The 115,343-nt window shown below is 42.0% G+C and carries 85 protein-coding genes and 1 tRNA gene (1 of these 86 running past the window's edge); 36 read left to right on the forward strand and 50 right to left on the reverse strand.

Annotated features, from left to right (window positions below; genetic code table 11):
* Nucleotides 1–56 precede the first annotated feature (56 nt).
* From QTN47_RS10630 to QTN47_RS10650, 5 genes are all read left to right on the forward strand, one after another.
* The gene (locus QTN47_RS10630) at nt 57–5,843 is read left to right on the forward strand and encodes a non-ribosomal peptide synthetase (RefSeq protein ID WP_369329346.1); all 5,787 of its coding nucleotides are present in this window, start codon (nt 57–59) and stop codon (nt 5,841–5,843) included.
* Between the two features lie 61 nt (nt 5,844–5,904).
* Nucleotides 5,905–6,633: a thioesterase II family protein gene (locus QTN47_RS10635; RefSeq protein ID WP_369329347.1), complete on the forward strand. Its 729-nt coding sequence runs from the start codon at nt 5,905–5,907 to the stop codon at nt 6,631–6,633.
* Complete coding sequence (locus QTN47_RS10640) at nt 6,623–8,254, forward strand: MBL fold metallo-hydrolase (protein WP_369329348.1); 1,632 nt, start codon at nt 6,623–6,625, stop codon at nt 8,252–8,254. Before QTN47_RS10635 ends, QTN47_RS10640 begins: the two co-directional genes overlap by 11 nt.
* Before the next feature lie 91 nt (nt 8,255–8,345).
* Complete coding sequence (locus QTN47_RS10645; protein WP_369329349.1) at nt 8,346–9,140, forward strand: glutaminyl-peptide cyclotransferase; 795 nt, start codon at nt 8,346–8,348, stop codon at nt 9,138–9,140.
* A 226-nt stretch (nt 9,141–9,366) separates the two neighbouring features.
* Nucleotides 9,367–10,014 (forward strand): 4'-phosphopantetheinyl transferase family protein, encoded by a 648-nt coding sequence (locus QTN47_RS10650; RefSeq protein ID WP_369329350.1) that lies wholly within the window; start codon nt 9,367–9,369, stop codon nt 10,012–10,014.
* Between the two features lie 256 nt (nt 10,015–10,270).
* On the opposite strand, the gene QTN47_RS10655 is transcribed toward QTN47_RS10650, so the two are convergent.
* On the reverse strand, nt 10,271–10,768 hold the full coding sequence (locus tag QTN47_RS10655) for a DUF6496 domain-containing protein (RefSeq protein WP_369329351.1): 498 nt from the start codon (nt 10,766–10,768) through the stop codon (nt 10,271–10,273).
* A gap of 167 nt (nt 10,769–10,935) precedes the next feature.
* Here QTN47_RS10655 and QTN47_RS10660 point away from each other — a divergent pair, with 167 nt between their 5' ends.
* From QTN47_RS10660 to QTN47_RS10670, 3 genes are all read left to right on the forward strand, one after another.
* The gene (locus tag QTN47_RS10660; protein ID WP_369329352.1) at nt 10,936–11,481 is read left to right on the forward strand and encodes a YSC84-related protein; all 546 of its coding nucleotides are present in this window, start codon (nt 10,936–10,938) and stop codon (nt 11,479–11,481) included.
* An 801-nt stretch (nt 11,482–12,282) separates the two neighbouring features.
* Complete coding sequence (locus QTN47_RS10665; RefSeq protein ID WP_369329353.1) at nt 12,283–12,729, forward strand: DoxX family protein; 447 nt, start codon at nt 12,283–12,285, stop codon at nt 12,727–12,729.
* Between the two features lie 27 nt (nt 12,730–12,756).
* Nucleotides 12,757–13,188 (forward strand): GNAT family N-acetyltransferase, encoded by a 432-nt coding sequence (locus tag QTN47_RS10670; protein ID WP_369329354.1) that lies wholly within the window; start codon nt 12,757–12,759, stop codon nt 13,186–13,188.
* On the opposite strand, the gene QTN47_RS10675 is transcribed toward QTN47_RS10670, so the two are convergent.
* The 3 genes from QTN47_RS10675 to QTN47_RS10685 are packed head-to-tail and all read right to left on the reverse strand — an operon-like array spanning nt 13,181 to nt 13,876.
* Nucleotides 13,181–13,402 carry a hypothetical protein gene (locus QTN47_RS10675; RefSeq protein WP_369329355.1) on the reverse strand — a complete coding sequence of 74 codons (222 nt, stop codon included), beginning with the start codon at nt 13,400–13,402 and terminating at the stop codon, nt 13,181–13,183. The two genes, QTN47_RS10670 and QTN47_RS10675, sit on opposite strands and share 8 nt — an antisense overlap.
* Nucleotides 13,403–13,412: 10 nt before the next feature.
* Complete coding sequence (locus tag QTN47_RS10680) at nt 13,413–13,661, reverse strand: NAD(P)H-dependent oxidoreductase (RefSeq protein ID WP_369329356.1); 249 nt, start codon at nt 13,659–13,661, stop codon at nt 13,413–13,415.
* Entirely contained in the window at nt 13,658–13,876 is a 219-nt protein-coding gene (locus tag QTN47_RS10685; RefSeq protein ID WP_369329357.1) for an NAD(P)H-dependent oxidoreductase, read from the reverse strand. The genes QTN47_RS10680 and QTN47_RS10685 overlap by 4 nt, the downstream gene beginning before the upstream one ends.
* A gap of 150 nt (nt 13,877–14,026) precedes the next feature.
* Between QTN47_RS10685 and QTN47_RS10690 the strand changes: the two genes are divergently transcribed.
* The 5 genes from QTN47_RS10690 to QTN47_RS10710 all read left to right on the forward strand — a co-directional run bounded on the left by QTN47_RS10690 (nt 14,027) and on the right by QTN47_RS10710 (nt 18,949).
* The gene (locus QTN47_RS10690) at nt 14,027–15,493 is read left to right on the forward strand and encodes an aminotransferase-like domain-containing protein (RefSeq protein ID WP_369329358.1); all 1,467 of its coding nucleotides are present in this window, start codon (nt 14,027–14,029) and stop codon (nt 15,491–15,493) included.
* A gap of 348 nt (nt 15,494–15,841) precedes the next feature.
* Nucleotides 15,842–16,459: a nitroreductase family protein gene (locus tag QTN47_RS10695; protein ID WP_369329359.1), complete on the forward strand. Its 618-nt coding sequence runs from the start codon at nt 15,842–15,844 to the stop codon at nt 16,457–16,459.
* Between the two features lie 30 nt (nt 16,460–16,489).
* Nucleotides 16,490–17,035 carry a carboxymuconolactone decarboxylase family protein gene (locus QTN47_RS10700; RefSeq protein WP_369329360.1) on the forward strand — a complete coding sequence of 182 codons (546 nt, stop codon included), beginning with the start codon at nt 16,490–16,492 and terminating at the stop codon, nt 17,033–17,035.
* Nucleotides 17,036–17,100: 65 nt separating this feature from the next.
* Nucleotides 17,101–17,643, forward strand: a complete 543-nt coding sequence (locus QTN47_RS10705; protein WP_369329361.1) for a carboxymuconolactone decarboxylase family protein — start codon at nt 17,101–17,103, stop codon at nt 17,641–17,643.
* A 388-nt stretch (nt 17,644–18,031) separates the two neighbouring features.
* Nucleotides 18,032–18,949 (forward strand): NADP-dependent oxidoreductase, encoded by a 918-nt coding sequence (locus QTN47_RS10710; RefSeq protein WP_369329362.1) that lies wholly within the window; start codon nt 18,032–18,034, stop codon nt 18,947–18,949.
* Between the two features lie 934 nt (nt 18,950–19,883).
* Here the strand turns inward: QTN47_RS10710 and QTN47_RS10715 are convergent.
* A complete protein-coding gene (locus QTN47_RS10715; RefSeq protein WP_369329363.1) occupies nt 19,884–20,225 on the reverse strand; it encodes a hypothetical protein in 342 nt (113 codons plus the stop codon).
* Here QTN47_RS10715 and QTN47_RS10720 point away from each other — a divergent pair.
* A complete protein-coding gene (locus tag QTN47_RS10720; RefSeq protein ID WP_369329364.1) occupies nt 20,218–21,198 on the forward strand; it encodes a T9SS type A sorting domain-containing protein in 981 nt (326 codons plus the stop codon). The two genes, QTN47_RS10715 and QTN47_RS10720, sit on opposite strands and share 8 nt — an antisense overlap.
* Nucleotides 21,199–21,540: 342 nt before the next feature.
* Here QTN47_RS10720 and QTN47_RS10725 read toward each other — a convergent pair.
* The 11 genes from QTN47_RS10725 to QTN47_RS10775 all read right to left on the reverse strand — a co-directional run bounded on the left by QTN47_RS10725 (nt 21,541) and on the right by QTN47_RS10775 (nt 43,802).
* A tRNA-Pro gene (locus QTN47_RS10725) sits at nt 21,541–21,614 on the reverse strand.
* A 1,569-nt stretch (nt 21,615–23,183) separates the two neighbouring features.
* Nucleotides 23,184–24,704, reverse strand: a complete 1,521-nt coding sequence (gene lepB / locus QTN47_RS10730) for a signal peptidase I (protein ID WP_369329365.1) — start codon at nt 24,702–24,704, stop codon at nt 23,184–23,186.
* Between the two features lie 369 nt (nt 24,705–25,073).
* Nucleotides 25,074–27,821, reverse strand: a complete 2,748-nt coding sequence (locus QTN47_RS10735; RefSeq protein WP_369329366.1) for a glycoside hydrolase family 2 TIM barrel-domain containing protein — start codon at nt 27,819–27,821, stop codon at nt 25,074–25,076.
* Nucleotides 27,822–28,485: 664 nt separating this feature from the next.
* Nucleotides 28,486–30,198, reverse strand: a complete 1,713-nt coding sequence (locus QTN47_RS10740) for a glycoside hydrolase family 9 protein (RefSeq protein WP_369329367.1) — start codon at nt 30,196–30,198, stop codon at nt 28,486–28,488.
* A 714-nt stretch (nt 30,199–30,912) separates the two neighbouring features.
* The gene (locus QTN47_RS10745) at nt 30,913–32,661 is read right to left on the reverse strand and encodes an alpha-L-arabinofuranosidase family protein (RefSeq protein ID WP_369329368.1); all 1,749 of its coding nucleotides are present in this window, start codon (nt 32,659–32,661) and stop codon (nt 30,913–30,915) included.
* 255 nt (nt 32,662–32,916) lie between these two features.
* The gene (locus tag QTN47_RS10750; RefSeq protein ID WP_369329369.1) at nt 32,917–34,182 is read right to left on the reverse strand and encodes a glycan-binding surface protein; all 1,266 of its coding nucleotides are present in this window, start codon (nt 34,180–34,182) and stop codon (nt 32,917–32,919) included.
* A gap of 77 nt (nt 34,183–34,259) precedes the next feature.
* Nucleotides 34,260–35,912, reverse strand: coding sequence for a RagB/SusD family nutrient uptake outer membrane protein (locus QTN47_RS10755; RefSeq protein WP_369329370.1), 1,653 nt, complete (start codon nt 35,910–35,912; stop codon nt 34,260–34,262).
* Between the two features lie 26 nt (nt 35,913–35,938).
* Complete coding sequence (locus tag QTN47_RS10760) at nt 35,939–39,175, reverse strand: SusC/RagA family TonB-linked outer membrane protein (RefSeq protein WP_369329371.1); 3,237 nt, start codon at nt 39,173–39,175, stop codon at nt 35,939–35,941.
* Nucleotides 39,176–40,113: 938 nt separating this feature from the next.
* Complete coding sequence (locus QTN47_RS10765) at nt 40,114–40,791, reverse strand: SGNH/GDSL hydrolase family protein (protein ID WP_369329372.1); 678 nt, start codon at nt 40,789–40,791, stop codon at nt 40,114–40,116.
* A gap of 194 nt (nt 40,792–40,985) precedes the next feature.
* On the reverse strand, nt 40,986–42,437 hold the full coding sequence (locus QTN47_RS10770; protein ID WP_369329373.1) for a glycoside hydrolase family 125 protein: 1,452 nt from the start codon (nt 42,435–42,437) through the stop codon (nt 40,986–40,988).
* A gap of 972 nt (nt 42,438–43,409) precedes the next feature.
* Complete coding sequence (locus tag QTN47_RS10775; RefSeq protein WP_369329374.1) at nt 43,410–43,802, reverse strand: hypothetical protein; 393 nt, start codon at nt 43,800–43,802, stop codon at nt 43,410–43,412.
* Between the two features lie 132 nt (nt 43,803–43,934).
* Between QTN47_RS10775 and QTN47_RS10780 the strand changes: the two genes are divergently transcribed.
* On the forward strand, nt 43,935–44,945 hold the full coding sequence (locus QTN47_RS10780) for a phosphotransferase enzyme family protein (protein ID WP_369329375.1): 1,011 nt from the start codon (nt 43,935–43,937) through the stop codon (nt 44,943–44,945).
* A 296-nt stretch (nt 44,946–45,241) separates the two neighbouring features.
* On the opposite strand, the gene QTN47_RS10785 is transcribed toward QTN47_RS10780, so the two are convergent.
* The 5 genes from QTN47_RS10785 to QTN47_RS10805 all read right to left on the reverse strand — a co-directional run bounded on the left by QTN47_RS10785 (nt 45,242) and on the right by QTN47_RS10805 (nt 53,270).
* Nucleotides 45,242–45,904 (reverse strand): NAD-dependent epimerase/dehydratase family protein, encoded by a 663-nt coding sequence (locus QTN47_RS10785; RefSeq protein WP_369329376.1) that lies wholly within the window; start codon nt 45,902–45,904, stop codon nt 45,242–45,244.
* Nucleotides 45,905–46,027: 123 nt separating this feature from the next.
* Nucleotides 46,028–46,840, reverse strand: coding sequence for a helix-turn-helix domain-containing protein (locus QTN47_RS10790; protein WP_369329377.1), 813 nt, complete (start codon nt 46,838–46,840; stop codon nt 46,028–46,030).
* Nucleotides 46,841–46,854: 14 nt separating this feature from the next.
* Nucleotides 46,855–47,742 carry an SDR family oxidoreductase gene (locus QTN47_RS10795; RefSeq protein WP_369329378.1) on the reverse strand — a complete coding sequence of 296 codons (888 nt, stop codon included), beginning with the start codon at nt 47,740–47,742 and terminating at the stop codon, nt 46,855–46,857.
* Between the two features lie 264 nt (nt 47,743–48,006).
* A complete protein-coding gene (locus tag QTN47_RS10800) occupies nt 48,007–50,310 on the reverse strand; it encodes a GH92 family glycosyl hydrolase (RefSeq protein WP_369329379.1) in 2,304 nt (767 codons plus the stop codon).
* A 191-nt stretch (nt 50,311–50,501) separates the two neighbouring features.
* Nucleotides 50,502–53,270: a substrate-binding domain-containing protein gene (locus QTN47_RS10805; protein WP_439100181.1), complete on the reverse strand. Its 2,769-nt coding sequence runs from the start codon at nt 53,268–53,270 to the stop codon at nt 50,502–50,504.
* Between the two features lie 307 nt (nt 53,271–53,577).
* Here QTN47_RS10805 and QTN47_RS10810 point away from each other — a divergent pair, with 307 nt between their 5' ends.
* From QTN47_RS10810 to QTN47_RS10830, 5 genes are all read left to right on the forward strand, one after another.
* Complete coding sequence (locus tag QTN47_RS10810; RefSeq protein ID WP_369329381.1) at nt 53,578–54,915, forward strand: sugar porter family MFS transporter; 1,338 nt, start codon at nt 53,578–53,580, stop codon at nt 54,913–54,915.
* A gap of 123 nt (nt 54,916–55,038) precedes the next feature.
* The gene (locus tag QTN47_RS10815; protein ID WP_369329382.1) at nt 55,039–55,941 is read left to right on the forward strand and encodes a carbohydrate kinase family protein; all 903 of its coding nucleotides are present in this window, start codon (nt 55,039–55,041) and stop codon (nt 55,939–55,941) included.
* Nucleotides 55,942–55,956: 15 nt separating this feature from the next.
* Nucleotides 55,957–59,037: a SusC/RagA family TonB-linked outer membrane protein gene (locus QTN47_RS10820; RefSeq protein ID WP_369329383.1), complete on the forward strand. Its 3,081-nt coding sequence runs from the start codon at nt 55,957–55,959 to the stop codon at nt 59,035–59,037.
* 19 nt (nt 59,038–59,056) lie between these two features.
* Nucleotides 59,057–60,775: a RagB/SusD family nutrient uptake outer membrane protein gene (locus QTN47_RS10825; RefSeq protein WP_369329384.1), complete on the forward strand. Its 1,719-nt coding sequence runs from the start codon at nt 59,057–59,059 to the stop codon at nt 60,773–60,775.
* A 200-nt stretch (nt 60,776–60,975) separates the two neighbouring features.
* Nucleotides 60,976–62,676 (forward strand): glycoside hydrolase family 32 protein, encoded by a 1,701-nt coding sequence (locus QTN47_RS10830; RefSeq protein ID WP_369329385.1) that lies wholly within the window; start codon nt 60,976–60,978, stop codon nt 62,674–62,676.
* A 129-nt stretch (nt 62,677–62,805) separates the two neighbouring features.
* On the opposite strand, the gene QTN47_RS10835 is transcribed toward QTN47_RS10830, so the two are convergent.
* Both QTN47_RS10835 and QTN47_RS10840 read right to left on the reverse strand, forming a co-directional pair.
* A complete protein-coding gene (locus QTN47_RS10835; RefSeq protein ID WP_369329386.1) occupies nt 62,806–63,234 on the reverse strand; it encodes a lysozyme inhibitor LprI family protein in 429 nt (142 codons plus the stop codon).
* Between the two features lie 512 nt (nt 63,235–63,746).
* Nucleotides 63,747–64,364: a class I SAM-dependent methyltransferase gene (locus QTN47_RS10840; RefSeq protein WP_369329387.1), complete on the reverse strand. Its 618-nt coding sequence runs from the start codon at nt 64,362–64,364 to the stop codon at nt 63,747–63,749.
* A gap of 140 nt (nt 64,365–64,504) precedes the next feature.
* Here QTN47_RS10840 and QTN47_RS10845 point away from each other — a divergent pair, with 140 nt between their 5' ends.
* Nucleotides 64,505–65,344 (forward strand): hypothetical protein, encoded by an 840-nt coding sequence (locus QTN47_RS10845; RefSeq protein ID WP_369329388.1) that lies wholly within the window; start codon nt 64,505–64,507, stop codon nt 65,342–65,344.
* Between the two features lie 9 nt (nt 65,345–65,353).
* Here the strand turns inward: QTN47_RS10845 and QTN47_RS10850 are convergent, their stop codons facing one another.
* On the reverse strand, nt 65,354–66,526 hold the full coding sequence (locus QTN47_RS10850) for an acyltransferase family protein (protein ID WP_369329389.1): 1,173 nt from the start codon (nt 66,524–66,526) through the stop codon (nt 65,354–65,356).
* A gap of 314 nt (nt 66,527–66,840) precedes the next feature.
* On the opposite strand from QTN47_RS10850, the gene QTN47_RS10855 reads away from it, so the two are divergent.
* A complete protein-coding gene (locus tag QTN47_RS10855; RefSeq protein ID WP_369329390.1) occupies nt 66,841–67,164 on the forward strand; it encodes a T9SS type B sorting domain-containing protein in 324 nt (107 codons plus the stop codon).
* 182 nt (nt 67,165–67,346) lie between these two features.
* On the opposite strand, the gene QTN47_RS10860 is transcribed toward QTN47_RS10855, so the two are convergent.
* From QTN47_RS10860 to hutI, 8 genes are all read right to left on the reverse strand, one after another.
* Nucleotides 67,347–69,767, reverse strand: coding sequence for an ABC transporter permease (locus QTN47_RS10860; protein WP_369329391.1), 2,421 nt, complete (start codon nt 69,765–69,767; stop codon nt 67,347–67,349).
* A gap of 198 nt (nt 69,768–69,965) precedes the next feature.
* Entirely contained in the window at nt 69,966–72,368 is a 2,403-nt protein-coding gene (locus QTN47_RS10865) for an ABC transporter permease (RefSeq protein ID WP_369329392.1), read from the reverse strand.
* Nucleotides 72,369–73,165: 797 nt separating this feature from the next.
* Nucleotides 73,166–74,266, reverse strand: coding sequence for a Gfo/Idh/MocA family protein (locus QTN47_RS10870; RefSeq protein WP_369329393.1), 1,101 nt, complete (start codon nt 74,264–74,266; stop codon nt 73,166–73,168).
* A gap of 180 nt (nt 74,267–74,446) precedes the next feature.
* On the reverse strand, nt 74,447–74,902 hold the full coding sequence (locus tag QTN47_RS10875; RefSeq protein WP_500683529.1) for a PIN domain-containing protein: 456 nt from the start codon (nt 74,900–74,902) through the stop codon (nt 74,447–74,449).
* Nucleotides 74,895–75,122 (reverse strand): UPF0175 family protein, encoded by a 228-nt coding sequence (locus QTN47_RS10880; RefSeq protein WP_369329395.1) that lies wholly within the window; start codon nt 75,120–75,122, stop codon nt 74,895–74,897. The genes QTN47_RS10875 and QTN47_RS10880 overlap by 8 nt, the downstream gene beginning before the upstream one ends.
* Before the next feature lie 248 nt (nt 75,123–75,370).
* Nucleotides 75,371–76,435: a formimidoylglutamase gene (locus QTN47_RS10885; protein ID WP_369329396.1), complete on the reverse strand. Its 1,065-nt coding sequence runs from the start codon at nt 76,433–76,435 to the stop codon at nt 75,371–75,373.
* Between the two features lie 48 nt (nt 76,436–76,483).
* On the reverse strand, nt 76,484–78,532 hold the full coding sequence (locus tag QTN47_RS10890; RefSeq protein WP_369329397.1) for a site-specific recombinase: 2,049 nt from the start codon (nt 78,530–78,532) through the stop codon (nt 76,484–76,486).
* Nucleotides 78,533–78,582: 50 nt separating this feature from the next.
* Nucleotides 78,583–79,836, reverse strand: a complete 1,254-nt coding sequence (hutI, locus tag QTN47_RS10895) for an imidazolonepropionase (RefSeq protein ID WP_369329398.1) — start codon at nt 79,834–79,836, stop codon at nt 78,583–78,585.
* Between the two features lie 191 nt (nt 79,837–80,027).
* Between hutI and QTN47_RS10900 the strand changes: the two genes are divergently transcribed.
* A complete protein-coding gene (locus tag QTN47_RS10900) occupies nt 80,028–82,271 on the forward strand; it encodes a patatin-like phospholipase family protein (protein ID WP_369329399.1) in 2,244 nt (747 codons plus the stop codon).
* A gap of 132 nt (nt 82,272–82,403) precedes the next feature.
* Here the strand turns inward: QTN47_RS10900 and QTN47_RS10905 are convergent, their stop codons facing one another.
* The 5 genes from QTN47_RS10905 to QTN47_RS10925 form a co-directional block, all read right to left on the reverse strand.
* Nucleotides 82,404–82,694, reverse strand: coding sequence for a YciI family protein (locus tag QTN47_RS10905; protein WP_369329400.1), 291 nt, complete (start codon nt 82,692–82,694; stop codon nt 82,404–82,406).
* A gap of 208 nt (nt 82,695–82,902) precedes the next feature.
* The gene (locus QTN47_RS10910; RefSeq protein WP_369329401.1) at nt 82,903–84,168 is read right to left on the reverse strand and encodes an MFS transporter; all 1,266 of its coding nucleotides are present in this window, start codon (nt 84,166–84,168) and stop codon (nt 82,903–82,905) included.
* Nucleotides 84,169–84,432: 264 nt separating this feature from the next.
* Nucleotides 84,433–86,016: a peptide chain release factor 3 gene (locus QTN47_RS10915; protein ID WP_369329402.1), complete on the reverse strand. Its 1,584-nt coding sequence runs from the start codon at nt 86,014–86,016 to the stop codon at nt 84,433–84,435.
* 171 nt (nt 86,017–86,187) lie between these two features.
* Nucleotides 86,188–86,580, reverse strand: a complete 393-nt coding sequence (locus tag QTN47_RS10920) for a hypothetical protein (RefSeq protein ID WP_369329403.1) — start codon at nt 86,578–86,580, stop codon at nt 86,188–86,190.
* A gap of 153 nt (nt 86,581–86,733) precedes the next feature.
* On the reverse strand, nt 86,734–87,699 hold the full coding sequence (locus QTN47_RS10925; RefSeq protein WP_369329404.1) for a GlxA family transcriptional regulator: 966 nt from the start codon (nt 87,697–87,699) through the stop codon (nt 86,734–86,736).
* 137 nt (nt 87,700–87,836) lie between these two features.
* On the opposite strand from QTN47_RS10925, the gene QTN47_RS10930 reads away from it, so the two are divergent.
* Nucleotides 87,837–88,163 carry a VOC family protein gene (locus QTN47_RS10930; RefSeq protein WP_369329405.1) on the forward strand — a complete coding sequence of 109 codons (327 nt, stop codon included), beginning with the start codon at nt 87,837–87,839 and terminating at the stop codon, nt 88,161–88,163.
* A gap of 157 nt (nt 88,164–88,320) precedes the next feature.
* Here QTN47_RS10930 and QTN47_RS10935 read toward each other — a convergent pair whose 3' ends face one another.
* The 5 genes from QTN47_RS10935 to QTN47_RS10955 all read right to left on the reverse strand — a co-directional run bounded on the left by QTN47_RS10935 (nt 88,321) and on the right by QTN47_RS10955 (nt 93,223).
* Complete coding sequence (locus tag QTN47_RS10935) at nt 88,321–88,989, reverse strand: ankyrin repeat domain-containing protein (RefSeq protein WP_369329406.1); 669 nt, start codon at nt 88,987–88,989, stop codon at nt 88,321–88,323.
* A gap of 11 nt (nt 88,990–89,000) precedes the next feature.
* The gene (locus QTN47_RS10940; protein WP_369329407.1) at nt 89,001–90,341 is read right to left on the reverse strand and encodes an amidohydrolase; all 1,341 of its coding nucleotides are present in this window, start codon (nt 90,339–90,341) and stop codon (nt 89,001–89,003) included.
* Nucleotides 90,342–90,413: 72 nt separating this feature from the next.
* Nucleotides 90,414–91,262, reverse strand: coding sequence for an AraC family transcriptional regulator (locus QTN47_RS10945; RefSeq protein WP_369329408.1), 849 nt, complete (start codon nt 91,260–91,262; stop codon nt 90,414–90,416).
* 153 nt (nt 91,263–91,415) lie between these two features.
* Nucleotides 91,416–91,667, reverse strand: coding sequence for a hypothetical protein (locus QTN47_RS10950; RefSeq protein WP_369329409.1), 252 nt, complete (start codon nt 91,665–91,667; stop codon nt 91,416–91,418).
* Nucleotides 91,668–91,939: 272 nt separating this feature from the next.
* The gene (locus QTN47_RS10955; protein ID WP_369329410.1) at nt 91,940–93,223 is read right to left on the reverse strand and encodes a ComEC/Rec2 family competence protein; all 1,284 of its coding nucleotides are present in this window, start codon (nt 93,221–93,223) and stop codon (nt 91,940–91,942) included.
* A gap of 160 nt (nt 93,224–93,383) precedes the next feature.
* Here QTN47_RS10955 and QTN47_RS10960 point away from each other — a divergent pair, with 160 nt between their 5' ends.
* The 3 genes from QTN47_RS10960 (at nt 93,384) to hmpA (ending at nt 95,824) form a co-directional block, all read left to right on the forward strand.
* Nucleotides 93,384–93,815: an RrF2 family transcriptional regulator gene (locus QTN47_RS10960; protein WP_369329411.1), complete on the forward strand. Its 432-nt coding sequence runs from the start codon at nt 93,384–93,386 to the stop codon at nt 93,813–93,815.
* Between the two features lie 46 nt (nt 93,816–93,861).
* Nucleotides 93,862–94,338 carry a hemerythrin domain-containing protein gene (locus QTN47_RS10965; protein WP_369329412.1) on the forward strand — a complete coding sequence of 159 codons (477 nt, stop codon included), beginning with the start codon at nt 93,862–93,864 and terminating at the stop codon, nt 94,336–94,338.
* 277 nt (nt 94,339–94,615) lie between these two features.
* Complete coding sequence (hmpA, locus tag QTN47_RS10970) at nt 94,616–95,824, forward strand: NO-inducible flavohemoprotein (RefSeq protein ID WP_369329413.1); 1,209 nt, start codon at nt 94,616–94,618, stop codon at nt 95,822–95,824.
* A gap of 150 nt (nt 95,825–95,974) precedes the next feature.
* Here the strand turns inward: hmpA and QTN47_RS10975 are convergent, their stop codons facing one another.
* Complete coding sequence (locus QTN47_RS10975) at nt 95,975–96,682, reverse strand: Crp/Fnr family transcriptional regulator (protein ID WP_369329414.1); 708 nt, start codon at nt 96,680–96,682, stop codon at nt 95,975–95,977.
* Nucleotides 96,683–97,003: 321 nt separating this feature from the next.
* Between QTN47_RS10975 and QTN47_RS10980 the strand changes: the two genes are divergently transcribed.
* The 3 genes from QTN47_RS10980 to QTN47_RS10990 all read left to right on the forward strand — a co-directional run bounded on the left by QTN47_RS10980 (nt 97,004) and on the right by QTN47_RS10990 (nt 99,938).
* On the forward strand, nt 97,004–98,689 hold the full coding sequence (locus QTN47_RS10980) for a SulP family inorganic anion transporter (protein WP_369329415.1): 1,686 nt from the start codon (nt 97,004–97,006) through the stop codon (nt 98,687–98,689).
* Between the two features lie 50 nt (nt 98,690–98,739).
* Nucleotides 98,740–99,009 (forward strand): hypothetical protein, encoded by a 270-nt coding sequence (locus QTN47_RS10985; protein ID WP_369329416.1) that lies wholly within the window; start codon nt 98,740–98,742, stop codon nt 99,007–99,009.
* Between the two features lie 545 nt (nt 99,010–99,554).
* Nucleotides 99,555–99,938 carry a winged helix-turn-helix transcriptional regulator gene (locus QTN47_RS10990; protein ID WP_369329417.1) on the forward strand — a complete coding sequence of 128 codons (384 nt, stop codon included), beginning with the start codon at nt 99,555–99,557 and terminating at the stop codon, nt 99,936–99,938.
* Nucleotides 99,939–99,994: 56 nt separating this feature from the next.
* On the opposite strand, the gene QTN47_RS10995 is transcribed toward QTN47_RS10990, so the two are convergent.
* Nucleotides 99,995–100,738 (reverse strand): glucose 1-dehydrogenase, encoded by a 744-nt coding sequence (locus QTN47_RS10995; protein WP_369329418.1) that lies wholly within the window; start codon nt 100,736–100,738, stop codon nt 99,995–99,997.
* A gap of 86 nt (nt 100,739–100,824) precedes the next feature.
* On the opposite strand from QTN47_RS10995, the gene QTN47_RS11000 reads away from it, so the two are divergent.
* Nucleotides 100,825–101,157, forward strand: a complete 333-nt coding sequence (locus tag QTN47_RS11000) for a winged helix-turn-helix transcriptional regulator (protein ID WP_369329419.1) — start codon at nt 100,825–100,827, stop codon at nt 101,155–101,157.
* 165 nt (nt 101,158–101,322) lie between these two features.
* Here QTN47_RS11000 and QTN47_RS11005 read toward each other — a convergent pair whose 3' ends face one another.
* The 4 genes from QTN47_RS11005 to QTN47_RS11020 form a co-directional block, all read right to left on the reverse strand.
* A complete protein-coding gene (locus tag QTN47_RS11005) occupies nt 101,323–101,523 on the reverse strand; it encodes a hypothetical protein (protein ID WP_369329420.1) in 201 nt (66 codons plus the stop codon).
* 368 nt (nt 101,524–101,891) lie between these two features.
* Complete coding sequence (locus QTN47_RS11010; protein WP_369329421.1) at nt 101,892–104,054, reverse strand: S9 family peptidase; 2,163 nt, start codon at nt 104,052–104,054, stop codon at nt 101,892–101,894.
* A 294-nt stretch (nt 104,055–104,348) separates the two neighbouring features.
* Complete coding sequence (locus QTN47_RS11015; RefSeq protein ID WP_369329422.1) at nt 104,349–105,056, reverse strand: basic secretory protein-like protein; 708 nt, start codon at nt 105,054–105,056, stop codon at nt 104,349–104,351.
* Nucleotides 105,057–105,186: 130 nt separating this feature from the next.
* A complete protein-coding gene (locus QTN47_RS11020) occupies nt 105,187–107,505 on the reverse strand; it encodes a GH92 family glycosyl hydrolase (RefSeq protein ID WP_369329423.1) in 2,319 nt (772 codons plus the stop codon).
* Nucleotides 107,506–107,682: 177 nt separating this feature from the next.
* On the opposite strand from QTN47_RS11020, the gene cysM reads away from it, so the two are divergent.
* The 4 genes from cysM (at nt 107,683) to QTN47_RS11040 (ending at nt 112,684) form a co-directional block, all read left to right on the forward strand.
* Complete coding sequence (cysM, locus tag QTN47_RS11025; RefSeq protein ID WP_369329424.1) at nt 107,683–108,564, forward strand: cysteine synthase CysM; 882 nt, start codon at nt 107,683–107,685, stop codon at nt 108,562–108,564.
* A 239-nt stretch (nt 108,565–108,803) separates the two neighbouring features.
* Nucleotides 108,804–109,520: a pyridoxine 5'-phosphate synthase gene (locus tag QTN47_RS11030; RefSeq protein WP_369329425.1), complete on the forward strand. Its 717-nt coding sequence runs from the start codon at nt 108,804–108,806 to the stop codon at nt 109,518–109,520.
* A gap of 539 nt (nt 109,521–110,059) precedes the next feature.
* A complete protein-coding gene (locus QTN47_RS11035; RefSeq protein ID WP_369329426.1) occupies nt 110,060–111,166 on the forward strand; it encodes a Gfo/Idh/MocA family protein in 1,107 nt (368 codons plus the stop codon).
* Nucleotides 111,167–111,325: 159 nt separating this feature from the next.
* Nucleotides 111,326–112,684 (forward strand): MATE family efflux transporter, encoded by a 1,359-nt coding sequence (locus tag QTN47_RS11040; protein ID WP_369329427.1) that lies wholly within the window; start codon nt 111,326–111,328, stop codon nt 112,682–112,684.
* Nucleotides 112,685–113,248: 564 nt separating this feature from the next.
* Here the strand turns inward: QTN47_RS11040 and QTN47_RS11045 are convergent.
* Nucleotides 113,249–113,854, reverse strand: coding sequence for a porin family protein (locus QTN47_RS11045; RefSeq protein WP_369329428.1), 606 nt, complete (start codon nt 113,852–113,854; stop codon nt 113,249–113,251).
* A 194-nt stretch (nt 113,855–114,048) separates the two neighbouring features.
* On the opposite strand from QTN47_RS11045, the gene QTN47_RS11050 reads away from it, so the two are divergent.
* Nucleotides 114,049–114,852, forward strand: a complete 804-nt coding sequence (locus tag QTN47_RS11050) for an ABC transporter substrate-binding protein (protein ID WP_369329429.1) — start codon at nt 114,049–114,051, stop codon at nt 114,850–114,852.
* Nucleotides 114,853–115,024: 172 nt separating this feature from the next.
* Here the strand turns inward: QTN47_RS11050 and fbaA are convergent, their stop codons facing one another.
* Nucleotides 115,025–115,343, reverse strand: the 3' portion of a protein-coding gene (fbaA, locus tag QTN47_RS11055) for a class II fructose-bisphosphate aldolase (RefSeq protein ID WP_369329430.1). The gene runs 752 nt beyond the window's last position; the window shows 319 of its 1,071 coding nt (coding positions 753–1,071); its start codon lies beyond the right edge, outside the window — the gene reads right to left on this strand; it ends in the stop codon at nt 115,025–115,027.

Here is a 115,343-nt window from a genome sequence, read left to right on the forward strand (position 1 = left end):
CGATTGTCATCGGCAGCACGGGCCGGATCCACATCCGCTTTTGCTATAATGCCACTTTGTTAGACCCGGAATATGCCAAACGGATCTCAGCTCATTTTCGGCAGGTGTTATTACAGATAGCAGGGAAGGAGGCAGATAAATTAAGTGATCTTGACTTGTTAAGTCCATCAGAGAAACACCAGTTGCTGTATGCGTTCAACAATACGGATGTAGCATATCCGGAAGACAAAACGATCATTGATCTGTTTGAAGCGCAGGTAGAAAAGACACCGGGTAATATAGCGCTAGTATATGAAGAAAAAGCATTAACATACCAGCAGCTCAATGAACGCTCCAATCAGTTAGCATGGTACCTGAGAAGCAGGGGTGTAAAAGAAGAGACACTGGTGCCGGTTTGTATAGAGCGTGGTTTAGCAATGATCACAGGCATACTGGGCATATTAAAAGCCGGAGGAGCCTATGTGCCCATTGATCCGGAATATCCGCAGGAGAGGATCAAGTATATGTTGCAGGATACTGCTGCCGAAATAATTGTCTGCAATGAAGAATGCCGGGAAAAGCTGCAATCTGCAACCACTGTTGATACCATAGCAATAGATCGGGAATGGTCATTGATCAGTCAATATCCGTTGCAAGATCCAATAACAGATCTTACCGCAAGTAATCTTGCCTACGTGATGTACACTTCCGGTTCAACCGGAAAACCTAAAGGCGTGATGATCGAACATGGAGCACTTTGTGCATTTATCCATTGGTGCCGCAGGGAATTTTCTTCAGACAATTTTAATATACTCTATGCTGTTACTTCCATCTGCTTTGATCTGTCTGTCTTTGAATTTTTTTATCCGCTAAGCATTGGTAAACCGCTCAGGATATTAGAAAGCGGATTACAGGTACCTGCATATCTGCCGGGCGACAGATCCGTTTTTATCAACACAGTGCCCTCTGTCATCAATGGGCTATTAGAAAGTACGTCAGATTTAAAGAATATCAGTATGCTCAATATGGCAGGAGAGCCTGTGGCTTTCCGGTTGCAACAACGCTTGCGAACAGTAAATGCAGAGATCAGGAATTTATACGGACCAACTGAAACCACAGTATATATTACAAGAGATTACTTAAGTAATGATCAACCTTTATGTTTGGGTAGACCGGTAGACAACAGTAAAATTTATATATTAAATAATGATCAAAGACCCGTACCCGTAGGAGTTGTGGGCGAAATATACATCGGAGGACCACAGGTTGCACGCGGTTATTTAAATAACATTGAGTTGACGGCAGAACGATTTACACCTGATGTATTTAGTAAGCAAGTTGGTGCCCGCATGTATAAGACCGGAGATTTAGGAAGATGGCTTCCCGATGGAAAAATAGCGTTTATAGGCAGGGGTGATGACCAGGTAAAAATAAGGGGTTACCGTATTGAATTAGGAGAGATAGAGCATGCAGTGCAACAAAGCGGTTTTGTTAAGCAATGCGTAGTAGTTGTAAAAAAAGACAATGATAACAACAACCAACTGGTCAGTTATATTGTACCGTCTGAATCATTTTGTAAAGACGGTCTGAATTCATATTTAGAACAGCGACTGCCTCGATATATGTTCCCATCTTTTTGGGTAGAGTTGGAACAATTTCCAATCAACAGAAATGGTAAAATTGACAGGAGTGCTTTACGTGAATTGAGTATTAATACAGTAAGTGGTAATGACTCCCATCAGCTGCCCCTTACAGATATGGAAAGAACGCTGGCGAATATATGGCGGGAAGTATTGCATGTTGACAAAGTAGGGAACAATGATAATTTTTTTGAGCTGGGAGGCCACTCATTACTCGCGATGCGTTTAGTTTCGATCCTGCAAAAAAAACTTCAGGTACGTGTTTTGCTCAAGGACCTGTTTGCCAACCCGCAGCTAAAGGAACTGGCCCTGTGCTTGCAATCAAAATGTAAGGCCATCATCCTGCCATGCATAAACTTATTTCCAAGACCTGATCACATACCACTATCATTCAATCAGAAACGTTTATGGATTATTGATAAGCTTCAGGGGAGTCATCAATATCATATACCTGTGGTATTGCGGCTTAAGGGCGATTTAAATATAAAAGTGTTGGAAATTGCGTTACAGCAACTGATCAACCGGCATGAAGTATTCAGAACTGTTATTAAGGAAGACACGGGAGAGGCCTGGCTGGAGATTCGCGATATGCTTGAATGGAAATTGCAGGTTGTTGATGATGCTTTATTAAAAGAGGATGCAGAGCGTCTGCAACAATACATTGCTAAATTAATATCCAGTCCCTTTGAGCTGGCAAGGGATTGCCTGTTAAGAGCGCAGCTGGTTGTTTTAAATGAGCCTGATGAATACATACTGGTGGTGGTAATGCATCATATTGCTTCAGACGGATGGTCCTTATCAGTGCTGTTTAAAGATTTAGCGGAAATCTATAACGCTTATTTGCAACAGCGGCAGCCGCGGCTTCCGTCGCTTCCTTTTCAATATGCCGACTATGCTTTATGGCAGCACCGATACCTGGAAGGAAAAGTGCTGGATGAGCAGCTGGAATATTGGAAAGCGAAACTTGAAGGTGTTTCATCGTTGGAACTGCCAGCCGATCATCCCCGGCCACCCATATATACAGCAAAAGGCAAATCAATTTATTTTAAATGGGATCAGTCATTCAGCAGGCAGCTGAAGGATTTTTGTCTCAATCAGGGTGTTACTTTATTAATGACCTTACTGGCTGCGTTCAAAGTGCTGTTGTACCGTTACACTGGCCAGGAAGATATATGTGTAGGCACCGTTATCGCAAGCAGAACGCAACCTGAACTTGAGAACCTCGTCGGCTTTTTTGTCAACACATTGCCATTGAGAAGTGAGGTGCGGGGAGATATGAGCTTTACTGAATTATTACAACAGGTAAAACAAACCACACTTGATGGCTACGAACATCAGGATATTCCTTTTGAAAAAGTAGTAGAAGCTGTAGTTAAAGACAGAGATCCAGGCCGGAATCCGCTCGTTCAGGTGTTGCTTGTTTTGCAGAACACCACCGCGGTACCGCACCTGCAATTAGGGGATATTGAATTGATGATGGATAACCACGAAAATACCACAGCGCAGTTTGATATTACGCTTGGTTTAACAGATACATCAGATCGGATATTGGGATCAGTGGATTATTATGCCGCGATCTATGAAGAGCAAACAATCAAATGGATGGTTATGCATTATGAACAGTTACTTAGGGCGATAGTGAAGGATCCCCACCGGATGATTACTGAGTTGCCGATGCATAGTGATGAGGAAAAGCATCAATTGCTGATGGATTTTAATAATACTTATACGGGCCACTCATATGATAAAAGCATTGTTGACTATTTTCAGGAACAGGTAGTTCAATCACCTGAAGACATTGCCATTAGCTATGGAGATAAGCAGCTTACCTACCGGCAACTCAATGAACGATCCAATCAGCTAGCTCATTATTTACTTGATAAAGGTGTGATTGCAGAAACGTTAATTCCGGTTTGCATGGATAGATCGATAGAGCTGATCATTGGTATCCTGGCAATTTTAAAAGCCGGAGCAGCTTATGTACCCATTGATCCCGGCTATCCCAAAGAATGGATCAGGCATATGCTTAATGATACATCAGCATCAATCGTTATAGTCAGCCGCGATACTCATATAAAACTGAGTGGTTTTGACGGCCTTGACTTTATTGAAGCTGATGATGCAAATGGTATAACAGGCCAGTATCCGGTAACCAATCCTCAAACAAATATTCAATCAGGCAGTTTAGCATACGTTATTTATACATCAGGAACAACCGGACATCCCAAGGGTGTTATGATTGAACACAGATCAGTTATTAGTTTGGTAAAAGGTATTGACTATGTCAGTTTTTCAGGCAAAGATGTGCTACTTTCTACAGCCTCACCGTCATTTGATGCTGCAACTTTTGAATATTGGGGAATGCTTCTTAATGGAGGAATGCTGGTGATGTGTAGCGAACATAACCTGCTTGATTCTGAATTTTTGAAAAAGGAAATAAAAACAAGACAGGTAAATATTATGTGGTTTACAGCAGGCTTGTTCAATAGACTTGTTCAACATGACACAGATCTTTTTGATGGCATTCAAACAATATTGGTGGGCGGCGAACAATTATCCAAACAACACATTGAAAAATTTATCGGACACCATCCTTCAGTAAAAATCATCAACGGATATGGACCTACAGAAAACACAACTTTTTCTTTGACTTATCACATTCAGGAGATTCCGGCAAACGGAACTATTCCGATCGGCCGGCCGGTTAGTAATCGAAAAGTCTACATATTAAATTCTTACCAAAGCCTGTGTGGCGTATTGATTCCCGGTGAAATATACGTGGCCGGATGCGGTCTGGCCAGAGGGTATTTAAATATGCCTGAAGCGACAAATGAAAAGTTCATTGTAAATCCTTTCGGGGAAGGAAAACTATATCGTACAGGGGATATTGGAAGGTGGTTACCTGATGGGAATGTGGAATTTATGGGTAGAACCGATGAACAGGTAAAGGTCAGGGGCTATCGGATAGAACCAGCAGAAATTGAGTATGTCGTAAATGAGAGTAAGCTCGTGAACCAGGTAGTTGTTGTATCGAAAGAGGGGACAAAGGGAGATAAGCGACTTGTCGGGTACGTGGTGCCCGGAGAAGCGTTTAATGAGGAAGCTTTGCTCTTATATTTAAGAAGCCGGTTACCGGAGTATATGGTTCCACTTATTTGGGTTAAGCAAAAACAATTGCCCCTTACAAAGAATGGCAAAATAGACAGGAACGCCTTGCCGGATACTGATGCGGGGCTCTTGCCAGCTAAATATAGTCCTGCAAAAACTGAAGTTGAAGAAAAATTGGTCGATGTTTGGAAAAGGCTCTTTCATATTGAAAATATTGGAATAGACGATAATTTTTTTGAACTGGGAGGGGATTCTTTAGAGACAATAACGCTGGTAAATGAAATGAGACAAATGGACTTCAATGTAGCCCCTAAAGATATTTTTGTATTTCAGACAATCAGGGGACTGTCAAAGTTCATTGAAGAACACACCTTAAAATCTGTCGACCGGGAAAAAGCGATTGTCCCGATTCAAAAAAATGGGAACAATCCGCCTTTTTTTGCTATTCCGGGTTTTTTGCTTTATCGCCAGCTCTCATGTCACTTAGGAGCGGATCAGCCGTTCTATAGTTTTGAACCTACTGATTTGTATGAAAAAAATATTTCAACAAAAGACATTGCCAAACAGTTTATTGATGAGATGAAAGATGTCCAGCAATCCGGACCATATTTTATGGGTGCATTTTGTGGACATGTAAACGTGTTATTTGAAATGGCGCACCAGCTTTTGGAACGAGGTGACAATGTGGGGTTAATTGTATTATTTGAGTCATACGGCCCCAACGCCATGCGAAACAAATATTCGACCGCGTATATTTATGAAAAGTTGAAATCCTATAATAAAACACTGTCCGGTAAATCTATTTCCGAAAAAATTAAATTCTTCCCGAAAGAATTTTACAAAGGATTGACAGCAATTCGTTCTGTTTTGTTCAAACAAAAAAAAGCGGAAAATGATCAATATAAGTTTTACCCGGGTAAAGTTGTATTGATTAAATCGAGCATTGTGAGTCCTTTATTTTCCGATGCACCGCAAATGGGTTGGTCAGGTTATTTCAACGAAGCACCCGTCATCACGATAAGTGGAAATCATATGGACATTATAAGAGGCTCAGGTGTTGAAGAGCTTGCTGAACGGCTCAATGATGTATTAGAAGATGCTAGAAAAAATATGTGAGTATTATTTTAAAAATATCCTTCGTATTAGTATGACTACTATTTATTAAACAAAGCATTCGATGAATAATTCCTTAAATATTTTTTTTCTACCTTATGCGGGAGCAAATAAATATTCCTACCGTGAATTTCAAAAGAGTGCACCTCCCTTCTTACGCATAATTCCATTGGAACATCCGGGGAGGGCAGCGAGAATCAACGAGCCGCTGCTATCTGAAATAAATATGCTGGTAGATGACCTGTACAACCAGGTTGTTGCACACCTTGATACCGATTATGCCATTTATGGTCATAGCATGGGCGGCCTGACAGGTTTTTTATTAACGCATAAGTTGATTCGGCATGGACATCGCAGGCCATTGCATTTATTCATAACGGGTACATGCGGACCATCGGCTGCAAGCAGACAAGAAAAAATCCGGTATGATCTTCCTCAGAACGAATTTGTACAAGCGATAAAAAATATTGGCAGACTGTCTTCTCAGGTTTTGGAGGATGCTTCTGCCCTGACTTATTTCGAGCCTATTTTAAGGGCTGATTTTAAAGCGTGCGAATGTTATGTGAATATGCAGCATGAACCATTGGATGTTCCCATAACTGTAATCACAGGAATGGAAGACGATATTACGAAAGAGGACATTCGCCTATGGCAATTGGAAACCAGGCATACAGTTGACTTCAGGACAATGCCTGGTGGCCATTTTTTTATCTTTGATCATGTTGCTGAGATAATTGTTCTGATTAGCAGAAAACTATTTGTTAACAACGCAAGCATTTATCATGAGCGATAAAATGATGTATTTAAAGCCAAACGTTGTTTTTGAACCGTTGGTTGACAATTGGTATGCATGGAGTCACTTAATATCTCCCGCGACTGCGGCGATGAATATTGTAGCCCGGCACCTTACAATAATTGATTCATATCTTTTAGCTCCGGCCATTCACGCCGAAGCCGTACGAACTCCCAAAATGCGTGGCGGCCCCTTTATGGACTTGAAGGGTGAAAGAGTTGATGATGTTAAAAAACTAAAAGCCCAAACGTTGGAAAAACAGCAGAAGCTCATTGCCTTTTATGAAGCAATTAAAGAACTGGAAAATCTTATACAGGCAGAAGCAAAGGGGTTTGGTTTGGAAGCACTTTATGAAAAAGTGCCGGCGTTGTTGAAGGGATATGTAGAGCTTTATTATGACCGCAACAACAACCCGGGATTCAGATTTTTTGAATCGTTGCTGTACAAAAGCGAATTCTACAACAAAAATTCACAAAGCATAGCCTTATGGCTTACAAACAATGATCACAGACCCTTTTGCCTAAGCACTCCGCGACTAAATGAATGCAATGTTCTTCCACTTAATATAAGTTTTGATCATGCCGGTATTGATGAGCTGGCAAAAATGAAAAGAACGCCGCAAAGCCTGCCATATATTAAATCACTGCTTGGACTAACTCAGTCGCAGGAACCTTTATTTGAGACTTTTTTCACAGAAGAGAAACCTCCGGTATATGATAAGTATAAAGGCAATAAAATACGCATGCGCTATTTTGGGCATGCCTGTATACTAGCGGAAACTAAGAATATAACCGTACTGGTCGACCCGCTAATCAGTTACTACGGATATTTTTCAGACGTTGAGCATTTTTCTGACGCTGACCTGCCTGACATAATTGATTATGTTTTAATAACCCATAATCACCAGGACCATATACTATTTGAGACTTTGTTGCCGCTCAGGCATAAAATAAAGAATATTATAGTACCCGCAACCTCAAGTGGAAAGCTGGAAGATCCCGATCTGAAACTGATGTTTAACAATATTGGTTTTCACCAGGTAAGATCGATACATGAGATGGAAGAAATACAATTTGGCGACGTAACCATTACAGGTTTGCCATTTACTGGTGAACACAGCGATTTGAATATTCTGACAAAATCATGTTATCTCGTACAGATTGGCGATTTTAAATTGATTTACATGGCCGATTCGCGGATCGTTGAACCAGCATTATATAAACATGTTCACGATCAGATCGGGGATGTTGATGTCGTGTTTATTGGAATGGAATGTGACGGAGCGCCCTTAAGTTGGTTGTATGGCCCATTGTTCATAAAAAAACTGCAAAGAGATATGGATGGTAGCAGGCGGCTCGCCGGTTCTGATTGTGCAAAAGCTGTTTCCCTGATAGAAATTTTTAATCCAAAAGAAGTTTATGTGTACGCGATGGGGCAGGAGCCATGGGTAGAATTTATAAGTAGCATAAAATATACGGATGAATCTAACCCCATCATACAGTCGGACAAGTTGATAAAAATCTGTACAGAAAAAAAGATTTTAGCGGAGAGATTATTTGGAGAGAAGGAACTTTTATATGACATGGATATTGTAAACAGACAACAAAGTTCGGTTGAGTAATTGCCAGGTTAGTGAGTGTTTCGGGTGCGAAAGTTGATCACAAATTTTTGCCGGTCAGGGAAGAAATACGCACCTTAAAAAAAACTTAGTCATGAAAGATAAATTGTTTTTAATCCTCGGAATTTTTCTTTTGTGTGGTTGCAGTAATTATTCGAAAAAAGAGAATTTGACAACGCCTCAAATGACATACAGCCTCACTAATATACATATGCATGATTCAACAGCGTTTACTGAAGGATTATTTTTTTTCAATAATAAAATTTATGAAAGTACGGGGTCTCCTGAAGATTTTTCTAACACCGGATCTGTTTTCGGCAGCATTGATCTTAAAAAAGGCGTGCTTAACAAAATAATTGAATTGGATAAAACAAAGTATTTTGGTGAAGGAAGTGTCGTTCTGAACGGCAAGGTATTTCTGTTAACATATACTTCGAAAATTGGTTTTGTATATGATTTTAGTACCCTGGAAAAAGTGGCCGAATTTAAACTTCCCGGTAAAGAAGGGTGGGGGTTGACAACAGATGGAATTCATCTGATAATGAGTGATGGTTCCAGCAGGTTATGGTTCATAGATCCGAATACTTTTGAGATAGTCAGGCAAATTGATGTTACTGATGGAAAAGGCCCCGTGCTAAATATTAATGAGCTTGAACTGGCTCATGGTGCAATTTATGCTAATGTTTTTTTGACTAATAAGGTCATTAAAATTGATAGTTCTAGCGGTAAAGTTATAGGTGAAATAGATTTGGATCCACTCGCGCAGGATGCAAAAATTGCCTATCCGGGATCGATGGAAATGAATGGTATTGCATACGACGAGCAGACGGACCGGTTTGTTGTTACCGGCAAGATGTGGCCATATTTGTATGAGATCAGGATAAAATGATCTGTACATATTATCATTATGATATGTTTGGATGCCTTATCCGGAGATGCGACAAACGTTTGTCATCAATTGCTTATCACCTCTACCAATTTCGCAGCGCAATTATTATTACGCTGAAATTGTTTATGATATGCCTTCTGCGAAAGGAATACAATTTTAAAATAGGTGCTAAAAGAAGGAAATTCAAAAAAAGAATGGGTATTCTAAAAGAATTTAATCACACTTCATGATCTCGATTTTGTATACAACTTTTGACTACCGGTTTAGTCACAACCATTTGTGCGGTCTGGTGGAAAAAATGCCGTTCAAAATCAAGGAAAAGATCACCAGATTTAAACGGTGGGAGGACGCGCATGCATGTTTGCTGGGAAATTACTTACTCCTTAACGCTCTTTATAAAGCCGGGTTAAGATATACTTTGGAAGATCTCAAATATGACGATAATTACAGGCCATTTTTATGTGAAAATTTTGATTTTAATATATCACATTCCGGTAATGCAGTTGTCTGTGCATCCACATGTTACGGTAGAATAGGAGTAGACATAGAGGTAAAGAAACATCTTGACATTTCTAATTTTAAAGACCAGTTTTCTTCGGCCGAATGGGAGGCTCTAATGAATGAAATACATCCCTGTACCCAATTTTATAACCACTGGACCAGGAAGGAGTCGGTTTTGAAAGCTGATGGCAGGGGGCTCTCATATTCACTCGCTGAGCTTGTTACAAAAGAAAATGATACTATCAATTTAGATGGTCGATCCTGGTATTGCCGCAACATCAAAATATTAGATGGTTACGCCTGCCATATTGCATATAATGTTCAACAAGACTATGTTGCAGAATTGGTTAATTTCAGTGAAAGTTATCTATAAGCAGATAGTTCACCTGTATGTTAATTCACAGCACAACATGATAACAATTTATTTACGCTTTGCGCAGTAACAACAAGTTAAATTGGAAAGCTCGTTATCGTTTTTGAAATGCCGATACCTCTTTCACCTCCTCAGGAGAACCCTCTTTCCTGAAATAAAAACACATGTGAGAACTGACTTGCAGGAATAATAGGCGGGGCCCTCCAGGCAGCCTGGAAGTTTCATGGTGTAATGGATTTGTTGCAGCAAATCATCATTAAGCGTAATGCTTTGCCCGTGTTTTTGCTGCTTTTTTTGCCGCAGCGGAGCGTTTGGCGGGACCTTTGGTCCTTGAAGCCTTACGGGCAGAAGCGGAACGCTCTGCAGCCGTACGTTCCATCGCCGCCGCATGTGCCTGTCTTGACAGCGCCGTATGCGAAGCTGATGAAGTCGGCTCTTTTTCTAATGCATGTTGCCTTGCTTGCGATCTTGTTTTGGAAACAGGTTCATGCCTTTGTCCCTTGGTATAAGCCTGCTCTGCGCTTTTGCGGGTTTTCTCCGATGTTTTTCCTTTTTCGGGCGGCTTAAGATCGACCCCGGCCCTGCGCGCCTCTGACAGACCAATGGCGATGGCCTGCTTTGCGGACCTTGCGCCATGCTTTCCGTGCTGTATTTTTTTTATCTCTTCATGTACGAACTCGCCTGCCTGCGTGCCCGGTGATTTGCCTTCACGCTTGTCACGCTGTGCTTTCTTTATTGTTTTGTTTTCCGGCATAACTCTTTTTTATAGAAGCCACAACAGACATGCCAGCAAAAGAAGTTGAACAGTTAATGGATTGCGACGGTCGCCGTTAATGGAGGCGAAAAAAACACGTACTCTGCTCTGTTAAGCCGGGTGGCATGCTAGTTGTCGTATTAAATCTGGAATCAAAAAATGCAGTTATGAAAAAGTATCTTTTGAACCTCTTCCTCGCTGCTGCAGGCGGCCTGTTGCTGCTGCCGGCGTATGTTAAAGGTCAGCATGATGACAAGATTATCCAGGACAGCAAAAATGCCCGTGAAGAATTTATTAAAACGGACCGGTTGATGCAAAGTCTTTTTGAAAACAGTTACGGATATGCCATTTTCCCCAATGTCGGAAAAGGGGCTGTTGGCGTTGGCGGGGCCGCAGGGAATGGTGTTGTTTATGAAAAAGGAAAACTCACTGGCATGGCCAAGATGATACAGGCTACCGCCGGCTTCCAGTTTGGCGGACAGGCCTACCGGGAAGTGATATTTTTTGAAAACAAGGCAGCGCTTGATCACTTCAAAGAAAATAAATTGGAATTTTCTGGCCAGGCATCGGCAATAGCAGCCAAAGAAGGGGCAGCGGCCAATGTTAAGTACAGAGAAGGGGTCCTTATATTCACGCAAGGGAAAGGAGGGCTTATGGTAGAGGCTGCCGTTGGCGGTCAGAAGTTTACCTACGAGCCACACAATGCGAAGTGATGTAAACGGCATGGAACCGTGCCAACTACCATGACTAAAATTTAGTTTCTTTATGGTGTTCATCAAATGGAACGAAAGGCTCTTACTAATTTTTAAGAGCCTTTATTGTTTATGACTTGCTTACAGATGCCCTATTACCCTTTTTTCGATTACTTTATTACATCAACCATGTCCTTCAATATCTTTTTTTCGTCAACATCTGCATAACCTTCTTTTGTAGTGCCAATCTTACTATACCCAAATAATTTATTTGTAGTTTCTATTGGAACGACATTTTTCAAATTGAATTCTTTTGTAAAAATCTTCTCGCATTACGTGTGTCCAGGTCCTGAGGACGACCTAAAATTCCTGCGATAATTTTCAAATTGCGATTAAGGTCCTGATTACTTATATAAAGAAAAATTGGGCATCTGGAAATGGCTGCAGAAGTCCAAGAATGTCTTCCCATGATTGGTTAAGCAACGTCAGGAACAGGAATGCCACATAATACAGTATTCTTGTGCCGGACATATCGGATTAAGAGGTGAAAATCATTGATATGAGTTTAACCTGAAAAACAGAATTTGGGCATAGCTACTACTTGGACAAAAATAGCACACTACCGCAACCGGAGAAGGAAGTAACACTGCGAGTAAACACAAGGTTGGAGTACTATCGATCTAAGACGACCAACCTTGGGGACGGCGGGGCATTTATTAGTATTACCAACTCTATAGTTCCTCTGGCCCCTTTAAAATGTAACAACTGGTCCCCGTAACTAAAATGCGAGGGAACTACCTTTGATTTTAATCCCGAAAAATCATGAAGAATGTTTCGAGAATAGGTCAGCTTTTATTACGATTAGCTATTGCGGTTAGCTTTTTAATGGCTGTAATGGACAGGTTCGGCTTATTGGGGCCACCTGGTTCCGGAACGGCATGGGGTGACTGGAAGCATTTTGTTGACTATACTCATACGCTTGTTCCTTTTATAAATAGGCCAATAGCCAATATAATGGGCATTGTTGCTACAATCGCGGAAATTGTATTCGGAATACTCCTCATCGTGGGCTACAGAGTTAAAGCAGTTGCATTGGGTGCCGCTGTCCTGACCCTTTGTTTCGGCCTTTGCATGGCAGTATTTGTGAGCATAAACGCTCCGATCAGTTACCCCGTTTTTGTTTTTACAGGAGCCGCATTAGTTCTTTCAGGTCTTGATCATCACGCGTGGAGTATAGATAGCTATATCAAAAGAAGTATCGATAACTAAACGACAATATAAAAATTAGAAATAATTATGGAATGTAAAAAAGCTACCACCAAAGCTGATGTTGAATTTTGTAAAGAAGCGATCCTGGAATTTCGACCAAACCTGAATCCGGAAACGGCAGTTGACCTGGTATTGGAATTAATTAATAGCAACGAGTTTGAATTGGTATTTATACCGAACGCGAGTAATACAAGAGCAGGTGCATTTATAACCTATCGGTTTTTAAATCTGCTTCGTACTGGACCTATGATTTACGTAGATGACTTGTTCTCGTTTCCTGAATGCAGAAATCAGGGTTACGCAGGTAAATTGTTAGACTATGTTACAGAACGTGCTACTAATAAGGGCATAAAAAGCATCCATCTTGATAGCGGGTACACGCTGCACACGGCACACAGATTATACTTGAATAAAGGTTATTATCTTGCCTGTAACCATTTTGCCAAAGCAATCAATTGATTTTGTTTGAAGCCATTTCTGTTATTTTATTATAAACCGTTTTGGTAGACTGCTTATATATTTCTTTGTCGAAGGCGCTGCCATTTAACGCAACCTCCTGAATATCGGTAAGGCCCATAATATTAAATACGGTTTTAAGGTAATCAGCTTGAAAATTCATATGGGTAAAATATTCACCTTTTTCATAACCTGCATTTCCTCTGCTAAAAAGCATGTAAATTTTTTTATCCTTTAATAAACCCCTGTAAGAGTTTTTGAGGATCATCCGGCCTCATTTTAACAGTTTCGTTAGCTCTTATTACCTGGTCTAAATAAGCATTCAACGCACTTGGGATTGACCAATTGAACATCGGCGTCCCTAAAACGATCACGTCGGCCGCTTTAATTTCAGCAATGAACTGATCGCTGATTTTCAGTTCATTAGCTTCGACTTCAGTCCTTAATTCGGCAGGTTTAGCCAACGCAGCAATCATAATTCGGATACGTGCGGTATAGCATCCCGACCTACTTCGCGGTGGCGGATTGTGTAGTCCGGATGAGCTTCAATCCACTTGGTAGCAAATAAACTAGTAAGCCGTCTAGTGACTGATCTTTCATCTCTCGGACTCGCATTGATGATTAGTAAATTTTTCATTCCGTATTTGTTAAATTCATATGAAACGATCTTAGCTTCCTTTAGGTCACGCATAAATCATCGTAGACTAAAATTTTGTTGAATATGATATCTTTGCACACAACAAACTTAAATATGGCTATTTAACACTTGGGGTACCAGTTTTTTGTATTCAGAGTGACCAGCACAATTATTCTCATAAGAAAAACCTTGTCTTGTTTATTTATGCTTCCCTTTAAAACGCTGTTAAAGATCGATAGAAGAAGCACCGAAGCCGTGTTCAAGCAAATCGCCTCACAGTTGGTACTTTTAATTCAAAAAGGTATACTATTACCAGGGGGCCAACTGCCCAGTGCACGCATACTCGCGGCAGAACTTGGCCTTCACCGAAAAACTATAATGGCTGCTTATAATGATCTAATTACAGAGGATTGGATTATCAGTAAAGAAAGAAAGGAATATAGGGTCTCAACCCTTTTGCCTATTATAAAACCCCGAACTTATGCAGACAAAGCTAGATCGAGTTATAAGGCTAAATCGATAATCTCTTTTGACAAGTTGGAGCATGTGCCATCATTAAAAACGATAAGCTCTGACTTTAAGGTTATTGTAAATGACGGTTTCCCGGACGTTAACATATTTCCTATAGAAAGGGTCTCAAGCGAATACCGAAGGCTCCTTACTCACCAGCATTTAAAAAATGCCTCATCAAATTTAAATATCGACGGCTGCTCGGTTTTTAAAGAAGCGCTATCATTATTTTTAAATGACACTCGTGGGCTTAATATTGAGCCCGAAAACGTAATGGTTACCAGGGGCGCTCAGATGGCTATTTATATAGCTGCGGCAATGATAATAAAACCCGGCGATAAGGTTTTAGTTACTACCCCCAGCTATTTTTTTGCAGATGCAATCTTCAGACAATTGGGTGCTGAGTTAATCACCATTCCAGTAGATGATGAGGGAGCAGATGTTGATGCTTTAGAGGATGTATTGATAAAAAATCAAATAAAACTGCTGTATATTATTCCGCACCACCACCATCCAACAACTGTTACACTTAGCTCACCACGCCGAGCAAAGTTGTTGGAGATCATAGCGACCCACCAGTTAGCCGTTATTGAAGATGATTACGATTACGATTTTCAATATCAATATAGCCCATATTTACCCCTTGCCAGCGGAGCACATAAAGGCAATGTAATATATATAGGTTCGTTGACTAAAGTATTAGGTCCTAATTTCAGGCTTGGATATATAATATCAACTCCCGATTTTTTGAGTAGTGCCATTAAATTAAAAACATTAATTGATTTAAGGGGTGATGTTTTAATGGAGGAAATAATTGCGTCGCTTATGGAAAGTGGTGAGTTCTCAAGGTTTATTATGAAAGCAAACAAACTCTATCGACATAGGTGCGATTATGCTGCAAACCTCATAGCCAATGAATTAGGCCATCTTGTTGATTTTAAGAAACCACAAGGAGGAATGGCTCTTTGGCTGAAGTTTAATGAAAAATATCAGCTCGCCAATATAATTAATAGATCCGCCGCTTGGGGATTGCAATTTTCCGGGCGAGCTTATTTTAAAGGGAAAGATTTACCCTATGATGCTGTTCGGTTTGGATTTGCGGCGGTCAATGAACAGGAAATAGATTTTGCTGTTGATGTACTTAGAAAAATCACATCCTGAACTGTGAGGTTACGTTCGTAAATATGTACAACACTTCTTATCTTTTGTTTCCAATCTCCGCAAGCATATCCATCGTAGGTTCCCCACTCTTTTTTATGACTAAGTTTGAGGCTTCGGTCCAAACGAAGCGGCTGACCTGATTCAAGATCGCATGACAGACCAACTGACAATTCCGAATCTAACTATTGGTAGAAAGGGTGATACTTCTGCTCATTTCTAAATGAAATGTCAATAACGTTATAAATCCTAACTGGTCCCCGATACATTTTAAATCTGGTCCGCTAAGCTCGTCAACTGGTGGCATAATTTTACTTGAAATAAATTATTATCCACTTTATTATTAAAATTATGACCAACGCTGTCATTGACACAATTCTTAGCCGTAGCGCCGCAAAGTACTATGACCCTACCGCTACACTGACCGACGAACAAATCCGCGAACTGGTGAAAATTGGTACCTCCGCGCCAACTTCTTTTCACCTACAAAACTGGCGTTTTATCGCTGTTCGCACGGCTGATGCTAAAGCCCGTCTTCGACCGATCGCCTGGAATCAGCCCGCGATTACAGACGCAGCTGTTACCTTCATTATCGTTGGCCAATTGGTTGACACCAGCGTGATACCAAGTCGCCTTGAGCCGTTGGTGAAAGCGGGCGTCATGCCGGAAAGCATGGTGCCAGAATGGGAAATTCCTGCGCGTGATTTATATATGGCTTACCCCCAACGCCGCCGCGATGAAGCGATACGCACCGCTACATTCGGTGCCGCTGCGATAATCTATGCGGCCCGCTCACTCGGCTATGGTTCTACACCAATGATAGGATTTGACTTTGATGCGGTAGCCAACGAGTTTGGACTGGTCGAGGACGAGGTACCAGCAATGTTATTGTCTGTAGGCCCAGAACGCCCAGGTAACTGGAAGCAAAAGCCGCGCCGTCCGATTGATGAAGTTCTTGATTTAGTATAATTTTTTAAAAGCAAACTTAACGACTCTACAATGCCTAGAATTGAAGCACTTAAACCGGAATATGTACCGGCTGATTCAAAACCGACTCTTGATGTGTTCACCAAGAACATCGGATTCACTCCAAATATGATGGCGACTTTCGCGACCAGCCCAATCGCGTTCAACGCATGGGCTGCCTTCTTCGGGATCATGACCAAGGCGCTGGATGTAAAGACACGAGATAGCATCGGCCTCGCTGTTTCTGAAGTTAATGGCTGTAACTACTGCCTGACGGTCCATAGTTATACTGCCAAGCATATGGCCAAACTTCCGGACGACGAAATTATTCTCGCCCGAAAGGGTAACGCAACCGACCCTAAGCGTGGTGCAGCAGTTCAATTTGCACGTAAAGTGATTGAAACCCGTGGTAAGATTAGCGATGCCGATTTCGCTGCGGTACGGGATGCAGGCTACTCAGATGCAAATATTATCGAGATAGTTGGCCTTGTTGCGATGTATTCGCTGACGAATTTTATCAACAACATGGCTGATCCTGAAACGGACTTTCCGCCAGTTACACCTGCGGGTTCTATCTAATCTTATGGTGGCGATTCATTTGCCACTAATCTAAATTATTGATTTAGTAACTTAACAACACTACAATGCCAAGAACAGATGCTTTAACGCCGGAGAATGTGCCGCCCGATTCGAAACCAACGCTCGACACCTTCACCAGGAACCTGGGATTTACACCAAATATGATGGCGACCTTCGCAAAGAGCCCCATCGCATTCAACGCATGGGCAACCCTCCGCGGCACTTTGAACAAGGCGCTCGATTTGAAGACGCGCGAAATTATAGGCCTGGCCGTTTACGAGGTTAACGGCTGCGACTACTGTTTGGCCGTTCATAGCTATGCGGCGAGTATGGCCAGGTTGCCGGCAGATGAAATTATGCTTGCTCGCAAGGGGCATGCAACTGACCCAAAGCGAGATGCCGCTGCGCAGTTTGCATATAAAATTATTAAGTCACGCGGTCAGGTTAGTGAGGCCGATCTGAAAGCTGTTCGCGATGCTGGCTACTCAGATGCGAATCTCATAGAAATCGTCGCACTTGTCGCTATGTTTTCGTTGGCGAATTTTTTTAACAACGTGTTTAACCCTGAGAATGATTATCCGGCAGTTACGGCGGCCGGCCCCATCTGATCTAAGTAGTTCATCTCTGTCAAATGATTGAATATCTTTCGTCTCATATTCTAGTTATCGCGTTTACGTTTTTTGTAGCCGGGTTCGTCAAGGGCGTGTCCGGGATGGGGCTGCCGACCGTCGCTATGGGTGTTCTCAGTGCGTTCATACCGCCAGCAGGCGCAGCTTCATTGCTGGTTATTCCATCTTTTGTCATCAATTTTTGGCAATTGTTCAGGGGCCCGAAGACCGAAAAACAAGACTACCAGCGTCTTACTATTGGGCGTGTTTTTTTAAACTTTCCAGTGACAACTATAATTCTAAAAAAAACAAAAATGAAAACAGTAATATTTAGCAACACCACTTCACCTAACAGGTGTTTGCTTATTAACAAAAAAGGAGGTGTATTATGAAAGCAATTGTTGTAACAGATCAGAATGCAGGATTAGCCGGAATGAAATTGGTTGAGCTGCCCGAGCCTGTGGCGGCTATAAATGATGTTGTTGTCCAGGTTTATGCGGCAAGCATTACTGGGGATGAGCTGTCGTGGCCGTCGACTTGGACCGATCGCGCTGGTCGTGACAGAACACCATCAATTCCCGGCCATGAGTTGGCAGGAGTAGTAACAGCCATTGGTTATGGCACTACAGGCCTGTCGGTGGGACAGCGTGTGTTCGGTCTTCAGGACTGGTATCGAAATGGTTCATTGGCAGAATTCGTGGCCATCGAAGCTCGAAATCTAGCGCCATTACCAGACGACATTGACTTCAATGCAGGTAATGCGCTTGTGATGCCAGGGTTAACGGCTTGGCAGGCCCTCTTTGATCAAGGCCAACTCCAGGTGGGGCAGAGAATTCTCGTTCATGGGGCTGCCGGGATTGTCGGCTCAATGGCCGTTCAGCTCGCACGTGAAGCCGGCGCATACGTTATTGGTACCGGGCGTGCCGCGCACCGCGAAACTGCATTTGCCTTTGGTGTAAACGAGTTTGTTGATCTAGATTGCGATGCATTAGAAAATATAGACAAAGTCGATTTAGCGCTTGACATACTTGGTGGCGATATCGCGAAGCGATCTCTGAATGTGATTCGCACGGGAGGAAGATTTGTGTCCGTTACCGGCTGGAATGAGGAACAAGTTGACGGAGTTCAAAACACAGACTTTGTTGTCGAAGCTGATCGGTCTCAATTAATTGAGATTGCGAAAAGGTTCCGTGAGGGACGATTGAAAACAAATATCGGTAGCATCGTTACTCTTGAAGATGCGATCGCTACGTATAACTCTGCCGATCGAGTTAAGGGCAAAACTATTGTTCGTGTTCGCCCATAAACTCATTCTCAATTAGTATTTACTGCGTTAACATAATTTCCATGACGAAGGAGACGGTTTTTTGTCTTGACGTGCTTCGTGTGAGTTTGATATAAAACAGAAATTGGGGTTGTAGCTTGATTTAAAATCAAACATTCTCGATAGACTTAGCTTTACCGCTTGTAAGGCTAATTCTTCATTTAGTTTGAAAGTATAATAAATCGATAAAAATGAAGCAAGTCAAGAAAAAACGTTGATGTAGTTCAACTTTTTCTCCGGGTTCTCTTATTTCTGATTCTTGAGAGGAGCACTTAAACAGCTTTCAACTAATATGCAGTGGAGGAATTGCAATTTGTCATGCACTACCATATGCTATAGTCGCGATTTTGCAAGGAGCTGGACATACAGTCGTTTAATTTACTTGTCCTTTATTTCTATGATGTACATGCGATATTTAGAACTCGAGGAATGTTCGTCAGTTAATAGCTAAGGAAATCATTGAAACACTTATAAACATCAAAGGATTATGTAGTAGGAAGTCGGCATGCTTTAAAAGTGTCATTTTTTTATCTTTAGATAATGAAAAGTCTGATAATATTCTCGATTCTATTTGCTTTACCATTTCTATTGATAGCACAGAAAGACACTGTACAAACTGGTGAGCGTTTCGGATATCCGGTTAACAAAAAAGGCCAATTTCTAATTCGGCATACCGATACTGCGAAGGATGTAAGGAACGCGGACATTATAGCACGAGCCAAGTATGTATCGGCAGATCATAAAGGCCCACAACCCTATGTTGCTGGTAGTGTGGTGTTCTCTTGTTCGTGTCTCATGCAGCAAGAAATAATTTATTTCAGCGATATATATCGTTGCGGCTTTGGAAAAAAGGACGAATAGCAAGAATCAAATAAGTTAGTTGCGACTTGTAAAACTGTGATCGCGTTAAACATGTTTACATAATATTTGATGGCGGGAAAAAAGACACAGCTTCCTGTATTGACTCAAAGAAATTGATTTTTTCTGATCTTAAATAGGCTTTTGCCGCTTCCATGGCTTCACCGCCAAGTAATACAGGCAAAAGTTTTGTTTTAAAAGGCCGGTCTTTTAAAATTGTACAGATCTTTTCAGGATGTGTCATAAACTGCGGTGTAATAACAACATAAATGGCATCCGCACCAAATTCATCCGCAACAGTTATCGTTGCTAGGTAACATTGGTAGGAGGCGTCGCCGATAATGTCTACAGGATTATTACCTGTGTGTGAAAATGCAGCTTTCCGCAGGCCAATGGGCACAGCTGTTGATGAGGCCGGGAACGTATATGTTGCAGATGTTGATAACAACTGCATTAGAAAAATAACACCTGACTGGGCGGTTACAACGCTTGCGGGAGGTTCCAAGGGCTTTCTGGATGAAGTAGGGGATGCCGCGAAATTCAACCAGCCTAACGGGGTTGCTGTTGACAGATATGGTAATGTTTATGTTGCAGACGCGGGTAATAATCGCATCCGCAAAATATCTCCAGCCGGAGTAGTTACTACTGTTGCCGGAAGCACCGCAGGCTTTGCAGACACCACGGGCGTGTTGGCAAAGTTTAATCAGCCGAAAGGAATTGCGGTAGATGCTGCTGGAGTTATTTACGTATCGGACGCTGTTAATAATCGCATTCGAAAAATAAGCATACCTGTGCTTAAACCGTTCACAACAACGCAAGGAAGGCCTTCATCTACACAGTCGGTTACAGTAAGCGGTTTGTTCTTGAGGGCTAATGCCACTTTGTCTTCACCTCCGGCCTTCGAAATTTCACTATCACCAAATACTGGCTATAAGTCTGTATTAACAATATCACCTATAGGACGGGAAATAACTTCATCATTGATTTATATCCGCGTTAAAGCATCCGCCCTTGCAGGAACATACAATGGCAATGTTACAATTAGCAGTTCTGGTTCAGCAACGCAAAAAATGCCGGTAAAAGGAACAGTGATGGCCTCGGATGCAGACAATCTAATAGGACATAACAAACTCAATATATTTCCAAATCCTTCAAAGGGTGCCTTTACGATTCAGCTAAAGGATGTTGAAGAAACTGAACTGAAGTTGAAAATTTACGATGAAAACGGTAAGATTGTTATGTATAAAAATGTGAAGCAGGTAGGTAAGATACAAGGCATACCTGTTCAACTTGCAAACCCGTCAAGTGGCGTGTATTTTATTCAGATCACAGGTACGAGAAATGTATTTGCGTCTAAGGTAATAGTTGAATAAAGCAATAGCAAGTGTGCTGCTGCTTTATAGGAATTTGATTGAAAAGTAAATGAATTTCGCTTTATCGGCTCTTCCGAATCATTAAATTGCTGTTTCTTGTTGTCCAGCATATCGAGAAAATCATGAAATCAAATCATTCTAAAATATATCAAAAATATTGTAACGATTTGATATCAAAATAGTTGCAAGGTTTTCATGAGACAATTTAGCGCTGAAAAAAGTCTCATGGATTTTCTCATGACTTTTTTGAACTTTTTTGACATTGTTTGGTACATAAACAGAATAAAAAAGCCCGTAAACCAATCATTTACGAGCTTTTGAATCATTTTGAATTGTTATTTGTCGGGATGACTGGATTCGAACCAGCGGCCTCTTCGTCCCGAACGAAGCGCGCTACCGGGCTGCGCTACATCCCGAAAAAGTGGAACAAAAATAAAATTTCATCCTTCACAACCAAAAGAATTTTATTACTGCAAAGCAGTTTCTTCCAACGATTTATCAACACGAATAACAGTGTGTTGTTAAGTACGCCAGATAAAGCTGCGCAACAAATATTGTTATGAAAATAACAAATTGCTGCGCAGCAAATTTATCACTCCACATGTGCTGGAGCAGCTATAATTTTCGCAGGGCTACTCATCATATCTCTGATATATTTCGTAGATCATGCGCCGACTAACGGGAGTGGGATCGGGTACAATTTTGCGACGGCGTAATCAAATAGTGTTGGAATGATGATCATGTTATTGGTAAGCCACTCGCTGTGCTGCATACCAACGGCGGTCAAATAGTGTTGGAATATACATTCTGTCCCGAAGTTAAGGGTATTCAGTCTGGCATTATAGGTACGATGCTGGCCTCAGGTTTTCGCCATTGTCGTCAGATTAGAGTTATTGATTTTCAATGCAAACCAACTGTAAATTGAAAAAAAATATTGAGATAGCTAAGGGGCAGGAAATTTAGCAAGCTGGGAAATGGGAAAGTGCAAGTTGATGATTATGTTGTTAGTACACGAGCCGTACATTGTATTGTAAAAAGCCGATCTGCAGTGCCTGACCCAAATCAACAAGCAAGTAAATGAATCGAAAAACAATAATTATAGTAGCTGTGATACTTCTTACAATAATTGTATCCTTCTTTTTGATAGATCGGTATGTTGGAAATTTATGTGATTTACATCCGCCAGAATAGTCAATCCTTTTGCCTCTGGCACAGAAACGTGACCGTCGTTGTTGGTGTGCAGGGCAGGTTGGTGAGTAAGCGCACCAACAAGTGAGGCTTTTCGAAAGCATAGAAAAAGCTCGAGTCGATCACTATGTTGTTGATACGCCACGTGCATTGGCATCGCTGCATACAAACCGGCGGTCATCGTGCAAGTTCAGCTGTGCAGGCTTAAGACGTTTGCAGGTATCTCGCACAAGCTGAAAGCTGGGGTTATTAATAAAAGAATATCAAACCAGGAATGAGGAGATGCGAAGTGGAATTAACAATCAGACTATGGCTAGCAGAATTTTGACTGAAGCGGCCTACGAGGGGTGTTTTCAAAATTATTACTTAACATAATATAAATTATAGGAAAATAATATAGTTTTTAAAAAGAACTGCATGTGGCTCAAATGCTTGTGATCATTGGTTTCCGCCTGTGTCTTCAGGTGATTGCCCTGGAACGTAATTGCGTGGCTCGATAAATTGGTCACAACGGAATCATTACAAATTTGCAAAGCCTTCGTTGAGGAATTTTAAATTCCAAGTGGCGCGAAATTGTTTATCACGGGCAAACAGATTCCTTGAAATACTCTCGCGAATGACTGTTTTGATCAAACTATTTTTTGCGTTTTCATTCTGTTTTTGGGAATATAAAAAGCGTTCAGCTTACAAGTCGAGATTTCTGTCCAACGCCTCAGATTGATTCAGTCTCAGAGAATTTGAATTAAAAAGGCCAATCTAATTGATTGGCTTTTAATTTATTGAATCTGATTACCTGATTATTTTATTGATTTAAAGATCCTTTTCCATCGAGGCCCGTTATTCCAGCTAAACCAGATCAACGACGCTTTGCCTACAACATGTGTTTCAGGAACAAATCCCCAGAAACGGCTGTCCTGGCTGCGGTGCCTATTGTCACCCATCATCCAATAGTAATTGTACTTAAGCGTGTATGTATTTGTAGGCTTTCCATTGATCACGAACTGGCCGTTATTTTCCTCCAATGTGTTTCCTTCATAAGTCGTTATAATTCTTCTGTACAAGGAAATATTGTTATTATTCAATGTTACAACTTCTCCTTTTTTAGGTATATGCAACGTACCGAAGTTGTCAGCGTTCCAAGGAAAATTCTTTGTATCGAACGGAAACATTTGCGGGTTAACAGTTCCGGTAGCTTCATTGTTTGGCTCAATGCTTACCACATTTGGCTGTGTTTTCAGGTTAGCAAGCATGCTTTCAGTACAGTTGATGTTGAAGGTATTTTGAGCGACAGGCATGAAATTATCAGCATCATCCGGACCGTCTTCAGTGATCTTTATGCCAAGTACATCGTGCAGATACTCGTTAGAGAATGGCGCCTTTACAGTTACAATATAATCTGACTGAGCGTCTGGTGCTACAAATGCCGGCTGATTGTTCACGTAAAGTCTTCCTTCTTTTATAAAGATATTGTCGCCAGGCATGCCCACGCAACGTTTAATGTAGTTATCCGTTTTATCCATTGGATGAACGATCACGTCGTGCTCAGCGAAAAGCTTGTTCCGGTCGCCACCATACTGTGCGCGCAAAACATCATAATACGGCCTCAAACTGAGATAGTCCGGTTCATTGATAATGGTATCACCAGCGGGGAAATTAAATACAACTACATCATTACGTTTAATTTCAGTAAAGCCTGGTAATCTCTTGTAATCCAATTGAATCCACTTAACATAAGATGGCGCGGTTCTGCTGAACGGCAGCGTATTATGAACAAATGGAAAGCTAATGGGTGTCTGCGGAATGCGCGGACCATAGCTCATTTTATTTACAAAAAGAAAGTCGTTGATCATGAGCGTTTTTTCCATACTTCCCGTCGGGATGACGTAGGCTTCAAAAACGAACGTTCGGATCAGTGTCGCTGCTACAACTGCAAAAACTGCAGCGTCAATCCATTCGCGGGCTGAAGATTTTTTGTAAAGCTTCACTACTTCAGGGCCTCCCCATTTTACATCATCCGAAAAACCGAGATATGGCAGATAGATGAATGGAACAAATACTGTTAGGATATGTTCCCACAAAGTGAACTTGCCGAAATGCATTACGAATATGATGGTGATCCAGATGGTTACAAACTGACCTGCGATTGGGATCAGCTGCATCCAGAACCAGAATTTCTTTATACCGCAAAGCTTAACGATGTACCAGGTATTATAGAAAGGAATGAGTGCTTTCCAGGGTTCTATGCCTGCTTTTTTAAACATGCCATAAAGTCCAACGTGCCAGCCTACTATAAATAAAATAAAAATGATCCAACCCATAATTTTATATTAATGCTGGCAAAAATACCATTATAAACAACCTTACAAAATGAACAATGGGAAAGTTTTATAAAAAGCCGTTAAATTGGGTGGAACCAGGGAGACAGCGCGACACTGAGAAACGCTGAGACTTTTTGCCGCTAAGACGCTAAGGCGCAAAGAAGTGCTAAGGGTTTTTGAAACACAGAGACACTGACGGCACGGATAACCATAAGGGAATTTTGAACCACGGAGCGCCAACGCGCCGAAATGTGCACAAAGCTAAACGCCGCGCCGCTGCCTCGTTGCGTGCGTGGCGTAAAACTCTCTTCTATAATACATGAAGCCAACAAGGGCTTAAACGTATAACGTAAAACTTATAACGTACAACTAGAAAGCGAACCACAGCTCTCCTTCCACTGGCTTATTATTTAACAACATATTCTTCTGACTTTCAGGGCCCATGGATGTGGCTTGTTGAAATTTAGTTCCAATTGCAGGAATTGCGCTCATGAATCCAAGCGATGCATTTGGGAATGCCGGAGTAACATTATCATTTGTCATTGTCTTTGGCTTTTGCGGAACCAGCATCTGAAGAAAAACGTTGTCGTTATTGGTGTAAATGGTAAAATCAGATTCTTTGGTCTGGATGGTTGTCCAGTACACATTGGCATGGTATCCTTTGAACTCTGGATAGTTCCAGTTCTCGCCGGTAACTGTGTTGTTGTATGCTTTTTGCCACACACCGAACTGCATTCCCTGCAGGCGGTTCTTCCAAACGCGGTATGGTCCGCGGCCGAGCCATTTCATCCCCGTGATTTTTTCTTCAGGATAATTAAAAGTAATTCCCATGAAATCCCGTTCGCCTTTTGGCGCGTATTTGTATGAAAGCTTCGGCAGTTTGCCCGGCGCGAAAGTCCACGACATCTTGCTCCAGCCATTGCCGGAATAAGATATTTCCAGTATAACAGTGTCCTGATTTTTCGTTAGATCAAATGATTGTTTCACCTGATCCGGGCCTGCTGATGGTCCGCCCGATAATGAAATCTCTTTGCCTGAAGCATTGGTTACTTTTTGTAAATACCCGGAAGTTGTGTCGAAGGTATAAGTAATGTTGTTGGATACGATCTGCAATAACTTATCGTGATTTTTTATTTCGGTAGCAGTGTTTAATGTATTGGTTACCAGTTTTTTATTTACCTGTATTGCAGTTTGTAGTGGCCAACTCCAGGTGCTAATTTCTTTGCCGTCTTTGGCGATGGCTGTAACGTATAGCGCCTGGGATTTTGGCAGACTTGAAAGCACGGGTAATGGTATGGAGCGCTTCTCTCCTGGCAAAATGGATGGCATGTTAATGAAACCAGAATCAACCCAATTGGTCATTGATTCATTCCCCTTTGACGAAGAAAAGTTCGCCAGCTTCCATTTCAATTTACAGTCACTTAAGTTGGTGAAATGGTATCTGTTTTCAACAAGCAGATTTCCGTCGAAGTCAACAGACAATGTTTTCGTAGAAATATAAACCGGACTCCAGATCTGTTTGATGGCATAATAACTTGCTTCTTTTTCCCTGTACGGACCAATAATACCGTCAGGTGCGTGATTTCCGTGGCAATCTATCATGCCATTCATATCTGTTCTGACAACACCCTCATCATGAAATGCCCATAAGAAGCCTCCTGCATTTGCATGATACGTGCGCATGCGTTCCCAAAAGTCTTCCAGACCTGCTGCATGGCCGCCATCATAAAGTCCATGCATATATTCTGTCGGAAAGAACACATCGTTGCCATAAAGGCTTTCATTAACGATGTACTTGTAGTCCGGGTAATGTTTGGTATCTGTGCCGTTGAACTTCTCCCACGGATGAATCACCAGTCGCTTTTGCGGATCATACAACGCATAGTCATTATCCAAAGCGCGGTTCCAGCCACCTTCATTACCATTATCCCAAATAACAATGCTTGGATGATTAACATCGCGGGTCACCAACTCCTTCACCAATCTTTTGCCTGAGACTGTATCGTATGCTGCCTGCCAGCCGGTTAATTCATCGAGTACCATCAGTCCCAATGAGTCGCATAGATCAAGAAATTGTCTGTCTGGTGGGTAATGACTCATTCGGACCGCGTTCATATTCATGTCCTTTATCAGGCCTATATCCATTAAGTGAATGTCGCGGCTTAAGGTTCTTCCGCTGGCTGGCCACTCGCTATGTCTGTCAACACCTTTGAAGACGACTTTTGTTCCATTGAGATAAAAGCCATCATGTGGCTTTAAAACTGCAGTTCTAAATCCAAAACGCTGGTTTACAGAGTGTATGATTGAGTTGTTTCTTATAAGATTAAAAGTGATCTGGTAGAGATTGGGTTGTTCGGGATTCCATAAAAGAATATGATCAAATGATTGCGTCAATATAGATTCATTGCCTGCCAACGATACAGTAAAAGATTTTCCAACAACTGTTCCGTTAAGCGTTTGTACCTTGGCTTGTATAACGTCGCCCGGTTTTGTATTGTTATGAAAGATTGTAGCTTCAAGATTTCCGTCAGCTGTTGCATTAATTGCGGTACGCTCTATATGTGTTTGAGGTAGAGCTTCGAGATAGACTGGTCTGTAAATTCCGCCAAAAGCCCAGAAGTCTCCTCCCCTTTCAGCTTTTTCTATACTGGCATTTGATGAAGCTTTACTAACTGTAACATCTAATTTATTTGTTGCGCCAAATTTTACAAGACTGGTTATGTCATAACTGAATTCATAAAATCCGCCCTGGTGAACTGGTCCGCATGACTTGCCATTGACTTTCACTTCCACATCTGTCATGGCTCCTTCAAAGATGATCTTTACTATTTTATTCTGCCATGATGCCGGAACCGTAAAGCTGGTTTTGTATAATCCTTGTTCATTGATCTTGTCTTTATCATGGCCATAAGTGTATTGACCAAAACCCTGCAGCTCCCAGTTGGATGGCACGGCAATCTTGGTCCATTTACCACTGTTGTTTCCTTTAGTGCAGAAAAAACCCCATTGAACGGTGTGGTCTTTATCTGTACCGGAGATGTATTGCCTGACGGTTTGTTGTGCGTGAAGTGATTGAAAAATGATGAATAGTAAAAAGAGGAATAAGACTTTTTTCATATGCAGTTGCGTTGAGAGCATGCAATATCGTGATTTTTTTGAACCACGGAGGCACCGCGAATGAACGAAACACGGAGATCTTTGCCACAAAGACGCAAAGACGAGAAGGGGGCACAAAGTTTATGAACCACGGAGGCACGGCGAATGAACGAAACACGGAGATCTTTGCCACAAAGACGCAAAGACGAGAAGGGGCACAAAGTCTATGAACCACGGCGGCACAGAAGGCACAGGCGAAACACAGCAATTTTTTGCCACTAAGACTGCAAGTGGCAAAGATACTTTAGACCAAAAAGTGATTTAAAAAACTTAGTGCCTCTTTGTGTTCCTCGTGTCTTCGTGTTTCAGAAAAGTCTGTCGTGGTTCTTCGTGTCTTCCGTGCCTCCGTGGTTTTATTTTCTTCGTGCCTCTTTGCGTCCTTCGTGTCTTCGTGTTTCAGAAAAGTCCGTCGTGGTTCTCCGTGCCTTCTGTGCCTCCGTGGTTTTATTTCTTCGTGCCGCTTTGCGTCCTTCATGTCTTGGTGTTTCAGACAAGTCCGTCGTGGTTCTTCGTGTCTTCCGTGCCTCCGTGGTATTGTTTCTTCGTGCCGCTTTGCGTCCTTCGTGTCTTCGTGTTTCAAAAAAAATCCGTCGTGTTTCTCCCTGTCGCCCGTGCCTCCGTGGTTTTACCAGCCGGCTTGAGGCGCGAGTGCTTCGAAGGCATTGGCGATGTATACAAGCGGTGCGTTCCAGTTGATGGCGATTTCGTTGCTGGCATATGCGGGATCAATATCAACATACGCTGTCTCCGGTTCTGTGAATTCATATTTGCTGCCGTCCTGGCGACCGGGATTGGGACCGCCTGCCAAAAGGCCGGGAATAGGAGCTGCAATATTATCCGCAACAGAAGGACGATGATGAGGATGCATGGTGCTTTTACAACCTACGCCTGTTACGAAGCTATAGCCAGTAGCATTCCGGCCAAGAATATAATCAAGATTGGAAAGTGCGTTGGTAAGATATTTTTTATCGCGTGTTTGAAGCCAGGCATTGATCAAAATAATAGACTGATTAGCTGCATTGGAATTACTACCCCAGTTAAAGTCCTTTGGCGATCTGCCCATTACCGTTTTAAAGGCGTTAGCCTGCACGGGCTCCAGATAGCCATCAGCAAATGCAATTAATTGTTTACTCACAAATGCAATATCATTTGAATAAGCAGCCAGATTATTTTTTCTGCGGAGCAAAGTATAGTACCCAAGCATCTGCACGTTGCTCCATGAAGGAAGTGTCATTGTAGTATTGATGTGTTGCTGCACTACAGCATAATATTGCTTGTCTTTTGTCGTAGCCAATAATTCGCTGGCTGCCCAAAACCATTCGTCGTCAAAATGCTTGTCGCCATAAGCACCTGTCGTTATTTTGGGAGAGAATGTTTTATTGATCTCTTCCTGGTTATATGCAACAGCCGGATTAGCCAATGCCCATTGCCAAGCGGATTGAGAAGCTTTCAGACAACTGTCACTTAATCCGGGCAGTTGCTTGTCGAACTTCTTAAAGATGCGGCAAGCCTGGGCCGTTACGGCTGCAAAATCCAGTGTGGCGGCTGTTCCTTTTTGCACCACATATCTTGACAGTTTCGTAATACCCGGCATCACCATGCCGTCAAATGCAGCATTGGTACATTTATGATACACGCCGCCATCATTAGGATCCTGCATGGTGAGCATCCATCTTAAATTATAACATACTTCGTTTAATATGTCGGGTACTTTATCATTGCTTTCCGGAATATTGGTTTCCAGTGTATCGAAGTATGTGGTAAAATCCTCGTACGCAGATAACAAGGTTCCCATTGTAATACCTGAATTCACAATGTATTTGTTATAGTCGCCGGCATCATACCAGCCATACGGACTGGAGATGACAAAACCTTCCGGTCTTTTTGGTGTTGCTGCTGAAGCGTGGATCAACACTGCGGTATCCGGATGTCCCGCAGGCCTTGCCCATTTGCCTGCATATTTCTCTTCCAGGGGCATCGAAACCCGCTGGTAGTAAAAGCCTTTTAATGATGAAACCGCTACAGCATGTTGTGCATGTTGTTTGATCTCAAAGCTGCATGAGTTGGGATAACCGGGAATAGCTACAACATATTTCCCATTTTTTTGAAAGGATGAAAAATCTGCATAACGCGTCTTCAATGACGAATTCTTTGATTGCATTTCATTTTCAAGCTTTCCTTTGAAAACAGTATCTTTTTTGGATTCGGAGAGAATAAAAAAATCATCACTGTTAACAGGTGCAATAATGATTGCGGCTTTGGGACCTTTGGTATAATATCCTACGTGGTTAATGCGAATCTTATTTATCTCAGATTGAGCTTTTGCGGTGACGTACATTGGCAACGAGAATAAAAGCAAAATCAATTTCGATAAATGTCTTTTTCTGTTTAATGGTTCGTGATTCGCAATCATCGTATGTAAATTGTAATTTATAGATTATCATTTTTTCGAACGTTCTTTTGGCTTGATCCAAAAAACTCCCACCTGAATGACGACAGTCGGGCAGGAAAAACTTAAGGCAAACATCCGCCCGGATGAATCCGTTCGGACGGGCGAATGCCTCCGTCCCCACAGTACTGTGGGGACCGCCAACGTCTCTCCAAACTGCAGCTTGCACTGCCTTGTACAGGCGGGCTCTACATTTTTATTTCAATCAGCAATAAACTATTAACTCCTTCTATCGCCGGTACCGCGATGTAATTTTTCGTCTTGAAAATCTTTAACAGCGTGGCTTTACTTGCCAGTCATAAAAACCTGCAACGTCTCATTTAAAACGTACAACGTATCACATAATACTTATAACTCCCTTTCAGAAACCGTCACCGGCATAAAGCCGGCAACGGTGCTGTTATTCCCAATATAAGACACTCGAGTTTTACGTTGTAAGTTATACGTTGTACGTTTATGAAAATACCTGTAAACATCGTGATCATAGTCTTGCATTTGAGTTCGAAAAGACAAGCTACAACATCCTTTCTGTCATAAAACTTACAACTAAGAACTCACCCTGGTTTTAGGCTTTAAGCTTTAGGCTTTGGGCTTTCTTACAACTTACTTCTCCACAACGACGAAGCTAACCGACCTCGCCGGAGCCAGCATCCTGATGCCATCTTTAACCATCGCGGCATTTGCCTGGATGGATGTATAATTATCCGGGCCGCCTGAAACGCCTGAAGGACCAATACCATTAATATACACTTTCCTTGAGAATTCACCATTGTCATTGCCGCCGGTAAGTGTATACCAATAGTATTTTTCGCCTGATTTAAAGTTCTTCAAATTAATCGTGACTGTTTTGTCGCCGGTACCCGTATTTACAATAGCGACTGCACTTTGCCCGGATGAAAAGGTAGTGGCATATGAGACAATATCGGTTGAAGACGATGTTGAATTGACCAACCGGTCTCCCATATACTTCTGGAAATAATACATATGGTAAAATGCCGGACGCGGGCTCCATTTGGCCACTCCACCCGGTTCATCGCCTGCATTGAACATACCATGATCATTTCCATTATCCCAACCATTTGACAAATCCCATCGCGAAGCCATGCCAAACTTGTTCTTCATCAACTCTCCCAACACCATTACCGCATGCATTCCGGAAACATGAGATACCATTTGCAGGGAACCTGTCGCAAAAATGTTCCATTCTGTCAGAGCAATGGGCTTAACGGTTCCGCCGTTTGAAGCAATATTTCCTGTGACATATGTCATGATGTTTTTTGGTACTGACGATGCAGCGTTAAGAATGTCTGCAGCTTTTGAGTTTGTGTTGTAGGGTGTGAAATAACTATGCACAATATAAAAATCAGTTGCACTCCCTGCTTGTTTAACCACGCCGTTGTTCCAGTTTTGATCAGTCGGCGTTTGCCATGATGCAGGTGCAGTTTCAAGCAGTTGAGATCCGATGTAAATTGTCTTGCCAATTTCCTGTGCGGCTCTACGCATGGAATCAATAAACACTTTTACATGTTTGCCATATAACTCACCGGTGATATATTCCGGCTGTCCGTCTTTATTCTGTGAGACATCAATACGATAGCCAGCCTGCCAGGTGCCATTACTTTCATTGCCAATTTCCCAGTATCTGGTTCTGCCATTATCATAACGAACCCAGTCAGCAGCAAGGTGTGCTGCATCTGCAACCGGATCAGCTCCGGTTCCATAACGGGCATAACCATAGTTAACAGTGATCATGCCTTCGTTGCCGGATTGTTGTAAAGTGTTATAATAATTATCGACCGATAATGTCCAACCCTCTTCATTTTTTCCGAACCAGTAACCAGCGTCAATGTTGGCTCCGTTAGCATCTTTTATTTTCAGCGGAGCGGTAGCCGGTACTACACCTTTGGCCGCGTTCCATAGATAAACGCTGCTGATATTTCCACCCGGGAATCTTATGATTTTAGGATGAAGCTGTTTAATATTATTTAGCAAAGCCGGCTCCGTTACAATCTGACTCATGTATGGGTTGGCATTGTTGCCAAAAAGATTGGTCGATATTTTGGTAACAACATTTGTCGCATCTATATCAATGGTAACAGCCGGATTACCGGGTTTTTCCATCATCGTACAGGTTGGCACGGTAAAATTTTTCGCAGCCCAGTCATCCATAAAAAATCCCTGCGTATTTGCTGGTGGAGGGTCAACAGCAGCGGGAATGGTTACAGTTGTATCTGCTCCGCCGCCATTGTTATTATTATTGGTTGTATTGCTCTTCTTACATGAATAACTCAATGTGGTTATACATATCATTGGCAGTAACAAACAATAGACTTTGTGTTTGTAGCTGTACATAGATTGAGTTTAAGCCTTCAGGTGTCAGGTATCAGGTACCAGTTTTAGCGTCAGCTTTCAGAAAAAAGGTAACAGGTATCGGGTATCAGTTGCAGGTTTAAGCGCGTTTGTTTTTAAGCCTCTGCCTGCATGATCAATTTCGATGAATTAGTTTGCCAGTTATCACCGGATAAGATACAGCTACCCTCCCAGATAGGCTGTACCCCGATCGCTGATACCTGATAACCTGTTACCTGATTCCTGATAGCATACAGCTTAGTTTGCCACTTTTACTATCCTGATATTATCTATTGCCATTGTTGCGCGGATATCGGCTGTTGTTCCATTCGAGATCACAATACGCATTGTCTGGCTGTTGTTCAGATCCTTGTATTTATTCAGGGCATTTCCACCACCGTTAACCAGTTTTCCGAGGTTTACTGAAACCGTGTACCACTTGCCGTCGGCGCTTTTTACAAAGTTTTTCAGCGGAAGGTTAATGCCATAGTCGCCTTGTGATAATTGTAGTATGAGCTCCCCTATCGGCTGCAATGTGGACATTTCAAACTTCAGATCATAACTCGCAAGTGGTGTTTCTCCGTCATACTTATCTGCAGGAGTCTGAGGAAACAACTTGCCGCCGTTAGTGCCGGACCAGTTGTCCATGTCAATTACTTTATCATTTGTCCAGCCCCAGTTAGCAGGAATGTTAATGTTGATCATGGCGAAATTGTTGTCGATCGCATTGATTCCAGGGTATGTATTCATTACAGCTTTACCTGCATCCAGGCCCCATCCGAAATTCAATATTCCGCCCCCGTCATTTTTGGTATCCCAGTCAAGCGTCATTCCAATTCCTGAATGATCATACAATTTGTTTTCGCGTGTATCTGCAGACCATCCGCTTTGCGATTTTACAAAAATGCCGCCGGTCGCGGGAGTCACCCCGGAAGGGACCGTTACGGTTAAAGATGTTCCATCTGCTGATGTGGTAAAACCTGTTGTTATAGCTGCACTTCCGGGAAAAGATATGCTATCTACAAAGAAGAAATATTTCCCATAAAGCGTGATAGATTCACCGGCTCTCGCATATTCATTACTGATCTGATCTATAGCTGGAGGAGGCGGCAATATCTTGAATTTGTAAACTGCTTCACCCTTGGGTGTGGTCACTTTTAGTTCATCAGGAACGTTTGGATTGGTTGCAACGGTCGGCACAGAGTCGGGCACCGTTATCACCAGGTATTGATCCGTTGCATAAACGGGGTTTACATCAACCACATAACCGTTAAATGCAACGGTCGTCGCACCAACAAGATTCTTACCAACAATAGCAAGTGTACTTCCCAATGTTGCCTGGCTCAGGCTGCTATCGGTTGTTTTCGGATCAGTCAATCTTACCCTTTCAATTGAAGGAGGTCCTGCCGCCACAGGTATGTCAAGGTTATCTTTTTTACAGGAAAAAAAGAACGCCATACTTCCGCACAAAAGAAGCAGTAAGTGGCTTATTTTTTTAGGGAAGATGATATTTTGATATTGCATAATTTATCTTTTAAATTGATCGCGCAGATCGTTTAAGATTCGTTTGATTATTTCTTTGCGCCATTTTTATCAGCCGCTTAAAATTGATATGGAACCGGAGGCTTCGCCAGGTTGGGCGCCATCGTCATCTCTGTTGATGGGATCGGCAAATAAAAATTTGCTTCTGATACAGGATAAGTAGCTTTTTGATCTGACTGAATTTTCCATGAAGTGGCATTTGTCAGCTCATTGGGATAAATCCTGTAAGAGCCCCTGTCCTGGCTATTCAGGATCTGTACAGCTTTTGTTGGATTGTAATAATGCAACTGCACAATCTGGTACCATGCCTGACCTTCCATCGCAAACTCGAGGAATCTTTCTTTAAAAATATCATCAGCCGTAATAGCAGTTTTGGGATCAAGGCCTGCACGCTGATGTACCGCGTTAAAGAATTGCAAGGCAGTAGCATCACTGGTGGAATTGTTGTTGCCCAATATTGCCTCAGCTAATACCAGGTACACGTCAGCAAGGCGAAGCATGTATGTGTTAATTTCAGTGCGTTGTTGAAGTACTTTTCCATCATTATCAGAAGGTCTGCCTACTACATATTTCTTTGTCCACGCGCGTGCCCCATATTGAATTTGATTTTCGTCTTTTGATCTTACCGGAACATCTAACAATACTTCAATTGTTTTCTTTGCATCATTGGGGTCAGGAACACCCTGGTGAATGTTAGTATAATGATCACCGGGGAACATAAATGTCGATTTGCGGCGCTTGTCAAAATTTTCATACATGCTCATGATGTACATAGAAGCACCAATATCACCGCCCCAGCCATCACCAAAACCTGTAATGCTTGGATCAAAGGCGAGATATGCCTGCACACTGTTTTGCGTACCCCAATCTCCATCGTACTTCCATTGCAGTGCAAAAAGGCTTTCCTGGTTATTGTTGTTCTTCATTAAGAAGAGATCATCATAGTTCTGCATGAGCGATGCCCCGCTGTTGGTAATTACATCCTGTGCAAGAATTTTAGCACTGTCAAGATCTTTCTGATTTCGCGTACCTGTTTGTCCGACACCTGAACGCACCAGGTACATTTTTGCCAGCATACCCTCTGCTGCCCATTTCGTTAAACGTCCTTTCTGTACGGGTGATGCAGGAAGATTTTCTGAAGCAAAACGCAAGTCGCGCAAGATAAACTGCCACACACTTTCCACCGTGTTTCTCGTAATGCTTGTATCAAGCAAGGAACCACTGTTGTCTGTAATGATGGGCACCGGCCCCCAGTTCTCAACCAAAAAGCTGTAGGCAAGACCTCTCATAAAGCGTGCTTCGGCTATCGCATGTTGTTTAACATTTTCAGGAACGCCTGCTCCCGAATATTTTTCAACGTTGATGATCAGGCTGTTTGATTGTGCGACCACGTTGAAGAATGACTGCCATGAAGCGCTTACTTCAGGCGTAACAGAAGTCGTCTTCATTTGGATATTGTCAATCTGGTAAGATCCGGAGAATAAAACACCGCCTCTTGCATCGCCAATACCATGCGATGCCTTGTCATTATAATCAAACCAAACCTTGTTATACAACGGAGCACTTCCTGCCAGTACCTGGTCAGAGGTTTGATAAAAGTTCGCATCCACAATACTGTCTTCCGGCTTTACTTCCAGGAATGCTTTGCTGCAACTACCCAAAGATCCGGCGAGGAAAAGCGCAGCGACTATATATAAATTTTTCTTTTTCATTTTGTTCACGTTTAATAATGGCTCAATTAGAAATCCACTCCGATGTTTAAAGTGTACACGCGTGTTAACGGATAACGACCTGCGTCAATTCCATACACCTGGTTGCTTGATGAAACGTCTCTTCCTGTAAATGCGCCGATCTCGGGATCGTAGCCTTTGTATTTAGTTATGGTTGCGAGGTTTTGAACGCCTGCTGCCAGACGTATGCCCTGTATTACTTTCAGCTTGTTCAAAATGCTCTTCGGTACGTTGTAACTGAGTGTTATGTTTTTTAAGCGGAGGTATGAGCCATCTTCAACAAAATTGCTGGCATATCTTTTATAGTTACCATTGGGATCGCCATTACTGATCCTTGGAATAACGGTGCCCGGGTTTGCTAAGGTTGGGTTAAGCGGATCACCTGCAAGTCGTGCATAATTAAATGTTTCAGCCAGCAGGTTACGGCCAAGATTTATATTATTAGGATTGGTGTTATCGTAACGAAGCTGGTTGTAGATATCGTTGCCTTGTGAGCCAATGATGAGAACACTCAAATCAAATCCTTTATAGCTGAAGGTGTTGGTAAACCCATACGTGAATTTGGGCCATGGATTACCAATGATGGTCTGATCCCGGTAATCAATAATGCCATCTTTATTCATGTCTTTGTATTTGATATCACCAACCCAAACACCACCCGGATCTGCGTCCAGTCTGGTAACACCATCGGACTTAACAGGAACAGCACTTGCTTCAATTTCTTTTTTGTCTTTGAATATGCCTTCCTGAACATAGCCATAAAATAACCAGGGAGCTTGTCCAACTGCGGAGCGTTCAATAAAACCAATACCATCACCATTAGAAATCGACCAAACCTGCCTGTCAATAACCGCCGTTGGCTGATAGAACTTGGTGATCTTAGTCTTGAAAGCGGAAATATTTAAATTACTTCTCCATGTAAAGCCTGATTTTGCTGTAATGTTTACTGTGTTCAATGTAAACGCCCATCCACGATTTTCAAGTGCTCCGATATTTACTGTGGGAGCTCCTATTGAGCCTTGCCCGGATGTGCCCATGTATGCAGGCTCAGGCAAGCCCATTAACAGGTTGGATGTTTTGCGGATATAATAATCTCCCTCTAACTGAATTCTGTTTTTCAACATGCTTAAATTAAAGCCAATGTTATTTGTCTGGGTGCTCTCCCATTTTACATTAGGATTGGCAAACTTGCTTACCATGAAGCCGGTTCCAAAAGGGGTAGTTACGGCTGATAATGGTGCGAGGTAACCCTGGCCGCTGCCCTGGTTGCCGGTTAAACCTGTCTCTACTCTTATTTTAAATTCATTCAACCAGGTAAGCTGACGCATAAATGATTCTTCTGAAACGCGCCATGCAGCTGACGCTGAGGGGAAATAACCCCACCTGTTATCCGGTGCAAAGTTGATGGAACCATCTGCCCTTATTGCGCCCTGAATAATATATTTATCATCATAAGTATAATTTACGCGAGCGAAATATGATTCCATGGCCCAGGTGCCTTTGTAACTGCTGTTGGTCTGTCCCTGGGCATTGCCAAGTGGAAGTGAAACAACATCGTTTGAAACGAAGCCCTGGCGCGAACCAGAAATGCCTGAATATTGACTTTTCTGCGCCTCGTGGCTGGCCATTGCACTAATATCGTGCTTGCCAATTTTCGTGTTGTATTGCAACATCTGGTTCAGGTTCCAGTATGTGCTTGTTGAGTTACTCAGATCCAGCTTTGCCACGTTTGTTGCCACTACGCCAATTTTGTAGGACGGCATGAAATAACTTCCGTTACTCCAGCTCGCGTTAGCGTTAAGGCTGGTGCGGAAGGTGAGTCCTTTCAATATGTTTATCTCTGCAGAAATGCCTCCCAAACCGTTATAGCGTTTCAGGTTATTCTGCACAAGGCTGGCAATTGCCACAGGATTAACCGGTGTGAACTGCAGCTGAGAAGAACCGGGACTGTTGGTATTATCAGCGCCGGCCCAACTTCCGTCAGCATTTTTAACCGCGATGTTGGGCGGCATCTGAATGGCATTTCTGATAACGGATTCACTGGTAGTACCGAGTTTTTCATTGGTTTGGTTAAATGCAAGATTAGCGCTTAGTTTCAGCCATTTGCGTGCCTGGTTGTCAAGGTTCAGACGAACCGAACCCCTGTCAAACTTGGAGCCAATGGCCACACCTTCCTGCGTAAAATATTCACCGGATAAATAAAATGTAGTGTTGTTAGAGCCTCCGCTTAAGTTAAGCTGATGCTTTTGCATAGGCGCACCTTTATATAAGGCGTTCTGCCAGTCAGTACCCGGGCCAAGAATCGATGAATCGGCAAATTCAGGTCTGCCGGTTCCGCCGGTTTGTAAGCGCCTGATCTCGTTTTCCATGGTAGCGTACTGGGGAAGATCCATGATGTCGAGTTTGTTAGGCTTATCCTGGTGTGAGTACATATAATTATAGCCCACTTTAAGCTGACCGGCCTTTCCTCTTTTTGTCGTGATAAGCACAACGCCGTTGGTGGCCCTGGAACCATAAATGGCAGTAGCTGAAGGACCTTGAAGAATGTCGATGGACTCAATATCAGAAGGATTCAATCCGGCGATCAGCGGATTTTGGTTGGCAGAACTGCTGCTTCCATAACCCACATCTTCCGACTGCTGAACCTGTACGCCATCTATTACATACAGTGGCTGTGTTCCGCCGTTTAGCGTACTGATACCGCGGATGTTTACAGATAAACCGCCACCTGGCTGACCTGAATTTTGCGTTACATACACACCGGCGGCCCTACCCTGTATGGCCTGTTCTAACGTTGTGTTGACTGTTTTATTGATATCTGCGGCAGAAACAGAAACCTGCGCACTACTGAGGTCAGTTTTCTTCATTTTGCCATAACCAACAACTACTACTTCGCTCAGTTTTCCGTAGTCTTCAGCCAGATCAATCATGATTGATGTGGAGCTGCCTACGGGCATGCGTCTTACTCCAAAGCCCAGGAAGGATACTTCCAGGACGTCTTCCTTTTTTGCATCGATGGAGAATTCTCCTTTGGCATCAGTAACGGCGGTATGAGTTGAACCTTTTACAGAAACGTTCGCTCCCACTATCGGTTCTCCCGTTGCTTTAGAAACAACCTTACCTGTTAATTTATGTGTATTTGATTGCTGCGCGCTGCCTGTAAAAGGCGACATAAGCACACAGCAGGAAAGCAGTATGCACCATATTATAAATGGCAGCCTTCTCCATTGTTGGTTTGGTTTCATACGTAAACAATTGTGGTTTGAAAAAGTCATAAGCAGAATTTGCGTTGATTTTGTAGCTGAATTAGTCCGAACGGGTGAAATGGTCATACGGTTAGATATTCTTTATACATCCGTCCGGAATGTTTTAATATTAAGCGTGGTAATACACCTGTCCGTGAAGTGGCAAGTCTGTGGAGCATAAGCAATCGATTTTAGTCTGTAAGTATGGTTTGTTAACACTTTTGGTGTAAAAGGTGTAACTAAATTACTGGGAGGGGGCTCAAAACAGGGTACTCAAATGTTTATATGTTGGGGTTGAAATGTTAACTAAACCATGGGGACAGGGCTGCACGGGAGAAACAAGGGGATTTTTTGGGAGACGAAACCACGGAGGCAGGGCGACACGGAGAAACACGGTGTTTTTTTTGCCGCGAAGATAGGAAGGCTCAAAGGGGTACAAAGGTTTAAACCACGGCGACAGGGCGGTACGGGGAAACACGGCGATTTGTTGCCACGAAGACAGGAAGGCGCAAAGGGGCACAAAGTTTTTTACCACGGCACCAAGAACGCCAAGGGGCACAAAGATTTTTAAGAAGGCGCTAAAGCGCTGAAAAGGGCGCAAATATTTAGGCTAACATGTTCACTGTTAGGGTATGCGTAAGTAGGGAAAATATTATTAGGTCTTAGCGTCGCTGCCTCTTTGCGAGCTTTGCGTGAAACAATTTGTGCGGTAAGATCGTTGCGTCTCTGCTTCTTTGCGAGCTCTGCGTGAAACAATTTGTGCGGGGAAAGTCGTTGCGTCTCTGCTCCTTTGCGAGCTCTGCGTGAAACAATTTGTGCGGGGAAGCCGCTGCGCCGCTGCTCCTTAGCGAGCGCCGCGAGAAACAAAAAGCCCAAAACTCAGCGAGCTTTTGGAACAGCTTCGCCGGGTTTTAGGCTTTGAGCTTTAGGCTTTAAGCTTATCTAATGTTTTTAATCTGTTCCCACATGGCTTTAGACACCATTTCGTTGCCAAGATCGTTGAGATGAACGCCATCAACAGTTAAAACGCCCTTGTCGGTATTTTGGCTATTGTTTGATTTTTCGTAATCGGTGAACAATTTTCTCAGGTCAACAAGTGGCAGATTCAGATCTTTTGCCATATTACGAATAATGTTACTGTATTTGTTCAGGTCACCGTCCTGTTCGTTGCTGTAATCATTTTTCTCGCCAATGGTAGCGGGTGTACAAACAATTACCTTGGCGTTAGCAGCCTGCAATTTTTTGATGATGGCGCGGTAGAATTTTTCGAATTTGTCGGGATCAGTTCCTGTTCCGAAAGATCTTTTGTGCCATACATCATTCACACCTACATAGATGATAACGATGTCCGGGGATTTGCTCAGCACATCATCTTCCATTCTTAAATAAAGGTCATATACTTTATTGCCGCCAATTCCGGCGCCGATCAGTTCGTAATCATTAATACCTTGCTGTTTCAATGTCTTATCTAAAACGGTAATATAACCATTCGGAGAAACGCCAGCCTGGGTGATGGAGTCACCAAAGAAAACAACCTTCTTTTTTTTCTGTGGAGCAAATGAGGCCGAGACAAGCAAAATCACAAACAGGGCAAGCCAAATCAGTTTACTATTCATGTTGGTTAGAATTTTAGCCTATAAATGTAATTAAAAGTCAAAAGTAAAAAGTCCCCGCCTGACCGTCGGGCGGGAAAATTCAAAACTTCCGGTTCGGTCTTGCGTACTTTCTTTTACAGTTGAATGCTGCTAAAGTATAGTGAAGCTCTCCGATTTGAATTTTTTGAATTTTGACTTTTTACTTTTGAATTATATTATTTCAACAAGTGCGGCCTTTCCCTGTACACTTTCCAGATAAACTCACCGAAAATGGTGTTTGCCCATGCAAACCATTTGCGCGTGAATTTGGTTGCGTCGTCTTTATCAAAGCTTTCGTGCATAAAGCCGGTTCCACCATGTGATTTTTGTAACATGTCTAGGCAGAACTTGATTTCTTTATCGTCATTGCTGGTCATACCACGTATAATGATACTTAGCGGCCAAATGGTGTTGATGCCTGTGTGCGGTCCACCGATGCCCTCTCCTGCTTTTCCTTTGAAGAAGAACGGGTTTTCAGGTGACAACACAAATTTTCTTGTATTGGCGATCAGTGTTTTGTTGGTGCTGAGATAATTGAAATCATCTTCCATAAATTCCAGGTTCAACAGATAAGGGAGCGACAGCAAGGATGGCACGTTAGCATCGTCCATCAGGTTGTAACTACCGAAGCCATTTATTTCAAACGGAATAACATCGCCGAACTGCGGATGTTTGGCAACCGCATATTTTTTCAATGCGTCCTGGACCTGGTTGCTCAGTTGTCGTGCTTCCTGGATGAATGGATCGCCGGGAGCTATTTTGGTAAAGATCCTTGCCATTTGTTCAAGGCTGATCACAGCAAACCAGTTGCTCGGCACCAGATAAGGGAAGATGGTAGCGTCATCACTCGGCCTGAACATGGAACAGATCAGTCCGTTAGGTTTTACCGGGTAGCCATATCCGCTCAAAGGAACGCCGTCTGTGGCCCATGATGTTTCACGCTGAAAGCTGTAAGGGCCTTGTCCGTGAAAACGTTGTTGTTCTTTAAATGTTTTTACGATCAGTTTCATGGCTTCTTTCCACTGATCATTAAAAACAGAAGTGTCGCCGGTCACTTTATAATAGCCATAGCTTAAACGCACAGGGTAACAAAGACTGTCAATTTCCCATTTACGTTCGTGAATGCCGGGCTTCATATCAGTGTGGTCGGTATGTTTCCATTCACTCACCTTGCTTGCATCTTTATAAAATGCGTTAGCGTAAGGATCGAGGTGAATGTTTTTTACCTGCCTGTTAATCACACCTCTTATTAACTGCTGTAATTCCTTATCGTCTTTACATAAGGGCAGATAGGGCCAAACCTGCGCGGTACTGTCACGCAACCACATCGCATCAATATCTCCGGTAATTACGTAAGTATCGGGAACGCCGTTGTTCATTTCAAAATCAACGGTCGTATCAAGGGTATTCGGGAAACAGTTCTCAAACATCCAGGCTATTTCCTTGTTGCCGATATTTTTCTGTACATCAGCTATGATTTTTTCTACGGCAACGCTTTTAAATTTGCGTTCGCCCGCAGCTATACGTACAGTTGGGAAACTACCATTCTCTCCCGCCATTCCATGTTTGCTGAATGCCATTGCTGCAGAGGCCAGTGCGGCCTGTTGAATAAAGGTTCTTCGTTTCATCCCTTATTTATTTAGAGTTAAAAGACAACAGATAAATCTCTGATGTCTGATTTAAAGATCTCTGATTTCTTATAGCTCATCTTACGTTTGCAATTCAAACAAGCAAAGTATTCATCTTACAATTTCCTGCCCGGCACCCTTCCTCACATTTGCATATTTACACATTTGCAAATTCGCACATTCTTATCTCTGATGTCTGATTTAAAGATCTCTGATTTCTTATAGCTCATCTTACGTTTGTAATTCAAACAAGCAAAGTATTCATCTTACAATTTCCTGCCCGGCGTCCTTCCTCACATTTGCATATTTACACATTTGCAAATTCGCACATTCTTATCTCTGATGTCTGATGTAAAGATCTCTGATTTCTTTTGGCTCAAGCTTGCTTTGCAATTCAAACAAGCAAAGTATTCATCTTACAATTTCCTGCCCGGCATTCTTCCTCACATTTGCATATTTACACATTTGCAAATTCGCACATTCTTATCTCTGATGTCTGATTTAAAGATCTCTGATTTCTTATAGCTCATCTTACGTTTGTAATTCAAACAAGCAAAGTATTCATCTTACAATTTCCTGCCCGGTATCCTTCCTCACATTTGCATATTTACACATTTGCAAATTCCCACATTCTTATCTCTGATGTCTGATGTAAAGATCTCTGATTTCTTTTGGCTCAAGCTTGCTTTGTAATTCAAACAAGCAAAGTATTCATCTTAGAATTTCCTGCCAGGCATCTTTCCTCACATTTGCATATTTACACATTTGCAAATTCGCACATTCATTATCAATTCTCCACTATCAATTCTCCATTAATATTTGAAGATCTCTGATTTCTTATAGCTCATCTTACGTTTGTAATTCAAACAGGCAAAGTATTCATCTTACAATTTCCTGCCCGGCATTCTTACTCACATTTGCATATTTACACATTTGCAAATTCGTACATTCATTGTCAATTCTCCATTAATTCTAGTCTCTCCCTTTCAGTTCAATCTTCGGGAACAAAGTCATTAGAAACATCACAAATGACAATATCAGTAAAAGATAGATACCGGCTCTTTTTTCGGGACAATCGCCAAGATAACACGAGGTCACGAGGATGTAGTTGCGTATTGACCAGGCAAAATTGAAAATAGCGATAAACATGTTCGTGCGTTTCGACCAGATGCGTGGTACCAGGAAGAATATGATTGCAACAATACTCATGACAATATTTACAAGACCCGGCTTTCCGAAGGATGTGCCCGTAGCCTTTAGCCCCGTAATTGTTATTTGCTGGCTGGCAACATAGCTCCAGGGCATAAAACAGTTCGCTATAATGGCCAATGCAACAACAACACCTATTATCTGGGAATATTTCATGAATACTTAATTTTTAGCCGGCGGCACCGGCATTCTCAATGGCGCAAATATAGTGTAAGAGTGCATCCAAAAGTTCAAAGGCTGAATTGGCGGAACATGTGTATATTCAGGCCGTTACCAATCAGATGCATTATGAGTCATTTCCCGGTCTCGAGCTCTAATCTTTCAGCGGCTCACCTTGGCAGTTATTTAAAAGATCAATACAATATAGAAGGAAATGTCCATTGCTCGCTTCTAAGAGCTGGCGTTAATCACACATATTTGCTGGGATGTGGTGATGAGCGTTTCGTTTTTCGCGTATACAGCCTCAACTGGAGAACCAGGCCTGAAATTGAGGAAGAGATAAAACTGGTCCGATACTTAAAAGAGAAAGCCATACCTGTTTCTTATGCTATTCCGGACAGGAACGGAAATCACATCCAGGTTTTGAATGCCCCGGAAGGTGAAAGATTGGGTGTATTATTTTCCATTGCGGAAGGTGATAAACTTCACAATTATCCTGAAGAGCTGCACAGCGCTGTGGGAGCAATTATGGCTAACATGCATCTTGTAACCGAAAACCTCGAAATTGAACGGACGGATTATACCTGGGATGTTTTTCTTGTGGATCCATTTAAACATATACGTAAGTTCATTTCAGCGGATAGTGAAGAAATGCAGTTTTTGGAGAGAACAGCAAAATGGTTGTCGAAACAGTTGTCCGATGCAGACGCCAGTAAGCTTCGCAAAGGCGTTGTGCACCTGGATATATGGTTCGACAACCTGAATATTACAGAGAGCGGCAAAATAACACTTTTTGATTTTGACTTTTGCGGTAACGGCTTTCTGTGCCTTGATGTTGCTTACTATGTATTGCAACTTTATCATGTGGAGCGGGATGAAGAAACACGTGACAAAAAATTAGCCGCATTCTTTAAAGGGTATGAATTCATTGTGCCACTAAGTCCGGAGGAAAAAAGAATCTTACCAATGCTCGGAGTGGCGTTGTATATTTTCTATTTGGGTGTTCAGAGCAACCGTTATGAGAACTGGTCCAATTCTTTTCTAAGCGAGAGTTATCTGAAGCGATTTATTTCGCAACTTGTGAAGCGTTATTACGACTTGCATGGATTAGGAAAGGAAAGAGAGATGGCTGATGGCTGATTTCCGGATTGCTGATTTTTTGAATTAAGGGATACCAATATCTAACATTCAGAAAAATAGTACGATCACATCAGGAACCGGGCGCTCTCTCCTGTCGTCATTTTCTGGTAAACACGGATCGTCATGTGAACTATGAAAATTGGTTTGCCTCAAGCAAAAGGAAAAGGCAATACACTTAAGCTGAATTCCCTAAGGGAAAAACTGTCTCTGTCGTGAAATCTGTCATTGGCACGACAGGGAACATTTCCCACAGTCGGGATGTAGGACACATTTTCGCCCACCTGATACCTCACCCCTCACCCCTTACCCGTCCCCAACTCAATAATATCCTTCCCATCTATAACTTGCTTCGGATATGGTTCAAGAGCAACATGGATCATGGCAAGACCAAGCTCCTGTAGTGTACAAAATCCTTTAGGATATAAGGCCCGGCCAATGGGAAACATCCAATTGATGTATTTGTAAAATGATTTCGCATTTTTCAGTCCGGGAGTCGGTTTAATAAAACCCGGTCTTACGGCATAGACTTTTTTAAAGGGAAGCTTCATGAGATCATTTTCAGTTTTCCCTTTTACTCTTGCCCATCTGCTCCTACCCCTTTCAGAACTATCGGTGCCAGCTCCGGAAATATATTCAAAAACCATTTGCGGACTTTGCCTGCTCAATGTTTCCGCTACATGCATGGTAAGCGTATATGTCATCTTATAATACTCATCCGCAGATATGCCGACGGAAGAAATACCCAGGCAGAACAAACATGCATCATAGCCTTTCAGTTGATCTTCAATAGCAGAAAGATCATAAAAGTTCCCATGAATAATTTCTCTAAGCTTCGGATGACTTATTCCCAAAGGCTTTCTGCTTATCGACAATACCTCATCAACAGCAGGATGCAGCAAACATTCATGCATCACGCCCTCTCCCACCATCCCCGTCGTTCCTGTAACTATAACTTTCATCTTTTTCTTTTCTTATTAGTTATCTTATTTCTCGTCCACTCTTCTCTTCTTTCCATCTTACCCGTCTTACATGTCTTACGATCTTACGGTCTTACGATCTTACAATCTTACTGTCTTACAATCCTACTGTCTTACCCCCGAAGGGTTCACCCCAAACATCTTTTTAAACGAGTAAGAAAAATGTGCAATGCTTTCGAAGCCCACTTCGAGATAGACATCAGAAGGTTTCTTTCCCTGCTCTTTGATTAGATAATAAGCTTCCTGCAATCTTTTTTGTAATAGCCATCGACTTGGCGATGTACTGAATATTTTTTCAAAGTCGCGTTTGAATGTGGCAAGACTCCTTCCTGTAAGATAAGCCAGTCTTTTTAGCTCAACGTTAAACTTAAAATTCTTATTCATGAATTCCTGGAGATCTATTTTGCCGGGATCATTGAAATCAAACAATGTATTCTTTAGGGCGGGGAATTTTTTCAATAATAGAAAAAGTGCCTCATTCACTTTCAGTGAAACTAATTCAGCCGGTAAAGGCTCATCCAGATACGGCAGTATGGATGTAACATAACTTTGCAAAAGCGCGTCGGGAGCTATATGCATAATTGCATCTTCAGTGGGTTCGTGTCTGTCAGTTGTGTAATTGTAATCCATGCTGAATTTTCGCAGTGTATCCTGATCGAATATGACGGATAACAACTTAAAAGTGCCGCCGTTTGATGGCGGTACCTTGGTAAACTTGGCAAGATGATTTCTTCTGAAAAAAGCAAAATCGCCTTCTTTAAATGTGAAAGTCCGGTTCTGAAGCTGAATGATCATGCTTCCGGATATAAGATGTCCGAAAACATGTTCCGGAATAAATTGCTCACCCTCGCGGCTAAACGCCGTGTAGCATGAATAAAGTATCCCGGAAACCTGTTTGTATTCAGTTAATGCGTCCATTTGTATTAAATTCTTCAATTGTTAGCGTTCGCCATGGTAAGAATTTGTGCTGCATCTGTTTCAAAGAAATTAACGGCGTCGTCATGGTCTGTTGAAAGTGTTACATCCAGCCATTTATTAAATTCTTCTTCGCGATCTGCATTTGCCCGTTTAAGAAGTCCGGCAGCATCACTTCCCAACAACAAATGTAACGGAGGTTGAGCATGATTTGCAACATCTATCATCACCTTTGCCGCTTTAACAGGATCGCCGGAGGGAACAAAATCACTTCTTAACACTTTTGCCATTACGCCGACGGTTTGATCATAGTCCGGGATATTTGTTGCATACGTCATTGAAGAACCAGCCCAATCGGTGCGGAAGCCTCCGGGTTCAATAATCGTGATCTTTATACCCAGTGGTGCAACTTCTTTAGATACAGCTTCAGAAAAACCGACAAGGGCAAATTTTGCCGCCTGGTAGATGGATACTCCAGGTGTGCCAACGCGCCCACCGATAGAGCTGACCTGTAAAATACGCCCGGACTGCTGTTTGCGAAGATGAGGAAGAACTGCGCGGGTAACATACACTGCACCCCAGAAGTTTGTATCTATCTGGCTGTGCATCTGTTCCCTTGTAAATGCTTCTGCTGCGCCAGTGATTCCAAAGCCCGCGTTATTTACAACAACATCTATTCTACCGAACAGGCTAACAGCTTCATTCACCACAGATGTAACCGCTTGTTCATCAGTCACATCCAGTTGTAATGTTTGCAATTGACCGGGATACTTTTCTTTAAGATCCTTCAGTGCTTCTGTGTTTCGTGCAGTAGCTACAACACTATCGCCGCTATGTAAAACGGCTTCCGTAAGGCTGCGTCCAAGACCTCTTGAACTTCCTGTGATAAACCAAACTTTTTTCATTTTTTATTGCTTTTGTGATACAAAGATCACTCAGCAATGAGCCTGGTTGTTTTCGTGAAAAGCTCAAATTTAGTTTCGTGAAAAGCTCAGTTTTTTAATGGAGAGTTGAAAATTGACAATTGAAAATGATGGCCACTGAAACACTGAAGCACAGATTTATTCGTCTCGCGTCCCGGGCAAAAAGTGACTCTTTCGGCGCTTTCCACCATTATCAATTTTCCCCGCCTGAATGACGTCAGTCGGGCAGGAATTTTCAATTTTCAATTAGTCTTTCCCCCAATGCTCATTCGGCTTACTGCCCATCTCTAACTCCAGCGTTCCTCCTTTCGCGATATCCTCATGCATTATATAGCATTTGTTATAAGGCTTTCCATTAAGCTTAGCGTTTTGTATGTATTTGTTTTCGGGAGAATTGTTATGAGCTGTGATAGTAAATTGTCTACCTGCATAATATTTACTTTCCAATTGAAATGTAACACGGCTAAATACCGGGCTCGTGATTTCATAACGTTTATCTCCCGGGCACACCGGATGTAATCCGCTTGCGGCCAAAACATACCATGCCGACATCTGCCCCACATCTTCGTTACCGACCAATCCTTCTACAGAATTGTGATAAGCTGAAGAACAAATCGTTCTTGTCCACTGCTGTGTTAACCATGGGTAACCGATTCTGTTGAAGATAAAAGGCACATGATGAACAGGCTCATTGGCATGATTGTAATAATCGTTCCACATCATGTTCTTCGGCGTTTGTTCGAAAAAGTAAACGAGATCATTTTTTACTTTTTCTTTTCCGCCCATCAGCTCCACCATACCATCAATATCCTGCGGTACAAACCAACCCTGCTGATAAGGATTGCTTTCTACTGTTCCGTAATCCTGTTTTAACCTTCCTTTTTCAGGCCATGCCTCCCAGCTTCCATCTTCTTTCTTTGGCCTGAACCAACCTTTGTCTTTGTCGAAAATATTCTTGTAGTCAGATGACTTTGCCAGATATTTTTCCGCATCGGACTGCTTGTTTGTCGCCTTAGCTAGCTGCGCCATGCACCAGTCGAAATAGGAATATTCAAGCGTTGTTGATATGCCGCCGGGCGAATATCCTCTATCGTTGTTGTCAAATTTAGCTACGGTATTTAAGGCATACTGATATGCTTTGCTCATATCATAATTGCGAATGCCTTTTGAATAAGCGTCGGCCAATACAGAAACTGCCGGATTACCGATCATACAACCGGAATACGCGTTGAGAAACTCCCATCTTTCCAAATAGTTTTTGCCTGATTCATCCGCAAGTGTAACGAGCGAATTAATCATGTCATTTACCAAAGATGGATTGATGATCGTCTGCAGCGGCATCTGGCTTCTGAATACATCCCACCCGCTGAATATAGTGCGTTTTGAAAAGCTGCTACTTTCATGAATCTTTCCATCACCGCCCGTATATTGCCCGTTGACATCAGAAAAATTGCGGGGATCAATCATGGTGTGGTATAGTGCAGTATAAAATACAGCTTTCTCCTCTGCCGAGCCGCCTTCTATTTTTATTTTTTGCAAAGCATTGTTCCATGCATTTTGAGCAGCCTTATGCACTTTATCAAAATTCCAGTCAGCAATTTCCGCTTCGAGGTTTTGTTTTGCTCCCTCAACACTCACAAAAGAAATTCCCGCTTTCATTTGCACCTGCTCATTTGCTTTTGTAGCAAATTCTGTATAAAAGCCCAGGTGTTTGCCTTCCATTTCTTTTGTATTTGGCAACACCTGTGCGGAAGCAACACGTTCATGGTATTTTTCACTTTCAACATCTTCACGTTTCCGTTTCCAGTCGTCGGGGATATCGGCGCTCCAAACACCGTAGTTGGTAATCGGCTTGTCGAATTGTGCATAGAAATAAACAGTATAGTCAGGATGACCATCCCCGTTGCCCCAGCCGCCACCATCCGGAGTACACTTCATCCATCCTTCAATGGTATTGCTGTTTACAACCTTTACATATTGCAGCACAGAAGTGCCTCCTACCCTTCTTGCAAGATCTATCTGGATACGAGATTGTTTGTTTTCCGGGAAAGTAAATCGTAACATGCCACTGTGTGGGGCTGCGGTCATTTCTGCTTTGACATTATATTTTGATAATATCACTTCGTAATAACCTGCTGCTGCCTTTTCTGTCTTTTTATCAAATGATGACCTGTAACCGTTTTCGGGCTTTTGTATTGTACCGGAAAAGGTTTTTAATGGCCCCGTGGTTGGCATCGCCAGAAAATTTCCCAAATCTCCATACCAACCTATTCCGCTCATTTGTGTGAATGCAAAGCCCTCAATGCTGGTGTGTTCGTAGCTGTAGCCGGATCCGTTGTCACCACCGGTTATTGTATTTGGGCTTACCTGCACCATTCCAAAGGGAGTTGCTGCCCCGGGAAATGTTTTGCCTAAACCGTGATAGATGCCGGCGGCTCCAACACTGGTGCTGGCGCCAACAAACGGGTTGACATACGCTGCAGGTAATTGTGCCTGTAAATAAAAAGAACCGGATAATAATAATGAAATGGCTAAGTTGATTTTTTTCATGGCGCACAATATTACGAAAGCATCTTTAGTTAATGGATAGTTGAAAATTGAAAATTGATAATGAAAACGCAAAACACGATGTTTCCTACTGTAGTCTCGGGTGGAATAAAAGACCTCATGTCTGCGCTAAAATTTAACAGTGACAAATTCCTGCAAGCCCTTTTGCCTTTTTACCTTTGAAATTTGACTTTTTATCGTTGTGATTTAAACGCAGTCGGCGATACGCCTGTTTTTGTTTTAAATACGGTTGCAAAATAAGCAGGTGAAGAGAATCCTGTTTTGTAAGATACTTCTGATACCGAAAGGTCTTCGTGCTGCAAATAATATTTTGCTTTTTGTAACCTGGCGTTGAGGATGTACTCATTAATGTTCGTGCCCATCAGTGTCTTTACCTTACGATATAATTGTACTTTCGAAATACACATTGCTTTACAAATATCATCAATAACAAAATGATCATTGCTGATGTTATTCTCTACCACTGAAATAAATTCAGACACAAACTTTCTGTCGGTTTTTTTCGCTGCACCCGGTCTTATTACAGCTGGCACTTCTGTGGTAAAATGTTCTTTTAGTTTATTCCTGTTGGAAAGCAGGCTTGTTAAAGTCTCATTCAGCACGGCGAACTGAAAAGGTTTGGTAATATATGCGTCTGCCATGCTTCTGAATCCTTCAATTTGTTGCTCCATGGCTGTTCTTGCTGTAAGTAATATTACCGGGATATGTGATGTGCGGATATCATTTTTCAGCAAACCGGTTAGCGTAATACCATCTTTTCCTGGCATTGTAATGTCGCAAATTACAACATCAGGTAAATTATCGAATGCCATTTGTAGTCCTTTTGTTCCATTATCCGCTTCGATTATGTGATATCTTGCCGACAGTTGTGTATGCAGAAATTGCCTCAGCTCAGGATTGTCCTCAATAATTAAAAGTGTTTCCTTTCTCTTTTCAGATACCGGCGCGTCTTGTTCATCTATTACAGGTATTGAAGAAAGCAGATCCGCGATAAACAATTCTTTTTCGCTGTCTGCTAACGGTCCTGCATCTGCTGTTGCAATTTCCTCCGGCGAAAAATGGCTGTTACCTAGCGGAAGTGTGATAGTAAAGGTGGTTCCTTTGCCTTTTTGACTATTTACACTGATAGAACCACGATGCAGTTCAATTAATTCTTTTGACAGCGAAAGCCCAAGACCGGAGCCCTTGTGGCTTTCATGATCGCCTTGATAGAAAGTGTCAAATGCGTGCGCCTGTTCATCCGGCGTCATGCCAATACCGTTATCCTGCACATGAATGATGGCTTGATCCGTTTCACTGTTTTTCTCAATGCTTAAAATAATAGATCCGTTGTCCGCTGTGAACTTGAATGAGTTTGAAAGCAGATTATACAATACTTTGTCAACCATTGTTACATCTATCCAGACGGGCAGTTGTCTTTCTTTTGTGAGCATTCTGCAATCAATACCGCGTTTACGCGCAATTTCCTGAAAGGCCTGTACTATTTCATTTGCAAAAAATACAAGGTCATTTTCTGAGGCCCGTATTTTCCATTTATTAAACTCGATCTTCCTGAAATCAATTAGCTGATTAACCAGTCTCAATAAACGCATGGCATTGTTGCGGATCAGCATAAGTTGTTGCCGTGTGTGCGCCTGCAGCTTTGGATTTTCAAGCATTCCATCTACAGGTCCCATGATCAGCGTTAAGGGCGTCCGGAACTCATGCGAAATATTGGTGAAGAAATTCAGCCTGGCTTCGTGTGCGGCCTGGGCCCTGGCTGACATTTCTATTAGCTGTGCGCTTTGCCTGGATATTTCGTCATTTTGATTTGCGAGCTGTTTGTTGATCTTTTTATTAAGATTGCGGGAATAAAAAAGAAGTCCCGCGAAGAAAATGGCGAGCCCTAATGAGCAGGTTAATACATAAAGGAGTGCCCGTTGGTTATTGTAAATTCTTTTTTGCTCGGCCAGCATGTCCTGTTGCTTCTCAATGTCCCGTTGCTGGCTAAGCATTTTGTCAGATTGCAACTTCATTAAGTGTACGTTGCTGGAATCCACCACTAAAGTCTGTAAAAGTGTTTCTTTGCCGAGTGATTGCCCGTTTAAAATTTTAACCGCATTGCGTATGGCCTCTGCGCCGCCTGTTGGATATAGCATAGATGCGGTAAGTATTTTATTAGACACAAGCTCCATCCCCATGCCCGGGAGGGCATCAACACCAATTATTTTTATATTATTTGCGCCATTTGTTTTGCAGGCTTCATAAGTTCCACGTGCCATTACATCATTGTGGGCAAAAATGAGGTTAGCAGATGGCAACATTTGTTTTAAGGACGATATTTCTTTTTCAGCTTTAGGTTTTATCCAGTCACCGGGTACTTTCGCAATAAGATGGATCTGCTTAAATGTATTCAGCGCATCGCGAAAGCCGTGGTCGCGATCGATGGCAGGTGAAGAAGCTGGCAGACCTGTTACTTCTATAATATTTCCCTTTCCCTGTAATAATGAAGCAACATAGTCGCCGGCCATTTTACCAAGTTGATAATTGTCCGCACCTATATAATTAGAATAAAGGGATGAAGCGATCTTTCTGTCCACAACAATCACCGGAATTCCGCTATTGAATGCTTCTTCTACTACCGGTGTAAGCGGTTGAGCTTCGTTCGGAGAAATAATGAGCAGATTAATTTTTTCTTTTAGTAGCGCCCTTACCTGTTGAACCTGTTTCTCGCTGTTGTCATCTGCCTGTTTATAGAGCAGCTCCATTTCGGGATAAAATGCCAGCTCGCGTTTCATTTCTCCAAGCATGGATTTTCTCCAGTCGTCAGCGTCCCCACACTGCGAAAAGCCAATCCGGAATTTTCGCGTTTCCTTATTTAGTTCACAAGACGACATGCATGTCAACAGGCAGACACATATAAATAAGGAGAAGTATTTCCTGGCAAAGTCCCGATAAAACATATTGGCTGCAATTGGTTAAGAACAATTGAATGAGCTACGAATAACTTCATTCAAATCGTGAATAAAAATATCTGATTTAAGAAATCAACTACTTTTCAAAGAAGGAAGATCGGTGAAAAATGGAACTATTTTAAAAATTTTTGTTCCAAAAACGAAAGTGTCTCGTTGACACGTATCAGAATAAGAGAATACAATTTATTTATTTTCAATTAGTTAGAATAATTTGAACAGATGAAATGATTTTGAAAGTAAAAGAAACTTGTTTTAATAGCATCCGGCCTGTGCCCGGCTAATTTGCGCTAAAACATTGCTTACCGTTATGAATAGAAAAGTTGTTTTGTGGAGCATTATTGTTGCGCTTGGCGGGTTCCTTTTTGGGTTTGATACCGCGGTTATATCTGGTGCTGAACAATCTATACAGAAGTATTGGAACCTTACTCCCTTTGAACATGGCCTTACTGTATCTATCGCTTTAATCGGTACGATCATAGGATCGCTTACAGGTAGTTATCCTTCTGAAAAACTCGGACGACATGCCACTTTATTGATTATTGCTGCTACCTACCTGGTCGCTTCGGTTGGAACGGCCGTTGCTACCAATTGGTACATATTTCTTGCTTTCCGTTTTATGGGCGGCGTTGGCGTTGGTGCTTCGTCTGTTACCGCACCGGTTTATATATCTGAAATTTCTCCGGCAAAAGCGCGCGGACGCCTGGTTGCCCTTTTCCAGTTTAATATAGTGCTGGGCATTCTCATATCCTATCTGTCAAATTATCTTATCGGTCAGGGAAGCGAAACGTCCTGGCGCATGATGCTCGGCGTTCAGTTTATTCCTTCTTTGTTGTTCCTGGTGTTACTTAAATATGTGCCGGAAAGTCCGCGCTGGTTAATTGTAAAAAGAGGAAAGATAAAAGAGGCCGAAGCTGTACTGAAGATCGTGAATCCCGAAGGATACCGGGACGACCTGAATGCGATTATTGCTGACGCTGCGCAGACGCCAGGCGATGAAGCGGAAGTGCTCTTCTCACGGAAAAACCGCCTTCCTGTATTTATGGCAATCGCGTTCGCTGTGTTTAACCAGGTATCCGGCATAAATGCGATTATCTATTACGCCCCGCGCATTTTTGAAATGACTGGATTGGGAAGACAATCATCGCTGTTATCCAGCGTGGGTATAGGCGCCGTGAATTTCACATTTACATTGCTGGCATTAAACTTCATAGACAAATTCGGCAGAAGAACACTCATGCTGATTGGTTCGATCGGGCTCATACTTACACTTACACTAGTTTCCCGTGCCTTCTACCTGAACGATTTTGGTGGATTTACAGTAACCATTTTGTTGCTGGTGTACATCGCATTTTTTGCTTTTTCCCAGGGTGCAGTGATCTGGGTATTTATCTCTGAAATATTCCCGAACCAGGTGCGTGCCAAAGGACAAACCCTTGGCAGCCTTACACATTGGGTGATGGCTGCCGTTATTGCATTCGCATTCCCCATGCTTACTGAAAGCCTGGGTGGCGGTCACACATTTCTTTTCTTCTCCATTATGATGGTGCTGCAGTTGCTGTTTGTCTGGAAGGTGATGCCGGAGACAAAGGGCAAATCATTGGAGCAGCTGGAACATGTACTGGTGATGCATTAAAGCTGAAAGCCTAAAGCCTAAAGCTCAAAGCTTAAAACTTGTGATATCATAAACAAACGCCGGGATACTGGTTATCAATGGAATTCCGGCATTCACTAATATATCCTCCTATTTCTTCTTAATATGAATACACACAATATTGTTTGCTATGGTGAAGTGCTTTGGGATTTATTGCCATCCGGCGCCAAAGCCGGTGGAGCTCCCATGAATGTTGCTTACCACCTTACGCAGCTGGCCCAGGCCCCTGCGTTTGTTTCACGCATCGGGCTTGATGACAGGGGCAAAGAACTGCTTGGCGTTCTTAAAGAAAAAGGTGTCAATACAGAATTCATTCAATTGGACTATGACATGCCAACAGGCATTGTTCATGCTGTCGCGGATAGCAACGGCGACATGCAATATGATATCGTGGCTCCTGTAGCCTGGGATTACATTGATGTAGATAGTGACCTCACGGAACTCATCGGGCAATCTTCCCATTTCATTTTTGGCAGCCTGGCGACAAGAAACAAACAATCACGCGCCACTTTGTTTTCCCTGCTGGAACAGGCCAACACAAAGGTGTTGGACATTAATCTTCGTGCACCTCACTTCAACAGAAATATTGTTGAGGACCTGCTTGAAGAAGCCGATATGCTAAAAATGAATATCAGCGAACTGGAATTGATCACCGGTTGGTTTGCAGATTTTAAAAGCGTAGAAGGCAGAATTGCATTGTTGCAGGAGCGCTTTAACATCCCCACCGTAATTGTTACCCTTGGTGCTGACGGAGCAGTAGTAAACATGCAAGGCAAAGTTTACAAACATCCAGGATTTAAAGTAGCGGTTGCAGACACCGTAGGTAGCGGCGATTCCTTCCTCGCCGCCTTTTTAACTGGCCTTCTTGAAAATAAGGAGGCTTCGGATGCATTGATCTTCGCCAGCGCACTGGGCGCACTCGTTGCTTCAAAAGCAGGCGGCTGCCCGGACTACACCATCAACGAAATATATACACTTATCAACAACTCGGACAAGGTCATCTTGTAAATAAAACTACGCTAAATGAAAAAAATCGTAACGATGCTTGCCGCTTTCCTGTTTACGGCAACACTACTTGCACAACAAAAGAAAATAACAGGGCGCGTACTTAGCGGAACAAGCAATAAGCCAATTGAGGGCGCCACCGTAAAGGGCAAAGGAAACTCCGTGGCAACAACCTCGGCTGATGGTAGCTTTACATTAGATGCTAATGAAGGCGACGTCTTAAAAGTGTCTTTTATTGGATTTGGAGACAAGGAAATTAAAGTAACATCAGCTTCCGGATACGATATTAACCTCGAAGCTACTGCCAACAACCTGGAAACAATAGTGGTGACAGGTTACCAGGTACAAAAGAAGGCGGATCTTACCGGAGCCGTTTCTGTAGTAGATGTTGATGCAATTAAGAACAGTCCGGTGGGTAGTCCAACCAAAGCTTTGCAGGGCCGCGTTCCCGGTGTATTTATTACTTCCGATGGCTCGCCTTCCGGTGGTTCAACCGTACGCATTCGTGGTGTGGGTACATTGGGCAATAACGATCCGTTATATGTCATTGATGGAGTTCCAACCAAACGAGGGCTTCAGGAATTGAATCCGGATGACGTTGAATCCATCCAGGTCCTGAAAGATGCATCGTCTGCAACCATCTATGGCTCCCGCGCAGCGAATGGCGTAATTATCGTAACAACCAAAAAAGCTAAAAAAGGTTTTTCAAGAGTGGATGTAGATGCTGCCGGATCATTACAATTCTACATAACCAAACAAAAGATGCTGGATTCAGATGGCAGAGGAAAGGCTTACTGGCAGGCTGCTGTAAATGACAAAACAGACCCCAATGCCAACCAGATCTATCAATACGACTGGAACGGTGATTACAACAATCCGGTATTAAATAAGATACGCTATCCTGAATATATTGATGCTGCCAAAACAATGAAACCTGCAAATACCAACTGGTTCAATGAAATTGCGCAGACATCTCTTATTCAACAATACAACGTCTCTTTAAGCAATGGCGGAGAAAGAGGCAATACAATGTTATCAGTTGGTTATTATGATAACAAGGGAATTGTTAAGGCTTCCAATAGCCAGAAGCTCACTGCGAGATTAAACTCAGACTTTAACTATTTCAACAACAGGCTGAAAATCGGTGAGAATATTAACCTTACCTACATCCGCAACTCACTGATCCCTGCAAGCGATATCCTGTTTGCATCGCTCGTTCAACAACCTGTAGTACCCGTGCATACAGTAGATGGTGGTTGGGGCGGACCTGCACCCGGAATGACCGACAGACAGAATCCTGTGAGATTGATTGAAGATAACAAACAAAACTTCAGCAATTTTTATCGCCTGATGGGTAATATCTATGCAGATCTTACCATTATTCCCAACCTTCATTTCAGAACAAGTTTAGGTGCGGATTATAACGGAACGTATCAACGAACGCTACGCAAATCATACACTTCTGGCTTCTTATCAGATCCGTCCAACCAGGTTGTAACAAGCCAGGCATATGATGGTAACTGGATCTGGCAGAATACACTTACTTACAATGTAACACTTGACAAACATCGTCTCGACTTCCTTGCAGGACAAGAGACCATCAAGTACATGAACCAGAATTTTTCCGGATCAAGACAGGGTTATGCATTGGAAAATATAGACTATGCTTACCTGGATGCAGGTTCTGCCAACAAAGACAATACGGGTAACGGTACCGGCTATGCGTTGCTCTCTTACTTTGGTAAAGCGAACTATACTTATGATAATAAATACCTGGCTTCAGTAACACTGCGTCGCGACGGTTCTTCACGTTTTGGTAAAGAATACCGTTATGGTATGTTCCCTGCATTTTCTCTTGGTTGGCGTGTAAGTAAGGAAGCTTTTATGCAAAACCAGGATATTGTTTCCGACCTGAAACTACGTTATGGCTGGGGTAAGTCTGGTAACCAGGAAATTGCCAACAATGCAACCTATGCCTTGTATTCTGCAATCTACGGTATAGATCCAACATGGGATTTTGACAACGGAAGCGCGTATGATATTAACGGTACCGGCTCAGGACAATTGCCTTCAGGCTTTACACGCATTCAGCAAGGTAACGATTCATTAAGATGGGAAACAACAAGAGAATCCAACTTTGGTGTTGACTTCGGCTTATTCAAAAACAAGATCACCGGTTCAGTAGATTATTTCATTAAGAATACTTCAGACATCTTGATCAGTCCGGGTTACCTGGCGGTTGTTGGCGAAGGCGGCAACTATTGGTTCAACGGCGCCTCCATGCAAAACAAGGGTATTGAAGCAATTGTTTCTTATAGCGACGCCATTAGCCCGGATTTTTCATTCACTATTACAGGAAACGTTTCTTCTTACAAGAACAAAGTGACTTCTCTCCCTCAACAGGTATTGACTTCATATCCCGGTAACGGCACCGACAAAACAATTTTGGGCCGTTCTATCAACTCAGTTTTTGGGTATGTGGCCGATGGGTTGTTTACTACGCAAAAGGATGTTGATAATTCTCCCGCACAGGTTGGTAAAGGCTTAGGCAGGATCAGGTATAAAGACCTGAACAACGACGGTACTATTGACGATAAGGACAGAGATTTTATTGCAGATGGAAATCCAAAACTGTTATATGGATTGAATGTTGAGCTGAACTACAAAAACTTTGATCTCAGCTTCTTCCTGCAAGGTGTTCAGGGTAATGATGTTTACAATGATTTTAAAACATACACAGACTTTTCTTCTTTATGGGTAGGCACCAACTGGGGACAAAGAACATTGGATGCATGGACACCTCAAAATCCCAATGCAACAATTCCTGCGCTTACTTTGGTGAACAGGAACAACGAGGGCCGCACTTCCACCTATTTCTATGAAAAAGGTTCTTACTTGAAACTTAGAACGGTACAGTTGGGATATAACCTGAAACATGCGCTAAGAAAATCGAAAGTTCAGAACGCCCGTGTGTATATACAGGGAACCAACCTGGTAACATTTAAAAACAAATCATTTACGGCAGCAGATCCGGAAATACCAACCAACGCGTTTCCTATTCCTGCTATTGGCACCATCGGTTTAACTGTATCATTCTAACAATCCAAACAACAATACAATGAAACGAACAATAATACTGATCACGATGGCTTGTGCCTTATCGTTATCCTGCAAAAAAGTACTTGATGAAACGCCGCAGGGTGTTATATCAGACGACGATTTAAATACACCTGAGAACGTTGACAAGCTTGTTATAGCGGCCTACTCCGCCCTTGGCAACGATCACTATACCGCACCTTTCTCCAGCATGTGGCCCTATGGCAGCATCCGCGGAGGCGATACTTATAAGGGCGGGGATGGTCCTGGTGACATCAGCGAATATCACCTCTTTGAAACGTTCTCTTTAAATCGCGTGGACAATGGTTTGATAGACCTTGTTTGGTATCGCCTGTACGTAAGTATCGGCCGCGCAAATGATGCGCTTAGAAGAATGAATAATTTAAGCGATGCTGATTATCCCCAAAAGGCAACAAGACAGGCTGAGCTAAGATTCTTAAGGGGGCATTTTTATTTCCTTGCAAAGATCCTCTTCAAATATGTTCCATATATTGATGAGAACACACCGCAAGCGAATTATGATACTGTCTCAAACAGAACCTATTCAAATGAAGCATTGTGGACCAAAGTTGCAGACGATTTTCGTGCAGCAGTAAATGGACTGCCTGATACCCAGACTGAGATTGGCCGTGCAAATAAAAATTCTGCTAAGGCATACCTGGCCAAAGTATTGCTGTATCAAGCTTACCAGCAGGATGAGAACAACAACGTAACTTCTATTAATGCCGCGATGCTGCAGGAAGTTAATCAGCTATGCGACGACGTAATAAACTCAGGCAAGTACGCGCTGAACACAGATTATGCAGATAACTTTCTTGCTCAGACTGATAACAGTAAAGAATCTGTTTTCGCCATACAGTATTCAAAAGGCGATGGTACACCCAAAGGCCGGTTGGATTATGGTCATGCGCTTAACTATCCGATGAACCAGGAATATGGCTGCTGCGGTTTTCATGTGCCAAGTCATGATCTGATCAATGCGTTCAAGACCGATAAGAATGGACTGCCGATGTTTGATACTTATAACGCAAGCGACGTTGCAGCTTCAGGCGATTATAAAACCGGCACTTTTGATCCGCGTTTAGATCATACTGTTGCCATTCCCGGACATCCTTTCAAATACATAGCGGATTTCCTGTTTGCAAAATCCTGGGCACGTGCTCCCGAGGTTTACGGTGCATTTGCCAGTCTGAAAGAAGCAGTCGGTCCGGAAGATGCGTCTTTCCAAAAGATCCCACCATTTATGTCAAGCTCAAAGAACTGGGATATCATCCGCTTTGATGATGTACTCCTGTTTAAAGCTGAAGCGTTGATCCAGTTGGGCAGACAAAATGAAGCGTTGCCGTTGATCAACCAGGTACGTACACGTGCTGCAGCCAGCACGGCTCTGCTAAAGCAAGCAGACGGCTCTTCTACTTCCAACTATGGAATGACCGTGTATACGCCGGGGGTAAACTGCACGTGGACAAAAGACTTTGCCTTTAAGGCATTGCAATGGGAAAGAAGGCTTGAGTTCGCAACTGAAGGTTATCACTTCTTTGACCTTGTACGCTGGGGTATCGCAGCAGAATACATCAACAAATATTTTGCAATAGAAAAAACAAGATCATCACATCTGTCTGATGCATCGTTTAAAAAGAACAGGGATGAATATTTTCCTATTCCTTTAAACCAGATCAATTATAGCAGAGGATTGTATCAACAGAATACGGGATGGTAGTTTTAAGCTTAAAGCTCAAAGCCTAAAGCTCAAAGCTTGTTGGTGCGCGAGACTTGTGTATACTATTATTGATAGAAAAGTCTTGGGAAGTCCATTAATAAAGTTTTTTCTTTGAACGTAGTTTTACGCTTTATGCTTTTGGCTTTAAGCTTTCCATTTAAGCTCATTAATCAACATAGTCAAAAAATATGCTTTCCAACATGAAAAGAATATTAACCAGTGTTTTATTTAGCGGTGTGGTCACGGCCGCATGCTTCGGACAGGATAATTCAGGATCGCAGCGTCTTGAAAATTTCAGCAGCTTTTTTACCGGTGAAAAAAAATGGCTGGTACTGCCAGTAAAGAATGGTGCTCCCAAAAAGAACCTGGAGTTATGGGTTAATGGAGAATTGACGAGATGGTTTGATATGGAAGTAGCTGACGAAAAGCCTGACTGGTTTGCTTATCTTGATATCAGCGACTGGAAGGGACAAAAGATGGAACTAAGAGTTGATGCGCTTAGCACTGCATCACAAGCCTTTACAACAATAAGGCAAAGCGATGTCGACACAAATGCGGCTCCGTTATATAAAGAAAAATTACGCGGACAGTTCCATTTTTCTCCAAAACGTGGCTGGACAAATGATCCTAACGGAATGGTATATTACAATGGCGAATACCACCTTTTCTTTCAGCACAATCCTTATGGACGTGGCTGGGGAAATATGCACTGGGGACATGCAGTAAGCACAGATCTATTGCATTGGAAAGAAGTGGGCGAAGCACTTTATCCTGATAAGCTTGGCCCAATGTTTAGCGGCAGTGCCGTAGTGGATGAAAAGAACACAAGCGGACTTGGAGAAAGCGGAAAACCAGCCATGGTTATGTTCTTTACCGGCGCCAAAGCCTGGGCGCAGGGTTTGGCATGGAGCAACGACGGACGTACCTTCCATAAGCTGGATCGCGCAGTGGTGACCAGGATCAATAAAGATAATCGCGATCCGAAAGTGATCTGGCACGAGCCTTCAAAAAAATGGGTAATGGTTGTTTGGGTTGAAAGGGATCATGGACAAAACAGCATGCAAATACTTACTTCTCCCAACTTAAAGGACTGGACCGAAGCAAGTGTAGTTTATGGAGGCAAAGGTGACGACCGTTATTTATTTGAATGCCCCGAATTTTTTGAATTGCCGGTCGATGGAAATCCTGCTGAAAAGAAATGGGTGCTGACTGCAGCCAACAGCCAATATGCGATAGGAACATTTGACGGCACCAAATTCACACCGGAAGTTGAAAGGCTCAATGGCCAGCTTGGACGCGATTTTTATGCATCACAAACATTTAACAACGAACCTAAAGGCAGGCGTATTGAAATAGGCTGGTGGCGTACACATACGGATAAAGACGATATGACCTTCAATCAATCCCAAAGCATTCCGATGGAATTAAAACTGGAAAGAAAGGCTGAAGGCTTGCGGTTGACGAGAACTCCCGTAAAGGAACTTGAGTCTTTGCGTGTAAAGACTTATCCATTCTCCAAACAAAAATTGAAAGAAGGTGGCGCCAATCCGCTTTCTAAAATTGATATTGAGCTGGCGGAGATACGTGTTGAGTTTGAACCCGGAACTGCGAAAGAAGTTAAGTTTGATGTAAGGGGCGTCCCGGTTGTTTACAACGTTTCCAAACAAGAGTTGACAATTGACGGCGTTACCTCTCCTGCCCCATTGCAAAATGGTAAACAACGGATAACCATTTATGCGGATAGAACTGGTCTGGAAGTTTTTGCAAGTGACGGAATCTTATTCATGCCAATCAATAAAAATATTCCTGCAGAAAACAGGTCGCTGTCGCTTACTGCAAGCGGAGGTGCTGCAAATGTGAGCAAGCTGGATGTATACGAGTTGAAGAGCATTTGGGATTAAGGCGATCCGCGGTCACTGCAAAAAAAAATTGTCCTACACTTTTAAAGTGTAGGACAATTTTTTTTGCATCTGGGATTGCGATTCGGGATGTTGTAAAGGCGCGATGCATCGCGCCTCTACAATTTCGTATCATTGCATCTGTTTTAACGTTTCCAACAGATCTTCCAATTCCATTGCCCGCTGCTTTGTAATATCCATCACCTTTTGCGCACGCACTATCCGCCACATGGTTCCATGCGCACTGCCATAAGTAGCATCTATAAGATCAATTTCTTTTTCTTTGAATTTGATCCATTGACGCTGGGCCTCAATCAATGAGTTTTTTGCAGTTGAATCTAGTTTAGCTAAAAGAGATTTATAGGTAGTATTTAGTTTTGCGTTCCATTTGTTCAGGGCTTTGTATGCGCAGTCAACCATGCCCGCAGTTGACTGATTTTCTTTTTTATCCAGGCATTGCTGTAATTCACTGTCTATTTTGTCTTCTTTACTTTTCGTTTGCGCAAAGCCGGCTCCCGTTAGTAATAATGCAAATAAAACAAGACAAGTTTTTAATTTCATGCGACATATTTTATCGTATCACAATATGTTGTTGACAATTCAATGTCGTTTAGTTAAGAATTGTCATTCTTGAATATCCATAAACGATCGCAATCAGGCCCTGTTCGGGAGACCTCTCCTATCGCCGGGGTGACGACGCGGGTGCAGCCTTTCCTATATCGTTCATCGGTGCTGAAATCAGTTTTTCTGATAAGCCAGGACCGTCATGTCGACTGGGAAATTTGGTGAGCCACAATCAAAGAGAGATGACAGTACACTTTTCGTCAATAGTCCGTAGGACTTAAAGCTTAATAGAAGCTCTAACCTACCAGGTCCTTCTTGTCCGTAGGACATTAACCCCATTTATTTGGTTAAAGTCCGGACGGACTATGATGGTCTCAATTCGCATATTTCTATTAAGCTTAATTCCCTACGGGAAAAATTGACACGCTATGAATCTGTCATTGGCACGAAAGGAGAGATCTTCCAAAGTTGACGATGTTCGCTTAACCAAACGACATTACGTTGCCAGATTAGTTTCGTTTTTTAAAACAGCAAAACAAAAAATTCTGCCTGGTGTTAAATGGTGTTACGTGATCTTCCGTTATGCACTTCATCTTTTCAAATGCGCTTTGAAATGTTGCATTCAACGTTTCTTCATTGTACTGCGAAATATCCAGCCCGCTGCATTTCTTCGGGCCCTCAGTTGAAAATGTACCAAGGATCAGGTAGCCGGCAATTGTTTTAGTTGCGATCTCAACATACTTCGAAATTTGCTCTTTCGATGTAAGAAAATGAAAGGCCGCTCTGTCGTGCCAGATATCAAAACCAGTCTCAGGTTGATACGCTGTTACATCACTCACTACCCAGTTAATTTTATTTGCTTTATCACCAAGACGAACTTTCGCTTTTTCAAGTGCCCTGGCGGAAATATCCAGTACGGTGATATTTTCGTATCCTTCTTCGAGTAAACAATCAGCGAGATTGCTGTCGCCTCCTCCTACATCTATAATTTTTGCTGTTTTCGGCAAATCAAGTGACTGGATAAACTCCATAGATGTTTTTGGATATTTCTGCGTCCAGCTTACCTCTTTGGGACTCTTTGATTCATAAACATTTTCCCAGTGCTTTTTATTTATAAGAGAACTCATTTTATAAACTTTATGAGGCAATTGAATTGTCCTTGTTGTAGTATTTTAATTAGTATTCGTCGATAAAACTACCTAAAAAAATGTATATTGGAATTAAGCCCGCAGAGGCACTCACCTACTTTATATCTAAAGCTTATCGAATGGAACCCTTTGCTAATCTAACCCCGGACGAGAAACGTCATATCGAAATGGAGGAACAATTTCGTCACGAAATAAGGAAAAGTCTTGAAACCGGCGAAAATAAACCTCCTTCATCTTCAAGGATATGGAATTTCTTCAACAGTAGTTTTGGTTTGTGGTTTTTGTCAACCTGCGTAGTTGGTTTTATTACTTTTTTATATACGCAAAACAAAGAACAACAGGATGCTAAAGCCAAGCAAGACTTGGCAGAAATAGAAACGCATCGTCAAAACGCATCTCTCATCACATTACTTCTACCTTATCTCGCATCGCCGGATGACAAGCAATGGAGGATGGCAATAGAAATCACCAAATATTTGAAGGGAAACGGCAAATTGCCCGGTGAACTTGAATCAGCATTAGAAGGCATTGTTCATAGTGCCGCAGATACCAGTAAAAACGCTGTAAGCCAGCAAAAGATCGATGCAGCTGCCGCGGTTATTGATATAAAAGACAACTCGGCTCCTGATAAAAAAGTAGTAGCCTCAACTTTACCACCGCGCGTATATATTCAAATTGCTAATGACAGCCAGATGGATCTGGCTAAAGTGCTGCAGGCAACGCTTCGTAAAGAAAATTTCATCGCACCTGGCGTTGAAAATGTTGGACGTAAGGGTGCTGACATTCCCAACGCAATTGAAGTCAGGTATTTCCGTGCGGAAGAAATGGCAGAGGCGCAAAGAATTATCTCTATCATCAAATCGATGAATATGGGGCTCAGGGTAAATGAGTCTCCTCAGCTTGCAACAGATAACGATGCCAGGCCCAGGCACTATGAAGTGTGGTTTTCAAACTCCTAGCATCGGCGATCAGTATTGGACAGCGCGTGTTTTTGGCACTTGTTGTTTTCTTTTGTTGAGTATTTTGTCTCTTAATAAAAGAAAAGGCTTTTCAACGATTTTGTTAAGTATAAAGGCTGCCAATAAAGAGGTTGATATACAGATAAACATCATCAGGTTACTATTCTTATCAATGTCAAGCTTAGCGAATTGTACCTGGGTTACATGGATAACAATTTTGTGCGATAGATAAAGTGCATACGATAGTTTTGCAATAGCAGCCGTTGCATTGGATTTAAATTTAAATAGAAGGCCCGACGGGCTTACTGCTCCTGCAACCATTAAACCATAACCGATGCTCACCAAAGGGAAGCCAACAACGGACGCTGCAAATGAAGATGATTCTTTGCATAAAAGATATGCGGCTATTAATACTGATAAGCTTAACAATAAGAGTAGATTTCCATTTTTCCGGAGCAATTGACTTAACTGCGGTTTGAATTGAAAAATAGCTGCGACAGATACGCCCGTTAATAATCCATCCAACCTGGACCACGTCGGATAGTAGATCCATTTATACCAACGAATGATAAAATCATCGTTTTGTGCATAAGGCGTAAGCTGATAGTTGTATAGTAGAGCTCGCACAAGCAATCCCGCAACAAAAAATGCCAATATAATTACAAGCCCTTTTTTCAGCATTTTAAATCGTGCCAGGCCAAGGAGAATCAACGGCATGAATAAATAAAACTGCTCTTCAATGCATAGTGACCAGGCATGAGAAAATGTACCCTGTGAATGAAGATCGAGTCCCAGGTTTTGGGTGAATGTTAAATATTTCCACAGAGGCGCAGGCGCTTCCCGCTCTCTCAATAAGGGAAACAAAAAATACAGCACCACTATTACCAGGTATGCTGGTATAATTCTGAAGAATCTTTTTATAAAAAATTCCTTCAGGGATATTTTTTTAGCTTTCGCGATCTTTTCAAAAAGCTGAGAAGATATTAGGTAACCGCTGAGTACGAAAAACAAATCAACTCCCGTCCATCCGAATTCGGCGAGGCTGAGTACCCAATCCGGATGAGCAAAAATTCCCCCGTAATGATAGAAAAAAACATAACAAATAGCGAATGCCCTTAAATGATCAAGGCCGAACAGTTTTTGCGTAAGCTGATGTTTTTCAATACCTTTTATATGTGTCATGGGAAGTCCTGGTTGTAATGCCGGGGAACACAAATATCCGCGGATAACAAGGTACAATTGCCAATGTTGATAAAAAAGATGGTGTATTCAACATTATCATCAAAATGTGAACTTCCGGACCCAATATCAACAACCGTAAGACATTGACCGCGTCGTGTTCGCGGTTGTTTTTATGTTCCGGAAGAGAAAGCAAGAAAATTATTCAAAACTAATTTTGCGTCGCAATAAAGCAAAGAATTGAAAATGCAAGACATGTTATGGTGACGCACAACAGCATAATCAAACCGGCACCTTGTTAACTTAAGACCTCAATTATGCATTCTAACCTAAAAACGATTTACTCTTCTGATATGTGTTCTTCCCGTATTATAGCAGGCGCATTTACGCCATTTTTGATTGCTCCGGCGTCTGCCGGCAGCATGGATAAACTCGTGCTGAAATACCACGAAAAAGTAAACAGCATACATCTGAAAATATTCACCAGGTGGGGTTCTGTTATTTACGAAACAGACAACTACGACAACTCCTGGGACGGTGACAATGTCAGTGCGGGCACTTATTACTACGAAGCAGCCGTCTCCTCTCCTGCTTTGGCAGATGAAAGGCCACACAGAGGATGGATTGTGGTGGTTAAATGAAGACGTGTAAGATAGTAAGACCGTAAGACAGTAAGATAGTAAGATAGTAAGATAGTAAGACAGTAAGATAGCACGAGAGTAATAAAGCAAAGCCAGAACATTATTAAGAAATGAAAAACGGCAAGACACCCTTACTCCTTCGCTTCGATAAACGTAAAAACGTAAAACGTATAACTTACAACTCACTCCGACCTCAAACTCTTAACCGGATTTGCCATCGCCGCTTTTATAGCCTGGAAACTTACCGTAGCAAGTGCGATAATCAACGCAATGATACCCGCCAGTGCAAACAGCCACAACTGTATGGTTATGCGATAAGCAAACTCCTGCAACCATTTATTCATAGCCAGCCAGGCGACAGGCGTTGCTATTACGACCGCGATGCAAACCAGCTTTACAAAGTCGCCCGATAACATGGCAATGATGCCGGTGACGTTTGCACCCAAAACCTTTCTGATGCCAATTTCCTTGATCCGTTGTTCGGCTGCATAGGTAACCAGTCCTAGTAATCCAAGGCAGGCTATAAGAATAGCAAGTATTGAAAATGTTATTGAAAGTGAACCGGTACGCTGATCGGCCTGGTATTGTTTATTAAATTCTTCATCCATAAATGTATAGCTGAACGCGTGTGAAGGCGCCATCACTTTCCATTTTGATTTGAGTTGTGATACCAAACCAGGGATGTCCGCTGTATTAATACGGAGTGCAAGGCTTCCCAGGTTTTTACGGTACAACAAAGCTAACGGCGTTACCTGTTCCCTGAGTGAATTAAAGTTGAAATTCTTGATAACCCCGACAATACTAAAGCTGGAGATTTTCTTTGTTGCTGCATTTTCAACGGCGTACATTTTCTTGTTAATCGGATCTTTTCCTTCAAAGTATTTTGCCGCAGCTTCATTTATGATGATAGCGTTAGAATCGGTTGCAAAATCTTTTGAAAAATTTCTTCCGGAAACCAGTTGCATCTGCATTGTCGGAATGTAATTTTCGTCAACTTCCCACTCCTGCGACAATATCGCATTCTCTACATCAAAATTCATATCAGGAAAAAGCCCGGTACTGTTGCGCCAGTTGTTGGTGGGCAAATAACCGGTAAATGTAGCTGCCTTTACAACCGGTAACTGCATTACTTCATTTTTAAAAGCCTCAGACTGAGAGCCGAGGGCAGATGTATTTTGTATGATCAACACCTGTTCTTTATTAAAGCCGACGTCTTTTTGATGTATGTAATTGAGTTGACTGTAAATAACCGTCGTGCCAACCATCAATGTAATTGAAATAGCAAATTGGAATACTACCAGTGCATTACGCAAAACAGAACCTTTAAAACCCTTTGCCAGCTTGCCCTTTAATACATCTACCGGTTGGAAAGATGAAAGAAAAAAGGCCGGGTAGCTACCCGCAAGCAGACTAACGACAATCATTAAAGCGACAATAACAGCCAGCCTAGATGGGGCAAGAAGAACCAGGCCGCTTATGTTTTTCTGAGCAAGATGATTAAATAATGGAAGCAACAGGAATGTTAGCACGGTCGCTGCCATAAATGCAATAAAGCTGATTACAAATGATTCTGTGAGAAACTGTGTAATTAAATTTCGCCTGTCAGATCCAAGCACTTTTCTTACACCTACTTCTTTTGCCCTGTTGGAAGAGCGAGCGGTGGACAGGTTCATAAAGTTTACGCAGGCTATCAACAGAATAAAAATAGCGATAGCTGAAAAAATGTAAACGTATTGCAAATTTCCATTCACACTCAGCTCATCAGGCTTATTACTGTGCAAATGGATCTTTAAGAGTGGCATCAGGCTGCAGCGGACGTATCCTCCATCTTTTTTAAAATCGTCAAAGGCAATATTAGCGACACTTTTAAGTTCGGGTGCAACTGCTGCTTCGAGCGACTTATTAAACTGTTTTTCCAAACCAGCAATATCTGTTCCTTCTTTCACTACTATATATGTGTGAAAGTTTTCACTAAGCCAGTCAATTTCGCGGCTTTCATCCAGGCCGGAAAGTGGAAGAAAAAAGTCATAGTTAAAATGTGATTGAGAAGGAATATTTTTTATTACAGCCGATACGCGGTAAGGTTTGCTGTTAATCTCCATTGTTTTACCTAACGGACGTGCATTGCCGAAATATCTTTTCGCAGCGCTTTCTGTTATTGCAACAGATTGTGGCTCTTTTAATGCTGTGCGCTGATCTCCATCTACAATGGGTAATGTGAAAACATTAAAAAGGCTGGAGTCTGCATAGATCACTTTATCCTCTACGATTTTCTCATCGCCCTTTGTAATCGTTATCGGACCACGGTTCCTGAACCGCGTATAGTGTTCTATCTGTGGGTATTCCGCGGCAAACGCTGGTCCCATTGCTGCCGGCGCTTCTCCTATATCGAACGCGTTGTTGCCAAATTTAATCTGATTGTCGATGCGGTAAATGCGTTGAGCGTTTATATTGAATTTATCATAACTCAGTTCATCTGTAACATAGAGCATAATGATTAAGCATGTGGCAATCCCCGCTGCGAGACCAAAAACATTGATGGCTGTAAAGCCCTTGTTCTTTTGCAGACTGCGAAATGCAGTTTTGAAGTAATTTTTGAACATACGAAGAAGTTATAAGTTTTAAGTTATACGTTGTACGTTTAACCCGGAGAAGGGATATGTTTTAAGTTGTACGTTGCACGTTTAATAGAGCGGGTTATATTTTTCCTTCGCCTCAATAAACCTAAAACGTACAACTATCCGGCTTTACCCTTTCCTTCGCTTCGATAAACGTATAACGTTTAACGTATCACTTACAACTTATTCCGTTCTCAAACTTTTTACCGGATTAGCCGTAGCCGCCCTGATCGCCTGGAAGCTCACTGTAAACAATGCGATAAGCAGAACAAAAATACCTGCTGAAGCAAACATCCACCAGCTTAAATTAACCCGGTATGGATAGTTCTCCAGCCACCTGTTCGCGGCGATCCAGGCCATCGGAATCGCTGCCAGCAAAGCAATTGCAACCAGGCTCAGGAAGTCTCTTGATAAAATACGCACAACACTGCTAACTGATGCGCCAAGCACTTTGCGGATGCCAATTTCTTTTGTTCTTTTTTCAGCGGAGAGTACAGACAATCCAAATAACCCTATACTTGAAATGAATATTGTAAGGATGGCACCAAAGAGCATGATCTGTTTCCATTTTGCTTCGGACTGATAACTGTTCCTGTTTTGCTGATCCTTGAAATCGTAACTGTAAGGATTAATCGGGAAAAGTTTTTTATAGGTTTTCTCGATATCTTTTAATGCGGCGGTTGAAGTGCCCGGACGAATTTTAATGTAGAAATCTCCGTACGGATTTTTGGGTTTCATCGTAAACAGCTGCTCTTTTATTTTCTGATTCAGTGACTCAAAATGATAGTTTTTTACAACACCAATTACCGTGTAAGTTTCATCAGTATTGTCCATATTTACAAACCGCACCTGTTGGCCCAAAGGTTGTTTCCATCCGGCTTTCTTTACAAACTCTTCATTTACGATAACCGATTGGGTAGAATCTGAAGGAAGGTCCAGGGAAAAATTTCGTCCCTGCAGTATGGGCACTTTCAGCATCGGGATATATGGCACACTTACTGTTTCATACGCAAATGAAATTTTTTCTTCGCCATTGATCTTTGCGCCCGAGCCCCAAAAGCCTCCGTTCTTTAGTGCAACATCAACGACGCCGGAACTTTTCATCAATTCATTTCTGAACAAGGCAGCCTCATTTCTATTTAAGTTTCCTTTGCCCACAATAATGAGGTTTGTATCATCATAACCGAGCTTTGTTGTGGTAAGATAGTTGAACTGTGAGTAGATGATCAACGTGGCAGTGATCAGGAATGACGCAAGCGTGAATTGTAAAACTACCAGGCTTTTTTGCAGGTAATTCTTTCCGCCAAGATTAAATCTGCTGTATAAAGTGTTAACAGGATTGTAGTTGGATAACACCAGTGCCGGGTAAAAACCCGCCAACAGGCCGGTAAGCAGGAACAACCCAATATAACCCGCGATCAATTTTAGATCGAAAAGGTAGGATATACTCAGCGCTTTATTAGAAAGATCATTAAATACTGGCAATATTACCTGTACAAGAATGATGGCAAGTAAAAATGCAAGAAAGCAAAGCGCAAATGATTCGCCTAAAAACTGAAAGATCAGTTGCTTTCTTTCCCCGCCAACAACCTTGCGAATGCCTATTTCCTTTGCGCGCTTGAGTGAACGGGCTACCGTCAGATTCACAAAATTGATGCAGGCAATCAGCAGGACAAAAATTGCGATCCCGCCAAGTATATACGAAAACATGGGGTTGCTTGAGTCGGACAAACCGTTATCCGCCGGCAGATCCTTGCTTAAATGCATATCTAAAAAAGGCTGAAGCGAGTATTCTGTTCTTCCATGAAAGTCGAATTTTTCCGCGATCATCCTGATCACATCCGCCGCGTCTTTTTCAAAGAACCTGGTCATTTTTTGTCCGGCAACTTTTGTGTCAGCGTTAGGATTGATAACCACGAATGTATTCATGAAAAAGCTGAACCAGTTTTGATTGTTCTGCGCATCTTCCTTTGACACTACCATTGGTAGCAATAAATCAAATTTAATCGAAGAGTTCTGCGGCGCTTTCTTTGCTACGCCCGTAACGATATAGGGTTCAAACTTATCGTCGCCTTTGAGCATAATTGTTTTTCCAAGTGCATCTGTGGTGCCAAATTGTTTTTTAGCTACTTCGTCCGATATTACAACAGAGTTTGGTTGCAGAAGCGCTGTTTTAGGATTGCCTTTCAATAATGGAAATGTAAATACGGAAAAGAAATTGGAATCTGCATATCGAAGGTCCTGTGGTTTGATTTCATCTCCGGTCTTCATATCCATCTGACCGCTTCTGAATCGCACGAATGATACTATTTCGGGAACTGCGGACTTAAACCGCGGACCTTGCAAATAACCTGTATAGCCGCTTTTTCCTGATTCCTTACCATCCGCTTCAACATTTCTGTTTACGATGCGATAAATGTTGCCCACATTTTTATGAAACCGGTCATAGCTGACTTCATCCTTTACGTAAAGAATGATCAGCATGGCGCAGGCAAGTCCAATACTCAAGCCGGAAATGTTGATAATCGTATAAATTTTGTTGCGTGTGAGGTTTCGAATGGCAGTCTTCAGATAATATCTAAACATTGGTGGCTGTTTTTTCGTTGATGATTATGACAAAAAAGCGGCTAAGTTGGTGATTACATTTCACTCCAATAAAATACCAGAATTGTTATCGATTGATAATCAAGTAGTTTTAAAAAAAATACTTAATTCCACTGTTCAGTTTTGATACAGTTGTTGTCCGCTTTTGGTTAACCACGGAGACAGAGCGACACGGAGGCGCACGGCGTTTTTGGCCACAAAGGTGCCGAACCACGGAGGCATAACGACACGTAGGTCAACAACGTTTGCCACAAAGGCGCGAAGGCGCAAAGAAGCACAAAGAAGTTACACAAGAGCAGGCCAAATCTAAAATCATCCTGCCCCATCTTTCACTATTGACCATTCACTTTTCACTATCTATTATAAAAATAGCAGGCCAATCTAAAATCACCTTGCCACACCTTTCACCATTGACCATTCACTTTTCACTATCTATCATAAAATAGCAGACCAATCCAAAATCAGCCTGCTACACCTTTCACCATTGACCATTCACTTTTCACTATCTATTATAAAAATAGCAGACCAATCCAAAATCAGCCTGCTACACCTTTCACCATTGACCATTCACTTTTCACTATCTATCATAAAAATAGCAGGCCAATCCAAAATCAGCCTGCTACACCTTTCACTATTGACCATTCAATGCCGTTTCCTTAAGAGGTTACAAAAAGTAAAGCAAGCCTGAATCAGGTACTTCGTACTTCGTAAATCGTACTTGATAAATGTTATTGTTTCTTAAGGAGACTGCATTGATTGACCATTCACCATTCACTCTCCTACACCACCACCCTCTGCCCGCTACCTGCACACTTATAAATCGCTTCAACAATCCTGATATCGCGTAATCCTTCTTCACCCGGAACAAGCATTGGCTTCTTATTCATGATTGAAAGGGAATTATCGTCCATTTGCTTAGCCTGTTGCCATGGAACGTCATAAGGAAAACGGATGGTTCCTAAGGGGCTGCTTCCCTGTAATCCGTTATAGCCGGAGTATGGTGCCATTTTAATATCACCTTTCTCGCAGGCAATGTTGAGGAAATTGATATTCTCACCGAAACTTGTTTTTATATCTGCAAATACGCCGCCGGGAAATTCCAACCTTGCAACTGTAGTTTCATCGAGCCCATTTTTATAAATTTCCGGTCGCGTTGTGGACGTTGTAGCGGAAACAATTGCGACTGGTTCCTTGCCCGTACCCAGTCTCGCTCCTTGTATAGCATACACGCCCATATCGTACAACACACCGCCGCCCATTTCTTTTTTCTGCTTCCAGTGATCAGTGCGATTCTCCCTGTAGCCGGCAGCGCATTCAACTCCCTTTACTTTTCCAAGCAAGCCGTTGTTAACAATGCGGGTGTATTCCTGCGTGTTGGGTTCGTGATGCAAGCGATAGCCAATTGCAAGCGATTTCTTATTCTTCCTGCAGGCATCAATCATTTCCTGGCATTCAGCTGCTGTCATTGCCATCGGCTTTTCACACCATACTTCTTTTCCTGCATTTGCTGCACGGATCACATATTCTTTGTGCATGGATGGTGGTAACACAACGTAAACCACGTCTATGTCAGGGTTATTGGCAATCTGGTCGAATGTGTTGTAGTTGTAGATGTTCTTGTCCGGGATATTATATTTTGCTTTCCATGCCTCAGCCTTAGCAGGAGTGCCTGTTACAATGCCGGCCAGGTAGCAATATTTTGTCTGTTGAAGCGCTGGGGCAAGCAGGTCTGTACTGTAATAGCCAAGACCAACCAGCGCAACACCCAGTTTTTCTTTTTTAGGACGCGTTGCAGCAAGTAAAATATTTGGAGAAAGATACAAGGCGGCGCTGCCTGTAGCAAGCGTTTTGAGCGCCTCTCGGCGCGATTTCAAGGTCATTGGTTAGATTTTTTGCAGTGAAGGAATTGTAACCTGAATTTACTGTTTATTCGGGAGAAAGCAATACAGCTATGAGCTATCAGCTGTCAGCTTTGGCAGTGTTGTCTAAAAATCAAGTTAGCTGTGTTCGTTTGTTAAAGTAAAATGGAAAACTAAACTTGTTTGGCTTCTAAGGAGCATTCATTCCTGGGCTTCTTTTAAAGCTTGTAATTCAAGGTCTAAAGACAATCGGAAATTAGTCTTTTTAATCTCCTGTAGAATTGGCTTTATAGAAGGGATAAAGCCAAGAAGCTTGGCTTTAATGATAACACCTATTGTTCCAGTGAACGCTATTCCCAGCTTTGCGGCAATCTGGCGTGCCTTATAGTCATCTATAATCAAAGTGCTACCGGGCATTTCGAGTGCCAATGCAATGGCACTTGATTCTCCTCTGTCAATATGCATTTCGAGTAACTGCTGTTTTGATTTGTCATTTACGCATCGAATCTCAATCCAGTCCGGTAGGTTTTCGCCATATTCTTTAGCAACATCAGGAGTTGTGATTATTCCACCATAAACATGATGTAAGATCTCCAAATGTCCAATTTTGGCAAGTATGATAAAACAACTAGTGTCAGAGATTATTGGTTTAGGCATTGCTTACATCTCTTGATAAGTCTGACGCTGGAAAATTGAAGATTGAAACATCGTAACTTCCCAATAACTCAGCGAAGGCTCTTTTAGAAAGACCTGCTACGTCTGCAGCTTGTCCAAGAGAAAGTTTGCCTAACTCATAAAGACGTGTGGACACGAGCAACGCAACATCTCGGCTGTTCAGATCCAATTCATCAGGTATGTTCAACGTTAACGTTTTCATACCCAAATATACCGATTTATAATCATCTGAATAATTATTTAGACTAATGAAATTGGCTATCAGCTTTTAGCAATCAGCATTGGCGCCTTATGTCCTGTCTTGAAAAATAAAGCTTGCTCTTGTAAACAAAATAACCAATGCATTTGGATCTTAAACCTTTGCACTGGTTAAATGGTATTTCTTAATTCCTGAATGTGGCTTGCTAATTATCTGAAACCTGATACCTGATGGCTCAGAGCTCATAGCTACTACACTATCTCCTTACTCACCACAAGCGCTTTGATAAAATCACTCACCAGGTAAGAGACGAGCTTGCCGGTTGCAGGATCTTTGCGTCCGTCGTTTAATTGCGTGGCTCCCTCACAAATATGTAAATAAGCCACCTGGCAATCGCCGGCGGCATAATGAATGTATTGTCTTGCCTGGAATGTGGTGATACCAACAGGTGATGTAGCGCTGCTCAAAGCCTTTTCAACTATGTCCAGATCCAATTCAATGCCGCAATAGGTGTCGTCTGTAAAACTTGTGGCATGCGCTACCGCCTGCAGGAATGTATGTTTTTCGTGCAGGAAAATATCTTCATAAGTAATAACATCCATAAATGGATTGTTCACGATATCCATCCATACATTTTGCGGCAGGTAGTTTTCGTGCAAACCTATTACACAATATTTTTCCAGGTAGCCGTCTTCTTCCGCATAACGGAATGCGTTACCACTGTGTCGGCCTTCAGTTGGGCGGTAATCGCTGTGCGCATCAAGATTAATGGCGTTTATTTCTGCAATAGGTATTAGTCCAGCCTGGTACAGGCCCTTTGCTGCGCCCTTAATACAGCCGTATGCATTGTTGTGTCCGCCACCAATTACAATGGGGATCTTATTGTTTTGTGCAATTACTTTAACAAGGTGCTCAACTGCATTGTCAATTGTCTCAACCGCATGGCGGTAAGCTTCAACGCGTTCTGAATGCCCCTGTGCATTTGTTTCTATCAGCAAAGCGAGCTCGCTAAAATCAAGGTGTCCCAGCAACAGTATTTCATCGCCCTGTAAAAAATCATTGCTTTGAATATTTAAAAAAGATTTCAGGAAAGGCATCCATACTGTATCGGCTCCGCCGACGCCCATGTTTGCTTTAACGCCTATATCCTCTGGTATACCGAATAATACAAATTTTGCCGGAGATGCAGCAATTGCCTGTTCAATGTTGTTGCCATTTTCCAGTACAAGTATACGCTCTCCCATCTTGGTCTCAAAACGTCTAATGTTGGTCAGTTGTGCCAGGTTATGCCTGTTGTAAACAGTAAGATGTTGCATGTCAATCAAAGCTTTAATTATTTAAAAAATATGATTGTCTGTTTCTATTTAAACGTCCGGCATTGCTACTGCTAAAGTATCTTCCTTAGCTGCACCCTTGCCGGGGCGAATAAAACGCATGGGGTACTTTTTAAAATAGCGCAAAAGAATTTTAAGAAATTCGGGGTATTCTCTCAGCTTAATGCCGCGCGATTTTACTGCGACTATAAACGCGAGTGAAAAGCTAACTAAAAAATTGATGAAACCAATGCCTAATACGCCTAATATTACAACTAAAATATATTGCCAGGTTAAATTGGTAAAACCGACGCCATAAATGCCAATGGATGTATTCGCTGCAGAAATGGTGATATGCCTGATATCGAACGGGATCCCAAATATTTTTGGCACCAATCCGGCCATACCAAGAAAGAAGCCAAGCGCCACGTTACCGGCAATACTTCCGGCATAGTGATCAATGAAAGCGGCAAATCTTTCTCTTCTCTCCTTCTTCATTGTTAGTGTGAGTACGGGGTGGCGCTCCAGCCTTTTCTTCACTTTTCCGTACTGAATTTTGTTTTGTACAAAACCTGCCAGCAGCCCGCTGATAAAAAGAAATACGCCTGTGTTCATGGCATAGGCGAGGGACAAGCTGTGCCAGGGATGCTGGTCTTCCAGTAAATTCATTGCCTGTGCACCTTCAACAATCTTTTTGTGTGTACACAGTTCGTATAGCCAGGCCAACAGGTAGCTACCGGGAAAAACGATGATCAGGTTACCAAAAAAAGATGCTACCTGGCTTCGCATCACTTTGGATACAGTAATTGCAAGGCTATAAAGATTAGGTTGATCATTCTTCCTGTTATCCAGTGACTCAGCAAGTGCACTTGCCGTAAAAGCCGGCTGCTTGGTTGCAAGTGATGAATGCGTATGTTCAATTAAAAGAAACCCGAGGCTGTAGTTGACGCTATAGGCCACGCCTGCCCAAAACGGGGGAAAATGGACTTTTGTAAGCAGATTTTTAAATACAGCGGTGAAGCAAATGATCAAACCTCCCCACATGGCACTAATGATCATTTTATTGTATTCGCGCCGGGAGGAAGTAATGTATTTATTGCCTTTAATTCCTTTATGTTCTGCTATCCGGTAGGCAATGTAACCAAGGCTTTGGGACGATAGTTCCCTGATACTGTTTTTGCGTTTTTCATTCCGGATAAGCCGGATAAAAAAGTCAACAACTTTGTAGGTATGGAATGTTTGATCAGTATCCGCCGAGGCTACAATGATTTTCATGCGGTTAAGGCAGGTTTCCATTACGAGCAGTGTATATGTAAGCGATAAGCTGGCGCCTTCTTCTGCTTGTGTTTCCTTCATCTGTTGCAGGCAGGCGAGACATGTGTCCAATACGCTGTCAAGCTTGTCTGCATCTTTGGTTACTTCGTCATAAGGGACATTTTCTTTTGCTTCGAGTTCCGTGATGAGGACGGAAAGGTTATTCTGCTCAATAAACGGATTTTCATCAACATATTCCTCAGGAATTACCGCATGAACTTCGTGATCATAACTTAAGGAAACAATTTTATAAGACAGAACGATCAGAGACTTAAACAACTGCTTTTGCAGCAGGTGATTGCTTTTGCTTAACGGTACCCCAAGAGTTTCAAAAAATACCTGCCAGGTATCGGTGGAAATGCGCTCAACCCAAACATAATCATTGTGTTTGTAAAATACGCGATTGATTACATACAGAAAGTCATTTTCATCCTGCAGTGCAGGCAAAAATTTATGATTGATCCTTTTAACCAGTTCCTGCACAAAACCACGCGCTTTCAATACGCCGCTTTCAGTTAAAGCAGGAATAAGATTGGTATTGATCAATTGTGAAAGCATTGCTGCCTGTAAATTCCTGAGTACCGAAGGATGTTCATGCAGTTGCTGAATAGCGGTTTGCATCCTGGTTTCTGCGGCGGTCGCAAACTGTGTGGATTTAGGACGTATTTGTTTGAAAAAATCGACAAGGAAGTTAAGGCCTGTGTCTTTGTCGGATACACGTAATTCCAGTCCATCCTCTATTGTAGCTGTTATTAAATCGGCATGTTTTTTCTTTTTTTTCAGCATCCATATCCGGTTTTAATGAGCAAATATTTCCTGGCAAAGCTGTCATCGTGTTAGCGAGTCATAACAAACGATCCGTTGATCATAACCTTTTCTATCATATTGTTTCCAAAAGCGTACGGCAAATAAGCAAGTGAGGACATCGGCCTCGTAAATATAATATTTGCTTTCTTTCCAATAGTAATACTTCCAACTTCATTTTCTAAATTCATAGCAAATGCCCCATTCACAGTGGCCGCATTTATGGCTTCTTCGGGAAGCATTTTCATTTGGATACAGCTAAGTGACACCACAAAGTTCATATTACCGCTGGGCGAAGAACCGGGGTTAAAATCAGACGCCAGGGCAACTGCACAACCTGCGTCGATCAGCTGCCGGGCGGGTTGGTATTGCATGCGCAGAAAAAAGGCAGCCGTGGGCAATAAGGTACACAAGCCCTGCCAGGTTGGGGATGACAGATGTTCTATTTCGTCTTCAGTCAGCGTTTCAAGATGGTCCAGCGAAACTGCATTTAAAGCAATACCTGCTTCTATACCTCCAATGCTGTTCAATTGATTCACATGCAGCTTCGGCCTTAGCCCGTATTGAGCTCCGGCTTCACAAACGCGCTGCATTTCTTCCACTGAAAAAAATCCTTCCTCACAAAAAACATCAACAAAATCTGCCAGCTGTTCTTCTGCAATTACAGGTAACATGTCTTCAATAATCAGCCTGATGTATCCTTCGTGATCATTTTTGTACTTTGCGGGAAAGGCATGTGCCGCTAAAAAAGTACTTTTAATGGGTATGGAGGCATTTTCTTTCAACCGCTTTATAACCCTCAACATTTTCAATTCGCCTTCCACACTCAGTCCATAACCGCTTTTAATTTCGAGTGCGCCGGTACCAAGCGCAATAAGTTCATTTAACCGCTTATAAGCACTTTCATATAGCGCATCTTCAGAAGTTGCGTTTAGCTTTGCCGCCGAGTTAAGAATGCCTCCGCCTTTGGCAGCAATAGCAGCATAACTCAGGCCGTTGATCTTGTCGACAAATTCTTCTTCTCTGCTTGCAGCAAAAACAAGATGGCTATGGCTGTCGCACCAGCATGGCAATACATAGCTTCCATCAGCATCAATGATATCCATTGCGGTCAAATGCTCCGGCAAGTCCTGCATTTTTCCAAAAGCCTTAATAATGCCATCTTCCACGTACAAAAAAGCATCATCAATACAAGGCAGTTCTTTCAATCCTTCTCCGCGTAATATTCCCGTTTCTTTCCTTGTATTTACCAGGCTTCGTATGTTTCTTATAAGGACTGTGTGCATGCGGCAATATTACAAAAGCATTTATATCTAATGCCTTATTTAATGTCAAAATTTTGATCATAATCTGCTTGCAATCGGATGAATTGTACCGCAAATCAAATTCCAATAAAAGTTTAGCTAATGTTCTTTCACAGAGGTTTATATATCAGATTCATCGTTACATTGTATTTTTATTTCTGAATCATGTGCTGATGCAAAGACTTCTGGTAACCCTTTTTGTTGTTTGTTTTGTAATGAACCTTGCGGCTCAGAATATAAATGCGCCTAAAATTGGTGTTACATTAAGTGGCGGCGGAGCCAAAGGGCTTGCACATATTGGCATTCTGAAAGCCATTGATTCAGCAGGTATTCGTGTTAATTATATTACCGGTACAAGCATGGGAAGCATCATGGGGGCGCTGTACGCATGTGGATATTCGGCAGATACGATCGAAAAAATTGCCCGCAGCATTGACTGGGAGCTACTCCTCACCAATTCCTCTTCGCTTCGTTCGCTCACCATGGAAGAAAAAGATGAATACAACAAATATGCAGTAGAACTGCCATGGGTAAATCATGGATTTCGTTTTCCAAGCGGAGTTCTGGAATCTGAAGAATTATGGCTCAAATTTTCAGAATTATTTTTTCCTGTTTATAAGATTAAAGATTTTTCAAAGCTGCCAAAAGGGTTCAGATGTATTGCCGCAGATGTATCTACGGGCGAAGCAGTTGTTTTGCAGAAAGGAGAACTTGTTTATGCTGTAAGAAGCAGTATGGCTATCCCTTCTGTTTTTACTGCTGTGAATTACGAGAACAGGAAATTGATTGATGGTGGCGTCGTGAGAAATTTTCCTGTGACTGATGCCAAAAAGATGGGAGCGGATTTTATAATCGGAAGTAACGTTGCGCAGGGCCTGCTACCTCCCGAAAAGATCAAGAACGTATTTCAGATACTGCTCCAGGTTGCTTTCTTTCGCGAAGATGCGGATTCAAAACTTGAGCGCCAGTTATGCGATATATATGTGCCGCATAAGTTAACAGATTACACTATGGGGAGTTTTGGTTCTTCTGACGAAATAATTGACGAAGGAGTAAAACGTGGCAGGGAATTATATCCGACATTAAAACATTTAGCTGATTCATTGCGCGCCAAATACCCGACTGCGTACAAAGATCCGGGCAACATTGTTAAAAAAGAAGATTCTGTTTATATAACAGCTTATGAAATAAGGGGATTAAAACAAACCCAGGAAGATTTCTTTATACACAGGGCACAATTTGAACTGAATAAATATTACACGCCTTCCCTGTTATCTGAGCACATCAGGAAAGCATTCGGCACGCGCTATTATCAAAAAATAATTTATTCGTTACAGCCATTTCCGGATGGCAGCGCTAAGATTATTTTTGAGGTAGAAGAGAACCCGCTATCATTTGCAAAGCTGGGATTAATCTACAACAGCTTCCTCGGCGTAAGTCTCGTTGGAAATTTTACCACCAGGAATACCTTGCTGCCTTATTCAAGAAGTTTCCTGACTGCTAACATTGGCGAAAACATGCGGTTAAAAGGTGAGCACACACAGTTTGTCGGCCCCCTTAAAAACCTGTCAGCATCTCTCAAATCACAAATAGAACAACTGAACATAAATTCATATTCTGATTTCAGGAAAGATGGTTTGTACAAGCAGTTCTACTTCACCGTAGATCTGAGTACGCAGATAAGTGTAAAAAGGAAAATGGCTTTGGGATTGGGTACCAGATTTGAGACTTTTGCTTACAAACCCGGTTTACCTTCTAAATTTGAACTAAGGGGAAGCAATAACTTCTTCAATTCCTACGGCTTTTTTAAATTTAATACGCTCAATTCCAACATTTATCCCAAAACCGGTTTCAGGATAGATTTTGAGGCAGGCGCAGTGTACAATCAACATCCGGATCTGCAATTCTATATGAATGGCAACCTGATAGGCAACCAGGATTCTTTGGGTTTTTCGTTTAATAACTATACCAGGACAAAGTTGAATGCTGAGCATTATGTGAAGTTGTCCCGCAAATATGTCTTGCTGACCCAGTTCCAGGCCGGCATGAACCTGAACTACGCTCAGAGTATATTGAATGATTTCAACGTTGGCGGGATGAATAGCGTATATCGCAACCAGGTAACGTTTGCAGGCCTAAATGAAGGAACGGTGAACACCAGTAGTGTTGCAAGCCTTCAGTTGGGGCTGCGTTATCAAATGTTTCCCAACCTGTTCCTGACAGCAAAAGCCAATGCGGGCGCATATAATTTTGTTAGCAGCAACAACAGGCTGCAGTTTTCTAATGCTTCGTTGTTATCGGGATACAGTCTTTCACTTGGCTACAATTTTCTATTAGGTCCGTTGGAAGTAACTGCAATGTATTGTGATCAGTCAAAACAGATCTTGCCTTACATTAATTTGGGAATACCATTTTAATTGAAAATTGAAAATGGAGAATTGAAAATAGTATTGGTTACACAGTTGCACAGAGGTATAAAAAGTCTTGCAAAATCTCAGTGCACTCTGTGGGTTCTCTGCGTACGTCTGTGTAACAATTATCCTCCAACATTAGATAATCGCAATTTTAAAAGGTTCGATCCGGATCTCATCCCATACGCGTCCTGTTACATAAGGATCTTCAGCGATCCACTGCTTTACGGCATCCTGGTTCTCAAGTTCAACAACAAGCATAGAACCATGCATTTTACCAGCATCGGAGATTGTGGCTCCGCCTACTTTCAATATTCCTTTTGCTTGCTCGTTGCGAGCCCTTTCTAAATGTTGTTCTCTTACAGCGAGCCTTCTGTCAAGTGCTTCGCCATCTTTAAAGTCTTCAGCTAAGATTAAGAATTGTGGCATGGGGCAAAGGTAGGAGGTTTCAGGTAGAAGGCATGAGGCGTCAGGTATCAGGTATAAGGTGTAAGGTATAAGGCTTGAGGTGTAAGGTGTAAGGGTGGGCATCGATAAAAAAATGCGCAGAAAAAAATTTCTCCGCATTAAAAACTTAATATCCGGCACTTAGAACTCTTTCAACTTCGCTCTGAACACCTGATACCTTATACCTCTCCTACGCTCCTTCCGGCTGCACCACTGGGCTCTCCCTGGGTTTTAACTTTTGCTGAACCTGGCGGTTGATGATATACATCATTCCTAATGTGATCAGCATTGATACGGTTACAACATAGCCCAGTGTATCGTAATGTTTTAAATAGCCTGTAGAAGTCTGCGCCACTATTTGTCCGGCGCATGCCGCCGCAATACCTCCGGAAATTTGCTGAACAGATGAGTTGATGCTCATAAATGCACCGCGATCCTGTGGATCAGGAACTGCTGTCATTAATGCACTGGATGCAATCATGCGTGATGTGATTCCCGCAAACATGAAGATGTTGATCAATATTACACCCCATAATGGGGTAATGCCCAGTCTGGTGTAATACAGCACCATAATAATGCTGATAACAGTGCCAAGGAAGAATACCTTGTATTTACCTATCTTATCACTCAACTTGCCTGCCAGCGGTCCAATCACCATGGCAAACATACCGGAAACGAGATACAGGGTAGGTAACTGTTCCATCGTCAATCCCATATTGTGAATGCCGAATGCGCTTCCAAAAGGCATCAACATAAAGCCTCCTGTTGCAAGTAACGTTGTTGCCAGGAATCCTCTTGCATAAGGCGTTTTAACCAGTGTTGAAGCAAGATGATGAAACGGATTGCGATCTGATTTGTATTTAAGGTGCTCGTTAACCGGTTTCAGATAGATGGTCATAATAATACCAACGGCAATACCAAGACCCGCGATCATGAGGAAAGGCGAATGCCAGCCCCATCTGTTAGCGAGAAACAGGCCTACCGGAATGCCTAATACCTGGCTTGCGGCAAAGGCCATCTGCACAAACCCCATAACCCTGCCGCGCTGTTCCATCTTAAAAATATCTGTCACAATGGCCAAACCAATTGATGAGATAACGCCACCAAAAATGCCGGTCACAATTCTTGCAATCAACAGGAATTGATAATTGGGTGCAAGGCCACACAGGATCGTGCCGATGATAAAACCGGTATAAAAGAACATCAGTAATTTCTTCCGGTCGTATTTATCCGCGAAACCGGCGGACAATAAGCCCGATGCTCCGGCGCTGAATGCGTAGGCGGAAACCACGAATCCGAATTGAGATGTGTTAATGTGAAGTTTGTCAAGCAATATGGCGCTTAATGGTGAAAGCACCATGAAGTCCAGCACAACGGTAAATTGTATAAATGCAAGTATCGCAATAACAAAAACCTGGTATTTAGTGAAGGTTGGCTTAGAAGCAGTGTTGTTCATGTAGTCTAAATTAATGCACCAAAGTAAACACCGCAAATATGCAAATTCAACCGCATTTAGGTAAACAGATAATGGATGGTAGGTAAATGCAGGGATTTGGGAGGGGAAGGTTCAATGGATAATTGAAAATTGACAATTGAAAATGAAGATAAGGTATCAGGCGTCAGGTATCAGGTTTCAGGAATGCAATTGAGAATTGATAACTGAAAGTGCCGCGAAATATTCTCTGCATTACATTTTCAATTATCAATTCTCCATTGTCAATTATTTGTGGATTTCACTCGTAAAGTGAAACTCAATGTCCGGGTTGTTTTGAATTTCTGTATTGAGGAACCATTCGCTTTGAGCCAGGTACACGGGATGACCATCTTTGTCTTCTCCGGAATTTTGCTGTTTGTAGCGAAGGAAATCCTCCAGTTTTTTTTGATCCTTGCTTGTTAGCCAGCAGGCTTTGTAAAAAGGAAGTGTTCTGAATTCACATGCAGCACCATATTCCTGTAGCAATCTGTACTGAATTACCTCAAACTGAAGCTCTCCCACACAACCAATGATCTTTTTATTTCCACCGAACTGTGTAAACAGCTGAGCCACACCTTCATCCGTCAGCTGGCTGATACCTTTTTCCAGTTGCTTGGTTTTCATTGGATCTTTGTTCACCAGCTCCTTAAATATTTCGGGCGAGAATGATGGGATGCCCGTAAAGAAGAAATCCTCTCCTTCTGTCATTGTATCGCCGATCTTAAAGTTGCCGGTATCAAATAAACCCACCACATCGCCGGGGAACGCGTCTTCAATCACATCCTTGCTGCGTGCCATGAAGGAATATGGGTTACTGAAACGCATATCCTTATCCAGGCGTACGTGATGATAATACTTGTTACGTTCAAACTTGCCGGCGCAAACGCGTAAAAATGCAATCCTGTCACGGTGCTTGGGATCGAGGTTGGCATGTATTTTAAAAATGAAACCGCTGAATTTGTCTTCCCCTGCCGCAACTTCACGTTTGCTTGTTTCCCTGTCACGCGGTGTTGGCCCGATGCGGGTGAATGTGTCCAGCAGCTCTTTTACGCCGAAATTATTGATGGCACTTCCAAAAAATACCGGCGCCACCTTTCCATTCAGATAGTCGTTCACATTCAATTCACCGTAAACACCGTCAATCAATTCCACATCTTCACGAAGAAGGGCTGCGTCTTTTTCACCGGTTTTTTCATCCAGCAACGGACTGTTCAGGTCTTCGATTACAATGCTGTCATCATCAGCCTTGGTATTGGCAGTGAATAACAGTAAGCTTTTATCGTGCAGGTTATACACGCCTTTAAAATCTTTACCACTATTGATCGGCCAGGTCATTGGGTGCAGACTGATGGATAATTCTTTTTCAATCTCTTCCAGCAGGTCAAAGCGGTTCTTTCCATCACGGTCCATTTTATTAATGAACACGATCACCGGCGTATCGCGCATACGGCACACTTCCATTAACCGGCGGGTTTGTTCCTCTACCCCATTTACACTGTCAACCACCAGTACAACACTGTCCACCGCGGTCAGGGTACGATATGTATCTTCGGCAAAATCCTTGTGACCAGGGGTGTCGAGCAGATTTATAAGAAAATGTTTGTATTCAAAAGTCATTACTGATGTTGCAACAGAAATACCCCTTTGTCTCTCAATTTCCATGAAATCACTCGTCGCATGCTTCTTGATCTTGTTGCTTTTAACGGCTCCGGCGGTCTGTATGGCACCACCAAACAACAGGAATTTTTCTGTCAGTGTGGTTTTACCGGCATCCGGGTGGGATATGATAGCGAACGTTTTACGGCGATTAATTTCTTTTTCGTATTTCATGTATTTCAGCAAAAATTGGCGGCAAAGGTAAGGGAACGGGAGGCGATGTGCAAATGTGCAGAGGGGTGAATTTGCAGATGAGCGAATGGGAAAATGGGCAAATGTGCGGATGGGAGAATGTGCAAATATGCGAATGAGAGGATGTGCAAATATCAATTCTGCGAGGAACAATCAAAATGATTCGCCATTGCATGGATAGGAGCCTTTATACCGGTCGATGATTTCCGGACTAGCAGGTGAAATTTCTGAAATGTAGCAGGTGTTCTTAAATAATGAGATGCACACAGGCTCGCAGTTCCTTTTTGCAGCTTTTAAACGCTCAAGATAAAGCTTTGAATCTCTCATTCGCATATCCAGTGTGAAAACCATCTGAGACAATCCCAGACCGACATCAATATGGCAATTAGTCTCGGTTATTTGAGAAGGAATAAAACAACCATAGTTAATGGAAGTTCCCGTTGATTTCGTGGCTCCGCACTCTTTGGAATATTCATTTTTATTGCAGAAAATGTTTGAGAAAACGAAAAGGAATATCAATGGTAAACACGAATAACGTTTTTTCATGTGAGGATTTGTTTTTAGGGAAAGTAGTTGTTCAAATATAGTTTATTTATTGCATGTTAAAATTGCAGTGACTTTTACCCAAGCCAAGACGATTTACTTCATAGGGTTACCCGAAGATATTTGTTGCAATGGGAATGAGCTTCCCTGCTGAAATTAAACCGCGTATTTTTTGCGATAGTCTATCGGCGATAAGTCTGTTATTTTCTTAAACACTTTTCTAAATGCATCAATATCGTTGTAGCCTGTTTCATAAATAATTTCGTTCACTGTTTTTCTTCCGGCCTCAAGATGCTTTTTGGCGAATTCTACTTTTACCCTTTGAATGTATTCGGCAACTGAATTTCCGGTGCACTTTTTAAATTTCCTTTCGAAAGTTCGTCGCCCCACCCCCAACTTCAGGCATATTTCATCGATGGTGTATGATTGCGTAGGATTGTTTTCTATCAGGTGCTGTGCATTTAATACAATTTCATCGCCATGATTTTTCTGGCCGACAAAGATCATAAACGGATTCTGGCTTTTGCGCTCAATATCAATCTCGAACATTTTTGACACAAGAACAGAAATCTCCCGTCCCAAATGTTTCTCAATAATGTAAAGCAAGAGATTCAGATATGAATATCCGCCACCACAGGTGTAAATACCATTTTCATCAGTAATAATGCTGTCGTCAATTATGCTAACTTCCGGAAACATTGTCCTGAATTCATTCTTAGCCGCCCAATGAACTGCGCATTTCTTTTTATCGAGCAAGCCGGTGGATGCAAGAAAAAAAGACCCGACACAAAGACATACTATTTCCGCCTTGTTATGGTATTGACGCGTTAACCATTGAGTATACACGTTGTTTTTTTGAATGGCTTTTGCAAAATCCCCGCATAGTAAAGGAAGAACAACCAGATCAGTTTTGTCTATCTCGCTGATTGTTTTGTTTGCAGAAACTTTATAGAGACCAGCTCCGAGTTCAATATTTTTTGTGGCGCCCACAATCTCCACTTCATAGAATGGCTGACGTTGCTGATATCTCATAAAATCATTTACCCGCGTGAGGATCTGGTGACTACTGTCGATACTCGTAAGTGTTGCATCAAAAAGTGGCAATATGGAAACGTGTTTCATTGGCAATAATTCATACAAATTTAGCGCAGTGTGATGTCGCAATCAACAGGTAAGATTGTCGTAAATGCCAAATACTGTCCGGCCATAGCCTTGCTACTTTTGTTGTATTCAATTTATTCATACGAAAACACACAAAAATGAAATCAGTTGAAATTATCATGCTGCCTGTAAAAGACAGGCAAAAAGGAAAGCAATTTTATTTAGAACTCGGCTTTAAAGTTCTTGTAGAAGCTGATGATCAGCATGGCGATACATGGATACAAATGGCACTCCCCGGTGATGAAACAACCATTTCCCTTGTCGGCTTTCACGGCATCATATGTATAACGGAAGATATTGAAAAAGAAGTTGCAGCAATAAAGGCCAAAGGAATTGAGGTGGGCAAAATTGATGATACGCCCTGGGGACGATTTGCATGGCTGAAAGATCTGGATGGTAATAGTTTATGCCTTCATCAAAAATAGATGTAGCCAGGTCCGGTACTTTAAAATTATTCGACGCTTTTATCAAAAGCATAACTGCCATACCCCGTATTGGTCACGCGGATTGCAGGATCGTTAACAGCTATAAAAAACGCTCTTTAAAAGAGCGTTTTTTATTCTGATTTATTATGGGTTTATGCTATTTCGCTTTCTCTAATATAGCCGCTATATCCTTGTATCCCGAAGCCTTTGCATGCTGTAATGCGGTAACGCCGTTGTGGTCCGCAATATTTACGTTACATCCGGCACTAACCAGAATTCGAACAACATCAACATATTTGCTGCTCCCGTTCCCTAAAATAACGGCTTCGAGCAAACCAGTCCAGCCAAGGCGATTAATGTGGTCAATTGGAAAACCTTTTGTATTGGCCAGTATTTTAACCACTTCCAGGTGGCCGCGCTCGCATGCTGGTATTAAAGCACTTCCGTTGTAACGATTGAAAACGTCAAACCGGGCACCGTTAGCAAGGAACAATGTTACCAATTCAGCATATCCTGAAGCCCCTGCATACAGGAATGGTGAATCGTATATCTCGTCCTGCTGGTTCACATCAGCACCATGTTTTACCAGCAGTTTTGCCATTTCAAGATCGTTATCGTGCGTTGCAATTAGCAACAGTGAACTTTTGTGTTCATCAGTAGTGTTTACATCTGCACCATTGCCAAGTTCTTTCTCAACTAATTGCAGCTGACCTTTTTTAACGGCATTTATGATAATGCTTTGATGATCTTCCATACTGGTCTTCTCGTTTTTTTTCTCACAGGAATGAATGAATAATAAACAGCTTAAAGCAATAAGTATATTCATGTGATAGCAATTTAATAAACGATTGTTCCATTGTGGATCAACGAAATTACAGGTGAAACGCGTGATACGGCTTCTGCCGAACAGCTTGCATCGATAAGTACACAATCTGCATTGTCGCCGGCTTTAGGCCACTGCATCATACCATTGTCATCCAATGGCAGAATATTGTTGGTCGCCAGTTTTAAAATTCTTGACAGATCAAATTCTGTGCGATAGCCATACAACTGTGCTGCAGTATTGGCTTTTTGCAAAATGCTACCTGTGCCAAATGTGTTCCAGTGATCCACGATACAATCATTGCCTGCGTGCACTTCCACGCCATATTTGTATAATGTTGGGATGGGCATAATTGTGCTTCCAAACGGTATGGTTGAATTTATACCAATTTTTGCGGCAGCCAGTTTTTCTGCCACTTCATCCAGCTTTTTGCTATCGAGTTTGGCTAATACAAAGCAATGACTGATATATGTTTTACCTTTTAAAGCAGGGTTCTCGTTCACCTTGTCAATCAGGTATTCAACAGTCTTCAGACCTGATTCTCCGGATTCGTGTAAGTGAATGTCAATGCCCTTTTTGTTGTCAAGCGCCAGTTGCACTACAAAGTCCATACTCTTTTCAATGTTGCCGTCAATGGAGTACGGGTCGAGTCCCCCGATAAAGTCCACACCCATTGTCGCCGCTTCTTTCATCAGATCTGCAGACTGTGTATAATAAATGCCATGCTGCGGAAATGCGACAAGCTCAGCGCCAAAACTGTCTTTTTTATGCTCAATGGCTTTTTGCAAATGCTTTAATGAATCCAGTTTTGAAGTAGGTTCAATATTTACATGGCTTCTGGCAAAGCTGGTGCCTTTTGACTGAAGCAATTCAATAAGCAGCTCTGAACGTGCCGTTGATGTTTTCAACAGATCAGGGATAACCTGTTGTTCAAAAGCGATCATATCTTTTACTGACTTATTCTTTTTCAGGTGTGCTTTCCACGGAAGACCGTAGTATGTTTTATCCAGGTGGATATGCATTTCCCTGAATGCAGGTAACAGTAATAACCCTTTGGCATCAATTGCCCCGGATGCGTTTGTATTGGGCGCAACATTCTTTATTTTTCCATCGGCTATTTCTACGCTAAACAACTCGGTTTTAGTGCCGGTAACTTCTCCTTCTTCGTACTTAAAACCGGTTTCGAGGCGTACGTTTTTTAGCGTATATTGTTTTTTGCTGCTTGCGTGAATTTTATCTTCCATATTTGATGCAGAGGAATTTCCAAAGGCCATTCCGCTACCGGCAGTTAAACCAGCAAACAGAATAGAGGAATTTTTGATGAAAGCTTTGCGGGATATATTGTCAGCAGCCATTGCCTTTTTGCAACAAAGAAACAAATTACGCCATCAATTAATGTGCGATATTTATTATAGAACTTGTAAATATTATAACTGATCTCTGAACTGGCGCGGAGAAAGACCTGTTTGCGCTTTGAAAAAATTGGAAAAGTAAGCGGGATCGTTAAATCCCAGTTCAAACGATATTTCTTTTAGTGATTTATCTGTTGCATGTACCAGTCTTTTTGCTTCCAGGACAACCCTGTTATGGATGATATAAGTTGCCGGTACATGTAAATGCTTTCTGCAAAGTATATTTAAATAATTAGCTGAAATATTCAATTGGGCAGCATAAAATGCCACTGACTTTTGCTCCCTCAAATGTGCATCAATTAAATTGAGAAATTTATACAACAGCGGATTGGCATCATAAATTACCATATCCTCAAATTTGCCTTCGGCTTCGCGGCTTACCAACTGCGCAATTATCCTGCTTCTTAAATTCACAATGGCTGTGTTAACCGGTTTTAGAAAAAGCTCTTTCTGTATTGCATCAAATTCATACAATAAGGTTTCGAATAGTTGCTGAGGCAATGGTATAACCGGATGGTGCTGGTATAGTGCGAAAGAAAAACGAAGTGAAGCCGACAGGTTTTCGAAAACATTTCTGCTGATCATCACCTGAAACGCGGAAGTATCTTTTCCTAAAACCCATTTATGTACCTGGTTGGGAAATAGTAAATGGATCTGGTGGTTGGTTATTTTGTGGTCAACGAAATCGATGGTGTGTGTGCCGCTTCCTTTCTCAAAGAGCAAGAATAGGAAGAAGTCGTGCTTATGCGGTTTTTCAATCACCCGTTTTCCCCGTATCTCATGATACAGGAAATCGTGATGATCTCCATCATTAAGCTGAAATTCTTTTAGGCCCAGTATTGGGATGTGTTCTTCTGTCGCCATTCAATGCTATTATCAAAAGACTAAAATAATACAAAGCTGTTATTAATGGATTCCGATAACAACAAACATATATGGCGAACCGGATAACACCAAACATTCGCTTTATGATATTATCCGCAACAACCTGGTTATCCCGGCAACAGGCTCTTCCTGCTAGTTCATCGCTTTTACGCGGTCACATATAATACTGCTTAACCGGCCTTCTTTATTGTCGGTAGCAACAGGGAAAGGAACGTCATCTTTTGTTAAGAAAAAATTGTTGCACTCATGTCCAAGCATCGTATCGAGCTTGTGATTCATTATCCGCACATGGTATTGAAAGCCTTGTGTGGTAGGACGTTTTCTTAAAATGGCATAATATTCTTTCCCCTCAAACACAAATGAAAAACTTTTAACGTCACTCATGCTAAATATTTCTACTCCAAATATACATTAAATAAGAGGGTAATTTCTACCAGGGTATTTCTTCACGTGGTGTTAACTTTTGTTGCCGGTTAAACCAAGGCATAATTATCAAGTACGAAATACGAAGTACGAAGTACGAAAGTGGCCGAATGTGGATCCTATAAATTTTTATTGCCAGCCAATTCGTGTTATGAAGCTAAAGAAATAAAGCGTGTTCAAACCTAAGTACTTCGTAATTCGTACTTCGTACTTTTTGCATTTGTACTTCGTACCTACAGCTTGCCCCTCGCCTCATACGGCCCGAACACCGCCTTTACCAATTTGCCGGGTGTACTGTCATCAATTATAATAACATAGTACTGCTTGCCTCCGGGAAGCACACGAACCAATATATGGCCCTGCAAACTTTTGTACGACTGTTGGATAAGTGGCCCGATGACCAGTTCGGTTGCTTCCATCATATTGGTTGCAAAAAGGTCGCGTTTAGCGGTGTACAAATAAGGCGATGTAACACGGATCAATGTTTCGGGGCCTGGGTGATCTGCTGTCCATACCTGCTCTATCCATACGTTCGGCTGCAGTGTCTTTACCATATTTGCGTTTACCGCATCGCGATTGCCATGATGGTCCATCGTTGCAATGTCAACTGCACCAATTACTTTAGCCATAGGGGTTTCAACATCGCGCCATTCCGGATCACCTAAAAAGACATTACCGGGATTATCGCCGCCTGTATAGTAAGAGAAATTGCCGTAGTGAATAACCAGGGCATTGCTCAGCGAATTTTCGTCGGGCCATGTTTTGGGATTTGATGTATCAATAGCAGGAAAATGCTGGGTGGTTGAAGTATCCTTGCCCGTCCAGATCCAACCGTTGGACTTGATGTTCTGCACATAAAAATCTTTATAGCTTTTATCATGCAGCAATCCGACCTGGGTGCGCGAGCCGGCTTTAAAATATTGGACCTGCGTTCCTTTGGTAGAAGCCACGTTTATAAAGGACTGATAGTTATACCAGGTCTGGCGATAATGATTGTCCTGCGGTAGTCTTTTAAGAATTGTTGCTAACGGTACAGGATAATGATCATCCCGCTGTAACAGGAATCTAAATGGCAAAAGATCGCCAACTCCGGTTATACCGGTCAGCACGAATTTTTTATCTGAGCTTAATGGAGCCTGCGGATAAAAACTTCCAAAATGGTCATCATGAAAATGCGTAATGAGTGCATAGTCAATTCCTTTGTTATTCTGTTGCGGAGCTACCTGCTTGATGTAATTTACGATCCATTCATAAGGCGGCCTGGAATCGTCGGGGCGAATGGGTGTATTTCGCCTGGAGGTTGTCCTGGGGTTGGTCGGATCCATTTCTCCCGCATCCAGTAGCATGGTCGTCCCGTCAGGAAAAATATAGTATGCCGCGTTGCCACGACCGGTATTGATATGATGAAGATCGAGCCAGCCTGCTTTCCATTCAGGCAATGGTTCTCCAACTTTTGCAACCTGGGCATTGGTGTTGAGTAAAATGAATAACCCAGCAATTAGAAATATTTTTTTCATAGCTTAAATTTAAGCAAGAGAAACATACGCAAAATGAAATGTAAATGAATAATCCCGGGCCGAACTTGTTGAGCACAAAGGATGCTCCGTTATTGAACAATAAAAGAGCGGAATATCTTCTATTTTAAAAGCGTTTATCTTTGCAGGGCAAAAGAAAATTATGTTTTCAAAGACTTGTGAATATGCAATAAGGGCGCTGATCTTTATTGCCCAGAAAACCAAAGACGGCGACAGGATCGGAATTAAAGAGATTGCGAAAGGAATTGATTCGCCTGAGCATTTTATAGCCAAGATCCTGCAAGACCTTAGTAAGAAGGGAATATTGCAGTCAGCAAAGGGACCAACAGGAGGTTTTTACCTGGATAAAGCCTCCCGGAAACAATCGTTGGCCAGCATTGTTAGAGCGGTGGATGGCGACAAAATTTTCCAGGGATGCGGACTGGGCCTGAAGCAATGTTCAGAAACCAAGCCCTGTCCTATTCATCATGAATTTAAAAAAGTGCGAAAAGATCTTCTTCAAATATTGGAAAACGCAAAAGTTGGTGCACTAACTGATGCATTGGAAAATAGTATGGTATTTCTTAAACGGTAATTTACTCAGGTGTCGTTGATGATAATAAAACAAAGCTGTAATCGTTATGAAAAGAAATCAGAAGATTGTGCCTTTATCGAGGGATCATCATTCCGGCCTGCTTTTTTGCTGGAAGATCCGCCAGGGATTAACGCTGGGCGCAGATATAAGCCGGATAAGAAACTACGTTCTCTATTATTGGGAACATCACCTGCTTCATCATTTTAAAGAAGAAGAAAAGATATTGTTTATCCTGAAAGATAATATGCTTATTCAAAAAGCCGTTGATGATCATCAAAGGATTGAAACCCTTATCGATACCATCAAACAAGAAAAAGCTGACACTGATACCTACCAATCATTAGCTTCCATGGTGAATGACCATATCCGTTATGAGGAAAGAGAGCTGTTCCCCTACCTGGAAGAAACACTTTCCCAGGATCAATTGATGGCCATAGGCGAAGAACTTCAGCGGTTACATGCTGCAGAAACTGCAGATAATTACGAAGATCATTTTTGGGTAAAAACAAGTGCAAAGAAATAGTCTTTCAACTTAATTCGATTGTTGTATCATTATTGTTCTCAGTAGCAGACCAGATTTTTTCTCAAAAAATAGAAGATAAAAATATCTTTTACTATTTTTTTTATAACTTTGCCCCCGCATTTAATAATCCTGGAAACACGATCTAACCTGGTTTTCAAAAACGCTAATAATGGCAATGGCCACACACAACCGGTAAATAGATTTGTACTGCTACCCCTTACTTATTTTTTTAACAAAGACGAAAGACGCAATGTCCTTCTCTTAATCTATGAATAACATGACAAACGAACAGAAACAACTGGTGAAGGCTACCGTTCCAGTGCTAAAAGAACATGGAGTATTGCTGACAACACACTTTTACAATCGCATGTTTATCCACAATCCGGAATTGAAGCACGTATTCAATATGGGCAATCAACAAAACAAAAAACAGCAAACGGCACTTGCTATGGCAGTGCTGGCTTATGCAGAACATATTGAAAACCCAGCTGTGCTGATGCCCGTTGTTGACAGCATTGGTCACAAACACACCAGCCTGGATATTCGCCCGGAGCATTATGCAATTGTCGGAAGACATTTGATTGCTTCAATAGCAGAAGTGTTGGGTGATGCTGCAAGTTCTGAACTATTGGACGCCTGGACGAAGGCTTATGAACAACTTGCTTCTATTATGACTGGCCATGAACAAACACTATACTCACAACAAACGGAAAAGAAAGGTGGCTGGACAGGCTGGAGACCGTTTGCGGTAAAACAGAAAATTAAAGAATCAGAAGAAATCACTTCATTTTATTTGTATCCTGCCGATGGTGGACCGGTTGCGGATTTTCAACCCGGGCAATATATCAGCTTGCGGTTGTTCCTTCCGCAGCTGAATTTATTGCAGCCGCGGCAGTACAGTATATCTTGCGCACCCAATGGCGAGTATTATCGTATTTCCGTAAAAAAGGAAACAGGCAGTGTTCAACCGGATGGCATGATCAGTAACCGGTTACACAATCATGTTGAAGAAGGTTCGGTTGTAGAACTGTCTGCTCCGGCTGGCAGCTTTGTGTTGAACCAGGCGAGCGAGAGTCCCAAAGTATTTATCAGTGGTGGCGTAGGGCAAACACCGTTGATCGCGATGCTTGAAAAACTTCTTCAATCGGAAGAAACGAATAAAGCTCAAATTAAATGGGTACATGGCTGTCGTAATGAAACGGTTCATGCATTTAAACAGAGACTGGCGGAAATTGATGGCGATCACGAACACGTTAGCCAGCATGTTTTTTATGACAGTGTTGCTGATCAGGCAGGAAATCTTTACCAGGGATGGGTAGATCTTGCGAGGATACAGGAAGAAGTGCTGCTTGACGGTGCAGATTATTACATCTGTGGCCCCGCCCCTTTTATTGCTAAGCATTATGAGTTTTTAGTAGCGAATGGCGTTGAAAGGTCATCCATACATTTTGAGGAGTTTGGTCCATCATCATTGCAATTGAATTAAACGCAATTGCTCCGGTAAAATTAATGGCCCACGATGCACGCAGCTTCGTGGGCTTTTTCATTAAAATATTTAATACCGAAAAAAAATGTTTTGGTGAGGAAGTACGGTAAGGACGAGAACAACCAGGGCTGACTAAAGTAAAAAATTGATTTATTTATAATCAGCAATTGCTATAAGACGGTTTACGTTATGAATAATAATTTTCCGGCCCTTTGTTTCCAAAATGCCTTCTTCTTTAAATTCTGTCAAAACCCGAACCACATTCTCACGGGCGGTGCCTACTACCCCGGCCAGGTCTTCCCTGCTCATATTAATCTCCACTGTCATACCCGGCTCATAGTCCACTTTGTATTTCTCCCGCAATATTACCAGGTGCAGTGCCAGCCGTTCACGAACGGATTTTTGACCGAATGCTGAAAGATTGTTGGAGAGCACCGCAAATTCATGACTCAGTGTTTTCAGCAGACGTTTACCCAGTGTGGAAGACTGTTCCACTACTGCTAAGAAATCTTCGCGCGGGATAAAAGTGATGCGACTCTCCTCAAGTGTTGCTGCAGAATCCGGATAGCGATCTTCAGCTAAGATGGCGTGGTACCCAATGAGTTCACCTTTGTTGGCGACATAAATTATCCGCTCCCTGCCCTCTTTATCCACCTTATACTTTTTTACTTTTCCGTCTGCGACATAAAATATGCCGGTAGGGTAAGCCCCCTCGCGAAAAATGATCTCACCTTTCTTGTATATGTCTTCCGATTTGCGGCTCAACAATAATTCAAGATCGGCCGCCGGCAGGTCAGCCAGTATGGACTCCGTCTTAAAATCCCATTTATCAATCGGAAAAATGCTTTTTATGCTCATTACCACAAAGATAGATTTTTGCCAGAGTGATAAAAATCACTTTTACCGGTGATAAGGTTTACTTCAAACAATAATTGCAACCGATAGCTTTACACCGTGATTTTAATAACCGGTGTTGAGAGAGCATATAACGTTCTCCGGTTAATGTTGGTAATGAGAAAAATGAGTGCTCGGGCTCATATTGTGTTTAACCGCACCGTTGTTCACCAGGCAAAATTCCCTGTTTTTTATGGAGGGATGCGCCGGCCGTTTAAGCAGTTTTTTCACATTTATTCTTTGTAGTACCTGTAACGCTTCATTACAATTTTTCAGGAGCTGATTATGTTCAAACCCGTTATACTAGACACATTGCACAATTACAGCCGATCGCTGTTTATAAAGGATGTGTTGGCTGGTATAATAGTGGGCGTCGTTGCTTTACCACTGGCGATTGCCTTTGCCATTGCATCCGGTGTCTCGCCTGAAAAGGGACTCTTTACTGCCGTCATAGCCGGTTTCGTCATCTCGGCATTTGGCGGCAGCAGGGTGCAGATTGGCGGGCCGACAGGTGCATTTATTGTCATCGTTTACGGAATTGTTCAGACCTATGGTATCAACGGTCTAATTATAGCTACGTTACTCGCTGGTGTCCTGCTTATGATTATGGGTTTTGCGCGTATGGGTATGGTAATAAAATTCATTCCGCAGCCATTGATCACCGGTTTTACAAGTGCAATTGCCGTTGTCATTTTCACCTCCCAGATAAAAGATTTTCTTGGTTTGAGAATGGGGGCTGTATCGGCGGATTTCATCGAAAAATGGGTTCAGTATTTTCAGCATATCAATTCCATAAATGTATATGCGTTGCTTGTAGCCATTGCAACTGTAGCTGTTATTCTTTTTTGGCCGGGTATTTCGAGTAAAATTCCCGGATCGTTGGTTGCCATTGTGGTTACAACAGCCATTGTGCAGTTGTTCAAACTTCCTGTTGAAACTATCGGTAGCAGGTTCGGTCATATTTCCCCGGCTTTTCCTGCGCCTTCTTTACCGCATATTGATCTCGCGACAGCAAGGCAACTTATTCAGCCGGCTTTTACAATTGCATTGCTTGGCGGCATTGAATCGCTCTTATCAGCAGTTGTTGCGGATGGCATGACAGGTACATCTCATAAATCAAATGTAGAGCTCGTAGCACAAGGCGGTGCGAATGTGCTCTCCGCATTATTTGGAGGTATACCAGCAACAGGCGCAATTGCAAGAACTGCTACCAATGTTAAAAATGGCGGCCGCACGCCTGTCGCGGGTATTGTACACGCTATAACATTGCTGATTATTATTCTTTTTGCGAGCAAATGGGCGCAATACATTCCTATGGCCACGCTAGCCGGCATTTTGGTAACGGTTGCTTATAATATGAGCGAATGGCAACATTTTATTGCAACACTGCGCGGCCCCAAAGGCGATGCAACAGTAATGCTGACTACATTTTTATTGACACTGCTTGTTGATCTTACTGTGGCAATTGAAATAGGAATGGTGCTGGCTGCCTTTTTGTTTATGCGAAAAATGATCCAGATAAGCGGCGTTAATCTTATGCCGAAGGATGCAGACGAGACTACAAATCTCGACACAGATACAGTTCAATATAAAATACCCAAAAAAGTGGAGGTTTTTGAAATATCCGGACCATTGTTCTTTGGAGCAGCGTACAAGTTCAAAGAAGCAATGAAGTTTATAGAAAAACCGCCCGGCGTATTAATTATCAGAATGTCCCGCGTGCCAATTATTGACGCTACCGGAATTAATATTTTAAAAGAAGTGCATAAAATGTGCCTGCAACAGGGAACCAAGCTGATACTGGCCGAAGTGAACAGTAGCCAGATTCTCGAAGCTTTAAAAAATGCGCGTCTTCTTTTTGCTATTGGCAAAGCCAACGTGACAAAAACTTTTGAAGATGCACTGCAACGAGCCGATAGGGTTGAACGTGATAAACAAAAGGCAGGAACTATTCTTGCTAAAAGTGATTAGAGCAGTAGAATTTTTATTTGATCCAAATTCATAAATCGAAAAAACACCTCATGTCTCTTAATTTTCGTGAATACCAAAATGCTTTTATTAAAGATGTTACTACCGCAAAATCAACAAACGACATTGAACGGTATTGCTCTGATATGATTGAAAAACTAACAGATAAAAAGGTCGACGATGCGGAGATAGCTAAATTGTTTAGAGAGACTGTTGATGCATTAAAAAGTATTCCTGCCACAAAAGAAGATCTGCAACAGCAAAAAAATATCGGTTATTCGATCGAATTTATCAGGCGTATTTTAAAGCTGATCAATATTTAAATGTTATTGTTTTACTCAATCGATTCTCATGCGATGAGTAGCGCCGATATTACAGAAGCTAACTTTTGCAGATATAGCAATACTCAAATAAAAGAGCCCGCAGATTCTTTGATCCGGAGCTCTGAAGCCAGGTTTGGCGGTTTTTCGTAGGGGGTAAATATGCTGACAGCTTTTATTTTCTCATGCAACTACGTTCAGCCTGTCATTGCAATTTTCCAAATCATTTTATGACAAGTCAACCAAAATTTTCAGGGTAAAATGATTCTTCGCCAATTAAAGCCACATTGTATAACAATTCTTCCTTTCTTATAACTACTTTATATTGAGTTTACCGGCGATTCCAAATTTCATTTCGCTCATGTTCCGGCGAAAAGGTGGGATACATTAACTTTACTATTACCGTTTTTTAATAAATTGCAATTGATTTCCTTTATCAGCAGGATTATTTTTTTGTTTTTTCAAAAGAAATGAACACAAAAAAAAATCATTCTCCCTACTTCTCCTATAACTGAACGTTTTAATAGTAACTAATTAAAAATTTAGTGATGGCCACAGAAAGAAAAACGAGCTCGACAAATTTTCGTAACCAGGCTTATCTGGAAGAAAAATGCTCATTGAACGAGTTGCTTGATCTTGTAAGCAAGCGATGGGTGTGTGAAATATTGTTTTGCGTCGAAGAGGGTAACAATCGCTTCAAAAGCATAAGGGAAGAGTTGACGTACATCAGCGATACCATACTTGCAGACAGGGTTAAGCTGCTTGAAAAATATGATTTGATAACGAAGCAATATTTTGACGAAGTTCCGCTTCGTGTGGAATATTCATTAACAGAAAGTGGCAGGCAATTGTGTGGCATGCTTGAAATGATGTGCAATTTCAGCGATAGCCTTCCCGCATTAAAAAGTATGGAAACGGCTAAACATGCATAGTAAATATTACAGGTTGATACAATACAGTTCATCCAGAGAAAGTTTGTAATTGATGGCTAAAGTGTTAATCCGCCATCAATTACAAATTCAGATCCGGTTATAAAACCCGCAGATTCTTCGCATAAATAGATAACCATCTTCGCTACGTCTTCCGGCGTTCCGGTTTTTTTGAGCGGGATTGCATTGGCAAGACTGTCAAACAAGTTTTGCACCGCATCGTCAGACATTCCCGATTTGCTCAACACTTCAGTTCTTGTAGGGCCCGGACTTACAATATTCACTCTTATCTTTCTTGGGGCAAGTTCGGCAGCAGCTGTTTTCGCGATTGAGTTTAATGCAGCTTTGCTGGCCTGGTAAACAGAACTGTTCGGCTTATAAGTTGCTGCAACGATTGATGAAAGAATTACCACAGATGCGTCATCATTGAGCAAGGGAATGAGTCTGCTTAACGTAAAATACGCTCCTTTAAAGTTGATGTTCATTACATTGTCAAAGTTCTCTTCAGACATGTTTTCTATTAGACCACTGGATCCGGTAATGCCAGCATTGATGAAGAGAATATCAATTTTACCGAATTGGTTTTGTATTTCTTCAAACAACAGCTGAGTGTCGTTCACACTTGCCTGGTCAGCAACAAACGGAAATGCATCCAATTCCTTTGCAGCTTTCTCAATTGCATCTTTTCGTCTCCCGGTAATAACTACTTTAGCTCCATGCTTTACCAGTTCTTTGGCTGTTGCATAACCAATTCCACTATTACCGCCGGTTACCACAGCTACTTTGTTTCTAAACTTGTTCATTGTAATAATTTTTACAAAAGTAAAACGGATCTGATATACTTTTGTAACCAGTATCACGGAGTATACCAGTACTTAAACAGTAAAATATGAAAAGAGATCAGGCTGAAGAGTTAAGGGCATTACAGGATACACTATATTTTATCGGCGGAAAATGGCGCATACCTGTCATCAATTCAATATGCACAGGCAACCGGCGATTCAGGGAAATTGAGCGAAGCATTCCCGGTATAACAACCAGGATGCTGTCTAAAGAACTAAAGGATATGGAACTGAATAAACTCGTAAAACGAACAGTTTATTCGGAAACGCCTGTCCTGGTTGAATATGAGCCAACGGAATATTGCAGAACATTCGGTAAGATCATCCGGGAAATGATCAATTGGGGCCGGGCACACAAAAGAAAAATTGCTGAAAAATAAGCGAATTTGCAGGTGTGACTACTGTGAACGTAAAGCGGATAAAAACTAGTGTGTTTGGTTTATTTTTAAATGGTTCGCCGAAAAAGCATTATTTAAAATCCCGTTTCCTTAAGAGATAAATCCAAACTGTGATCCTCAGGAAACGGGATCAATATTGTTGACTTCTTAGCCTTCTTTGAATACTTCCGCGATTACAGCGTTGATCAACCCCTGAACCATGTTCATTCTGTTGGAATGGTTCATCCACGTGTCGCCATTCTTTCTGAAAGTGTAAACTGTGTTGTATGCGTTTATAACAACTTCGTCTTTAGACTTGCTGATTAATTTAAAATAATAAATCCTGTTCTCAAAATGGGCTTCCTGCATAACGATATTATTTGGCCGGCAAAGTAATGGTATTTTTCATTTAGTTGTAGCTCGTCATCTTGCGCCCCGTCAGGGCTTAATAGCATTATCGTTTTTGATACGCAGGACGATGCCCCGGGCTTTTGCTGGCGCCCTTTCAGGGCTTGATTGTGTTTTGTTCTTACGCAGGGTGTTGCCCTGCACTAATGCTATCGCCCGTTTCAGGGCTAAAATTCAGCATTGTTTCTATCTTGTAACGACAAAACTTTCCACTGCGTTGATTTTTCAATTTGCATATTCGCACATCCGCACATTTGCACATTCAACTTCGTTTTCAATTGCATCCGCACATTCGTAAATTTTGCACATCTGCACATTCAATTTCATTTTCAATTACCCGGAGTTGCCCCCTCCAGCGCCAGTAAAAATGCATATTGCAACGCAACATCTTTCAAATAATCAAATCTTCCTGATGCGCCGCCGTGACCGGCAGACATATTTGTGTGCAACAGAATAACGTTATTGTCCGTCTTTAGCTCACGGAGCTTAGCGACCCACTTAGCCGGCTCGAAATATTGTACCTGTGAATCATGCAGGCCTGTCGTCACCAAAAGATTCGGATATGCTTTCTTGTCAACATTATCGTAAGGAGAGTATGATTTCATGTAATCATATGCATCTTTGTTTTTTGGATTGCCCCATTCATCAAACTCGTTAGTAGTAAGTGGAATTGATTCATCCAGCATTGTTGTAACTACATCTACAAAAGGCACTGCAGCAATGATTCCGTGCCACAGATCCGGGCGCATGTTCATTATTGCACCCATTAACAAACCTCCCGCACTTCCGCCCATTGCATACAAATGCTCTTTTGAAGTAAATTTTTCGTTGATCAGGAATTCACCACAATCTATAAAGTCTGTGAACGTGTTTTTCTTCTTCATCAATTTTCCGTCTTCATACCATTGTCTTCCCATTTCCTGTCCGCCGCGGATATGTGCAATCGCGTAAACAAAACCACGATCCAGCAAACTAAGGCGATTGCTGCTAAAAGTTGCATCCATACTGTTGCCATACGAACCGTATCCATACAGCAATAAAGGCGCAGAACCATTACGTGTCAATCCTTTTTTGTAAACAATAGAAACCGGGATCTTTACACCATCTTTTGCAGTGGCATATAAACGTTCTGTAACATATTGTGTTTTGTCATAACCACCCAACACTTCCTGCTGTTTCATTAACTGCTTGTCTCTTGTTGTCATGCTGTAATCAAAAACAGACGAAGGTGTTGTTAATGAAGTATAGTTATAACGAAGCGTTGTAGAACTATACTCCGGATTTGCACCTGGATATGCTGCATAAGCAGGTTCTCCAAAATCGAGGTAATGATGGTCATTGTTCGTAAGGTTGCGGATCTCCATTTGCAGCAAACCATTTTTGCGTTCGCTCACTACCAGGAAATCTTTAAATACGTCAATGCCTTCCAGCAAAACATCCGTCCTGTTAGGAATAATCTCCTTCCAGTTTTCACCAGTTGTTTTCGTTAATGGCGTTTCCATCAAACGGAAATTTTTTGCGTTCCAGTTGGTAACAATCAAAAATCGGTCGCCCTGGTGGTCAACATCATACAACACATCTTTCATTCTTGGTTGAAAGATCTTAAAATCAGCATTAGGTTCATCTGCACTGATAAACCTCGATTCGGACGACATTGTGGCCTGTGATTGAATGAAAATATATTTGCCGGATTTACTTTTGCCAACGCCAATATAATTCGAGTGGTCAGTCTCGTTATATACCACAACATCTTTAGAAATGTCACTTCCTAACACATGTTTTTTAATACGCTCAGTTAATAATGTTGCGGGATTTTTTTCTGTGTAAAATAATGTCTTGTTGTCATTGGCCCAGGCCGAGCCGCCGGATGTCAATTGTATTTCGTCTGCATAAATTTCACCGGTTTCGAGGTTTTTAATATAGATATTGTAGATCCTGCGGGAAAGCGTATCGACACCAAAAGCAAGTAATTTATTATCCGGACTAATATTGAAACCCGCAGCAGAGTAATAATTGTGGCCCTCAGCCATGGCATCTACATCCAGAAGCATTTCTTCCGGTGCATCCAACGTTCCTTTTTTTCTGCAATATTTATAATACTGTTTTCCTTCATCGGTACGGGTATAATAGAAATAGCCATTTTTAAAAACGGGAACAGACTCGTCTTTTTCTTTTATGCGCGCTTTCATTTCTTTAAAAAGATCTTCCCTGAAGGTTTTTAGTCCGCCCATCATGGTGTCTTCATAAGCATTCTCTGCATTCAGATAGTTAACAACTTCTGTGCTGTCGGGGCCTTTTTTAAAATAATCATTCATCCAGTAATAATCGTCAATACGTTTATCACCATGCATGCCCACGTCCTTTGGTTTCTTTTCCGCTACAGGCGGCGTTACATTAGCCGGCCAATGATAAATTTTCCGTTCCATTATTTTATTGAAAGAATAACTGATAAATGTGATTAAAGCAACAGCAAATAAAGGCAATTTTTTCATAGCACTTTTTTAAAGTTAGGAATGACGCACTTTGCGCAAGTACGATTTACGAAGCCCGCCCGTATGAATCCATTCAGGCGGGTACGAAGTACCTTATTTTGAGCACATTTCATTTTTTTAAGTTAAGAAAATCAGACGATTGATCTTCATTCTTAAAAGCTCTGTGGATCTCTTAATTAATCGACATTGATTTGTCTTTGATGAATTTAGCAAAAAAACACAAAGAATAGAAGTGCAACAAAAAAGCCTGATAGTCAAGACTACCAGGCCGTACTATTCAGGTAAATATGTAATTTAAATCACAGGATTTTCCCCATAAGCTTTCCATAACTCATTCAGCGTAGAACCTGTTTCTTTTTTCCAGATCTCGTCTGTATAGCTTTTTGTCCGCATGGCATTATCCAGCTTATCAACAATTGTAGCACTTTTATTTTTTTCAATCCAAACGAGGAATCTCGCTGTAATGCGATAGCTGTTTTCGTAGCTCTGCGTTGTTGCATAGGCAGGCAATTTCCATTTGCCCGCTTCATTATTTACTCCGAAAGTAAAGCGTACATAATCAGCAATGCCTTCTGTAAGCCATCCAGGACCGCTTTCACCCGGATAAGCCTGAACAATATGCATCACTTCATGGGTAACCACATCTATATCTTCCGGATGATTTTTCATCCATTTTGGGTTAACGCGAACTATGCCGTCAGACGCTGCTGCAACCCCCTCATAAGCCGGATCAACTATAAAGATCACTTTCTTCAGGGTGTTTGCATTAAAGCGTGCTGCTTCTTTGGGATAAACAGTGAAAAATGCATCAATCATTCTCTGGCCGGTCACTTTATTGAAACCGCTGTCCTGGTTAATGAACAAAAGTGTATATCCATTCTTCTGAATACTGTCTTTGGAAATGGTTTTACGCTCATCAATTTTTGTCCACTCAGATTGCGCCATACCTTTTGCGCCGCAGATTAACAGTGAAGCGACAGCAAGTGATTTTTTAAAGCTCATTGTCATGTTGTTGTTTTTATAATTCGGGCAGCAAATCGAAGTCAAAATTAAAAAGTCAAAATTCAAAGCGATGAATATCCAACAGCCTGACTGCTTTTGATTTTTTACTTTTGAATTTTGACTTTTTCCTTTATTTATGGTCGTCACTGAATGAATATGGCGCCGCCGCATCTTCAGTTCCCTTGCTTTTATTTGGCGTAGCACTCATTTGCACTTTAAACTCGCCACCTTTCAGGATATCATAATGGCTGATCCAGTTTTTATTGTATGGTTTGCCTGCAAACTGGGCAGACTGAACATAACGGTTGTCGGCATTGTTTGCAGCTGCAGTTATAACGAACTGTTTGCCATTTTCAAGGTTGATAGTTGCTTTTTGGAACAATGGTGCGCCTAACACATATTGATCCGTGGCAGGGCAAACAGGATAGAATCCCAGGGAAGAAAATACATACCATGCAGATGTCTGTCCGTTATCTTCATCACCACAGTAACCATCCGGTGTTGCCTTATACAAACGGTTCATTGCCTCACGAACCCAATATTGCGTTTTCCATGGTTCGCCCGCATAGTTGTACAGATAGATCATGTGCTGGATGGGCTGGTTACCGTGTGCATATTGTCCCATGTTGGCAATCTGCATTTCGCGGATCTCGTGAATAACACTTCCGTAATAGCTGTCGTCAAAAACAGGAGGCATTACAAAAACAGAATCAAGCATGCTGGTGAAAGTTTTCTTTCCGCCCATCAGGCCAATTAGTCCTTTGATGTCATGAAAAACGCTCCATGAGTAATGCCAGCTGTTTCCTTCAGTAAATGCATCACCCCATTTAAAAGGATTGAACGGTGTTTGGAAGCTGCCATCTTTATTTTTACCGCGCATTAATTTGGTTGAAGGATCAAACAGGTTGCGATAATTCTGACTACGTTTTGCATACAGATCAAGCTCTTCCTGGGGTTTACCCAGTGCTTTACCTAACTGGTAAATGGTGAAATCGTCGTACGCATATTCAAGTGTTCTTGCTGCATTCTCGTTGATCTTTACATCATAGGGTACATAGCCCAATTCGTTGTAGTATTTAACGCCATCACGACCAACTGCAGAGATTGGACCTTCATTATTAGCACCATGTTTCAATGCTTCATACAGTGTATTAATATCATAACCGCGCATGCCTTTAATGTATGCATCACTCACAACTGATGCAGAGTTATTACCGACCATTACACTTCTATAACCGGGGCTTGACCATTCAGGCAAAAAGCCCCCTTCTTTATAATCATTGATCAAACCTTCCTGCATTTCTTTGTTTACAGAAGGATACAACAGGTTCAATAGCGGATACAATGCACGGAATGTATCCCAGAAGCCGGTTCCGGCGTACATATATCCCGGCAATACCTGTCCGTTATATGGACTGTAGTGCACAATTTTATTCTGGGCATCAATCTCATACAATTTGTTAGGGAAGAACAATGTGCGGTAGAAGCAGGAATAGAATGTGCGGATCTGATCGATCGTGCCACCTTCTATACTTACACGGCTTAGCACTTTGTTCCATGTATCTTTTGCTTTTTTGCAGGTGGTTTCAAAGTTGTCATTCGCAAGCTCCCTTGTAAGGTTCAATTCAGCCTGTTCGATGCTGATGAAAGATGAAGAGATCCGCATGGTAACCTTTTCGCCTTTTGAAGTCTTAAACCCGATTACCGCCCCGGCATGGTCTGCTGAAGTTTCTAACTTATCAGTGAGCTTATAATCGGTCCAGGTAGAAGATGTGGTAAAAGCCTTATCAAAATAGGCTACAAAAAAGTTCTTAAAATTGGTGGGTACGCCGCCGCTGTTCCTGGTACTGTAACCAACTATCTTTTTTTCTGCAGGAATAATCTTTACATACGAACCTTTGTTAAATGCGTCCAGTATAATAAAAGAGCTGTCAGTTGAAGGGAATGTAAAACGGAATTGCGCCGCTCTTTCTGTAGGCGTTATTTCAGTGGTAACGTCATGGTCAGCCAGGTACACACTATAATAATATGGTTTTACAACCTCTGCCTTATGTGTAAACCAGCTTGCACGGCCATTTTCATCAAGTGCCAGGTGTTTGGTTACCGGCATAATGGAAAACTGTCCGTAGTCATTCATCCATGGTGAAGGCTGGTGCGTTTGTTTGAAGCCGCGAATTTTATCGGCACTGTACTGGTACATCCAGCCATTGCCCATATTGCCGGTTTGTGGCGACCAAAAGTTCATGCCCCATGGTGTTGCAATTGACGGATAGGTATTACCATTAGACAGACTACCTTTGGAGTCTGTACCCATTAGCGGGTTGATCCACTCAACCGGATCTGAAACTTTATTAACCCATTGGCTGTTTGCAACGTTCATAACGAATGATACGGAAGCAGCACAAACCAGTTTCTTCAATAAACCGGGGATATGACAGCAAGTGCTCATGAAGTTTATTATTTGAAATCAGAAATGATAATGAAGCCCAAATATAACTAGAAAAACGTTTTAGCCAAAAGTAAAAGGCCGGAAATCGGTTTGTTTTTTCCGGAATTTATTCGAGTGGATTTTATTTTTTTGCATAAATACGTGAACTTGCATAATGCTAACAAACAAAGATTAATTATGGCGGGCATTTTGGATCTTGTTGGAAACACTCCTATCGTTCAGTTAAAGAACATTCCTACGAATAAAAACGTGACTATTTACGCGAAGCTGGAAGGGAACAACCCGGGGGGAAGCGTGAAAGACCGCGCGGCGTATGGAATGATTAAGGGGGCGCTGGACAGAGGTGAACTGAAGCCTGGTATTAAATTGATTGAGGCAACAAGCGGCAACACGGGTATTGCGCTTGCGATGATAGCCAGTTTGTTCGGGGTGGAAATTGAGCTGGTGATGCCGGAAGATTCTACCCGCGAAAGAGTTCTGACCATGGAGGCTTTTGGCGCGAAAGTGATCCTTACGCCAAAGGAACAATCTATGGAAGGCGCAATTGACTATGCCAACGAGCAAGTTGCAAAAGGCGGCTACCTGATGCTGAACCAGTTTGGCAATGAAGATAATTTCTGGATGCATTACCGGACAACCGGACCTGAAATATGGAACGACACGCACGGCAGGGTTACGCACTTTGTTTCTGCAATGGGCACCACCGGCACCATAATGGGCGTATCAAGATTTCTGAAGGAAAAAAATCCGGATATCCAGATCGTAGGTTGCCAACCAACCGACGGTTCCAGGATCCCGGGCATCCGCAAATGGCCCGAAGCCTACCTGCCCAAGATTTTCGACAGAAATCGTGTTGACCGGGTAATGGAAGTGGACGAGCAGGATGCACGCACCATGACCAAAAGACTTGCTCGCGAAGAAGCCGTTTTTGCAGGAATGAGTAGCGGCGGTGCGGTTTTTGCAGCCACTGAACTGGCAAAAGAGTTAGACAAAGGTGTGATCGTCTGCATTATTTGCGACCGGGGCGACAGGTATTTGTCTTCGGATTTGTTTGATTGAGAGGTGTGAGGTATCAGGTTTCAGGTGTCAGGTATGAGGCGTAAGGTTTGAGGCATAAGGTATCAGATTCAGGTTTCATGCCGGGGATAATTGATTAGCCATCCCATTGATCTCTCCAATTTTTTAAATGATAAGAAAACAGAAAGATGTGGCACATAGGTACTTCGTACCTCGTACTTCGTAAATCGTACTTAAAAAGATTCACTTTTCACTATTGACCATTCACTATTCACTACAATATGACCAAATTATCAGTTAATATAAACAAGTTTGCTACGTTGAGAAATAGCCGTGGCGGCGACAATCCGAATGTTGTAAAGGCTGCGGTTGATGCCGAGTTGTTTGGTGCGGATGGCGTTACTGTTCACCCGAGACCGGACGAACGGCATATCCGCTACAATGATGTGCGGGAGATCAAAAAAGTTGTCAGAACAGAATTCAACATAGAAGGAAATTGCAGTGAACAGAAGTTTGTTGACCTGGTGCTGGAAGTAAAACCTGATCAGGTCACACTTGTGCCGGACGCATTAAATCAGCTTACCAGCGATCATGGCTGGAACACTATTGACCACCAGCAATATTTAAAAGATATCATCGCAGTTTTTAAAAACGCAGCAATTCGCGTAAGTATTTTTGTTGATCCGATTGTTGAGATGGTTGAAGCCGCTTCAACAACAGGCACCGACCGAATTGAATTATACACGGAAGGTTATGCAAGAAATTTCCTGGTAAATAAAGAGCAAGCGATTGCTCCTTATGTAGCTGCGGCACAGAAGGCAAAAGAACTTGGCCTCGGGCTTAACGCCGGTCATGATCTCGATCTTCACAACCTGAAATACTTCAAACAACATATCCCACACCTGGATGAAGTGTCCATCGGCCATGCCCTCGTTTGTGATGCCATTTATTTAGGATATGAGAATGCAGTACAGATGTACAAGAGGCAACTTTTTTAAGACCGTAAGACAGTAAGATCGTAAGACGTGTAAGACAGCAAGATCGTAAGAGGTGTGAGAATGCAAGAAGATGGTAAAAGTTGTTCCTTCGAGAAATTAAATTTATAAGAAATTATTCTGGGCGAGATTCAGGCTTGCCCTGAATAACCCGATGATCTGGGTTCAACCTATCTAAGCCTTATGCCCCATCCTCCCTCGTATAATGGAAGTGTAATATAAAACGTGCAACCAGTTCTAAGCTTTAGGCTTTGGGCTTTAAGCTTCCCTCTAATAAACGTGTAACGTAAAACTTACAACGTACAACCAGTTTTAAGCTTTAGGCTTTGGGCTTTAAGCTTCCCTCAAATAAACGTATAACGTAAAACTTACAACATACAACCAGTTCTAAGCTTTGGGCTTTCAGCTTCCCTCAAATAAACGTATAACGTAAAACTTACAACGTACAACCAGTTCTAAGCTTTTAGCTTTGGGCTTTAAGCTTTCCTAATTACACAAATTCGCAGTATCTTAATAACTCATTCACTTCTAAACACAGTGCTATGCAAACCAGCAAATCACGCCGCAGGTTTATTCGCGATCTTTCATTGGGTAGTTTGAGCCTCGCTCCTGCCCTGTCTTCACTGGCATCATGCGCCGGTGCAACGTCGCAAAAGAAAAATGGACTGGGAATAGCACTGGTCGGACTTGGCGGCTATGCGGGCGGACAGTTGGCTCCGGCATTGCAGCAAACGAAGAATTGCTACCTGGCCGGCATTGTTACCGGCACACCGGCGAAAGAAAAGATCTGGTCGGATAAGTATAATATTCCCCAGAAAAATATTTACAACTATGAAACTTTCGATAAGATCGCTGACAATCCGGATATAGATATAGTATACGTTGTGCTGCCAGTCGCCATGCACAAGGAATATACAATCCGTGCGGCAAAGGCGGGCAAACATGTGATTTGCGAAAAGCCCATGGCTGTAAGTTCTGCTGACTGTCAGGAGATGATCGATGCCTGCAAAAATGCCGGTAAAATGTTATCCATCGGTTACCGCCTGCATTTTGAGCCTTACAATATGGAAATGATGCGGCTGGGGCAGCAAAAAGTGTTTGGAAAAATTCAAAAGCTGGACGCCAAAAATGGCTTTGTCTATGGTGGTGATCCAAACGCATGGCGTCTGAAAAAAGCGCTGGCCGGTGGTGGCGGTTTGATGGATATGGGTGTGTACTGCATCCAGGGCGTGCGATATACTACCGGCGAAGAACCGCTGACGGTAAAGGCAAGGGAAGAAAAATTACGACCGGAATTGTTTAAAGAAGTGGATGAAACTGTTTATTGGGAAATGAAATTTCCCAGTGGGGCTATTGCCCGCTGCAAATCAAGCTACAATGCCAATGACAATAACTTGCGCGCCGATGCAGAAAATGGCTGGTTCGAATTGTCCGAAGCATATCGGTATGGCGGAATGGCCGGCGCTACAAGCAAGGGGAAAATGGATTTCCCTCAAATAAATCAGCAGGCTGCACAAATGGACGACTTCGCCAATTGCATCGTGCAGAAAAAGCCAACCATCGTTCCCGGCGAAATGGGATTGCAGGATATAAAGATTGTGGAAGCTATTTATCGAAGCATCGCCAGCGGAAAAGAGGAAAATGTCTGAGAGCTGTCAGCTATCAGCTTTCAGCTCTTAGCTTTGAGCTATCGCAACATGCGGGATTTTGCCCCCTAAGTTGCCGGCGCATTTGCACATACGCACATTCGCTAATTCGCATATTCGCACACTTGCACATTCGCACATTAGATTAACTTTGCGCGTCCTATGGCAGAGAGAGCTAAAGCATTACAATTACAGGTAAACACCAGCAACAGGCAGATCCTGATGATCGCCATGCCTATTGCTGTTTCCATATTAATTCCGCAGATCAATTTCATCACCAATAACATTTTCCTTTCCCGTTTAGGGGAGCAAACACTGGGTGTAGCAGGCATTACCGGCGTTTTCTATTTGGTGTTTGCGGTAATAGGACAAGGTTTAAATAACGGACTTCAAGCGTTGATCGCGCGTCGCGCGGGCGAGAACCGTGTTTCAGAGATTGGCAGTCTTTTTAACCAGGGTGTCCGCATCTCGTTGATACTGGCGGCTATGAGTATTTTGATTACTTATTTAATTGCTCCGGCTATTTTTAGATTGTCGCTTCATCAGAAGGAGCATGTGGATATGGCCGTCCACTTTCTTAAGATCAGGATCTGGGGACTTCCTTTTCTGTATATCTATCAAATGCGCAATGCTTTGCTGGTTGGTATAAATCAAAGCAAATACCTGGTGTATGGAACGCTTGCAGAAACTATATCCAACATCGTTCTTGATTATGGTTTCATTTATGGCAATTTCGGCCTGCCAATCATGGGCTTTAATGGTGCCGCAATAGCCTCTATTATAGCAGAAGCAACCGGGTTGTTTGTAACCTTTGCCGTAATGCACTGGAAAGGTGTCACAGGACGCATAGCTTTATTCTCGAACATAAAGTACAATGCAGCTAATATAAAACTCATACTGGTGCAGTCTTCTCCGCTCATCATGCAATATGCCATCAGTATTGTGAGCTGGGAATTCTTTTATATTCTGATAGAACATCATGGCGACAGAGATCTGGCGATATCCAACACCATGCGTAATATTTTTGGATTGTTTGGTTGTATCTCCTGGTCGTTTGCTGCGACAAGTAATATGATGGTGAGTAACATTATTGGTCAGGGCCTGCAGGATAAAGTAATTGAACTCATCATCAAAATCATGAAGCTAAGTGTGGGGTTTGCATTGATCATTTTTGTATTGCTTAATCTCAAGCCTGATATCCTGCTGCAGGTTTATGGACAAAACGAGGATTTTATTCAGGCAGGAATTCCAGTGGTGCGGGTAGTTTCACTCGCGCTTGTAATGCAGTCTGTATCAACCGTGTGGCTAAATGCGGTGGTTGGCACAGGCAATAGTAAGAGAAACCTGGTAACTGAAACAATTGCCATTGTTGTTTATTGTATTTATGTATACTTCACGCTGGAGTATTTCAAACTATCTATAGTTATTGGATGGGCTTCTGAATGGTTGTATTGGATCGTATTATTCGTGCCTTCGTTTCTTTATTTGAAGAGTAATAAGTGGAGAGACAAGAAGATTTAATGTGCGAATGAGTAAATATGCAGATGTGCGAATGAAATGGAGAGTTGAAAATTGACGATTAAAAATGACTATAAGGAGATAGAAAGGTTACACAGAGTTTCACAGAGAAGCCACCGAGATGGCACTGAGATGGTAAAAGTAAGCCCGCTGCACTTTTCACTATTGACTATTCACCATTCACTATTTCACCATTCACCTTCCTCAAGTTAGTTGCCCGCCCGGCAGGTCAGTTATTGCGTCCAAACAATCGATCCACCGGAACGGGACTTAAAATTTTATTCAAGGAAATAAAGCCTTCGCCTGCTAATAATTTTCCCCCTGTGAACCAATCACAATTATCAGCAGGCATTTATCAAGGCTTTCGTGGATTTTATACTTTATGTTCAAATCAAATTGCAAAATCATGCGCGCTGTGCTTCTATAATCATGCCGTAAATAGTATCGTTGATAACTTTGCTCTGTTAATATTTCTCTTCACATAATGTGGCCATTGGCATTATACATCGAAAAGCGTACCCGCCCGAACGTGCCGTCGGTACGGGCGGGCATCCAACATCGTACATTTTACAGGACTCTTACTGCAACACCTATCTGAATCTGCTTTGTTTTCCAGCTATACCTGTCATCTATATTGTTGATGTTAGATAACCCCTGATAATATCTTGCATAAAATTTAAATGATTCCGAGACGTTGAGTGTTAAGCCGCCAGCCACACCAAAATCAAGATCTTTAAATGCCGGCTTTCCGGATTTCAAAAGATCTTCATCGTCATACATCTTAAATCCGAATTGCGGCCCAAGATTAACGGTGAACAGTTTTGAAATATTGTATTTAGCCATGATGGGAACAACAATATAGTTGAGCTTAACAGTATTTTTGTAATCTATGGATGCCTGGTTAATGTAGTATTTTGAAAAGTCGTCTGAAATCTTTGCATCCCGCCTTGAGTACATTACTTCGGGTTGAATCCCCCATTTTTGTCCAAAATTGATTTCGCCAAAAACACCGGCTTCATAATCCGTCTGCAGAGACTTACTCATGCCATTTCCTGAAATGTTTGTGAGATCGATGTCACCTTTAACACCAAGGTGGAAAGTTGTCTGAGCGTTTGCTGACAAATAACAAAAAAAACATGCAGCAAGTAATAGTGTAAAACTTTTTTTCTTCATAAATAGATCCATAGTTATTGGGATGCAATACTATTCAGCATGATGTTATCAATTTGTTATGGTGAGATGAGATGCGATAAATTGTCTGCTAAATCCGTTTTTTCTTCAATATATATGAATTATTTTCGGTACCGGGAATGCCACTGTAAGATGTGGCTGATAAACCAAAATCCTTGAATAAAACCAGGACGGTCATGGTAAATATTATTGATCAGCTAAACAGAAAAGTGCAACTACAAGCACCTGCACAACGCATTGTTTCCATTGTGCCTTCTCAGACAGAACTGCTTTTTCACCTCGGATTGAATGAAGAAGTAATCGGCATTACACGTTTTTGTATTCATCCAAAAGAATGGCACTCAACAAAAAAAAGAATCGGCGGAACCAAGACAGTAAATATTGATGCCGTAAAAGCATTACAGCCGGATTTAATTATCGCCAATAAAGAGGAAAATACAAAGTCGCAAATTGAAGAACTGGAAAAGATTGCGCCGGTATGGATCAGCGATATCAACAGACTTGAACAATCGCTTGATATGATTGAGCAGATCGGTATACTTACCGGCAAGGAGTCAGAGGCAAAAGCAATTGCACAACAGATCAGCGAAAGGTTTAACAGCTTCACTCCTTCTTCCGTTCAATTCAGGGTTTGTTACCTGATCTGGCGAAACCCATACATGACTATTGGTGGAGATACCTTCATCAGCAATCTCCTTTCAAAGTGTGGTTTTGTAAATGTATTTGCAAACCACAACCGCTATCCAGAAATAAATATTGAGAAAATGATTGCAGCGCGTCCCGGAATTGTTTTTCTTTCAAGCGAACCCTATCCTTTCAAAGAAAAACATATCGAAGAAATTAAACGCTACATGCCTGAAGTACAGGTGATGCTTGTGGACGGTGAAATGTTTAGCTGGTACGGTTCGAGGCTGCTTAATGCCCCGACTTATTTTGAGGAGTTGATTCGTGAAATAAATTGTATTAGTGAGATGAAGTAAAAATTCAAAAGTAAAAAGTAAAAACTGGTGCGAATGCCTGACTGACGAAATACAAACAAAAAAGAGGAACAATCGTTCCTCTTTTTTTCTACTATTTAATGCGGAGACTTAAGTTCTATCAGATTAAGTAAACAGGTTCCAAACCTGATACCTGATACCTTAAACCTTACGCCTAATTCTTATTGATACAATTCAGATCAGCAAAAGCTTCTTCCAATCTCTTAACGAAATTTTCTTCGCCTTTTCTTAACCAAACGCGTGGATCGTAGTATTTCTTATTTGGTTTATCTGCACCTTCAGGATTACCTAATTGTGTTTGCAGATAGCCTTCGTTCTTTTTGTAGAAATTAAGAACACCTTCCCAGAATGCCCATTGCATATCTGTATCAATGTTCATTTTAATTACACCATAATCAAGTGTTTCATTGATCTGCTCTTTTGCAGAACCGCTACCACCATGGAATACAAAGTACAATGGTTTAGAGCCTGCA

Origin of the sequence: Danxiaibacter flavus, assembly GCF_041060425.1 — a bacterium.
GTDB lineage: Bacteria > Bacteroidota > Bacteroidia > Chitinophagales > Chitinophagaceae > Danxiaibacter > Danxiaibacter flavus.

What these genes read in the sequence shown, in the direction of transcription:
- QTN47_RS10755 (WP_369329370.1), bottom strand. Translation starts at nt 35,912, where the DNA reads ATGAAAAAGAAAAATTTATATATAGTCGCTGCGCTTTTCCTCGCCGGA.
- cysM (WP_369329424.1), top strand. Translation starts at nt 107,683, where the DNA reads ATGGCGGGCATTTTGGATCTTGTTGGAAACACTCCTATCGTTCAGTTA.
- QTN47_RS10940 (WP_369329407.1), bottom strand. Translation starts at nt 90,341, where the DNA reads ATGGCTGCTGACAATATATCCCGCAAAGCTTTCATCAAAAATTCCTCT.
- QTN47_RS10770 (WP_369329373.1), bottom strand. Translation starts at nt 42,437, where the DNA reads ATGAAACGAAGAACCTTTATTCAACAGGCCGCACTGGCCTCTGCAGCA.
- QTN47_RS10705 (WP_369329361.1), top strand. Translation starts at nt 17,101, where the DNA reads ATGCCAAGAACAGATGCTTTAACGCCGGAGAATGTGCCGCCCGATTCG.
- QTN47_RS10815 (WP_369329382.1), top strand. Translation starts at nt 55,039, where the DNA reads ATGAATACACACAATATTGTTTGCTATGGTGAAGTGCTTTGGGATTTA.
- QTN47_RS10645 (WP_369329349.1), top strand. Translation starts at nt 8,346, where the DNA reads ATGAAAGATAAATTGTTTTTAATCCTCGGAATTTTTCTTTTGTGTGGT.
- QTN47_RS10840 (WP_369329387.1), bottom strand. Translation starts at nt 64,364, where the DNA reads ATGAGTTCTCTTATAAATAAAAAGCACTGGGAAAATGTTTATGAATCA.
- QTN47_RS10765 (WP_369329372.1), bottom strand. Translation starts at nt 40,791, where the DNA reads ATGAATAGTAAACTGATTTGGCTTGCCCTGTTTGTGATTTTGCTTGTC.
- QTN47_RS10745 (WP_369329368.1), bottom strand. Translation starts at nt 32,661, where the DNA reads ATGTACAGCTACAAACACAAAGTCTATTGTTTGTTACTGCCAATGATA.
- QTN47_RS10890 (WP_369329397.1), bottom strand. Translation starts at nt 78,532, where the DNA reads ATGCTGAAAAAAAAGAAAAAACATGCCGATTTAATAACAGCTACAATA.
- QTN47_RS10800 (WP_369329379.1), bottom strand. Translation starts at nt 50,310, where the DNA reads ATGAAAAAAATCAACTTAGCCATTTCATTATTATTATCCGGTTCTTTT.
- lepB (WP_369329365.1), bottom strand. Translation starts at nt 24,704, where the DNA reads ATGGGTTGGATCATTTTTATTTTATTTATAGTAGGCTGGCACGTTGGA.
- QTN47_RS10820 (WP_369329383.1), top strand. Translation starts at nt 55,957, where the DNA reads ATGAAAAAAATCGTAACGATGCTTGCCGCTTTCCTGTTTACGGCAACA.
- QTN47_RS10950 (WP_369329409.1), bottom strand. Translation starts at nt 91,667, where the DNA reads ATGAGTGACGTTAAAAGTTTTTCATTTGTGTTTGAGGGGAAAGAATAT.
- QTN47_RS10795 (WP_369329378.1), bottom strand. Translation starts at nt 47,742, where the DNA reads ATGAAAAAAGTTTGGTTTATCACAGGAAGTTCAAGAGGTCTTGGACGC.
- QTN47_RS10695 (WP_369329359.1), top strand. Translation starts at nt 15,842, where the DNA reads ATGACCAACGCTGTCATTGACACAATTCTTAGCCGTAGCGCCGCAAAG.
- QTN47_RS10920 (WP_369329403.1), bottom strand. Translation starts at nt 86,580, where the DNA reads ATGAAAAAACGTTATTCGTGTTTACCATTGATATTCCTTTTCGTTTTC.
- QTN47_RS10845 (WP_369329388.1), top strand. Translation starts at nt 64,505, where the DNA reads ATGGAACCCTTTGCTAATCTAACCCCGGACGAGAAACGTCATATCGAA.
- QTN47_RS10945 (WP_369329408.1), bottom strand. Translation starts at nt 91,262, where the DNA reads ATGGCGACAGAAGAACACATCCCAATACTGGGCCTAAAAGAATTTCAG.
- QTN47_RS10850 (WP_369329389.1), bottom strand. Translation starts at nt 66,526, where the DNA reads ATGACACATATAAAAGGTATTGAAAAACATCAGCTTACGCAAAAACTG.
- QTN47_RS10655 (WP_369329351.1), bottom strand. Translation starts at nt 10,768, where the DNA reads ATGCCGGAAAACAAAACAATAAAGAAAGCACAGCGTGACAAGCGTGAA.
- QTN47_RS10660 (WP_369329352.1), top strand. Translation starts at nt 10,936, where the DNA reads ATGAAAAAGTATCTTTTGAACCTCTTCCTCGCTGCTGCAGGCGGCCTG.
- QTN47_RS11010 (WP_369329421.1), bottom strand. Translation starts at nt 104,054, where the DNA reads ATGAAAAAATTGCCTTTATTTGCTGTTGCTTTAATCACATTTATCAGT.
- QTN47_RS10735 (WP_369329366.1), bottom strand. Translation starts at nt 27,821, where the DNA reads ATGAAAAAAGTCTTATTCCTCTTTTTACTATTCATCATTTTTCAATCA.
- QTN47_RS11015 (WP_369329422.1), bottom strand. Translation starts at nt 105,056, where the DNA reads ATGAGCTTTAAAAAATCACTTGCTGTCGCTTCACTGTTAATCTGCGGC.
- QTN47_RS10855 (WP_369329390.1), top strand. Translation starts at nt 66,841, where the DNA reads ATGCATTCTAACCTAAAAACGATTTACTCTTCTGATATGTGTTCTTCC.
- QTN47_RS10995 (WP_369329418.1), bottom strand. Translation starts at nt 100,738, where the DNA reads ATGAACAAGTTTAGAAACAAAGTAGCTGTGGTAACCGGCGGTAATAGT.
- QTN47_RS10860 (WP_369329391.1), bottom strand. Translation starts at nt 69,767, where the DNA reads ATGTTCAAAAATTACTTCAAAACTGCATTTCGCAGTCTGCAAAAGAAC.
- QTN47_RS10670 (WP_369329354.1), top strand. Translation starts at nt 12,757, where the DNA reads ATGGAATGTAAAAAAGCTACCACCAAAGCTGATGTTGAATTTTGTAAA.
- QTN47_RS10935 (WP_369329406.1), bottom strand. Translation starts at nt 88,989, where the DNA reads ATGAATATACTTATTGCTTTAAGCTGTTTATTATTCATTCATTCCTGT.
- QTN47_RS11020 (WP_369329423.1), bottom strand. Translation starts at nt 107,505, where the DNA reads ATGAGCACTTGCTGTCATATCCCCGGTTTATTGAAGAAACTGGTTTGT.
- QTN47_RS10960 (WP_369329411.1), top strand. Translation starts at nt 93,384, where the DNA reads ATGTTTTCAAAGACTTGTGAATATGCAATAAGGGCGCTGATCTTTATT.
- QTN47_RS10980 (WP_369329415.1), top strand. Translation starts at nt 97,004, where the DNA reads ATGTTCAAACCCGTTATACTAGACACATTGCACAATTACAGCCGATCG.
- QTN47_RS10825 (WP_369329384.1), top strand. Translation starts at nt 59,057, where the DNA reads ATGAAACGAACAATAATACTGATCACGATGGCTTGTGCCTTATCGTTA.
- QTN47_RS10915 (WP_369329402.1), bottom strand. Translation starts at nt 86,016, where the DNA reads ATGAAATACGAAAAAGAAATTAATCGCCGTAAAACGTTCGCTATCATA.
- QTN47_RS10930 (WP_369329405.1), top strand. Translation starts at nt 87,837, where the DNA reads ATGAAATCAGTTGAAATTATCATGCTGCCTGTAAAAGACAGGCAAAAA.
- QTN47_RS10700 (WP_369329360.1), top strand. Translation starts at nt 16,490, where the DNA reads ATGCCTAGAATTGAAGCACTTAAACCGGAATATGTACCGGCTGATTCA.
- QTN47_RS10780 (WP_369329375.1), top strand. Translation starts at nt 43,935, where the DNA reads ATGAGTCATTTCCCGGTCTCGAGCTCTAATCTTTCAGCGGCTCACCTT.
- QTN47_RS10835 (WP_369329386.1), bottom strand. Translation starts at nt 63,234, where the DNA reads ATGAAATTAAAAACTTGTCTTGTTTTATTTGCATTATTACTAACGGGA.
- QTN47_RS10805 (WP_439100181.1), bottom strand. Translation starts at nt 53,270, where the DNA reads ATGTTTTATCGGGACTTTGCCAGGAAATACTTCTCCTTATTTATATGT.
- QTN47_RS10760 (WP_369329371.1), bottom strand. Translation starts at nt 39,175, where the DNA reads ATGAAACCAAACCAACAATGGAGAAGGCTGCCATTTATAATATGGTGC.
- QTN47_RS10955 (WP_369329410.1), bottom strand. Translation starts at nt 93,223, where the DNA reads ATGAAAAAAATATTTCTAATTGCTGGGTTATTCATTTTACTCAACACC.
- QTN47_RS10830 (WP_369329385.1), top strand. Translation starts at nt 60,976, where the DNA reads ATGAAAAGAATATTAACCAGTGTTTTATTTAGCGGTGTGGTCACGGCC.
- QTN47_RS10985 (WP_369329416.1), top strand. Translation starts at nt 98,740, where the DNA reads ATGTCTCTTAATTTTCGTGAATACCAAAATGCTTTTATTAAAGATGTT.
- QTN47_RS10990 (WP_369329417.1), top strand. Translation starts at nt 99,555, where the DNA reads ATGGCCACAGAAAGAAAAACGAGCTCGACAAATTTTCGTAACCAGGCT.
- QTN47_RS11035 (WP_369329426.1), top strand. Translation starts at nt 110,060, where the DNA reads ATGCAAACCAGCAAATCACGCCGCAGGTTTATTCGCGATCTTTCATTG.
- QTN47_RS10865 (WP_369329392.1), bottom strand. Translation starts at nt 72,368, where the DNA reads ATGTTTAGATATTATCTGAAGACTGCCATTCGAAACCTCACACGCAAC.
- QTN47_RS11040 (WP_369329427.1), top strand. Translation starts at nt 111,326, where the DNA reads ATGGCAGAGAGAGCTAAAGCATTACAATTACAGGTAAACACCAGCAAC.
- QTN47_RS10710 (WP_369329362.1), top strand. Translation starts at nt 18,032, where the DNA reads ATGAAAGCAATTGTTGTAACAGATCAGAATGCAGGATTAGCCGGAATG.
- QTN47_RS10685 (WP_369329357.1), bottom strand. Translation starts at nt 13,876, where the DNA reads ATGCGTGACCTAAAGGAAGCTAAGATCGTTTCATATGAATTTAACAAA.
- QTN47_RS10785 (WP_369329376.1), bottom strand. Translation starts at nt 45,904, where the DNA reads ATGAAAGTTATAGTTACAGGAACGACGGGGATGGTGGGAGAGGGCGTG.
- QTN47_RS10965 (WP_369329412.1), top strand. Translation starts at nt 93,862, where the DNA reads ATGAAAAGAAATCAGAAGATTGTGCCTTTATCGAGGGATCATCATTCC.
- QTN47_RS10790 (WP_369329377.1), bottom strand. Translation starts at nt 46,840, where the DNA reads ATGGACGCATTAACTGAATACAAACAGGTTTCCGGGATACTTTATTCA.
- QTN47_RS11030 (WP_369329425.1), top strand. Translation starts at nt 108,804, where the DNA reads ATGACCAAATTATCAGTTAATATAAACAAGTTTGCTACGTTGAGAAAT.
- QTN47_RS11045 (WP_369329428.1), bottom strand. Translation starts at nt 113,854, where the DNA reads ATGAAGAAAAAAAGTTTTACACTATTACTTGCTGCATGTTTTTTTTGT.
- QTN47_RS10775 (WP_369329374.1), bottom strand. Translation starts at nt 43,802, where the DNA reads ATGAAATATTCCCAGATAATAGGTGTTGTTGTTGCATTGGCCATTATA.
- QTN47_RS10880 (WP_369329395.1), bottom strand. Translation starts at nt 75,122, where the DNA reads ATGAAAACGTTAACGTTGAACATACCTGATGAATTGGATCTGAACAGC.
- QTN47_RS10910 (WP_369329401.1), bottom strand. Translation starts at nt 84,168, where the DNA reads ATGAACAACACTGCTTCTAAGCCAACCTTCACTAAATACCAGGTTTTT.
- QTN47_RS11005 (WP_369329420.1), bottom strand. Translation starts at nt 101,523, where the DNA reads ATGCAGGAAGCCCATTTTGAGAACAGGATTTATTATTTTAAATTAATC.
- QTN47_RS10905 (WP_369329400.1), bottom strand. Translation starts at nt 82,694, where the DNA reads ATGCCACAATTCTTAATCTTAGCTGAAGACTTTAAAGATGGCGAAGCA.
- QTN47_RS10975 (WP_369329414.1), bottom strand. Translation starts at nt 96,682, where the DNA reads ATGAGCATAAAAAGCATTTTTCCGATTGATAAATGGGATTTTAAGACG.
- QTN47_RS10680 (WP_369329356.1), bottom strand. Translation starts at nt 13,661, where the DNA reads ATGATTGCTGCGTTGGCTAAACCTGCCGAATTAAGGACTGAAGTCGAA.
- QTN47_RS11000 (WP_369329419.1), top strand. Translation starts at nt 100,825, where the DNA reads ATGAAAAGAGATCAGGCTGAAGAGTTAAGGGCATTACAGGATACACTA.
- QTN47_RS10870 (WP_369329393.1), bottom strand. Translation starts at nt 74,266, where the DNA reads ATGACCTTGAAATCGCGCCGAGAGGCGCTCAAAACGCTTGCTACAGGC.
- QTN47_RS10640 (WP_369329348.1), top strand. Translation starts at nt 6,623, where the DNA reads ATGAGCGATAAAATGATGTATTTAAAGCCAAACGTTGTTTTTGAACCG.
- QTN47_RS10690 (WP_369329358.1), top strand. Translation starts at nt 14,027, where the DNA reads ATGCTTCCCTTTAAAACGCTGTTAAAGATCGATAGAAGAAGCACCGAA.
- QTN47_RS10875 (WP_500683529.1), bottom strand. Translation starts at nt 74,902, where the DNA reads ATGCCTAAACCAATAATCTCTGACACTAGTTGTTTTATCATACTTGCC.
- QTN47_RS10650 (WP_369329350.1), top strand. Translation starts at nt 9,367, where the DNA reads ATGATCTCGATTTTGTATACAACTTTTGACTACCGGTTTAGTCACAAC.
- hutI (WP_369329398.1), bottom strand. Translation starts at nt 79,836, where the DNA reads ATGCACACAGTCCTTATAAGAAACATACGAAGCCTGGTAAATACAAGG.
- QTN47_RS10740 (WP_369329367.1), bottom strand. Translation starts at nt 30,198, where the DNA reads ATGTACGTCACCGCAAAAGCTCAATCTGAGATAAATAAGATTCGCATT.
- QTN47_RS10665 (WP_369329353.1), top strand. Translation starts at nt 12,283, where the DNA reads ATGAAGAATGTTTCGAGAATAGGTCAGCTTTTATTACGATTAGCTATT.
- QTN47_RS10720 (WP_369329364.1), top strand. Translation starts at nt 20,218, where the DNA reads ATGGGCACAGCTGTTGATGAGGCCGGGAACGTATATGTTGCAGATGTT.
- hmpA (WP_369329413.1), top strand. Translation starts at nt 94,616, where the DNA reads ATGACAAACGAACAGAAACAACTGGTGAAGGCTACCGTTCCAGTGCTA.
- QTN47_RS10675 (WP_369329355.1), bottom strand. Translation starts at nt 13,402, where the DNA reads ATGCTTTTTAGCAGAGGAAATGCAGGTTATGAAAAAGGTGAATATTTT.
- QTN47_RS10635 (WP_369329347.1), top strand. Translation starts at nt 5,905, where the DNA reads ATGAATAATTCCTTAAATATTTTTTTTCTACCTTATGCGGGAGCAAAT.
- QTN47_RS10900 (WP_369329399.1), top strand. Translation starts at nt 80,028, where the DNA reads ATGCAAAGACTTCTGGTAACCCTTTTTGTTGTTTGTTTTGTAATGAAC.
- QTN47_RS11050 (WP_369329429.1), top strand. Translation starts at nt 114,049, where the DNA reads ATGGTAAATATTATTGATCAGCTAAACAGAAAAGTGCAACTACAAGCA.
- QTN47_RS10885 (WP_369329396.1), bottom strand. Translation starts at nt 76,435, where the DNA reads ATGCAACATCTTACTGTTTACAACAGGCATAACCTGGCACAACTGACC.
- QTN47_RS10925 (WP_369329404.1), bottom strand. Translation starts at nt 87,699, where the DNA reads ATGAAACACGTTTCCATATTGCCACTTTTTGATGCAACACTTACGAGT.
- QTN47_RS10750 (WP_369329369.1), bottom strand. Translation starts at nt 34,182, where the DNA reads ATGCAATATCAAAATATCATCTTCCCTAAAAAAATAAGCCACTTACTG.